Source organism: Filifactor villosus (assembly GCF_042652965.1).
Taxonomy (GTDB): domain Bacteria; phylum Bacillota; class Clostridia; order Peptostreptococcales; family Filifactoraceae; genus Filifactor; species Filifactor villosus.
Window position 1 is genome coordinate 57,672 of record NZ_JBHSHL010000022.1, and the last position, 115,343, is coordinate 173,014.

General features: G+C 44.6%; 82 protein-coding genes, 1 tRNA gene and 1 other annotated feature (2 of these 84 cut by a window edge). Of the genes, 68 read left to right on the forward strand and 15 right to left on the reverse strand.

Annotated elements, in window-relative coordinates; all coding sequences use genetic code 11:
• From ACFO4R_RS06280 to ACFO4R_RS06295, 4 genes are all read left to right on the forward strand, one after another.
• A protein-coding gene (locus ACFO4R_RS06280) for an S-layer homology domain-containing protein (protein ID WP_379788202.1) crosses the window boundary here: on the forward strand, positions 1-6,455 show its 3' portion. It extends 2,806 nt beyond the left edge of the window; 6,455 of the gene's 9,261 nt are visible here — the last part of the coding sequence; its start codon lies beyond the left edge, outside the window; its stop codon occupies positions 6,453-6,455.
• Between the two features lie 755 nt (positions 6,456-7,210).
• Complete coding sequence (locus tag ACFO4R_RS06285; protein ID WP_379788203.1) at positions 7,211-7,519, forward strand: hypothetical protein; 309 nt, start codon at positions 7,211-7,213, stop codon at positions 7,517-7,519.
• 83 nt (positions 7,520-7,602) lie between these two features.
• Positions 7,603-8,931: a Na+/H+ antiporter NhaC family protein gene (locus ACFO4R_RS06290; protein ID WP_379788204.1), complete on the forward strand. Its 1,329-nt coding sequence runs from the start codon at positions 7,603-7,605 to the stop codon at positions 8,929-8,931.
• A gap of 47 nt (positions 8,932-8,978) precedes the next feature.
• Entirely contained in the window at positions 8,979-10,145 is a 1,167-nt protein-coding gene (locus ACFO4R_RS06295) for an amidohydrolase (RefSeq protein WP_379788205.1), read from the forward strand.
• A gap of 176 nt (positions 10,146-10,321) precedes the next feature.
• Here ACFO4R_RS06295 and ACFO4R_RS06300 read toward each other — a convergent pair whose 3' ends face one another.
• Positions 10,322-11,359: a potassium channel family protein gene (locus ACFO4R_RS06300; protein ID WP_379788206.1), complete on the reverse strand. Its 1,038-nt coding sequence runs from the start codon at positions 11,357-11,359 to the stop codon at positions 10,322-10,324.
• 476 nt (positions 11,360-11,835) lie between these two features.
• Between ACFO4R_RS06300 and rpoB the strand changes: the two genes are divergently transcribed.
• Positions 11,836-15,570, forward strand: coding sequence for a DNA-directed RNA polymerase subunit beta (rpoB, locus tag ACFO4R_RS06305; protein ID WP_379788207.1), 3,735 nt, complete (start codon positions 11,836-11,838; stop codon positions 15,568-15,570).
• A 219-nt stretch (positions 15,571-15,789) separates the two neighbouring features.
• The gene (rpoC, locus tag ACFO4R_RS06310) at positions 15,790-19,440 is read left to right on the forward strand and encodes a DNA-directed RNA polymerase subunit beta' (protein ID WP_379788208.1); all 3,651 of its coding nucleotides are present in this window, start codon (positions 15,790-15,792) and stop codon (positions 19,438-19,440) included.
• A gap of 395 nt (positions 19,441-19,835) precedes the next feature.
• On the opposite strand, the gene ACFO4R_RS06315 is transcribed toward rpoC, so the two are convergent.
• A tRNA-Sec gene (locus tag ACFO4R_RS06315) sits at positions 19,836-19,932 on the reverse strand.
• A gap of 808 nt (positions 19,933-20,740) precedes the next feature.
• On the opposite strand from ACFO4R_RS06315, the gene ACFO4R_RS06320 reads away from it, so the two are divergent.
• Positions 20,741-22,258 carry a protein adenylyltransferase SelO gene (locus ACFO4R_RS06320; RefSeq protein ID WP_379788209.1) on the forward strand — a complete coding sequence of 506 codons (1,518 nt, stop codon included), beginning with the start codon at positions 20,741-20,743 and terminating at the stop codon, positions 22,256-22,258.
• A gap of 791 nt (positions 22,259-23,049) precedes the next feature.
• Here ACFO4R_RS06320 and ACFO4R_RS06325 read toward each other — a convergent pair.
• Positions 23,050-23,982 (reverse strand): YARHG domain-containing protein, encoded by a 933-nt coding sequence (locus ACFO4R_RS06325; protein ID WP_379788210.1) that lies wholly within the window; start codon positions 23,980-23,982, stop codon positions 23,050-23,052.
• Positions 23,983-25,019: 1,037 nt separating this feature from the next.
• On the opposite strand from ACFO4R_RS06325, the gene ACFO4R_RS06330 reads away from it, so the two are divergent.
• The 4 genes from ACFO4R_RS06330 to ACFO4R_RS06345 are packed head-to-tail and all read left to right on the forward strand — an operon-like array spanning position 25,020 to position 28,236.
• Entirely contained in the window at positions 25,020-25,844 is an 825-nt protein-coding gene (locus ACFO4R_RS06330; protein ID WP_379788310.1) for an energy-coupling factor transporter ATPase, read from the forward strand.
• Positions 25,835-26,695 (forward strand): energy-coupling factor transporter ATPase, encoded by an 861-nt coding sequence (locus ACFO4R_RS06335; protein ID WP_379788211.1) that lies wholly within the window; start codon positions 25,835-25,837, stop codon positions 26,693-26,695. Before ACFO4R_RS06330 ends, ACFO4R_RS06335 begins: the two co-directional genes overlap by 10 nt.
• Positions 26,689-27,498, forward strand: coding sequence for an energy-coupling factor transporter transmembrane component T family protein (locus tag ACFO4R_RS06340; protein WP_379788212.1), 810 nt, complete (start codon positions 26,689-26,691; stop codon positions 27,496-27,498). The genes ACFO4R_RS06335 and ACFO4R_RS06340 overlap by 7 nt, the downstream gene beginning before the upstream one ends.
• A gap of 15 nt (positions 27,499-27,513) precedes the next feature.
• On the forward strand, positions 27,514-28,236 hold the full coding sequence (locus ACFO4R_RS06345; protein ID WP_379788213.1) for a DNA alkylation repair protein: 723 nt from the start codon (positions 27,514-27,516) through the stop codon (positions 28,234-28,236).
• 81 nt (positions 28,237-28,317) lie between these two features.
• Here the strand turns inward: ACFO4R_RS06345 and nrdG are convergent, their stop codons facing one another.
• Both nrdG and nrdD read right to left on the reverse strand, forming a co-directional pair.
• Complete coding sequence (gene nrdG / locus ACFO4R_RS06350) at positions 28,318-28,809, reverse strand: anaerobic ribonucleoside-triphosphate reductase activating protein (protein WP_379788214.1); 492 nt, start codon at positions 28,807-28,809, stop codon at positions 28,318-28,320.
• On the reverse strand, positions 28,809-30,959 hold the full coding sequence (gene nrdD, locus ACFO4R_RS06355; RefSeq protein ID WP_379788215.1) for an anaerobic ribonucleoside-triphosphate reductase: 2,151 nt from the start codon (positions 30,957-30,959) through the stop codon (positions 28,809-28,811). The genes nrdG and nrdD overlap by 1 nt, the downstream gene beginning before the upstream one ends.
• Before the next feature lie 803 nt (positions 30,960-31,762).
• On the opposite strand from nrdD, the gene ACFO4R_RS06360 reads away from it, so the two are divergent.
• The 18 genes from ACFO4R_RS06360 (at position 31,763) to ychF (ending at position 53,569) form a co-directional block, all read left to right on the forward strand.
• On the forward strand, positions 31,763-33,094 hold the full coding sequence (locus ACFO4R_RS06360; protein ID WP_379788216.1) for a hypothetical protein: 1,332 nt from the start codon (positions 31,763-31,765) through the stop codon (positions 33,092-33,094).
• Positions 33,095-33,506: 412 nt separating this feature from the next.
• On the forward strand, positions 33,507-34,232 hold the full coding sequence (locus ACFO4R_RS06365) for a TMEM164-related integral membrane acyltransferase (RefSeq protein WP_379788217.1): 726 nt from the start codon (positions 33,507-33,509) through the stop codon (positions 34,230-34,232).
• A 36-nt stretch (positions 34,233-34,268) separates the two neighbouring features.
• Positions 34,269-35,225 carry a permease gene (locus ACFO4R_RS06370; RefSeq protein ID WP_379788218.1) on the forward strand — a complete coding sequence of 319 codons (957 nt, stop codon included), beginning with the start codon at positions 34,269-34,271 and terminating at the stop codon, positions 35,223-35,225.
• Between the two features lie 49 nt (positions 35,226-35,274).
• On the forward strand, positions 35,275-36,066 hold the full coding sequence (locus tag ACFO4R_RS06375; RefSeq protein ID WP_379788219.1) for a TIGR03943 family putative permease subunit: 792 nt from the start codon (positions 35,275-35,277) through the stop codon (positions 36,064-36,066).
• 330 nt (positions 36,067-36,396) lie between these two features.
• Positions 36,397-36,585 carry a 50S ribosomal protein L28 gene (gene rpmB / locus ACFO4R_RS06380; protein ID WP_379788220.1) on the forward strand — a complete coding sequence of 63 codons (189 nt, stop codon included), beginning with the start codon at positions 36,397-36,399 and terminating at the stop codon, positions 36,583-36,585.
• A 540-nt stretch (positions 36,586-37,125) separates the two neighbouring features.
• A complete protein-coding gene (locus ACFO4R_RS06385; protein WP_379788221.1) occupies positions 37,126-37,785 on the forward strand; it encodes a Crp/Fnr family transcriptional regulator in 660 nt (219 codons plus the stop codon).
• 325 nt (positions 37,786-38,110) lie between these two features.
• Entirely contained in the window at positions 38,111-38,278 is a 168-nt protein-coding gene (locus ACFO4R_RS06390) for a hypothetical protein (protein WP_379788222.1), read from the forward strand.
• Between the two features lie 5 nt (positions 38,279-38,283).
• Positions 38,284-38,922: an NUDIX hydrolase gene (locus ACFO4R_RS06395; RefSeq protein ID WP_379788223.1), complete on the forward strand. Its 639-nt coding sequence runs from the start codon at positions 38,284-38,286 to the stop codon at positions 38,920-38,922.
• Between the two features lie 748 nt (positions 38,923-39,670).
• Positions 39,671-41,623: a RelA/SpoT family protein gene (locus ACFO4R_RS06400; RefSeq protein ID WP_379788224.1), complete on the forward strand. Its 1,953-nt coding sequence runs from the start codon at positions 39,671-39,673 to the stop codon at positions 41,621-41,623.
• A gap of 178 nt (positions 41,624-41,801) precedes the next feature.
• Positions 41,802-42,599 (forward strand): class I SAM-dependent methyltransferase, encoded by a 798-nt coding sequence (locus ACFO4R_RS06405; RefSeq protein WP_379788225.1) that lies wholly within the window; start codon positions 41,802-41,804, stop codon positions 42,597-42,599.
• Between the two features lie 1,316 nt (positions 42,600-43,915).
• Positions 43,916-45,454, forward strand: coding sequence for an ABC transporter permease/substrate-binding protein (locus tag ACFO4R_RS06410; protein WP_379788226.1), 1,539 nt, complete (start codon positions 43,916-43,918; stop codon positions 45,452-45,454).
• The gene (locus tag ACFO4R_RS06415; RefSeq protein ID WP_379788227.1) at positions 45,455-46,183 is read left to right on the forward strand and encodes an ATP-binding cassette domain-containing protein; all 729 of its coding nucleotides are present in this window, start codon (positions 45,455-45,457) and stop codon (positions 46,181-46,183) included.
• A 415-nt stretch (positions 46,184-46,598) separates the two neighbouring features.
• On the forward strand, positions 46,599-46,856 hold the full coding sequence (locus ACFO4R_RS06420; protein ID WP_379788228.1) for a hypothetical protein: 258 nt from the start codon (positions 46,599-46,601) through the stop codon (positions 46,854-46,856).
• A gap of 184 nt (positions 46,857-47,040) precedes the next feature.
• A complete protein-coding gene (locus ACFO4R_RS06425; protein WP_379788229.1) occupies positions 47,041-47,175 on the forward strand; it encodes a hypothetical protein in 135 nt (44 codons plus the stop codon).
• Between the two features lie 30 nt (positions 47,176-47,205).
• Positions 47,206-47,652, forward strand: a complete 447-nt coding sequence (locus ACFO4R_RS06430; protein ID WP_379788231.1) for a Fic family protein — start codon at positions 47,206-47,208, stop codon at positions 47,650-47,652.
• A 603-nt stretch (positions 47,653-48,255) separates the two neighbouring features.
• On the forward strand, positions 48,256-48,615 hold the full coding sequence (locus tag ACFO4R_RS06435) for a BlaI/MecI/CopY family transcriptional regulator (RefSeq protein WP_379788233.1): 360 nt from the start codon (positions 48,256-48,258) through the stop codon (positions 48,613-48,615).
• Positions 48,616-48,640: 25 nt separating this feature from the next.
• Entirely contained in the window at positions 48,641-51,184 is a 2,544-nt protein-coding gene (locus ACFO4R_RS06440; RefSeq protein WP_379788311.1) for a M56 family metallopeptidase, read from the forward strand.
• A 1,287-nt stretch (positions 51,185-52,471) separates the two neighbouring features.
• A complete protein-coding gene (gene ychF / locus ACFO4R_RS06445) occupies positions 52,472-53,569 on the forward strand; it encodes a redox-regulated ATPase YchF (protein ID WP_379788234.1) in 1,098 nt (365 codons plus the stop codon).
• A 218-nt stretch (positions 53,570-53,787) separates the two neighbouring features.
• Here the strand turns inward: ychF and phaC are convergent, their stop codons facing one another.
• From phaC to ACFO4R_RS06465, 4 genes are all read right to left on the reverse strand, one after another.
• The gene (gene phaC / locus ACFO4R_RS06450; RefSeq protein ID WP_379788236.1) at positions 53,788-54,864 is read right to left on the reverse strand and encodes a class III poly(R)-hydroxyalkanoic acid synthase subunit PhaC; all 1,077 of its coding nucleotides are present in this window, start codon (positions 54,862-54,864) and stop codon (positions 53,788-53,790) included.
• A 161-nt stretch (positions 54,865-55,025) separates the two neighbouring features.
• Positions 55,026-56,339 carry a poly(R)-hydroxyalkanoic acid synthase subunit PhaE gene (locus ACFO4R_RS06455; protein ID WP_379788237.1) on the reverse strand — a complete coding sequence of 438 codons (1,314 nt, stop codon included), beginning with the start codon at positions 56,337-56,339 and terminating at the stop codon, positions 55,026-55,028.
• A gap of 36 nt (positions 56,340-56,375) precedes the next feature.
• Positions 56,376-56,783, reverse strand: coding sequence for a MaoC family dehydratase (locus ACFO4R_RS06460; RefSeq protein ID WP_379788238.1), 408 nt, complete (start codon positions 56,781-56,783; stop codon positions 56,376-56,378).
• Positions 56,784-57,781: 998 nt separating this feature from the next.
• Positions 57,782-58,522 carry an NAD-dependent protein deacylase gene (locus tag ACFO4R_RS06465; protein ID WP_379788239.1) on the reverse strand — a complete coding sequence of 247 codons (741 nt, stop codon included), beginning with the start codon at positions 58,520-58,522 and terminating at the stop codon, positions 57,782-57,784.
• A gap of 398 nt (positions 58,523-58,920) precedes the next feature.
• Between ACFO4R_RS06465 and rpoN the strand changes: the two genes are divergently transcribed.
• The 5 genes from rpoN (at position 58,921) to ACFO4R_RS06490 (ending at position 63,881) form a co-directional block, all read left to right on the forward strand.
• Positions 58,921-60,261, forward strand: a complete 1,341-nt coding sequence (rpoN, locus tag ACFO4R_RS06470) for an RNA polymerase factor sigma-54 (protein WP_379788240.1) — start codon at positions 58,921-58,923, stop codon at positions 60,259-60,261.
• A 14-nt stretch (positions 60,262-60,275) separates the two neighbouring features.
• A complete protein-coding gene (locus ACFO4R_RS06475; protein ID WP_379788241.1) occupies positions 60,276-61,673 on the forward strand; it encodes a sigma-54 interaction domain-containing protein in 1,398 nt (465 codons plus the stop codon).
• A gap of 521 nt (positions 61,674-62,194) precedes the next feature.
• On the forward strand, positions 62,195-62,686 hold the full coding sequence (locus tag ACFO4R_RS06480) for an FUSC family protein (protein WP_379788242.1): 492 nt from the start codon (positions 62,195-62,197) through the stop codon (positions 62,684-62,686).
• A gap of 261 nt (positions 62,687-62,947) precedes the next feature.
• Positions 62,948-63,442: a GNAT family N-acetyltransferase gene (locus ACFO4R_RS06485; protein WP_379788243.1), complete on the forward strand. Its 495-nt coding sequence runs from the start codon at positions 62,948-62,950 to the stop codon at positions 63,440-63,442.
• The gene (locus ACFO4R_RS06490) at positions 63,423-63,881 is read left to right on the forward strand and encodes a GNAT family N-acetyltransferase (protein ID WP_379788244.1); all 459 of its coding nucleotides are present in this window, start codon (positions 63,423-63,425) and stop codon (positions 63,879-63,881) included. Before ACFO4R_RS06485 ends, ACFO4R_RS06490 begins: the two co-directional genes overlap by 20 nt.
• Positions 63,882-64,289: 408 nt before the next feature.
• Here ACFO4R_RS06490 and leuS read toward each other — a convergent pair whose 3' ends face one another.
• A complete protein-coding gene (leuS, locus tag ACFO4R_RS06495; RefSeq protein WP_379788245.1) occupies positions 64,290-66,731 on the reverse strand; it encodes a leucine--tRNA ligase in 2,442 nt (813 codons plus the stop codon).
• A gap of 69 nt (positions 66,732-66,800) precedes the next feature.
• Positions 66,801-67,000 (reverse strand) — a binding site (T-box leader).
• 187 nt (positions 67,001-67,187) lie between these two features.
• Positions 67,188-68,174, reverse strand: a complete 987-nt coding sequence (locus tag ACFO4R_RS06500) for an MBL fold metallo-hydrolase (protein ID WP_379788246.1) — start codon at positions 68,172-68,174, stop codon at positions 67,188-67,190.
• A gap of 660 nt (positions 68,175-68,834) precedes the next feature.
• Between ACFO4R_RS06500 and ACFO4R_RS06505 the strand changes: the two genes are divergently transcribed.
• The 16 genes from ACFO4R_RS06505 (at position 68,835) to ftsH (ending at position 85,316) form a co-directional block, all read left to right on the forward strand.
• Complete coding sequence (locus ACFO4R_RS06505; protein ID WP_379788247.1) at positions 68,835-69,497, forward strand: ZinT/AdcA family metal-binding protein; 663 nt, start codon at positions 68,835-68,837, stop codon at positions 69,495-69,497.
• A gap of 23 nt (positions 69,498-69,520) precedes the next feature.
• Positions 69,521-70,840, forward strand: a complete 1,320-nt coding sequence (locus ACFO4R_RS06510) for a metal ABC transporter substrate-binding protein (RefSeq protein WP_379788248.1) — start codon at positions 69,521-69,523, stop codon at positions 70,838-70,840.
• Positions 70,837-71,514 carry a metal ABC transporter ATP-binding protein gene (locus ACFO4R_RS06515; RefSeq protein WP_379788249.1) on the forward strand — a complete coding sequence of 226 codons (678 nt, stop codon included), beginning with the start codon at positions 70,837-70,839 and terminating at the stop codon, positions 71,512-71,514. Before ACFO4R_RS06510 ends, ACFO4R_RS06515 begins: the two co-directional genes overlap by 4 nt.
• Positions 71,501-72,307: a metal ABC transporter permease gene (locus tag ACFO4R_RS06520; RefSeq protein WP_379788250.1), complete on the forward strand. Its 807-nt coding sequence runs from the start codon at positions 71,501-71,503 to the stop codon at positions 72,305-72,307. Before ACFO4R_RS06515 ends, ACFO4R_RS06520 begins: the two co-directional genes overlap by 14 nt.
• A 194-nt stretch (positions 72,308-72,501) precedes the next feature.
• Positions 72,502-73,500: an ornithine carbamoyltransferase gene (gene argF, locus ACFO4R_RS06525; protein ID WP_379788251.1), complete on the forward strand. Its 999-nt coding sequence runs from the start codon at positions 72,502-72,504 to the stop codon at positions 73,498-73,500.
• 84 nt (positions 73,501-73,584) lie between these two features.
• Complete coding sequence (gene arcC / locus ACFO4R_RS06530; protein WP_379788252.1) at positions 73,585-74,517, forward strand: carbamate kinase; 933 nt, start codon at positions 73,585-73,587, stop codon at positions 74,515-74,517.
• 163 nt (positions 74,518-74,680) lie between these two features.
• Positions 74,681-75,478 carry a TrmB family transcriptional regulator gene (locus ACFO4R_RS06535; protein WP_379788253.1) on the forward strand — a complete coding sequence of 266 codons (798 nt, stop codon included), beginning with the start codon at positions 74,681-74,683 and terminating at the stop codon, positions 75,476-75,478.
• 70 nt (positions 75,479-75,548) lie between these two features.
• Positions 75,549-75,824, forward strand: a complete 276-nt coding sequence (locus ACFO4R_RS06540; protein WP_379788254.1) for an HPr family phosphocarrier protein — start codon at positions 75,549-75,551, stop codon at positions 75,822-75,824.
• An 841-nt stretch (positions 75,825-76,665) separates the two neighbouring features.
• Positions 76,666-77,541: a copper amine oxidase N-terminal domain-containing protein gene (locus ACFO4R_RS06545; RefSeq protein WP_379788255.1), complete on the forward strand. Its 876-nt coding sequence runs from the start codon at positions 76,666-76,668 to the stop codon at positions 77,539-77,541.
• Positions 77,542-78,065: 524 nt separating this feature from the next.
• Positions 78,066-78,326, forward strand: a complete 261-nt coding sequence (locus ACFO4R_RS06550) for a Veg family protein (protein WP_379788256.1) — start codon at positions 78,066-78,068, stop codon at positions 78,324-78,326.
• A 240-nt stretch (positions 78,327-78,566) separates the two neighbouring features.
• On the forward strand, positions 78,567-79,469 hold the full coding sequence (ispE, locus tag ACFO4R_RS06555; protein WP_379788257.1) for a 4-(cytidine 5'-diphospho)-2-C-methyl-D-erythritol kinase: 903 nt from the start codon (positions 78,567-78,569) through the stop codon (positions 79,467-79,469).
• 4 nt (positions 79,470-79,473) lie between these two features.
• A complete protein-coding gene (locus tag ACFO4R_RS06560) occupies positions 79,474-80,538 on the forward strand; it encodes a D-alanine--D-alanine ligase family protein (RefSeq protein ID WP_379788258.1) in 1,065 nt (354 codons plus the stop codon).
• Positions 80,538-81,353 (forward strand): glutamate racemase, encoded by an 816-nt coding sequence (gene murI, locus ACFO4R_RS06565; RefSeq protein WP_379788259.1) that lies wholly within the window; start codon positions 80,538-80,540, stop codon positions 81,351-81,353. Before ACFO4R_RS06560 ends, murI begins: the two co-directional genes overlap by 1 nt.
• A 29-nt stretch (positions 81,354-81,382) precedes the next feature.
• Entirely contained in the window at positions 81,383-81,811 is a 429-nt protein-coding gene (locus tag ACFO4R_RS06570; RefSeq protein ID WP_379788260.1) for a YwiB family protein, read from the forward strand.
• A 21-nt stretch (positions 81,812-81,832) separates the two neighbouring features.
• On the forward strand, positions 81,833-83,230 hold the full coding sequence (gene tilS / locus ACFO4R_RS06575) for a tRNA lysidine(34) synthetase TilS (RefSeq protein WP_379788261.1): 1,398 nt from the start codon (positions 81,833-81,835) through the stop codon (positions 83,228-83,230).
• Positions 83,231-83,252: 22 nt separating this feature from the next.
• On the forward strand, positions 83,253-85,316 hold the full coding sequence (gene ftsH, locus ACFO4R_RS06580) for an ATP-dependent zinc metalloprotease FtsH (protein WP_379788262.1): 2,064 nt from the start codon (positions 83,253-83,255) through the stop codon (positions 85,314-85,316).
• A gap of 922 nt (positions 85,317-86,238) precedes the next feature.
• On the opposite strand, the gene ACFO4R_RS06585 is transcribed toward ftsH, so the two are convergent.
• A complete protein-coding gene (locus ACFO4R_RS06585; RefSeq protein ID WP_379788263.1) occupies positions 86,239-86,628 on the reverse strand; it encodes a hypothetical protein in 390 nt (129 codons plus the stop codon).
• Between the two features lie 1,019 nt (positions 86,629-87,647).
• Here ACFO4R_RS06585 and ACFO4R_RS06590 point away from each other — a divergent pair.
• The gene (locus ACFO4R_RS06590; RefSeq protein WP_379788265.1) at positions 87,648-89,807 is read left to right on the forward strand and encodes a copper amine oxidase N-terminal domain-containing protein; all 2,160 of its coding nucleotides are present in this window, start codon (positions 87,648-87,650) and stop codon (positions 89,805-89,807) included.
• Between the two features lie 266 nt (positions 89,808-90,073).
• Here the strand turns inward: ACFO4R_RS06590 and ACFO4R_RS06595 are convergent, their stop codons facing one another.
• Positions 90,074-90,400 (reverse strand): iron-sulfur cluster assembly accessory protein, encoded by a 327-nt coding sequence (locus ACFO4R_RS06595; protein WP_379788266.1) that lies wholly within the window; start codon positions 90,398-90,400, stop codon positions 90,074-90,076.
• Between the two features lie 198 nt (positions 90,401-90,598).
• On the opposite strand from ACFO4R_RS06595, the gene pepF reads away from it, so the two are divergent.
• Both pepF and ACFO4R_RS06605 read left to right on the forward strand, forming a co-directional pair.
• Positions 90,599-92,398, forward strand: coding sequence for an oligoendopeptidase F (pepF, locus tag ACFO4R_RS06600; protein ID WP_379788267.1), 1,800 nt, complete (start codon positions 90,599-90,601; stop codon positions 92,396-92,398).
• A gap of 162 nt (positions 92,399-92,560) precedes the next feature.
• Positions 92,561-93,169, forward strand: a complete 609-nt coding sequence (locus ACFO4R_RS06605; protein WP_379788268.1) for a lecithin retinol acyltransferase family protein — start codon at positions 92,561-92,563, stop codon at positions 93,167-93,169.
• Between the two features lie 400 nt (positions 93,170-93,569).
• Here the strand turns inward: ACFO4R_RS06605 and ACFO4R_RS06610 are convergent, their stop codons facing one another.
• Positions 93,570-94,460: a copper amine oxidase N-terminal domain-containing protein gene (locus tag ACFO4R_RS06610; protein ID WP_379788269.1), complete on the reverse strand. Its 891-nt coding sequence runs from the start codon at positions 94,458-94,460 to the stop codon at positions 93,570-93,572.
• Between the two features lie 312 nt (positions 94,461-94,772).
• Here ACFO4R_RS06610 and purE point away from each other — a divergent pair, with 312 nt between their 5' ends.
• The 7 genes from purE to ACFO4R_RS06645 all read left to right on the forward strand — a co-directional run bounded on the left by purE (position 94,773) and on the right by ACFO4R_RS06645 (position 105,700).
• On the forward strand, positions 94,773-95,255 hold the full coding sequence (purE, locus tag ACFO4R_RS06615) for a 5-(carboxyamino)imidazole ribonucleotide mutase (RefSeq protein ID WP_379788270.1): 483 nt from the start codon (positions 94,773-94,775) through the stop codon (positions 95,253-95,255).
• A 251-nt stretch (positions 95,256-95,506) separates the two neighbouring features.
• Positions 95,507-95,629, forward strand: coding sequence for a hypothetical protein (locus ACFO4R_RS06620; protein WP_379788271.1), 123 nt, complete (start codon positions 95,507-95,509; stop codon positions 95,627-95,629).
• A 167-nt stretch (positions 95,630-95,796) separates the two neighbouring features.
• A complete protein-coding gene (gene purF, locus ACFO4R_RS06625; RefSeq protein ID WP_379788272.1) occupies positions 95,797-97,146 on the forward strand; it encodes an amidophosphoribosyltransferase in 1,350 nt (449 codons plus the stop codon).
• Positions 97,147-97,441: 295 nt separating this feature from the next.
• Positions 97,442-98,479 carry a phosphoribosylformylglycinamidine cyclo-ligase gene (gene purM, locus ACFO4R_RS06630; RefSeq protein WP_379788273.1) on the forward strand — a complete coding sequence of 346 codons (1,038 nt, stop codon included), beginning with the start codon at positions 97,442-97,444 and terminating at the stop codon, positions 98,477-98,479.
• On the forward strand, positions 98,464-99,036 hold the full coding sequence (gene purN, locus ACFO4R_RS06635; protein WP_379788274.1) for a phosphoribosylglycinamide formyltransferase: 573 nt from the start codon (positions 98,464-98,466) through the stop codon (positions 99,034-99,036). Before purM ends, purN begins: the two co-directional genes overlap by 16 nt.
• Entirely contained in the window at positions 99,033-100,556 is a 1,524-nt protein-coding gene (gene purH, locus ACFO4R_RS06640) for a bifunctional phosphoribosylaminoimidazolecarboxamide formyltransferase/IMP cyclohydrolase (RefSeq protein WP_379788275.1), read from the forward strand. The genes purN and purH overlap by 4 nt, the downstream gene beginning before the upstream one ends.
• 197 nt (positions 100,557-100,753) lie before the next feature.
• The gene (locus ACFO4R_RS06645) at positions 100,754-105,700 is read left to right on the forward strand and encodes a phosphoribosylformylglycinamidine synthase (protein WP_379788276.1); all 4,947 of its coding nucleotides are present in this window, start codon (positions 100,754-100,756) and stop codon (positions 105,698-105,700) included.
• 298 nt (positions 105,701-105,998) lie between these two features.
• Here ACFO4R_RS06645 and ACFO4R_RS06650 read toward each other — a convergent pair whose 3' ends face one another.
• Positions 105,999-106,379 (reverse strand): hypothetical protein, encoded by a 381-nt coding sequence (locus ACFO4R_RS06650; protein WP_379788277.1) that lies wholly within the window; start codon positions 106,377-106,379, stop codon positions 105,999-106,001.
• A gap of 803 nt (positions 106,380-107,182) precedes the next feature.
• Between ACFO4R_RS06650 and ACFO4R_RS06655 the strand changes: the two genes are divergently transcribed.
• The 8 genes from ACFO4R_RS06655 to ACFO4R_RS06690 form a co-directional block, all read left to right on the forward strand.
• Positions 107,183-107,521, forward strand: a complete 339-nt coding sequence (locus tag ACFO4R_RS06655; protein WP_379788278.1) for a YkvA family protein — start codon at positions 107,183-107,185, stop codon at positions 107,519-107,521.
• A gap of 18 nt (positions 107,522-107,539) precedes the next feature.
• Positions 107,540-107,758 (forward strand): YdbC family protein, encoded by a 219-nt coding sequence (locus tag ACFO4R_RS06660; RefSeq protein WP_379788280.1) that lies wholly within the window; start codon positions 107,540-107,542, stop codon positions 107,756-107,758.
• A 14-nt stretch (positions 107,759-107,772) separates the two neighbouring features.
• Positions 107,773-109,068: a M18 family aminopeptidase gene (locus ACFO4R_RS06665; RefSeq protein WP_379788281.1), complete on the forward strand. Its 1,296-nt coding sequence runs from the start codon at positions 107,773-107,775 to the stop codon at positions 109,066-109,068.
• Positions 109,069-109,451: 383 nt separating this feature from the next.
• Positions 109,452-109,859, forward strand: coding sequence for a BlaI/MecI/CopY family transcriptional regulator (locus tag ACFO4R_RS06670; protein ID WP_379788282.1), 408 nt, complete (start codon positions 109,452-109,454; stop codon positions 109,857-109,859).
• Positions 109,860-109,862: 3 nt separating this feature from the next.
• The gene (locus tag ACFO4R_RS06675; RefSeq protein WP_379788283.1) at positions 109,863-111,242 is read left to right on the forward strand and encodes a M56 family metallopeptidase; all 1,380 of its coding nucleotides are present in this window, start codon (positions 109,863-109,865) and stop codon (positions 111,240-111,242) included.
• Between the two features lie 724 nt (positions 111,243-111,966).
• Positions 111,967-113,286, forward strand: a complete 1,320-nt coding sequence (locus ACFO4R_RS06680; RefSeq protein ID WP_379788284.1) for an S-layer homology domain-containing protein — start codon at positions 111,967-111,969, stop codon at positions 113,284-113,286.
• A gap of 423 nt (positions 113,287-113,709) precedes the next feature.
• On the forward strand, positions 113,710-115,038 hold the full coding sequence (locus ACFO4R_RS06685) for an S-layer homology domain-containing protein (protein ID WP_379788285.1): 1,329 nt from the start codon (positions 113,710-113,712) through the stop codon (positions 115,036-115,038).
• An 11-nt stretch (positions 115,039-115,049) separates the two neighbouring features.
• On the forward strand, positions 115,050-115,343 hold the 5' portion of the coding sequence (locus ACFO4R_RS06690) for a hypothetical protein (protein WP_379788286.1). Its footprint extends 165 nt past the window's final position; 294 of the gene's 459 nt are visible here — the first part of the coding sequence; its start codon is at positions 115,050-115,052; its stop codon lies off the right edge, out of view.

Genomic DNA, 115,343 nt, shown 5'->3' on the forward strand with positions numbered 1-115,343 from the left:
ATGAGGTCATGGGCGGATTCAAAATGAAAAAAGAAGATGCTCAGCCGAGCAACCTCCATACCCGAGCAGCTTTGACCGTGCTGATTGATTACAAACTGTTTAAAGAAGGAAAACCTCTGATTTACAACTATTCGGATACGACAGCTCCGACTCCTCCGCAAGAGATGAAGTACGAGGTCAACTTCACGATCACACCTCAGGAAGCGAAGGATGCCGTTCTTGCAGTGACGGAAAAAGACAAGGATGAAGCGATCGAAAAGATCGACGGAGTCTACAAACTGAAGGCGGGAGAATATACCGTCAAGGCTACCAAAGACGGCTACAAGCCCTTGGAGAAAGACTTTACCGTCTCGGAGAACTCTGAAAGTCACAGAGTTGCTCTGGAGATGGAAAAACTCGTTGAAAATCCCTTTGACTTCGATGAGGCAACGAACACCATAAGGGGCTACAAAACGCAGGATGCACCGGAAAACCTCGTTATCCCGAGCGAAATAGGCGGAGTTCCCGTAAAGCATATCGCGAAAGAAGCCTTCCTGTACGGAACATACAAGAAAAAAATTAATCGTCCCCTAAAGAGCCTCGAGCTCCCCGAAGGATTGGAGACCATAGGGGAAATGGCCTTCCAGGGAAGCGAGTTTACACAGATCACCATCCCTTCTACTCTCAAGGAGATTCACGGAGGTTTCCGGTTGTCCAAACAGCTTGAAACGGTGACCTTTGCACCAAATTCTCAACTGAAGATACTGGGAAAAGATACCTTCTTCAGCAGCGCTATAAAAGAAATCACTTTGCCGGATACGGTGGAAGTGATAGGAGAAAGCGCCTTCCACAGTTCGAAGTTGGAAAAGATCAATGTTCCCGCCTCCTTGAAGGAGATCGGCGCCTCCGCCTTTGCTTTGACGAGTATGCAGGAATTTACCATCCCGAGCGGAGTGGAAAAACTCAACTTCGACTCGAGAGGAAAACAAGGCGGCAACGGAATATTCTTCAGGACCTTTGAAGATGAGGCCAAGCAACAGGCTGCCTTCGCCAGAGTATTCGATGAGAGCGGAAAAGCCGACCTTGACAATACGAAGGCGGTAGTAAATCCGGTCGAAGTGACCTTCAAATATGTGGATAAGGTCACAGGATTGGAAATTGAGACCATGCCTTCCATAAAGGCGGTGGGAAGAAATGATAAGGTTGTAAAGGTATTCGGATCAAAAATCAAGCCCAGCACGATAGAAGATGGAGATAAGAGTTTGCTCTCAAACTACAGACATTCTTTTGACTATAAGGCTTATACGATAGAGGACGCAAGAAAGGCTATCTTCGGCAACTACTTTACCAAGGGTAGCGAATGGACCTTCGAGGCTCCCGAAGTGCCGGGCTACAACAAGCCCTCCGCAATTACCAAGACCTTGATGAACAAGGAGGAAGAGGTCGTCTTCCAATACGAGAGCAACGGCCAAAAACACCGTTTGAGTATTGAGGGAGAAGGAATCGGCTCCAATGTGGAACAGGGAGAACTTCCTTCCATGACCTTGGTGGAGCTGACCATCACTGCTCCGAGCGGAAAACTGTTTAAGAAACTGATGGTGAACAATGAGGAAGTACAAGCGGTCAAAGAAGGATTGCATCATAAGTACAGTTTCCGAATAGACAAGGATGTCACGGTTAAAGCCGAGTATGAGGAAGCAGTCTATGACAAAGAACTCAAACTTACCGTGGATAAGAGCGAGCTCAAACTCGGAGAAAAATCCGGTTTCAAAGTAAATTACCGAGGCCTGGATGTAACTCTTCCCAACAGCGACATCGTCTTTGAATACGATCCTGAGATCCTGAAAGTGGACGAAAACATGGGAGAAGTGACCGCAGTAGGAAGCGGTACCGTTGAATTGACAGCGAAGCTCAAAACCGATGAAGCGGTCAAAGACAGTCATTCCCTACAAGCAGCATCTCTCAGGGTAAAGATCCGCGTAGAAGATGTCAATCAAACCGCAATAGGACCTGTTGAGGTAGAGATAAGATCCTTGAAGGTAAAGGAAGGCGTTGACTACTATAAAGGACTTACCTTCGAAAAACCCGTACCCTTCCTTGCGATCAAAGAAGCCGTAAAACTCCAAAACAAAGACGCGGCTCAAAAGTCTGTCTTGGATTGCGGAGATGACGGAAATTGGATGAAGGTCATCGGCGGACTCGCTCCGTCTTCCGCTTACGGGGAAAAAGCCTTCTTTATGTTTGCCGTCAACGACAAGATGGCGAATTTGGGAGTGGGTTCTTTTGAGATTAAAGAGGGCGATGACATCGTTGTCTATGTAGCCCAAGACTGGGAAAAAAATCACGGATATGTATATTTTGAACAAAAAGAATATACCGTGCAGGCAGGAGAAGAAGTTTCTCTGAAACTTTTGAAAGCCTCCTTCGATATGAACAATGCAACTAACAGCAGTCCCATACCTTACAAGGGAGCGACCCTGCTCAAAAATATCGAGGTACTGCAAAACAGTGATTTACAACCAATCCTGTCCGATGACAACGGTATCTTCCGTTACACCTTTGCTCAAGAAGGAGAATACCGACTCTCGGCGAGCAAGGTGGAAGAAGGAACAAACTATATTTCGCGTCCCTATGCTATTGTCAAGGTAGTAGGGAACGCAGGCACCCAAAAAACCATCACTTCCGTGCAACAACCTGCACCGATAACGGTGGATAAACGAACGGCAAAAGAAGCTCTCGGTTTGACAGGTCAGACTCAGGCGACCTTGAATGACGGCTCTACCCGTATGCTCGAGCTGAGATGGACTTCGGAGTCTTCTCCCGCCTACGATGCGAATACGGCAGGAACCTATGTCTTTACGGCGGACTACGATCTGCCTCAGGGAATTGTCGGAGAAAAACCCGAAGTTAAAATCAGCGTGACCGTCAGGGAAGAAACTCCTTCTCCTCAACCGGATCCTTTGCAGGATATCTTGACTTGGGCGAAGGCGAAACAGGATGCGATCGCACAGAGCTATGAGGCCCTTGATGAGAACAAGGACTACTGGAAGATGGCTGAACTCGGCAAACTCGGCAAGGTCTTAAAACAATCGAGCCTTGACTTTATCAAAGCGTCGATCTTGGATGAGAGCAACAACATAAAGACCGACGATGCGGGAACTCTTGCAAAAGCAGTTCTCGCCTTGAGAGCAAACGGTATCGATCCGGAGAACTATTACGGAGTCGATCTGGTAGATGCTTTGGAGGGAACAAACCCTTCAAACCTATGGAGTTCGGCACCGAAGATCTGGGCCTTGTCTTCAGATGATTACGATGTATCCGAACGTTTGACGGAAGAAATGCTCCAAGACCTTCTCTCTCAAAGAAACAGTGAGGGATTGTGGGATACGGATTGGGGATGGCAGGACTCTACCGGCTTCGCCCTCAGTGCACTGGCACCTTACTACAAGGATAGACCTGAGATCAAAGAGGCGGTCGAAAAAGCCGTAAATGCGATCTCGACCAAGCAAGCTCCCAACGGAGATATCACCGATAACGTAAACAGTCTGGTCATGGTCGCAAACGGACTTTGGTCCTGTGATGCAAGTTACTTGACCGATCCCAGACTTGTCAAGGACGGAAACACTCTTCTGCACGCGTTGAAAGGCTATGAGATTCCGGGAGAACCTCACTTCTCGTGGAAGAAGGAGCCGCTGAAAGACAATCCGATGGCGACCGAGCAGGCATTGAGAGGTATCATCAGCATCCTTGCGATGAGAGATAACAAAGGACAGATCTTTGATTACAGGGGTACACCGAAGTATTCGATAGATAACGACAGCCTCCGAGTGATCGGTTATGAAGACCTTTCGGATATCACTGTTCAGGAAGGAACACAAAAACAGGATCTCGGTTTGCCGACGAGCGTCAAACTGAAGCTTTCGGATGGAAACACCTCGGATGTCCAAGTGACCTGGGACAATGCTCGACCCGAGTATGACAAAGACAAAGCAGGAAACTATATCTTCCGAGCGGAGTATGAACTTCCTGTCGGTGCGATAGGTATCAAACCGGCGGTCGTTGTCAAAGTGATAGTGGAAGAAGCACCCAGGGTCCTCGAGAGCATCGATCCGGTAACTCCGATCGAAGTTGCCAAGGGAACGACTGAAGAAGATGCGAAGGCAAAACTCCCTTCAACGACCGTGATAAGAGACAATAAAGGCGGGGCTCATCTTGTAGAACTGAGCTGGACGATCGAAAACTATGACGGAAACATACCTGCACAATACACTGCAAGCTCTACCTTCGATCTGCCCGGAAATGTACAACCCAATCCTTCTGTAGAACATACATTGACTACGACGATCAAAGTCTTGGAGGAAGGTGTTACTCCCGGAACGGGAGAAGTCGACAAAAGAGAGCTTCTTGAACTGGTACAAAGTATTCAAGCGGAGGACCTGCAACAGGATAAATTCACTCCCGAATCCTTCGAGAAATTGCAAGGAGCGTTGGAGACCGCAAATTCCGTGCTGTCCAACGACACTGCGACAAAGGACGAGGTAAATACCGCCCTAGTCGCTCTCCAAAATGCAAGAAGAACTCTCAGAGAGAAGGCGAACAAGAAAGAACTTCTCAGCGTGATAGCAAGTGCGGAGGAGAAACTTCTTCAAGAGGCAACTTATGAAGAAGACAGTGTACTCCAACTGAAACAGGAGCTGGAAAAAGCTCGGGAAGTTGCAGACAATCCGAATGTATCACAGGAAGCGGTTACCATACAGACCAACGCCCTCATATCTGCCATCAACACGTTGAAGAAAAAACAACCCGGCGGAAACGGCGGTGGAGGTTCGGGAGATACAAATGAGATCCGCGTCTACTTTACCCTTGTGGGAATGGAGCGTGGAGGAAGTCAGAAACAAACTTGGATTGCAAGAGAAACCCATTACATTCCGCAAGGAAGCAATGTGAGATATGTCTTTGAACGATCCTTGAAGGCAAAGAACATCGAGTTTGAAAACCCGAGCGGAAATTATGTAACCTCAATCAAATCTCCCATCGACAACGAGTGGATGAGTGAACTTACCAACGGCAAATACAGCGGTTGGATGTATATGGTAAACGGCAAACATCCTCTTCTGGGCTTGGATGAGTATGTACTCTCCGCGGAAGACGAGATTGTTTGGCACTACACCAACGACTACCGTAGCGAAGAAGGTTCCGAACCGTGGAATACGGGAGGTTCTTCCGGTGGCGGAAGCTCTTCCGGAGATACCAAGATCAAGCTTGAAACATTGAACGGAGTCGTGAAGGCGGAATTGAGCGATTCCTTCAAAAAACTCTTGAAACTGAGTATCCAAGAAGTCGAAAACAGCGAAAAACCGACCGTCTTCATCGACATGAGAACCGACGAACCTGCACGAGAGGTACAGTTGTCACTCGATGCGGAAGTACTTGACCTCCTTGCACAGCAACAAAAACTTTCCTTGGGAATCAAGAGCGGAGTGCTCGATTTTACTCTGGATGCAAAGGCTCTTGAAGTCGTGCGTAAGGCTCAAGCGAGTGCAAAAACAAACGTCGATATCAACCTCAAGAGCTTCAACAGCTCCGAAGCATTGTTGAAACAGGGAGCGATCAAAGCAAATGAAGAGGCGATGAAGGAGATCCGTGAACTCATCGGATCAAGACCCGTGTTTGAAATCACGCTCAAGACAAAGCAGGCGGAGATCTCGGACTATAAAGGCGGACAGATTGAAGCGAAGGTCCCCTACGCTCTTCAAACGGGAGAAAGCAAGGATGACTTGACCGTCTATCGAATAGAAGAAGACGGAAGCCTTGTCGAAGTCAAATCTTCCTACGATGCGATCGCAAAGGTCATGAGCTTTACGACAGATCACCTCTCCTTCTACGCGGTAGGAAAGAAAAAAGCCGAAGTCGTTGAAATAAAAGCTCCGACCTTTGAAGACGTACCGGAAGGTGCATGGTACCATAAGGCGGTCTACGAATTGGCGAAGGAAGGGATCGTCAACGGAAAAGAAGCAAACAGATTCTACCCGAACGACAAGGTGACAAGGGCGGAATTTGTTACCCTGCTTGCAAAACATGCCAAGGAAGAAGCAGCTTCCTCCAAAGTGACCACCTTTAAGGATGTGTCACAGGATGATTGGTATTACAACGCGGTGATGTGGGCATACGAAAAGGGCATCGTCAAAGGCTATGGCGAAGAATTTAAGCCCGAGCGAAACATCAGCCGTGAAGAAATGACCGTTATGCTGTTGAACTACGCTCGATATAAGTTGGATATCCCGTTCTCGGAAGAAGCGTATCCGCTGACCTTCAAGGATAAAGACGAGATTCAACCGTGGGCGTTTGAAGCGGTAACTGTAATGGCGAAACTCGAGGTGGTCAAGGGTCAGGAGAACAATATGTTCAAACCCAAGGCTCCTGCGACCAGAGCGGAAGCGGCTCAGATGGTATATCAATTGCTAAAAAATAAATAAGGACTCTTTGAACCTGTGACCCGTCCGAGGGGCAATAGGCACAAAGAAGCTTGAAAGAAACGAAAAACAAAAACAGGGGATGGATGTCCCCTGTTTTTTACTTTCATTTACCATAAATTCCGATTTATCTCTATACCTTCCATACACCGGACATTTTAATTGGGTTTTATACTATTATACTGACATATTGATATTCATCTTTATTTCTTATCTCGGTTATAAACCAAAAGAATTAACATCAAAGTTTGAATTACCACGAATTTCAACGTGCCACTACACTATTATTCTTTTGAGTTGTGGACATAAACAATTCGTGACCCATAGAAGATAAAACAATTTTTCGTGATCGAAAAACAGATATATCCATACTTCTATTGAAAAATAGTATAAGAATATATATTTACCGGAAACATTTTGAGTAATCGTAGAATTCAAACTTTACGACCGGACAATTTTAATAGACAATAGTATTGTACGGATCAAACCCATAATTAAGGTATGGACAATTCAAGCAGGTATGCGTATTAGACATATAGCTGAGAATGTGACGGGTGCCGATATCGGTATAGCGGTTTTGTCAAAACTTGGAGAATATCTGTTTGTGGAAGCTCTTAAGTCTTCGCGCTCAAACTCGAATTTTGGTGCTATACTGATCGGGAAAGAAGTGGTAAAATAAGTCCATACGTCAGGAGCATACAGTCTTCTTTGTGTCTCTCGTACGGAAAGAGAAAGAGAAGAAGGGGGGAGAATATCAAATGAATGTGGAATTGTACTTAAAAAAAGCGGTTTTGCAGTTATCCAAGGGGGATTTCGACAAGGCGGTAGAAAACCTCAAACTCGTTATCGATTTGCAGGAGGACGACATCGTAAGCAAGGTACAGGCACACTGTATCCTCGGGGAATATTGCTTTGTTCAGCAGAACTATGAAGAGGCTACGTTGCACTTGGAGTGGATTCTTGAACGTTCCGATGAGCTGGAAGAGGAGTGGGACGACCTGCTCGATGACGAGATCTGCCGTGCTGATGTGCTGTGGGATCTTATGAAACGTTTTTCGTTGAAGTAGGAAGTGTTTCCGTCGGAAGGAGAAAAAAGAGGATTTCTTTCTCCGCAGAACGGTAAGAAACTATATAGAAATGAGTGGATAGAGTGGATCTATATCTTGTATTTTTTGTGTTTATGGCAAGTATGGTGGCGACGATCATCAAAGGATTTTCAATGATTCCTGCCTTGTTTCTCGGTTTGGTGGGGTTCATCCTCGTTGCGATGAGGAGAGGTTTTTCGTTTTCGGAGCTTGTGAAGATGTGTATAGACTCCAACAAAAACTCCCTTGTCGTTATCAAGGTCATGCTGACCATAGGCTTTATCACGGCAGCTTGGCGGGTATCGGGGACCATCAGTATCTTCGTTTATTACGGGATCAAGATTATAACCCCTTCCTTGTTTTTGCTCATTACCTTCGTGCTGTGTTGTCTGCTCAGCTACGCTTTGGGGACTTCGTTCGGAGTAGCGGGGACGGTCGGAGTCATTTTTATGACCCTTGCGAGAAGTGGAAACGTAAATCCTCTTGTCGCAGGAGGGGTAATTATGTCCGGGGTATACTTTGGAGACAGATGCTCGCCCGTATCCTCAAGTGCCAATATGGTTGCCGGTATTACGGGTACCGAGATTTATGACAATGTCAAACTTATGATGAAGACAGGATTGCCCGCTCTTCTTATCACCTTGGCGGTCTATACCCTGCTCTCGTTCCAAAATCCGATCAGCTCCGTCGATGAAGAATTGGTCCGTGCTTTTGAACGTGAGTTTTCTCTTTCGCTTTGGGCCTTTGTACCGGCGATCTTTATGCTTGTCCTTCCTCTGTTCAAATTCAAGGTCATCCGCTCCATGACGGTAAGCATCATAAGTGCGATCGCAGTTGCGTGCCTGGTTCAGAAGGTCGCCCTCTACGAGGTCATAAAGATCTGTATTTTCGGTTACCGCGCTTCGGGTTCGGGCCTTGCCTCCATCCTCAACGGAGGAGGACTGGTCTCCATGCTCCAGATTGTAGGGATCCTGCTAATATCGAGCAGTTATTCGGGAATCTTCAGCGGAACGCAGATGCTTAAACAGATCCAAGACAAGTTGAACAAGGCCTGCACAAGGATGGGGCGTTTTGGAGTTACGGTTATCACAAGCATCCTTATGACGTCGATCTTCTGCAATCAGACGATAGCCACCTTGATGACCTGTGATCTGATGAAGAAACCGTATTTTGACTTGGGAGCCGATAAGAGTGAGCTTATGATCGACCTTGAGAATTCGGTTATTCTCATCGGTTGCATTATTCCATGGAGCATAGGCTGTACGGTCCCTCTCTCGTTTTTGGGAGTGAGCATTTCCGCCATGCCCTATGCAATCTATATGTATCTGGTGCCGCTTACTTACTTTTTTCTCAAAGGACGGTATTTCAGGTCGGGTGTAAGAGAACAAGGATAGAGTGTAAATTTTTTGTGTTCCGATAAATAACATAGGGAGGTAGTAGGATGAAATTTTTAAATGCACAGGTGTTTGATACGCAAAGAGGTGAGTTTGTCAAAGAAGATTTTGTTGTAAGCGAAAAAAAATTCGCTCCCTTGAAGGAGGCGGGTCAAGCCTCTCAAGAGATTGACTTGGAGGGTTATTATGTCACCCCCGGCTTAATCGATGCACACAGTCATCTGGGAATGTGGGAAGAAAACTTGGGAGTCGAAGGAGAAGACGGAAACGAGATTACGGATCCGATCACACCGAATTTGCGTGCCGTCGACGGGATCAATCCGATGGATGTTGCCTTCGAAAAAGCTTTGAAGGGCGGGGTAACGACCGTTTCGAGCGGTCCGGGCAGTGCCAACGTCATAGGAGGGCAGTTCGCCATTCTCAAGACCTTCGGCAGATCGATTGATGATATGATTCTACGGGGATCCTCTTCCATGAAGTGTGCCTTCGGAGAGAACCCCAAGAGATGTTACGGAAGTCACAACAAGACACCGATGACACGAATGGCGATTGCTGCACTTCTTCGTGATACTTTGGAAGGTACAAGAGATTATATAAAACGCCAAGAAGAGGCGAGTGACTATGGGAGCAGACCCGCCTATAACAGCAAGATGGAGGCGATGATTCCCGTTATAAAAGGAGAACTCCCTTTGAAGGTCCATGCACACAGGGCGGATGACATCCTTACCGCCATTCGTATCATCAAAGAGTTTGGACTTAAAGCGAGCTTGGATCACTGTACGGAGGGTCATTTGATCAGTGACTACATCAAGGACAGCGGACTTCCTGTGGTGGTAGGACCGACTTTCGGCTTCAATACGAAGGTGGAACTGTGCAACAAGACCTTTGATACTCCCAAGAAGCTTTATGAAGCGGGGATCCCGTTTGCGATTATGACCGATCATCCGGTACATCCTCAGTCCTCTCTGATTTTTTGGGCCATCCTCTCCCACAAGGCGGGGCTTCCCAAAGGGGAGGCGCTCAAGGCGATCACGATCAATCCGGCTGTGATTTTGGGCATAGAGGACAGGGTAGGCACAATAAAGGATGGAAAAGATGCGGACTTTGTCGTTTGGGACAGAGATCCCATGGACATCTATGCAAGGGTAGTAGGAGTGTGGATAGACGGAGTCAATGTGTTTAGCGAAGAAGGACGTTGTTTCCTGAAAAAATAACATCAAATACTATTCTCCGTTTGAAATGCGGGGTGTGCAGAGTATATCATCACCAAAAAACAATTCGGATGATCCTATGTTTCAAAGCATTGAACCTGTCAATTCTGATAGACAATAGAAAAAGTAACGAAAGAGGGCAGGCTGTTGACAGCCTGCCCTTCGTGTATTCAAAAAAATCAGTAGGGAAGATCGAAACTCCTCTCTCCGTTATCCAGAGCAAACTGTCGAAGCCGGTAGATCTGCTCCACTGTACCCAGCACCACGAGAGAATCTCCTTCCTTGAGAATTTCATTCGGATTGGGATTGAACTGGATTTTTTCCTCTCCCTTCTTTTTGGTTGCCAAAACGGTAAGGCCTATCTTTTGGGGGATCTGCATATCTCTCAAGTTTTGGTTCTCGATCGAAGAGCCTCTTCCTATGATTACATCCTCAAGATCCAGCTCGATATCTCCCGCTCGGGTAAAGACATCCAGGAAACTGATGACCGTGGGCCTCAACATAATGGCTGCCATTCGATTGCCGCCGATTTCGTTGGAGGAGACCGTGTTATTGGCACCGGCCTTCATCAGCTTTTCTCGGGAATTTTTGTCTATGGAACGCGATATGATGTAGAGTTTACGGTTCATATGTCTGGCGGTCAGCACCGCCACGATGTTGTCGGAGTCGGAATGCAATGCACTGATAAAGCCCGAAGCCCTCTCAATACCCGCTTCTTTGAGCAGTTCTTCCGACATCGCATCTCCCTGAAGTGTGGGAATGTTTTTTTCAATCAAATGTTCGTACTTCTTCTCATCCTTCTCGATGATTACAAAATCCTTATTCGATTTCAAAAACCTTTCCGCCATGACTTCCGAACTTTCGCTTCCCCCGGCGATAATGATATGGTTTCTCATCTTCTCGATCCTATTTTTCATAACCTTGTGCCTCCAAATTGTCTTAAAGTTTCCTTCCAAAATAATCACTTCCAGGGTGGTAAAGGTGTAGCCTACAATACCGATGCCGCTGAATATTACGAAGATGGAGAAAATCTTGGCGGGTCCGCTCATATCAACGACCTCTTTGTATCCTACCGTCGAAATCGTAATGATCGTCATATAGAGGGCGTCGATCAGTGAAATATTCAAGAGCATATAATAGCCGAAGGTCGCTATACAGATCAAGGCAAAAAAACTGATGAAGATTGCAAGAATACGTTGCTTTTTTTTGTTCTCCATAACTCACATCCTAATCGTTTTGTAGTTGGAGCAAGGTCTTCCGGAACGAGCGTTTCAAATAGTTCATCATTTCCATCGAAACGGATTTCGATCTATTTGTTCGACGTTTGCGGACTTGTCTCGGATATGTCACAAGCTCGGAATTTTCACGGAGCTTCCGTATCGATCGTTATCCGAAGGTCTTGGACTTTCAAACACATTCGGATTCGACGAACAGGAAGAATGTGCACGACAGAGTCCGTCGTTTAAAAAATACTTCTGCCGTTTGGAAAGAGGTTGGACCTTTTTATGCTCCTGTTTCTTACAATAACACTCTCCATCATCATACAACAAAATCCGAAAAAAAGAAATTAAAAACACTACTTTTTTCCTTGTAAAACCTCTCCTATTGTGATAAAATGTCTTAATGCAATAGTATAAAAAATGGGTCATTTTGCCCATTTTATCTGCTAAATAAGTGAAGAGGTGAAAACTGAATGCCACATCCACATCCTGTTAAGATTGGGAGAAAGACCAGAATGAGTTTTTCTCGAATTGATGAAGTAGCCGATCTTCCGAATCTTATCGAGCTTCAGATCAATTCGTATGAATGGTTTGTTCGAGAAGGGATCAGAGAAGTATTCGAGGAGATCTTCCCAATTGAAGATTATACGGGGAACATCAAACTTGAGTTTGTCGACTACAAATTGGAAAATGATTCAAAATACGATGTAGAAGAAAGTAAAGAAAGAGATGTCAACTATGCGGCTCCTCTCAAAGTGCAGGTAAGACTTACGGTGCCGGATGAAGACGGATCCAGAATCGTCAAAAACGAATCGGGAGATCCCGTGTTTTTGGGAGAGTTTCCTCTTATGACGGAGAAGGGGACCTTCATCATAAACGGAGCCGAGAGGGTCATTGTCAGCCAACTTGTTCGAAGTCCGGGTGTTTATTACGCACAGGAGATCGATAAGTCCGGGAAAAAGCTGATTTCGTCCACCGTTATTCCCAACCGCGGAGCATGGCTTGAGTACGAAACGGACTCCAATGACATCGTGTCCGTGCGTATAGACAGGGACAGAAAGCAGCCCATCACCATGTTGTTGCGTGCTTTCGGATACGGAACGGATGAAGACATCAGAGCCCTGCTCGGCAACGATGAGCGGGTTGAAGCAACACTGGCAAAGGATAACACCAATTCGAGAGAAGAAGGGATCATCGAGATCTACAAGAAAATGAGACCGGGCGAACCCCCAACCTTGGAAAGTGCCGAAAACCTTCTTCATATGATGTTTTTTGATAGCAAACGCTATGATTTGGCAAAAGTAGGACGCTATAAATTCAATAAGAAGCTGGCAATATCTTCACGATGTATAGGCAGGACCTTGGCACAGGACGTGTTTAATGCTTATACGGGAGAACTTGTGATGGAGGCCGGAACGGAGATCAACTACAACAACGGTCATCTTTTGGATAACTGCGGTTGTGAGTACGTATACATCGCCATCGACGACAAGCAGTCCGTGAAGGTTATCGGAAACAGATTTGTCGACATCGCCAACTTCGTCGACATCGACATCTCCGAGCTCAAAATAAGACAGAAGGTTCGCTACAATGTACTCAAAGAGATTCTTGAGCAAGCCTCCGATGACGAGGAACTCTATGAACTCATCAAACTGAGGAAGAGGGATCTGGTACCCAAGCATATTGTGATCGAAGATATCGTGGCATCGGTCAGCTATCAGTTCAACCTGTTCTACGGCTTGGGTAATGTCGACGATATCGACCACCTTGGGAATCGTAGGGTGCGTTCGGTCGGAGAACTTCTTCAAAATCAGTTCCGTATAGGTTTGTCCAGGATGGAGCGTGTGATTCGCGAGAGGATGACCGTTCAGGACGTGATGGAACTGACACCCAACAGCTTAATCAACATCAGACCCGTAACGGCAGCGATCAAAGAGTTCTTCGGTTCCTCACAGCTTTCTCAGTTTATGGATCAGAATAACCCTCTTGCGGAGCTGACTCATAAGAGAAGGCTTTCAGCGCTCGGACCCGGAGGACTCTCCAGAGAGAGGGCGGGCTTTGAGGTGCGTGATGTTCACTATTCTCACTACGGAAGAATGTGTCCCATTGAGACTCCGGAGGGACCCAACATCGGACTGATCAACTCTCTGTCCGTATTTGCAAAGATTAATGAATACGGCTTTATCGAATCGCCTTACAGGGTTGTTGACAAAGAAAACCGGAGGGTGACCGATGAGATCACCTACCTGACCGCAGACGAAGAAGACCTCTATATTCGTGCTCAGGCAAACGAACCCTTGGATAGCGAGCACTGGTTCATCAACGAAAGGGTAGCTTGTCGAACCACCCAGGGAAACCTTCTTCTTGTCGAACCCAAAAACGTGGACTTTATGGACGTATCGCCTAAACAGGTCGTATCCGTTGCGACCGCGATGATCCCCTTCCTTGAGAACGATGACGCCAACCGTGCCTTGATGGGTTCGAACATGCAACGTCAGGCGGTTCCCCTCTTGAGAAGAGAAGCGCCGATCGTAGGTACGGGGATCGAATACAGGGCGGCAGTTGACTCGGGAGCTGTTATCATAGCTAAAAATTCGGGAATCGTCGAAAAGGTATCGGCTACGCAGATCGTTATCCGAACCGAAGAAGGAGAGCTTGATGTCTATCGCCTGCTCAAATTCAAACGTTCCAACCAAGGAACCTGTATCAACCAGACCGCCATCGTCAACAAGGGAGATGAGGTCAAAAAAGGAGACGCCATCGCTGACGGACCTTCTACCGACCTGGGAGAGATCGCCCTCGGCAGAAACTGTCTGGTAGCCTTTATGACTTGGGAAGGATATAACTACGAGGATGCGATTCTTATCAATGAAAGACTTGTAAAAGAAGACAGATTATCGAGTATTCACATAGAAGAATATGAGGCCGAGGCACGCGACACCAAACTCGGACCCGAGGAGATTACCAGAGATATTCCCAACGTAGGAGAAGATGCGATTAAAGACTTGGACGAAAACGGGATCATCCGTATCGGTGCCGAAGTTGAATCCGGTGACATCCTCGTAGGAAAGGTAACACCTAAGGGAGAGACCGAGATCACTCCCGAGGAAAGGCTTCTGCGCGCCATCTTCGGCGAAAAGGCAAGAGAAGTACGCGACACTTCGCTTAAGGTCCCGCACGGAGAATCGGGTATCATTGTCGATGTCAAAGTCTTCCGTCGCGAAAATGGAGACGAGCTTTCCGCCGGTGTCAACGAACTGGTACGTTGCTATATCGCACAGAAGAGAAAGATCAACGTCGGAGATAAGATGGCGGGACGCCATGGAAACAAGGGAGTCATCTCCCGCATCCTTCCCGAAGAGGATATGCCCTTCCTTCCGGGTGGAACACCGTTGGAGATCGTACTCAACCCCTTGGGAGTACCCTCTCGTATGAACATCGGGCAGGTCTTGGAAGTCCATATGGGACTTGCAGCCAAGTCTCTGGAATGGAATGTTGCCACACCGGTATTTGACGGCGCGAACGAACAGGACATCTTTGACGCTTTGAAGCTGGCGGATCACCCGCAAGACGGAAAACTGCAACTTCAAGACGGAAGAACCGGAGAGTTTTTCGACGGTCGTGTAACCGTGGGTTATATGTATATGATGAAACTTCACCACTTGGTAGATGACAAGATCCACGCCCGTTCCACAGGACCCTACTCCCTCGTCACGCAACAACCCTTGGGCGGAAAAGCGCAGTTCGGAGGACAGCGTTTCGGAGAGATGGAAGTTTGGGCCTTGGAGGCCTATGGAGCGGCTCACACCCTTCAAGAGATCCTTACGGTAAAATCCGACGATGTCGTCGGTAGGGTCCAGACCTATGAAGCCATCATCAAGGGCAAGAACGTTCCCGAACCGGGTATCCCCGAATCTTTCAAAGTTCTTATCAAGGAACTTCAATCACTCTCCTTAGACGTCAAACTTCTCTCGGAGTTCGATGAAGAAGTCCAGGTCAAGGAATCGGTGGATGAGATCGGTATTGAAGACACCTTCCACTATGTGGATGAGGAACGTGATGATATGATCGTGGAAGACTTTGCGGAAGAAGAAGCGGAAGACGGCTCTTTCAACCTTGACTTTGAAGATGAGGTCGACCTTGATCTGGATGATCTTGACTTTGAAGACGAAGACGATATCGATCTGGATGACAGCTTGGACTTTTAACATCCTGTAAGGACTACACTTCACAGCACCTGACGGAGGAGGGAAAAACTTGATAAAGGCATCCTTCCTCCTTCCAAACGACACATTGACACAAAGCACTCGGATAAGTTTAGGAGGATGGAGAAACTCAGGTGTGAAGAAGGATGGACGAACACTGCTTTGTAAAACATATCTGGCAAACAAAAACAACGGATTTCATTAAGGAAAGGAGAGTACTCCTTGTTTGAATTAGATAATTTTGAATCGATAAAAATCGGACTGGCCTCCCCCGACAAAATCAGAGAATGGTCCAAAGGAGAAGTAAAAAAGCCCGAAACAATAAACTACAGGACCTTAAAACCCGAAAAAGACGGTCTATTCTGTGAAAGGATCTTCGGACCGACCAAAGACTGGGAATGTCACTGCGGAAAGTACAAAAAAGACAAGGCACGCCATAAGGGCGTTGTGTGTGACCGTTGCGGTGTAGAAGTAACGCGTGCAAAGGTAAGACGTGAACGTATGGGACATATAGAACTGGCAACTCCCGTGTCTCATATCTGGTACTTCAAGGGAATCCCATCGAGGATGGGGCTTCTCCTGGATATGTCCCCGAGGATTCTCGAAAAAATCCTCTATTTTGCAAACTACGTCGTTGTCGATGCCGGAGAAACCGGTCTGACGGAAGGCGGACTCCTCACTGAAAAAGACTATAGAGAAGCTCTTGAGGAACATGGGGAAGGCAGTTTTCTCGCCATGATGGGAGCCGAAGCCGTCAAAGAACTTCTGGCAAGGATCGATCTCGAAGCTTTGTCTGAAGAACTCAGGACCAGACTTGTCGATGCTACGGGTCAAAAAAAGGTCAAGACCATCCGAAGACTCGAAGTTGTCGATGCCTTCCTCAAGTCCGGCAACGACCCTACTTGGATGATCTTGGATGTCGTTCCGGTCATTCCGCCCGAGCTCAGACCCATGGTACAGCTCGACGGCGGACGCTTTGCGACCTCGGACCTGAACGACCTCTATCGACGCGTCATCAACCGTAATAACCGTCTGAAAAGACTCCTGGACTTGGGAGCGCCCGACATCATCGTGCGCAACGAGAAGAGAATGTTGCAGGAAGCTGTCGATGCGCTCATAGACAACGGCAGAAAAGGGAAACCCGTCACGGGGCCCGGAAATAGACCGCTCAAATCTCTCTCCGATATGTTGAAGGGAAAACAGGGACGTTTTCGTCAAAACCTTTTGGGAAAACGGGTCGATTATTCGGGACGTTCCGTTATCGTCGTAGGACCGGAACTCAAGTTTTATCAGTGCGGATTGCCGAAGAAGATGGCATTGGAACTCTTTAAACCCTTTGTAATGAACCGCCTGGTTGAAAAAGGTTACGCTCTCAATGTCAAGAATGCAAAAAGGATGGTCGAAAAAGTCAAACCCGAGGTCTGGGACGTTCTGGAAGAAGTCATCAAGGGTCACCCTGTTATGCTCAACCGTGCTCCTACCTTGCATAGGCTCGGTATCCAAGCTTTTGAGCCTGTTCTGGTTGAAGGAAAGGCGATCAAGCTTCATCCTTTGGTATGTACCGCATACAATGCCGACTTCGACGGAGACCAAATGGCGGTACACGTTCCTCTTTCGGTTGAAGCACAGTCCGAAGGAAGGATGTTTATGCTCTCCAACAACAACATCCTCGCACCCAAGGACGGCTCACCGATTACCACGCCTACGCAGGACATGGTGCTCGGCGCTTACTACTTGACCATAGAAGAACAAGGAAAGAAGGGGCAGGGCTCTGTCTACAAAGACTTTGATGAGATGATGCTCGCTTATGAAAATAAGGCGGTCAGCCTACACTCCAGAGTCAAAGTCCTTGTTAAAAAAGATGCACAGGATACGGGGAAATTAGTCGAATCGACGGTGGGAAGATTTATCTTCAATGAGAACATCCCTCAAAACCTCGGCTATATCAACCGTGAAGAAGATCCTTACTCCTTGGAAGTCGACTTCCTCGTCGATAAGAAACAGCTCGGGAAAATCATCGACAGGTGCTTTAGAAGACACGGAAACACCGTTACCGCAATTATGCTTGACAATATCAAAGGCTTGGGCTTCAAATATTCCACCAAGAGCGCGATTACCGTATCGGTCGCTGATATGGAGATTCCGCCCGAAAAATATGAATTGATAGAAGAAGCGGAGAAAAAGGTCAGCAGATACGAGAAAGATTATAAACGCGGTCTGATGAGCAACGATGAGCGTTATGAGAGAGTTATCGAAACTTGGGCAAGCACTACGGACAAGGTGACCGATGCGTTGATGGGCCACCTCAGTCCGCTTAACAACATCAACATCATGGCACAGTCCGGAGCACGGGGTTCCAAGAATCAGATCAGACAGGTTGCGGGAATGAGGGGTTTGATGGCGAATGCGACAGGTAAAACTGTCGAGATCCCTGTAAAGGCAAACTTCCGTGAAGGACTTACCGTCTTGGAGTACTTTACCTCCTCTCACGGTGCGCGAAAAGGACTTGCGGACACTGCCCTTCGTACGGCGGACTCGGGTTATCTCACCCGCCGTCTCGTAGATGTCGCTCAGGACGTCATCATCAGAGAACTTGACTGCGGAACCGAAGACGGGATTGAAGTCGAAGCCTTTATGGACGGAAATGAAGAGATCGAAAAACTCTATGATCGCATCGTCGGACGTTATCCCTGTGATGACATCTATTCTCCAAACACCGGAGAACTCATTGTGACAAGCGAAGAAATGATCACGGAAGACATCGCGACTACGATCGTTCAAGAAGGGATCACGACCGTAAAACTTCGCTCCGTCCTCCAATGCAAATCGGAATACGGTGTCTGTGCAAAATGCTACGGACGTAACCTTGCAAACGGAAAAGCCGTCAATGTCGGGGAATCGGTCGGTATTATTGCGGCACAGTCCATCGGAGAACCCGGAACCCAGCTTACCATGAGGACCTTCCATACAGGAGGAGTTGCCGGAGGAGATATCACTCAGGGTCTTCCTCGTGTCGAAGAGTTGTTTGAGGCACGAAAACCCAAAGGACTTGCAATGATCACCGAGATTGCCGGAAAGGTCAGTATAGAAGATACAAGCAAAAAGAAAGAAGTTGTAGTCAAATCTCCCGAAGGAGAAAGGCGTTACACCATTCCCTACGGCTCCATCCTTAAAGTCAAAGAAGGTCAGGAGATCGAAGCGGGTCAGCCTCTCATTCAGGGATCCATCAATCCCAATGACATCCTTGCCGTAAACGGAGTCACCGGAGTGGAGAATTATATCGTAAAAGAAGTACAGCGTGTATATAAACTCCAAGGGGTAGACATCAATGATAAACACATTGAGATCATTGTAAGACAGATGATGTCCAAGGTAAGGATCGAAGAATCCTACGACTCCTCCTTCTTACCGGGTTCCTTGGCACCTTATGCCGATGTGATGAAGGAAACCGAAGAATTGATTGAAGCGGGCAAAACTCCTGCGACCTTTAAGAGGGTACTTCTGGGAATCACCAAAGCCTCGCTGGCTACGGAATCCTTCCTGTCGGCGGCATCCTTCCAAGAGACTACGAGGGTGCTTACCGAAGCGGCTATCTTGGGCAAAAAGGACAAACTTCTCGGACTTAAAGAAAATGTCATCATCGGAAAATTGATTCCGGCAGGAACGGGAATGAAGAGATACAAGTCCAGAATAGGCTCACAGATGGTCTTGGACAGCCTTGAAGCTACGGACTTCGATAAGATCGGTCGCTCTTCTGTGGAGCTTGATCCTCAGTTGGGAGAAAACGACGGAGAGATGCAGGTTCAGGAAGAGGAAAAAACAATTGATATCAGCTCGGTCATCCTCGACTACAAACCGGAAGAAGAACTATAGACGCAAGGAAACCCGATGACAGAGAAAGTAGCAATCGGAACGGATCATAAAAAAATAAATAAAAAAAGAAGCCTTATTCCTTATCGGAGAAGGCTTCTTTTTTTACTGCAAATAAGTCGTAATACCAAAACCCAATTAAAATGTCATACTACTATTCTTTTGAATAGTGGATATAAACAATCTGTGAGCCATAGAAGATAAAGAGATTTTTCGCAGGTTGAAAAAAACGGATATATCATACTTCTATTGGAGAATAGTATAAAATGTCAGGTCTATGGGAAGGATAGAGATAAATCGGATATGATCGGTTTTGATGATATGCACCGGTGTTTTTATTGAATACGATGGGCAAAGCGGTCCGAAACAAAAAAAGACGACACAATGTCGTCGAAAATTGGCGGGAATGTGTGAGAATCGAACTCACCAAAGAAGCTATTAACCCCTCATATCGGTTTTGAAGACCGAAGGGCACACCAGCACCCATCCACTCCCAAATACCTGTATATTCTAACATAAGGTAGGGGTATAAATCAATAAGAAAATTAACTTTTAACAAGGGATATCACATCCTGTTTCGATTTGGGTACAGAGAACAGTCGTTTATTCAAGAAAGATATTCTTCCAAGTCCACAAATATAGAAGACGTATGAGTGTTTATAATCCGATCGGGGTATCAGTCTTATTGGAAGTAAAAAAGTGTTCAGCTCCGATGGGGATATCGTTTTATGATCAAAAGCTCAGGCGAACAGAAAATATCGTCACTGAAAAAACTTTGAGTGATGACAAACTTCAACAACGCAACCGGTCCGTGGAAACAGGAGGAAACGTTGTATGGAACTCCCTTGATATCGAGTGTGGCAGATGCGTCGGAGGAAGAAGTGTAGAGAATTTAGTCCGACTTTGAAAGGGTTTCATATTACTATTCTTTTGAATAGTGGATATAAACAATCTGTGACCCATAGAAGACAACATAGTTTTTCGTCATCGAAAAATAGATATATCCACACTTCTATTGAAAAATAGTATCAAATGAACTTGTGCAAACGTATCGTGTTATGGAATCGTTCGATCGAGGTTTGTTTAGCGTGAACCTCTTTTTGTATACCGACCGCGAAAGTAATACCGTTGCCTATTAAAATTGACCGGTAGAACGATTTGAAGTATACCGTCCGACAAGTTGTTTTTCGGTAATGATATAGGTTTTCTAACCCGGATTGCAAATGGAGAATAGTATGCGGTCCGTTGGGACAGTTCTTCGGATCAAGGGTTGAAAGACATTTATTTGAAAGGAAGATAGAATTTGGAAGACAAAAAAACACAGGGTTGGAGGCTTGCCTCCGAGTATAAAAACCTTCCCGGAATTTTTTATAGAGAGGTGGAAGCAACAAAGTTTCCCAAGCCGGAACTGGTCCTTTACAACAAAGAGTTGGCACGGATTTTAGAAATAGAAGAAGAAACCGAGCTTTTGAGCTGTAAAGAGAAGGCAGAGCTGTTTTCCGGAAGGAGACTTCCACGGGGAGCCTCACCGATTGCACAGGCCTATGCAGGACATCAGTTCGGTTATTTTACGATGTTGGGAGACGGACGTGCCATGTTGATCGGAGAGCAGGTCTTATCCACGGGAGAGAGATATGACATCCAACTTAAAGGAAGCGGACGGACGGCTTTTTCCCGAGGCGGAGACGGGAAGGCTACTCTTGGGCCAATGTTCAGGGAGTATTTGATCAGTGAGTTTATGGCGGCACTCAAAATACCTACAACGAGGAGTTTGGCCGTTGTTACGACAGGAGAGCGGGTATGGCGGGGCGGATTTCTTCAAGGTGCCGTGCTTACGCGTGCGGCACAGAGTCATATTCGTGTAGGAACCTTTCAGTATGCCTCCATGGGAGGAAAAGAGAATATAGAAGCACTTACAGCTTATACAATAGAACGCCACCATCCCCATCTGAAGCATGTGGAAGCAAAAGACAGGTACAGAAGCTTCCTGCGAGAGATAGTGAGAAAGCAGGCAGATCTCATTGCGAACTGGCAGTCGGTGGGATTTGTCCATGGGGTTATGAATACGGATAATATGGCTCTCTCCGGAGAGACCATAGATTACGGCCCCTGTGCCTTTATGGATGAATACGATCCTAAAACGGTGTTCAGCTCCATCGACAGCCAAGGGCGTTACCGGTATGAAAATCAACCGAGGATGGCAGAATGGAATTTGGAGAGGTTTGCAGAAACCCTACTTCCTTTGTTGGCACAGGACGAAAAAGAGGCGATTGAGATTGCGAACGCGGAGATATCCCAATTTCAAGTTTTGTATAAGAAAGTTTGGATGGAGCGTATGCTCAAAAAACTGGGAATCGTAGAGAACGTAGACGGAGATGAAGAGATTGTGGAAGAACTTCTGTCCGTGATGAAAAAAACGAAAGCCGATTACACGAATACTTTTGTCCGTCTCAGTCTTGAGGAAGGCGGGAAAGACGGGAGTTATCTTGAGGGAACCCGATCCTTGTTTGCGGACGCGGGATTTTCGGCTTGGAGGAAGAAGTGGAAGAATCGCCTCGTTGCACAAGCGAAAAGAATCCGGACAAAAGAAGGAGAAGTTTCCTTTGCTTCAACCATGATGAGAGAGGTTAATCCCTGGTTGACAGCTCGCAATTTCAGAGTGGAAGAAGTTCTTGAAAACGCTGTGAAAGAGGATATGGAGGGTTTTTGTGAGTTTCTGGAAGTTTTGAAACGCCCCTATGACTACGATGGAATGAACAGTAAGTATCAGGAGTTATCCAAGACATCCATGGAGGGATATCGAACCTTCTGCGGAACTTAGTGCAATAGCACATTGACATTTATAGTAATTTCGGCTTTGATATGAACGATTTCGGTTTATAACCAAGATGAGAAATAAACATAAATATCACTATGTCAACACACCGGTGTTATAGCACATTGATATTCTCATTGCTTTCAACGTGCTATGAACTCTCTTCCTTATAGTGGGGAGGTTCAATAACGTTTTGTATTTGTAGAAGAGGATATGTCCACTGTTCCATCGGGAAATAGCCTCCGAGAGATATTCGGTTCCTGTATAATACTATTTCTGCTTTGAGGTGTTGATGTGGACGGTGTACCCTTCGCTATAGAATGGATATGATACAATCATCTATTAAAATTGTCCGGTCATGAAGCTTGAATTTTACGAGTACTCAAAACATTTCCGGTAAATCTATATTCTGTTTACACTGTTATTCCTTGAATCGCGAATATCAAGGGTTTGTATTCCATAGAAGAGAAAATAAGTTTTTGTGGTTGAAAAACAGATATAACCACACTTTTATCGAAGAACAGTATTACCTGACATTTTAAACGAAAAATAGTATAAAAACGTTACAGGTAACTGTAAAGAAAACAGCCGGCAGTACCAATGAAGAACTGTTGATGAAATCCCTCCGTAATAGGCAAACCCCCGTTTGAAACGGGGGTTTGTTACATATTCTGAATTCTAATGATACAATTGATCCTTTGAGTTATCGAGATTGATGCGTTGTACTCCATAGAAGCGAACACGATTTTTTGCGTTCGACGAATAGGTATAACCCCCACTTCTGAGGGAGAACGGAATCAAAGGGATTTTCTGTAATCCGCCAAAAATTTGAGATTTTTGCGTTCGATCTCATTAAATTTTCTCTCCGCTTCGATGGGTTCCTTGATGGACGGATCCGGTTTGTACCACGACTTTTTAATGAAATAGTCATAGTAACGACCGCTTCCGTCAAAGCTGTATCCGTGTCGTGCAAACATCTCATTGATCGCCAAAGAAACCTGATCTTTGGAGAAGCCTGCGATATCTTCTCGGGTCAAGACTTTGGTGTCGCTTGGAAGAAGATAAGACGAAGCCTCATCTTGAACCGAAGCGGCAGACGGAGAAGTAACGGGAGTTTCGGGCACAGGTTCTGAGGGTTCGGGGACCTCGGGAGTCTCCGGAGAAGGTGTTTCATCGGTGGGAGTTTGCTGTGTCGGCGTCTGCTCGGCAGGAGGCGTTGTTTCTTTGTCGGAGCCGAACTTTGATTGCAGGTAGGGGAAGACTACCACTCCCAAGACTGCGATAAACAGCACAAAGACAACGGTGGGCAGGACTATTCCCACGGAACTCTCCTTTGAGTAAGAACGGGGGGGTCTTATGTTGTGAAACTTCTTCTTTGAGGGACGGATCATCGACTTGGATGTATTGAACTTAGATGATATCCCATCATAACCCTTCTTTTCTTCGGGAGAGAGATGGACTTCAAGCATAGGAGAATACTTCGCAATCAACTCTTTGAGTTGAGTGGACGAAGGGTTCTCCTGATAGATGCGCTCGATCTCCTTGTAGGCACAGTGCGCATACAACTTGCTTAATTTTTGCTGATCACCCATATTGAGTATGGTACTGAGAAAGTCCTGTTCCTTTTCAATCAATTGAATTGCATCGTCATAGTTGTTTTTTTCCGTAAGAGAACGGATCTTATCAAACAGCGCGTAGGCACGCCCTTTATCTTCCGGTTGTTGAGGCATCTTATCACCACCTAGTATAATAAGAAGAATATGTATCCAACTCTTCTAATTTATTATAGTATAACAAAAACCGAAAGACAAGAAAAAAATAGGAAGGCTTGCGTAAATCTCATTTTTTTAGCAGTAGTGTGTCTGTGGTACAGGACAAGAAGCCGCTTTTTTTCCGGTGGCGGTTGGATAGTGGCTGTATGATGCTGTAAAAGTAAGAAGAGCCAAAGCGCTCGGCTTTGTAGTACGATACTACGATAGAAGGATGCTTATATCCGTCTTAATCGTTCGAATAAAATATGTCAGATATGAAAAACTCAAAATTATCAATGTCAAGTGCTCAAATGGAGAGAAGTAATAGTACAAGTATCGAAAACGGTTTGAGTGATTGTAGACTTCGGTCCGAACGGTGCAGCATTTTAAGCGGACAATAGCATAAAACAGGAAAAACTATTTCATTTCACCTTCGATTGTGGTAAGATGAATAATTGTAAACAAGTAAATTGCAAAAGATTTACCCGACTTTGATGGCGGAAGAACAGGAGCGTACTGCAGGGTCCTGTACCAAAACTTTGTGGAAGGTTTTGGATGTTTTTGCGAAAAAGCTCCATCCAAATGTCGGAATTGCTTTGATACTATTATCTATTTGAACTGTTGATATCAATGCGCCTTATCTTGTACCGAAACAATTTTTTCACTTGTATGAATCTATCCGTGCTTCAAACAAAGAATAGTATAAATGTTTGGTATCAACGACCTTCGCTTTATAGGAGCTGATAGTATTCTTCCTTTAAGTTATGGATATAAACAATCTGTGCCCATAAAAGATCAATCGGTTTTTCTTAGGTTGAAAAACGGATATATCCATCCTTCTATTGGAGAATAGTATGAAATGCTTTTTTGTGATCTTTTTAGGTTGAGATTTTCACACTTTCGTCGAAGAACAGATGTGAAAGTAAAAAGATTAGATCGGAAGGATTCATAAGGCGGGTATTGATCATGTTCGTAGAAAAAAGAGAGGGAAGAACTTGAATTCATCAAACAAAACAATGGTTGAAATAAAGAATCTCGTATTCGAGTATCGGGGAGTACAGGAACAGCCCTACCGTGCCATCGATGATGTGAGTATGAAGATCGACAGGGGAGAGTTTGTCGTGATCATCGGGCATAACGGTTCGGGAAAAAGTACCCTGGCGAAAAATCTCAATGCAATCCTGCTTCCTACGAGCGGAGACGTGATTATCGGCGGTTACAACACCAAGGATGAGGAACACCTGTGGGATATTCGCAAGACTGCCGGGATGGTGTTTCAAAATCCGGATAATCAAATCGTTGCAAGTATTGTGGAAGAAGATATGGCGTTCGGTCCCGAAAATCTGGGGATTGAAAAAGAGGAGATCCGCAGGAGGGTCGACTATGCCTTGGAGCGTGTCAAGATGACGGAGTTTCGTAAACGTGCGCCCCACAACCTCTCCGGAGGTCAAAAGCAGAGGGTTGCCATCGGAGGTATCATCGCCATGAGACCGGAGTGCATCATCCTTGATGAACCGACGGCGATGCTTGATCCGAACGGTAGAAAAGAAGTGATGAAGACGATCCGTGAACTCAACCGAACGGAGAATATCACGATTATTCACATCACACACTTTATGGATGAGGCCATCGGTGCGGACAGGGTTTATGTTATGGATCACGGAAAGATCCTGATGCAGGGAAGGCCCAAGGAAGTTTTTCGAAATGTGGAGGAACTCAAGGCGGTGGGGCTGGATGTTCCTCATATGACGGAACTGGCCTTTCTGCTGGCACAGGAAGGGATGGAAATAGAGGCGGATATTTTATCAACGGAAGAGATGGTGCAGGCCCTATGTCGATAAGAGTAGAAAATTTGAAACACATATACAGTCCCTCGACCCCGTTCGAGAGTGTGGCTTTGAATAACGTCAATTTTGAGATCGGCGATGGAGAGTTCGTCGCTCTGATCGGGCATACCGGCTCGGGCAAGAGTACCTTGATCCAACATTTGAACGGTTTGCTCAAGGCGACCTCGGGAGAGATCTACATCGATGACATTCGCTTGTCGGACAAGGAAGTGTCCCTGACCGATGTACGAAAGAAGGTGGGTCTGGTCTTTCAGTACCCTGAATACCAGCTTTTTGAAGAGACCATAGAGAGGGATATCGCCTTTGGCCCTTCAAAACTCGGCTTATCCGAGGAAGAGGTAGGAGAGAGGGTAAGAGAGGCGATGGACGCGGTAGGCCTTAATTACTCCGAGCAGAAAGATCTTTCGCCTTTTGATCTGTCGGGGGGACAAAAGAGGCGGGTCGCCATTGCGGGAGTGATCGCCATGAGACCCAAAGTATTGATCTTGGACGAACCTACAGCGGGTTTGGATCCGCGTGGAAGGGATGAGATCTTCGCCAGAATTAAGGAGATCCGACAGAGGTATAAGACGACCATCCTGCTGGTATCCCATTCGATGGACGATGTTTCGGGTTTGGCGGATCGCCTTCTTGTGATGAACAGGGGAACGATTGAATTTGACGGAACTCCGCAGGAGGTCTTCGTTCATCGCGAGCGGTTGGAAGAGATAGGATTGGGAGTTCCCAAGGTTGTGGAACTGGCAGGAATGCTTCGGGAAAGAGGCTGGCAGATCCCAAATGACGTCATTACCATCGAAAAGATGAAGGAACTCATACTTTCGAAGAAGGGGGGCTCATTATGCTAAAAGATATCACACTCGGACAATATTATCCGACGGAGTCCTTTGTCCATTCCCTCGATCCGAGGGTAAAGATACTTTTAACGTTTTTGTTTATGATCGCTCTGTTTTTTGTAGATAAGTTCTATCCCTATGCCCTTGTGCTTTTGTTTTTCGCTCTCGTGGTAAAGTTTTCAAAGATTCCCGTCATATATGCCTTGAAGGGGATCAAACCGATGTGGCCTCTTCTTCTTATTACCTTTCTGGTCAATGCTTTCCTCGGAAAGGGAGAGATTTTGGCTTCTTTTTGGATTATCAACATTACCCGAGAGGGAGTGATCCAAGGTCTTTTTATGGTGATCCGTCTGACGATGCTGATTGCAGGAACTTCTTTCTTAACCTTGACGACTAAACCGATCGAGTTGACCGACGGAATAGAAAAACTTCTAAATCCGTTCAAAAAAATCGGTCTGCCCGCCCATGAGATCGCAATGATGATGTCGATCGCCCTGCGTTTTATCCCGACCTTGTTGGAGGAGACGGACAAGATCATGAAGGCGCAGATGGCGAGGGGAGCGGACTTCGAGAGCAAGAAGCTCATCGAAAGGGCAAAGAGTCTGATTCCTTTGCTCGTACCCCTGTTTATCAGCGCGTTTCGACGTGCGGACGAGCTTGCGATGGCAATGGAGGCGAGATGTTATCGGGGAGGCGAGGGAAGAACGAGGATGAACGAGATCCTCTTCGACCGTTATGACTATATGGTTTTTGTTGCAACGACAGTGTTCTTTGTTTCCATCTGTTTGACGAGGTACCTTCCCTACGGAGTATAGTGGAGGTCGGAACCTATGTATCGTAAGGATAAGGAGGAAGAGATGAAGGAGTCATCGAAGATTATTCGAGAGGAATTAAAGCAGATGCAAGACATTCCTTACAAGGAGTTTACCTGCAAGCTGATCCCGACAAAAAAGAAAGAGGAAATCTTAGGAATCAGGATGCCGGCTTTGAGAGCTTATGCGAAGAAACTTCTCAAAGAGCGGAAACAAGAATCGGAGGAATTCTTGCGAGATCTTCCGCATCGTTATTTCGAGGAATACAACCTCCACATCCTCCTTCTTGAAGGGGAGAAGGACTATGAGGAGTTAATCTTGGAGCTGGAAGAGGTCCTTCCCTATGTAGACAACTGGGCGACTTGTGACATCAGTTCTCCGAAGATATTTAAAAAGCAAGGGGAAAACCTTTATGAGAAGGCCTTGGAGTGGATCGACTCGGATAAGACCTATACTGTACGCTATGGGATAGGAGTGCTGATGGAACATTTTTTGGACGAGAAGTTTAGGGAGGAGATGCTCGATGTCGTCGCGGAAGTGAAATCGAAAGAGTATTATGTAAAGATGATGCAGGCATGGTATTTTGCGACGGCTCTGGCCAAGCAGTACGAGAAGGCAATTTCCATTCTTGAGAGAAAACGTTTGGATGAGTTTGTGCAGAACAAGTCGATACAGAAGGCGATTGAAAGCAGGAGGGTGGAAGAAAGCCGCAAAGCCTATCTTCGAAGTTTGAAATATTGAAAAAACGGGCTTTGTACCGTTTTAAAGGAGCGGTTTGAATATAGGTTTTATATTCAAACCGCTCCTTCTCTATTTCTGTTCCTACTCAAGGAGTACGGGTTTTCCCTCTCTCAAAGACTGTTTGACATCGATCAACCTTTGATTGGAAGAGCCGCGAAACTTCAGGGTCAAGTCCTTCTTCTCTTCTACAAAACGTCCGTCCACCAAAACATCACAGAGGGAAAGAAGTTCGATTTTTTCCTCCTCTTGAAGAAGCTCTTCAAAGGTATAGCCGGAGTAGATCCATATCGATTTGGATACCCTGCGTCGTATGGTTCGTACAACGGGGAGGAGGTCCTTTGTATTTTGAAAGGGTTCTCCGCCCAGCAGGCTCAGTCCCGCCACACAGGGATCGCTGAGGTACTGCACGACCAATTCCGTCTGTGCATCGCCCCAGAGTTCTCCGGCGGAAAAGTCTTGATATTCCTTGTTAAAACAGTTTTTGCAGCCGTGGGTACAGCCTGTGACAAAAACACTGGTTCGAATCCCTTCGCCGTTGGCAACATCGTATTGCCTAATTTGACCGTATCTCATCAGATATGCAACACCCTGTCCTTGATTTCCTTGGTCCTGCCTTCGTTCCAGAAGTTTTCTCCCAAGTAGCCGCAGGTCCTTCGAATAACGGTCAGTTTTGTTCTCTCCTTGTTGTTGCAGTTGGGACAGTACCAGTTATTGTTTTCGTCGACCTTGATCTCGCCGTCGAAACCGCACTCGTGGCAGAAATCTGATTTGGTGTTGAACTCGGCGTAGGTAATGTGGTCATAGATGTAACGAATCATCGCTTCGATGGCTTCGGGGTTGTGGTTCATATTGGGTATCTCGGCATAAGAGATACATCCCCCTTTGGAACGTGCCTGAAACTCCGATTCGAAGTCGAACTTGTCGAAGACGGAGATGGGCTCTCGCACATCGACGTGGTAACTGTTGGTGTAGTATCCTTTATCCGTGATGTCTTCGATGATTCCGAAACGTGCCCGGTCGATTGAGCAGAAACGGTTGGTCAGGTTTTCGGCAGGGGTGCCGTAGAGGGCAAAACCGATACCGGTTTCTGCCTTCCATGTGTTGACGGAATCGTTGAGAACATCCATGATTTTGAGTGCGAAGGTCTTTCCTTCTTCCGTGGTGTGCGAACTTCCCGTAATCAGTTTGGTGGCCTCGTAGATGCCGATGTAACCTAAGGATAAGGTGGCATAGCCGCCGTACATAAATTTTTCGATCTTTTCATGAGGCTTGAGTCTTGCAATTGCACCGTACTGCCAGTGGACGGGAGAGCAATCGCTGGTAACATGTTTCAAGAGTTCAAAGCGAAGAAGAAGAGCCTTCTTGGCAAGCTCCAAACGTTTGTCGAGCAAAGAGAAGAACATTTCTTCCGAACCCTTCGATAAGATGGCGATCTGAGGCAGGTTGAGCGATACGACTCCCATATTGAATCGCCCGTCAAAAACGTAATCTCCATGTTCGTTCTTCCAAGGAGAGAGGAAGGAGCGGCAACCCATAGGGCTGTATACATTGCCTTCGTAATTTTCCTTCATCTTTTTGGCGGAGATATAGTCCGGATACATCCGTTTTGCCGTACATTTTGCAGCAAGTTTAGTCAGGTAGTAGTACGGACTGTCCGGATAGATATTGTGCTCATCCAAGACATAGATCAACTTTGGAAAGGCGGGAGTTACATAGATGTCCTGTTCGTTCTTGATACCTTCATACCGTTGGAGAAGGATCTCTTCCTGAATATAAGAAGCTTCCCTTTCGAACTCGTATCCGGGTTCAAAGTGCATAAACAGGGTAACAAAGGGTGCCTGACCGTTGGTTGTCATCAGAGTGTTGATTTGGTATTGAATGGTCTGGATACCGTCCTTGATCTCTTTTCGAGTGCGTTTCCATGCAATCTCAAGAGCTTTGGCGATGTCCGGCTCTATGCCGTAGACCTCTTTTTGTTCTTCGACAACACCGGCATAGTATTTATCAAAGGATTTGCGGACAAAGGGTGCCAAAATCTTGTCGATCCCGTTGATGCTCTGCCCGCCGTATTGCCCGCTTGCAACCTGGGCGATAATCTGGGTGGTCACGGTACAAGCGACTCGAAAGGACTTGGGGGAGTCGATTTTTTTGCCGTTGATCACGGTTCCGTTGGTCAACATATCTTCCAAGTTGATCAAACAGCAGTTGAACATGGGCTGGATTATGTAGTCCATATCGTGAAAGTGAATGGCTCCGCTGTCATGAGCTTGGACGATATCTGTGGGAATGATAAGCCTTCGGGCAATGTCCTTCGACACTTCGCCTGCAATCAGATCACGCTGGGTCGAGACAATCTTGGCATCCTTGTTGGAGTTTTCATCCAAAACATTGATATTGCTTCGATTGAGTATACCTACAACGTCCTCGTCAATGGTGTTGACCTTACGCTTGTACGCTTGGACCGCCTTGTAGTTTTCATAGGCTCTGGCAGTTGCGGGATTGTTGTAGCGGATCAGCTTGTAGTAGACTTGGTCTTCGATCCCGTAGATCGTTAATTCTTTGTTTAAAGATTGCGCGAATTCTTCGATTTCGGAAGCGATCCTGTCTGCGAGACCTTCCTCGTAGACACCGCTGCTGCTGTTCATCGCCTTTGTGATTGCAATCGAGATCTTTTCCTTGTCGAAGGGTACCCGCGTTCCATCTCTTTTTAATACATTAAGCACTGGAATTACCTCCTGTTTATACTATTATACACTTATATACTGAAACCTAATGAGGAAACACTACACAAATACAAATTCCTGAATAATTGTGTTCTCCAACAGTTATTCCATATTTTGATAGAAACACTACACAAATACAAACTTCCGACCTTCCTTTGAATTCATAAAACACAAGAGTTTGCCCTACAATCTTTTTAAGGATCTCATTCTTTGTATAATATTGATTGGATCCTGATTTTTTGAATAATGCGACATTGCATTAAGTAAAAAATAATAGCTCTTATGTAGAAACATTATACTACAGTTGATAAAGAAATACAACATATGGATAAAATATGGATCAAAATAGGAAATATATACAATATATTGTGTGTTTGTGAAAACGTTTCTACCCTTCTTAAATCAAGGAATTTAAGAAAAAAAACTCCGGATGAAGAACATGGATGAAACAAAATTGTAACGTCTCGGAATCCGTGAGCACAAAATATAGGGAGAAATATGTTTTTTTTCAAAAAATAAGATATAATAAATGAGAAGTATACGGTATTACTGCTTTCTGATTGAATTGTCGGGCAGACAGGATATATGTTTGATCAAGTCGTTTTAAGTAATTGTAGGATTCATACTATTCTTCGATAGAAGTATGGTTATATCTGTTTTGCAACCACGAAAATTCGTGTTCTCTTCTATGGAGTGCAAATCGTTGATATCCATTATTCAAAGGAATAGTAGCATCAAACCGCATGACCGGACAATTCGAACAGATGACGGTATGATACCGTAGAAAATAGGAGGAATGATTCATGTATAAGTCGTTGAAAAAATATTTGTTTACTCTTACGTTGCTCTGCACCGTTGGTGGCCTTTTTTATCCTTTTGTCGGTGATTCTCAAGAAGATTACAGTTTTGCAAGGACCTATTCAAGGGAAGAGATGAGGCCTTTCGAGACGATTTTGGAAACAAATGCCGGAGAAGTGGCAAAGTTTCTTACAGTAAAGGAGAGAAAAAAAGCTCTCGAAACACTTTTGGAGATAGAAAAACATACGAACTTCAGAAAGAGAGAGGGAAGGCTCCTGTATGGAGAAAAGGAAGAGGGGCTGAGGAAGAAGTTCTTGGACATTCTTGATGAAGCTACACTTCGTGCCTATCCTCAGGAGGCCGATGTATCCGGATTTGATGAAGAGATAGACGTGAATCTGCCCCACAACAACAGGGATAGGGTGCTGAAATATTTTTTTCACGTACTCAAAACTCCTCAGTTTCACAAGTTTTCGAAGCTCTATATGCGCTATATGGACAGTTATGATACCGAGACCTACGATGAGATTATTGAACTTCTGGGAGGTGCGGGAATAGAAGATCCGCAGGTGTATTTTTGTCTGTTGGAAAACTATGATGCGGAACAGACCCAAGCGGTATTTCGAGTCAATGAAAGACTCGAACTTGAAGAGAAGAAGTTGTTCACCAAAGAGGGAAGGGGAAGTGTCTTTCGCGATTTGACGAAGTTTTTGAGGGAAGAGGGATCGCAGATAGAGTCGTTTAAGGAGAAGGATCTGTTATGGAAGAGGATCCGTAACGTGATCGAAGCGGAGAATCTCAAAAAATTCGACTATGTGATCGTAACAACGGATGGAGAAGACAACAACCTTGCCTCCGTGATAGAAAGCCCCGACGGGGAGCATAATGGAGAAAGGTGGCTCTTGCAAGTGGATTCAAAGGATATGGACAACGAACTTGAGGATACGTTGATCCATGAGTATGGGCACTATCTGACGTTGAACGAGAAAGAAGTGGACTATACGGATGAGTATGACTTGGACAGATACTGTGAGTTCGGACTTGTCGCAAAGAAAAATTCATTTATCGATCGTTTTTATCGAGAGTTTTGGAAGGATTATCGCATTGCCTACACACCTACCGATCATCTCTTTTACATCAGGCACCGAAATTCTTTTGTCAGTGATTATGCGGCGACGGACCCGGCGGAAGATGTGGCGGAGACCTTCCTGCATTTTGTGACCGGGGAAAAGCCGAAGGGCGATTCGATCGCAGAGAAGAAGATCCTGTTTTTTTATGGAGATGAGAGGTTTGTCAGGAGTAGGACCTATATTAGAAAACGGTTGGGTTTGGATTAGAGAAGGTGTTTTTTGAAGAAGGGGAGGAGCAAAGCGGATCTACGGAGGGATCTTCCTACGTTTATTTTACGTTTTGCATCTCTTCTTTGTGTTATAATGGAATGGCAATTTGTGCCGTTTCTTTTTAAATTGCCGTATAATATGCCTATTGTTCGACCGGCTTGTAACCATAATTTGTTTGAATATTCGATATCGATGGTTTCCACTTTGGTATAGGTACGAAATGATTTTTTGTGTTTGAGAAGTTCTACTACACTTTAATTGAAGAACGAGATTGGGCGGTCATATCGTTTCTACATAGGATACTTCAATTAGGCAACAATACCGGGAAGTCCGGCTTTTATACGGATATCCCCTCCGGGGTGACAGTACCGGAAGATACAGCTACAAAATAACGGGGGAAAGAAGAACGATGATGGAGAGATTATATAACCTGCTTTATTTTTCGGATAACGAGTTTTATGCCTATACGCCGGACCACCTCTTTATGATAGTTGCGGTGCTGATTACTTTTGTCCTTTTTGTAAGGTGTGTAAGAGGTTTGAATGAGGCGGGAGTTCAAAAACTCAAGAGGGTTATGTTGGTACTCCTCCTGTTTCAACAAGTGGCATTATACAGCTGGTATTTTGTAAATACAAAGTTCGATGTAATCGACGCTTTGCCCTGTTATCCCTGCAGATTATGGCAGATTTGTGCGATCCTGTACTTGTTGACCGGCAAAAGAGAGTTCTTTGCAATCAACTTTTTAATGGGCATCCCTTCATCCGTCTTGGCCTTTGCCATTCCGGATACTTCTTCCTTGGGTTTTCCTAATGTGATGTTTATTCAGTTCTGTGTCGGACATATGATGTTGATCTTGGTTCCCACCATGGCACTTATCTGTGACCGTCAGAGGATAGAAGAAGATATGCTCAAGATCTGTATGGTGGCCTATGTTGTCTATATCAGCATTGCCAAACTGCTCAACGGTTTTTTGGGTTCGAATTACGGCTATGTATCCAAGCCGCCCTACAACAATGTTCTTTTTGACAGTATCAGCAAGGTGTATCTGCTCGTTTATATGGTCTTTGCCTTTACCACCTTAGTCTTGTGGTTTCAATTTTCAAAGAAGATGTCCCGAAAGATGGTGCAGAGGTAAGCGGAAGATTTGCAGCTTTTAGGAGGAAGGTTTGTTTTGTCGGCTTCGATCTACAGTTGTTCTATTATTTTTTTGAGTGTTTTTTTGGAGGCTCTCCCCTTTGTGTTGATAGGGACGATCGTTTCCTCGTTGATAGAGGTTTTTGTATCCCGTGATATGATCGAGAAGATAGGAGGAAGAGGTGTGTTCTCTTATCTTCTTATGGGCTTGGCAGGGATGGTGTTTCCTGTGTGTGAGTGTGCGATCGTGCCTATTGTGAGGAGGTTGCTCAGAAAAGGGATGCCGATCGGCTTGGCACTTACCTTTATGTTGTCTGTGCCCATCGTCAACCCCATCGTGCTTTTATCGACCTACTATGCCTTTCCGGGAGATCTCTTCTATCCGTTGATGAGAGGGATATCGGGCTATATTATTGCAGTTGTAATAGGCTTGTTTATGAACAGAAGAATAAGCAGGGAAGAAGTCGTGGGGCATGAGGAGATTCACCGCCGGGAAATATCTTCTGTGCTTGTCCCTCTCCTGTCGCTTCACGAGGAGGGTTGCGAGTGTGAGCATTGTTCGGATCTCAATAAGAGAAGGGGTATGAAGGAGGTGCTCCGATCCATTCTCGATCACACGAGCGCGGAGTTGTATACGAGCGGGAGATATTTGATCTTAGGGGTCCTTATCGCATCCCTGATGCAGGTTTACGTTCCAAAGAAGGCTCTGTTTCAGGTGGGGACACATCCCGTCCTGGGTATTTCGGCACTGATGATCTTTGCCTTTGTGCTGTCGCTGTGCTCCGAGGCGGATGCCTTTGTTGCAGCTACTTTTCGGGGGATTTTTTCGCCTGTTGCCGTCCTTGGATTCATGGTCCTTGGTCCGATGATCGATATCAAAAATATTCTGATGTTGTCGCGGGTCTTTGAGAAGAAGGCTCTTATAAAACTTGTTGTTATGGTGAGCTCTTTGTGTTTTATCTTTATGTTCATCCTCGGTTTTTTTGCGGTGTAGGGCTGCCGAGGCGAGTCTTTGATTTTTGTGTATGATCGGGAGGGAGTGTATGCAACAGAGAAAGCAAGGTTTCCGGATGGTGTTGTTATCTGTTCTCTTCGCTCTTTTGTTGAGGTTTGTAGTAAAGGGTGACCTGTATTATTATCTTCATCCTAAGATGTTCAAATTCATATATATGGCGATCGTTATTTTGGCTCTGTTGGCGGGATATGAGTTTTTTTCTTACGGGAAAAAGACGGTTTCTTCCAAGGGAGCGGTGCTGTTTCTCCTACCTGTTTTTATTATGGTACTTCGTCCCCACACTCTGGAAGGCGGGGAGATGATCCAAAACAGGTTCTACCGGAAAACGCCGAAGCAGGTTTCAAAGGTTCGGGTTGAATTTCCGGGTATGAGTCGGGAGAAAGGCTATGCCGATCGTACGGCGGAGGAACTTGGAATTTTAAGCCTTGAGGATCTCAATACGCTTCAATCCCGGAACAGAGACCCCTTCCTTATTCAGATGGAGCAGATCTATGATGTTGAGCAGGATGTAGACAAGGAGTACACGGTGGAGGGCTTCGTGATTAAGGATGCTTCTTTTGAGAAGGATCGTTTCTTTCTTGGGAGGATGGTCATTACCTGCTGTATTGCAGATGCGATGATAGACGGGGTTCTGTGTGAGATTGAGTCTGCCACCGAAGTTGAGCCGAACTCATGGGTAAGAGTGAGAGGAAGGGTACACAGGGACGTGAAGAAGAGCGGGGGAGATCGGTTTGATCTTACCGATTCGGACGTTGTGCTCAAACTCACGGAAATAGAGGGAATCGTTCCTCCCGATCCGCCTTATGTCTACGCTTATTAGGAAGATGAAGAAATCGTTTTTCGCAAAGTGGGAAGAAGTGTTGTTGCTGTTCGGGCAGTGTTGAAAAAAGGTGCGACCTCGGTTCGCCGTTGCGAGGAGGACTTGTGGAGGCGATGGGTTCAAAACATTGTTTTCTCATGAAAGCGGTTTTGTACCGCTTTTGCTCGGTATGTTCCCTTCTTTAACGATAAGAATAAAAAAGATGTCCGCTTAGACTGCCAAAAAAAATTTGTTTGATGGACGAATAACGTTGCATTTTTGTTTTGATTATGCTAAAATAATATTCGCTATTGAAGAGACTTGAGAATAAGGAGAAGGAGGTGTCTTGGAATGGCAAGAGTATGCGATGTTTGCGGAAAGAGAAAAATCACAGGAAATTCGGTGAGCCACTCTAACCGTCACAATAAGAGAACATGGACTCCCAACTTGAGAAATGTCCATGCCATTGTAAACGGAACACCAAAAACCATTAAAGTTTGCACCCGTTGTCTACGTTCCGGAAAAGTTGAACGTGCTTAATCTTCGTGCATGAAAAGACAAAGCTTCGAACCGCAAGGATTCCAAGCTTTCTTTTTTTGCTTTTTTTCATAAGTGTATAGAAGGGCTTTGCTATTCTTGAGTTTTTCTGGTAGAATTTTTGTAACAAGGGTATTTATACAAGAAGAAACCAAAGGGGGAAACAAGGGATGAAAAAGCATCGTTTTTGGGCTTGGGCGACCGTATTCTGTATGTTTATGGTAATGATCACAGGATACAAGCATAGGTAGAAAGAGGAGGCTTCTCCTCTTTTTTATTTATTTCTATGCTTTTTTATACTCGTATTGAAACCTAATACTACTATTCTTTTGAATCGTGGATATAAACAATCTGTGAGCCATAGAAGACAACATAGTTTTTCGTCATCGAAAAATAGATATATCCACACTTCTATTGAAAAATAGTATAAATGCAATATCAAGGAATATGAAAGATCAGTATAAAAACCGATGGAACAGTCAGAAGAAGAAATTCTTGAAGACGGTTTTGGATCGGATACAAGAAAGAGGATGGAGGCGTGTTGTGGATCACTCGAAGTGCATTTTGTTTAAGGAACTCTCGGAGGAAGAAGCGAAGGGATATTTGATTGAGAGCGGTGCAACTTCCTTGGAACTCCAAAAGGGGGAATATGTATTTCATCAGGGAGACGGACCCGAGTATTTGTATATCTTGGAAGGCGGACAGGTGGACATCTGTCAGGATACGACTTCCGGCAAAAGGAATTTGATCGCAAGGATAGAACACGAGGGCGAACTTTTCGGTGAAGTCTATTTGTTTTTGGATCGGCAGGACTATGACTTCTATGCCGTTGCTTCCGAAACCTCGAGAATCATTCGTATCCCTAAGAATTATTTTCTTGATGAGAAGAACCGAGAGAGTCACTCTTATCTGAGGACGGCGATGCTCAAGCTCCTTGCTCATAAGGCTTATTATCTCAACCAAAAGATAAGGATGATGTCGGTGGTGACACTTAGACAGAAGATCGCAAGATTTTTGCTCGACCGTCTCGGAGAAGATGAGACGGTAAAGGTCAAGATGACGAGGGAAGAATGGGCGGATTTTTTGGGAACGACAAGACCGTCTCTTTCCAGAGAGCTTGGAGCTATGCAAGACGAAGGTCTGATCGAGATTGAAGGCAAAGAGATCCGTGTCCGTGACAAGGATGTGCTGGATTTTGTCTAGGGAGCGAGCACACAACACAATCCTCCCTTCTTGGAGAAAATCCTTCTATATGATCCTGTGCGGATCGGAGCAGGACTCGATGGGAAACACCCGTAATTTGATGTATATAAAAGACGAAAAGCGGTTTAATACCATTCTCTTATGGAATTGTGGTTGTATGTATGTCATGACTATGGAGAGTTGAGTTATCTTTTGTAAAGTACAAATCGCCAATCTTTATAACTCAAACAAATAAGGGTATAAGGCCATCTGAGAGGGGGAACGTATCGGTAAAACCGCAACAAGTTACAGTGTTGCAAAGAGAATTTTTCTATGGAAGTATTTCGTGGAAATAACCTGCGGTTTTGTTGTTGCCGGATATCATTTCGCAGACGGGCAAGATGTTCGGGACCATACATCCGTTTGCAGAAGGGACCTCATCCTCACTAAGGATGATGTGGTACCGCCTATGCGTTACAGCAGAGAAACGAACAAACACGAGAAGCGGGAGTGAAGATTATGGTAGATGCACATAAAATACATCGGCTGTTTGGTGATCATCAGCCGCAAATAATAGGCATAGGAGGAAGGGAGTATGCAGTTCTGCTTCCTTTGATGAAGAGAGAGGAGGAACTTTGCCTTCTTTTGGAGAAAAGAGCACATACGATCTCCCAACCCGGAGAGATCTCTTTTCCCGGAGGACGAAGGGACAGGAGCGACTTGAGTCTCCTTGACACGGCTTTGAGGGAGACTTTTGAAGAACTGGGAATCGAGAGGAGGGATATTGAAGTTATTTCGCCCTTCAATACGGTTATTCCTCCCTACAATAAGGTCATCTATTCTTTTTTGGGACAGGTCAGGGAAGGAGCGAGACTTTCCGTCAACGTTGAGGAGGTGGAAGAAGTGATCTTCGTCCCCCTTCGTTATCTGCTTGAAACGGAGCCGTTGCATTATCCGGGAGAAATCGGGGTCAAGCAGTCTCCGATGTTTCCTTTTGATAAGATTCCCAACGGAAAAAACTACAACTTTATGAAGGGAAGATACGACACCTACTTCTATGAATATAAGGAGGTCGTTATCTGGGGATTGACCGCATCGTTGATCAAAAGCTTTGTCGACACCCTGCGAAACGGTCTCGACTTCGATCGGGGTCTGTAACAACTTACAGGCCCTTTTTTAATGTGTACTGCGGAGGATGTCCGATTCTTTGAAGAAGTACGGTTATATCCGCCCCGGCTGTATCCCGTGCTATTCTCCGTTAAACATGTCGGGGAAACAGAATGTATATTTCCCGGAAATACTTTGAGTAATCGTAGAATTCAAACTTCACAACCGGACAATTTTAATAGATAACAGTATCAGTACGAAGGAAATCAAAAGCCTCGATATCAAAGCTTCAAACGGAACTGAGGATAATACCGTTCTCAAAGAGAAGTATGACTATATCCGTTTTGTAACAACCGTAGACATTCGTTTTATCTTTCACGGAGTATAAATCTGCGATCTCCATAATTCAAATGACAAATAGTATGAAAACTCCTCATACTGTTCAATTGTGCCGATGTGTTTCGACTCTCAAATCACAAAATGCTTTTTTGTGATCTTGAACGTGGATATCGTCTTTCTTCCATCGGAGAACGTTTGGTAAGGTCCCTGTGTTATGTACAAGTGTAGAAGGAAGATATACTGTCTTTTTAGAGTATTTTCTTAGTCGGGAGACTGCGGAAAATCAGGGAAAAATGCTTTGTTTCGGGAGTGTTTCAAAAAATTCAGATATAAAACTCATTTTGTCCTTGTCGAATGAACAAATTTATATTAAAATCCGTTTAAGAATAAATCAAGATGGATATCTGTAAAAGAATATGATTCCGATTTCGTTTGATAGAAACAAGGAAAGGAGACGGAAATGGAAAAAGATATACAAAAATTAGGGAAAGACGATACAGATATACAGGCTCTATACGAGGAACTCGAAAAGAAGGTCTTCTCTTATCATCGGGTTGAAGAAGACATCGATGTAATCAGACTTGCTTTTAAAGTGGCAAAAGAGGCACATCGCTTCCAAAGGAGGGCTTCGGGGGAGCCGTACATCATCCATCCCCTACACGTCGCTATGATATTGGCAGACTTGAAGCTGGATAAGGATACCATCGTTGCCGCCCTGCTTCACGATGTGGTCGAAGATACAGAGGTAAGAAGGAGCGATATCGAAGCTTGGTTTGGAGAGGATATTGCCTTTCTCGTTGACGGAGTAACCAAGATTGCGGATCTTCCCAAGGATCTTACCAAAAAACAGATTAAGCAGGAGAGTTTCCTGAAGCTGATTTTTGCGACAGCCGATGACATTCGCGTTATCGTAATCAAACTGGCTGACCGATTGCACAATATGAGGACGATGGATTTTCAATCTTTCGAGAAACAGGAGAGGATCTCGAAGGAAACCTTGGAGATCTATGCACCGATCGCACAGAGGCTGGGAATTTCGATCATAAGTACCGAGCTTGAAGATCTTGCATTTTCGTACCTCAAGCCTGAAGCCTATCGCAACATCTTTGAACAGGTCCAAAAAAACAATTATAAGGGAAAGCTCCTCCCTGATATGGATTCGGTTCATAAGATCCTTGAAGAGGGAGGGATCGAGCATGAGCTCGCCTATCATCAAAAACACTTTTTCAGTATCCATAGGAAGATGCTGAACCGACATAAGTCATTGGAAGAACTTTACGGGATCGGGGTCATCAAGGTAATCGTAGAGAGCGAGAAGGATTGTTATCTCGCTCTTTGGAAACTTCATAGCAATTATAAGATCTTACCGGGAAGGATAAAGGATTATATTTCACTTCCGAGGGAGGATATGTACCAGGCCCTCCATACCACCTTGATATCCAAGAACGGAGGACAGTTCAAAGTTCGGATTAAGACGCGTGAGATGGAGAGGTTTTCGAAGTTTGGAGTATTGGGACATTGGGAATATGCAATCTCCGGAGGAGAGGTGCGTAATGTCAGCCACGCTCAAGGGAAGGCTTCCTTTTGGCTTCAACGAATTCTCCAATGGCAGGAGGATGCAAAGAACACGGCGGAGCTGATGGACTTGGTCAAGGATGACTTTGATTTGTTTTTGGAAAAGATCTGTTGCTTTACTCCGGATGCGGAAGCAAAACATCTTCCTAAAGGGGCCACCGTGATCGACTTTGCTTATGCGATCCACAGTGAGGTGGGGAACAAGGCGATAGGTGCAATCATCGGAGGAAAACGTAAGGACTTGGATGCCGTACTCAAGGACGGAGAGGTCGTTCAAATCCTCAGAAAGGAAGAGTCTCCGGGTCCCCAAGCCTACTGGCTTGATTTTGCAAAGACGGCAAATGCAAGGAGCAATATTCGTAAAGCGCTCAAGCTGCAACAGGGAAAAGACAATGAAACAATCGATTTCGTTCGGGAAGAGTCCACGGAAGGAATGCATATCCAAATGGCAAAGTGCTGTCTTCCGGTAAGAGGAGATGCCGTTACGGGTGTGATGTCCAACGAGCATTACCTCACATTGCACAGAGACAAGTGTTCGACAGCGGAAAAACTGCTCAAGAGAAGGACCTTTAAAGAAAGAGAAGTGAGGTGGGATGAAGTCAAGAACGAGAATTTTCTTACAACCGTAGAGGTTGTGGGAGATGAGGACGGCCTGTGGATGCCTACGATCTGGAATTACCTTCACACCAACAATCAGAGTATAAATCGCATGGAGTTTTGGGATAAGAAGCAAAGTCTTACCTTGAGCATCAGGGTCAAGGATAAGAGAGAACTTAAGGCATTGATGAGAAGTTTGGAAGAAATTGAAGGGATCAAATCGGTCTCGCGAGTACAATAGTCGCAAGTCCGCGTTTATGCCCAAAGGAGATTGATTGGCTGAAGTCCATAGGAAAGAACAAAAACAGGTAGGGCAAAAAATTGCTCTGCCTGTTTTTATTGGGGCTTTTCTTTTCTCGAAACAAGTGGTATACTCTTATAGTTAGATAAGACAAACTTTTAAAATGGGAGGAACAGTCGTGAAAATAAAATTGGAAGGTGTGATGGAAACTCTTCTCATCACTCTTGATATTAGAGCCCGGGATTATAAGGCGGAAAAATCGGTCTTGAAGGATAAAAAGTCGGCGGAGATCGTTGAGCAGATCGATTATGATTTTTCGAAGCTGGAAAACGACCAAAAAAACTATGTTGGGGTGCTCTCAAGAGCGAAGATTATGGATGAACAGGTGCGAAAATTTATACAGAAACATCCGCATTGTCATATCGTGTCGATCGGTTCAGGCTTGGATACGAGATTTGAAAGGGTCGATAACGGCACGATCTGCTGGTATGATGTCGATTTCCCCGAAGTAATCGAAATCCGCAAAAGATTCTTTGAAGAAGGAGACAGGGTTAAGTTCATTCCCAAATCCGCCTTGGATCCGGAGTGGACAAAGGAGATCGATGCCAAGGGAGAACCTCTTTTGATCGTATCCGAGGGTATGATTATGTATCTTCCTGTGGAAGATGTAAAGAAGTTTTTGAACATCCTTACGGATCACTTCCATGCCTTTGAACTCCATCTGGACTGCGTATCGAAGCGTATTGTCAATAAGGCGAAGTTTAACAAGGCGGTCAGTAAGACAAAGTCCGAATATTTCTTCGGGGTATCCAAGGGAAAGGAGATCGTGGAGCTGAATCCCAAACTCAAACAGATCGGTTATATCAATTTTACCGACGATTTCAAAAGATGGTTGAAGGGTATGGAAAGAATCTTTGTTCCCTTGATTTATCTCTTTAACAACAGATTGGTCATGTATTCGTATGAGAGGCAGTAGTCGGTTGTACGGTTTTGACAGGGAAGTGAAGTGGATATTAAAACCGTGTTGATGGAGTCCCTTAGTCGGCCTGTTCTATGAATCTTTACGGTAATCGTCTCCATAAGAACAGTTCCCTTTATTTGACATTTTCATCATCATGCAGAAGACCTGACGGGGGAGGTTTTTAGAATATCGATATGCCGTAACACTGCGAGCATCTGTTTGATCTTCTATGGAGTACGATCTTTGATGTTCATACCTCAAATGAATATCATTTAAGTTCACAGTTTCAACTCCTCCATAGGTGCTTGAGTTGGGGGGAGGGGCTTGTTTTTTCCCTCCCCTTTATCCAACCCATCCGGCATAGCCCAAATAGGATAAATTTCGGATACAGTTGCTTCATATACTCTCATAAACATTTGAATCACTTAGGTTTATGTATTTTTCTCTATATACGCATCTCTTGCACCGCTCTTTATGAATAGAGCGATTCTTTTTTTCAACATGGAAGCACAATGGTCCCTCTTCTGAAAATCATCACGAAGCCTTGTTTAATGCTGTCCGCCGTTTGAAATGCCGGATATACGGAACATATCATTGTCGAAAACAACTTGAATAAGGATATGTTTCAAAGTATTCAAGCGGATATTTTAATCAGATAATAGTAGGATATGCTTCACGACTTGGCGTTCGCTCCCAAACAAATAGTGAGGAAGAACATGGTCTTATCGCAGGTATTTTTCGCCGGGAAAATGCCTCACACTATTATTCATTTGAGTTATGGATATCAGAAACCTGTACTCAAAAGAAGATAAGACGGATGTTCGTAGACATAAAGTAGATATGACCACACTTCTATTGGAGAATAGTATCACACCTGAAAAATGAGTAAAACATATATGTAGGGGTATCTAAAAGATATGTCGTTTTTTGAAACGCTCTACGATAGCAGTTTTTGCGAAAATCGTAGGAAAGACGAACTGACGGAGCAGCCGGACGCTTGCTTCTCCCGTTTGTCAGGGGAATACGTTTGATCGGTATGTCACAATGGATGATCGAGTGTAGTCTTGATATCGGCAGAAGCTGTTAAGGAGATTTCGTGTCATTGACAAAAACAGTATGAACGCGGTTTTATGCGGACAAAAGTCATGGAACGTGTTCGCTTAATGCGATTTTTGTGCTTTTTGAAACAATGTCGGAGATGAAGGGGCATCGTATGCTGTTTCCGAAGTGTTCCTCTCGAAACGACGGTTATTCGCCTTACGGCTTGAAACCGAATTTTCATATATCCTTAGGTCTATCTATCATAGAGGGATGTAGTAAGGGGGAAGAAAATGTTAAACGAAGTTTTTTCGAACTTGACGAACAACTACAATTTTTTTGGGGATCTGTTATTATCCCATATACAGATAACTCTAATTTCAGTGTTTGCGGCAATTGTGGCGGGGCTTTTCATAGGAATTTTCATTTCGGAGAACAAGAGATTTGCGGGGCTTATTATTTCGGTGGTCAACATTCTTTATACCGTGCCGTCCATAGCCCTTCTCGGCTTTCTGATCTCCTTTACGGGTATCGGCAATCTTACCGCTGTGATCGCACTTACCGTTTACGCTCTGTTGCCGATCGTTAGAGGAACTTATACGGGGATTACAAACATCGACCCCAAAATCATCGAGGCGAGTGAAGCGATGGGGAGCAGGAAGACTCAAACCCTGCTTAAAATCAAACTGCCTCTTGCTTTTCCTGTTATCTTTTCTTCTATTCGCAATATGGTAACTATGACAATCGCTCTGGCGGGAATCGCCTCCTTTGTCGGAGCGGGAGGTTTGGGAGTTGCCATCTATCGAGGAATCACCACCAACAACAAGGGACTTATTTTAAGCGGAAGTATTCTCATTGCCGTTCTGGCGATTTTTTTTGATATCGTACTGGGACTCTTCGAGAAGAAAGTCGTGGGAGCAAAAAAATCGAAAAAATCAAAGCTTGTTATTGCGTTCATCGTTGCAGGTGCAATGGTGTTCAGTCTTGTCTTTACAAGTCTTGTCTCAAACGAACACAGGATTAAGATCGCTTCCAAGCCGACCACGGAAGGCTATATTTTAGCGGAGATTACCAGGCTGTTGATTGAGGATCGAACGAATCTTACGGTCAAGCTTACTCATGGAGTCGGCGGAGGGACGTCAAACCTTCATCCTGCAACCTTGAGAGGGGAGTTCGATATGTATCCGGAGTACACGGGCACCTCATGGCAGATTGTCTTGAAGGAAGAGGGGAACTATTCAAATGAGATGTTTGAGAATTTGAAGTCCGAGTACGAGCGGCAATATTCTCTGACATGGAAGGCGATGTTCGGTTTTAACAGTACCTACGGCATCGGGGTCCAAAAAGAGATCGCCGATAAGTATGCACTCAAAACGTATAGTGATCTTGCTCGCTATGCACCCGAGCTGGTTTTTGGGGCGGAGTATGATTTCTTTGAGAGGGAGGACGGTTTTAATGCACTCAGTGAGGCCTACGGTCTCGCCTTCAAAAAGAATGTCGATATGGACAACGGACTGAAATATCAGGCTTTGCTGGATAAGAAAATCGACGTGATGACGGTGTTTACGACGGACGGACAGCTCTCAGATCCGAGGATCACGGTGCTTGAGGACGATAAAAACTTCTATCCATCCTATATGGCGGGGATGGTCGTTCGCATTGACACCCTCTCCAAACATCCGGAGTTGAATAAGGTCTTGTCTGAGTTGGAGGATCGGATAGACGAGGAAACGATGTCTTCCTTGAATTTTGAAGTGGAGATCGAAGGAGAAAGACCTGAAGAAGTCGCAAGAAAGTTTTTGATTCGTGAAGGTTTGTTGGAGGAGAAATAGATGAATACGATACTTGAATTTAGAAATGTGGAGAAAACATATGAAGAGACCACCGTCGTTCATCCTCTCAGTCTTCGTGTCGAGCAGGGAGATTTTCTGTGTATCGTAGGAACATCCGGATCGGGAAAAACTACGATTATGAAGATGGTCAACGGCCTTATAAAACCGGACAAAGGACAGGTCTTGATTCGGGGCGAAGATATCAATACCAAGGACATCATCTCCCTGAGAAGAAAGATCGGTTATGCAATCCAGGGAAACGGACTTTTTCCCCATATGACGGTTCGGGACAATATCGGATATGTACTCAATCTTGAAAATAAGCCCAAGCGTGAGGTAGAACGAACGGTGGATGAAATGCTGGCTCTCGTAGGACTGCCGACAGAAACAAAAGAAAGATATCCGGATGAGTTATCCGGAGGGCAGCAACAGAGGGTGGGAATTGCCAGGGCATATGCGAACCGACCCGACATCCTTTTGATGGACGAACCCTTCGGGGCTGTGGACTCCATTACTCGATATCAGCTTCAGAAGGATCTTAAAGAAATCCACAGAAAGACAAACTGCACGGTCCTCTTTATCACCCATGACATCTACGAGGCCTTCAAACTCAGTACGCACATCCTGGTATTGGACAAGGGAAGGGTAGAGCAGTATGCGAGGACGGAGGAAGTGAGAAAACATCCGGCGGGAGCATTTGTGAAAAAACTTATTGAAATGGCGAATTGAGAACTATCATATCATTGGTGATAGTGTTAGGGAAATACCGTACAAAGACATAAAATGATTTTTCTTTTGTTCTACAAAGCATAGAAACCCTGCCGAATACATCCTTTCGAAAATGGTCTTGTTCAAGAAAAACTGAGTTTTTACTATTCTTTCGAATTATACGGGGTCTTCTTATACTATTCTCCAATAGAACATGGATATATCCTTTTTTCAACTTACGAAAAATCGGTTTATCTTCTATGGTCACATATTATTTATCCACAACTCAAAGGAAGAATAGTATTAGTCCTTAGTGATTTTTCGCTGTCTTAAAATTATATACTCCAAAATTCAAAGAATGGCGAGATGATTCTCGCCATTCTTGTTTTATCTAAGCCAAATACGATATAATGGCTATGAAAAAGGAAGGATGGCTTTGAGAACGTTTGATTATTTAAGGTTGACAGACCTCTCTTTGCCTGTCAGCATCTATCATGTGATTGATCGGATTCACGAACACAAGGGAAGGCAGGAGCTTTATGTAGAGAACGATCCAAATATCTTGGATAGGATGATCGATATTGCAAAGACCCGGAGTAACAAGTCTTCCAATGCGATCGAAGGCATATCGACCAGTGACGGCAGGATTCAGGAACTGATGAAGAAGACGGTAGCCAAAAACAGAGACGAGTAGGAGATAGCCGGATATCGATATGTATTAGATATGATCTATGAGAACTACACCTGCATCGAATTTAGCAAAAACGATATCCCGGCCCTGCACAAACGTCTCTACTCTTACTCCCCATAAAGAGAAAAGGAAGGTTCAAAACGATGGACAATACCATCGCGGAAGTCGACGCTTCGGAAATAAAAAGGTGAGATTTAAACCTGTAAGAAGTTTTGAGACCGAGAGATACTTCGATGAGACAGTCAAATCCTACAATCTTGCCATAAAATCGGATATTCCTCCCCGGCTCCTTATCCCTGCGGTGATCCACGACTTCTTGTGAATCCATCCCTTTGATGATACAAACGGAAGGATGAGCAGGATATTGACCCTTCTTTTGTTATACAAGTTCGATTACTTCGTGGGAAGGTACATCAGTATCGAAATGTTGATCGAAGAGAGCAAGGAATCCTACTATGAGAGCCTGCAAGAATCGGGTCGAAACCGGCATGAGGGAGAAAATGACGTACTGCCCTTTATCAGATATATGTCGGGTGTTATTCTCAAGGCCTATGTCGAGTGCGATGAGAGGTTCAGACTGATCGGAGAAAAGAAACCGACCTCGCCTCAAAGAGTGTTTTCGGTGATCGAAAAGTCCTTCGAACCCCTCTCCAAAAGAGATATCATGATCCTCTGTCCGGATATCTCTCAGAGAACGGTGGAGAGAGCCCTCAAAGAATTACAGGAAGAAGAAAAGATAAGCCCGGTAGGAAGAGGCAGATCCACCCGCTATATAGTTGCGGAGAAAGAACTGCTTTAGAGGGCGAGATTTTATATCAAACAATACCTGACAACCTCCATCTTATATTGCTATTGTCCCATAAAAGGGAGGGGAGTTTTTTTGATTTTATTTCGGAGTTCAGATAAAACTTGAACTCCGATGAGGAAGTTTGTTGTTATACTATACTTTACTTTAATATACGAGATTATACGAGGAAATTCTGTGTAATTCAAAAGGACAGAATCAAAACGATTTGGCAAGAAAAAAAGTGTTGATATTCTCATCTTATGAGATTGTTGCACTTTGCAGAATTATAGAATGAACAGGATCTGTCTTCGTGCAACGTTTCGCTGCCACCATCATTTATTTAAATGCTCGACCTCGATTCCGACTATTTTGCGGTTGCTCAAATATTTTAGTATTTATAGAGCGGATATCCCTTCTTCTAATTGGTAAATCGTGTAAAGCGCGTATTTCCACTATTCAAGGGAAGCTATATGATATGAGTACGGAAGAGTAGGGAAAGTATCTCGTGGCTCAATGAATTCTCCGGAAAACTACTAGAGTAGTATTGACATTTTTTTGAGAGGTATGATAAAATCATTTTATAAACTACTACAGTCTTTTGAGGGAGGGGTCATTATGAGTATCAAATTATTTGATTCGGAACTTAAGGTAATGAAGGTTCTTTGGAAGCAAGGAGATTGTACTGCCAAGCATATATCCAATGTGCTAAATGAAGAAATAGGTTGGAATATGAATACAACTTATACGTTGATCAAAAGATGTATCAAAAAAGGAGCCATTGAGAGATCCGAACCGAACTTTATGTGTCATGCACTCATTGCAAAAGAAGAAGTGCAGGTTGCAGAAACAAAAGAACTCATAGAGAAAATGTTTGACGGTTCTATTGATAAAATGTTTGCAGCATTGATTGGAAATCAACAGCTCTCCGAAAAACAAATTCAAAAATTGAAAGATCTTGTAAAAAATTTAGAGTGAGGTGAGAGAAATGAGTTTGTTGCAAATGAGTACTTCTGCTGGAATACTTATCGTTGTCATTACGATATTACGCACCATGTTTATTTATAAATTGCCTAAGAAAACATTTATGATTTTGTGGATTCCGGTAATCTTTCGTCTATTGGTACCTGTCGAAATTCCATCCGTTTTGAGTGTCTATTCGTGGATACCGGATCAGAGTGTTGAATCAAGCATTTACCGCGAAGAATCTTCTGTTCATGAATTTTTTGTGAATGAAAATAAAGTGATAGAGCAACAAACGGATGAGGAAAATCTTCAAACAAGAGAAGAGCACGGGTGGAGTCATCCTACAATATCGATTCGGAAGGTGGTTTGGTGGGTCGGATTTCTGATGTGTTCAGGTTTTTTTCTTCTTGCCTACCGTAGAGGAATAAACAAATTCAAACATTCGTTGCCGCTTGAAACCAAGTTTATTCAGGAATGGAAGAGGAGACATCCTCTCAGAAGAACACTTTCTATACAATGCTCTGACCGAGTTTCCACTCCACTCAGTTACGGTATAGTTCAACCGGTAATATTGCTTCCTCAACACTTGGACATGAAGGATACAAAACTTCTGGAATATATTTTAACACATGAATATATTCATATTCGGCGTTTTGATATTTTATATAAAGCGGTTCTTATTTTATCTGTCTGTATTCACTGGTTTAATCCTGCGGTTTGGATGATGTTTCTGCTGTTGAATCGTGATATCGAACTTGCCTGTGATGAAACCGTGATCTACCTTTTGGGCGAGCAAAGAAAATCCTCCTATGCACGTGCTTTGATTGAGATGGAAATTCAAAAAACGGGCATTATGCCTCTTTGTAATAACTTTAGCAAAAATGCCGTTGAAGAAAGGATTTGTGCCATTATGAAATCAAAGAAGAGCTCCATATTTACTCTTGTTTTGGCAACAGTATTGATCATAGGTGTTACAGTCGCATTTGCCACATCCGATGTAACACACAAACAAAAAGATGAGGATATGCATCTGTCAATGGAAGAAGTTGAGAAACTACTTGCTTTGAAATTTGATGGGTATGAAGAAATGAGTATTACACAATATCAAAATAAAGTTTGGACGATTATGGATACCCCTGAATATCAAAAATTGTGGGAGCGTATTTCTACGGATGGTGCTTTGTATGAACAAAAAGACAGTGACGATATCGCTTCTTTCCTGTTCAACACGTTGGAACCGCTTACTGCTGAAAAATGGAAGGAAAGAGAGTTCGGAGGGTATGTACAAACAAATTATGAAGAGGCTTCGGATAATGCCGTGATGGAGTATTCTTTTACTTTGGCAATCAAAAATCCTCAGACTCTCACTGTGGGGGAATATGATAAGATTCGTTTGAGTATTAACAGGGAATTACATGAATTGATACAAAATAAGACCTTGGAGCAACTGCAGGATGAAGATTTTATGAACGATCACATCCGAGCGGCAGTTGAAAGTATTGAAATGCGTTACAGCAACGATAAACTTCAAATAGATTTAAACTATATGTATCAGCCTCTGTCCGGTCTAAAAGAAGGTAATACTGAAGAAATTCAAACAAAGGAACAGGAGAGAAGGGAATATCCGAATGCAACAAGGGAGGATTATCGGTCTTTGCTTGCTCTTAAAACACCGGATTATCAAACTATGTCTGTTTCGGAGTTTAACAGAAATCTGATTGAATGGGCAAATGAAGATTATGGTCGCTCGGAACGAGTTGCTATGGATGATATTCGTAAGGAGTATCAAATCCCTTTATCCGAAGAGGAAAAAACCTTTATCGAACTTACTGTACGTGCTTCCGGAATTGAAAATGCCGAATTGGTACGAAGCCACCACACATCTGAACCGGTACGAAATCCAATCCTGAACATAGATCTTCCGATAAAAGAAGAACACTCCGGAAATGAAGTGTCTATGTGGTGTAACGCTTCCTATCAGCTTTCTTACCATATCGAAAATCAAGATCGGCTCAGTATTGGAGAAAGAGATCGTTACCTTAGTGAAGTTCTATCCGAAATACAAAGATTTTGGAGTGAAACGAAAACGCAAGAGATGGTAAAGATGAATAAACAGATGATCGAGAAAAAATTTGGCGAAATTGCAATGAGAACCAGCAATCAAAAAATAAAATTCTCTATTGTAAGAGGTCAGGTTTATTTTGAACATGGTGTGGAACAGAACTATGAAGAACACGCAGCCGAAGACGAGGGTAGGATTTTTGAAAGCTCTGAATTTGAATTGACAGAGGGAAGACACAACTCAAATTCTCAGTATAAAACAAATTATATTCTCTCCGAGAAGAATGGAGAAGAAGTGGTATTTATTGTTAAAAACAACGGTCTTGTCGATATCGTTATAACGATTAACGAGAAGAACCCTCTTATAGTATCTCCGGGAAAAGAAAATTATGTCACAGCTTCCGTCAAAGACGGCTTCTGGGGTGCAAAGACATATAGTTTTAAAGCTGTTACGGGACATGGAGGAGGAAAGGTGGATATGGACTATAGTATAGTACAGAAAAAGTGGAAAACGCTGTAAAATTTTTGTCCAAGTGAGAAAAATACAAATTTATTGGCGCATTGATACTTATCCTCACTTGGTATTGCTGTGATACGGAAGATTTAACGACACAGGTGAAATTGATATAAATATCAACATATCAGAACACTAATCTATTGATATAATGATATTTATCTGTATTTCTTATCTTGGTTATAGATCAAAAAAGTTCATATCAAAGTCGAGATTACTTTGAATTTCAACGTGTCAATACACTGGGGTATATCTGAAAACGAACCGTATTCCAGTAAAGAAATGAGTGATACTATTATTCTTTTGAGTTGTGGATATAAATAATCTGTGACCTATAGAAGATAAATCAACTTTTTGTAGTTTGAAAACGGATATATCCATACTTCTATTGAAAAATGGCATGAAAAGCGGAACGAATACTTTGTTTTCGGAATAACGAGCCAAGTTGCGAAACATAGCATTAGAAGTTCTTGATTCTCAAATAAGTGATTTATAGCGATGTTTCATTTATTAGAGGCGGATAGGTAATTCGCTCTTGAAAAGTATCTCCACAGTACGAATAATTTCCTCACTTGCAGAACGGGAGGTGTCTCACAAATAATTTCATCAGGGGTCAGTACCTGTAACAGAACACAAATGGCAAAAGTTCATTCTCTAAAAGTGAAAAGCTTGAAAATAACAGATTCCTCTGATATAATCTATACCGAAACAGATAGAAAAAGAGTATACGAATAAAGGGTAAGACAGGATGATTTTTATAACGGAAAGCTCTGTATGGTTTTATAAGGGAATTTCCGCACTTAGTAAGACAGGATGATTTTTATAACGGAAACATCCGGAATGTCGGTATGATTTGAGAAGGACAGTATGAAATTTCTTAAGGGATAACACCTTGTAATACAATTATCTAAGGAAACATCGCACAAAGATACAAACGGTTCTTTTTATTGCTTTACAAAATACAAAGAGGTTGTGAAACGAACTGTTTCAAGAACTTTATCCCTAATGTGAACACGGATTCAGGTTTACTTTGCGAATTGTGCGGTATCCTTCCAGTAAAATTCACAGGTTGAAGGCTTTGAACTACAATCGTCCCAAGTGTTTTTCGCCTTTTTATACCCGGCATTTTAAACAGAAAATAGTGTGCCGACATATTGACAGTTATCTTTATTTCCTATCTTTGTTATAGACAAGGGAGTTCATATCAAAGTCGAAATCACTATGAATTTCAACGTGTCGTTGCAATAGTATAAACCATAAAATTACCCCAAGAATAAAGGAGATGTGCAATAAATGAAATTAGGAATCGTAGGATTGCCCAACGTCGGGAAAAGTACTCTGTTCAATGCGATCACAAATGCGGGGGCGGAGTCTGCCAACTATCCGTTCTGTACAATTGAACCCAATGTCGGTGTAGTATCGGTACCGGATCCGCGTTTGGATGCATTGGCCAAGATTTATGATTCGAAGAAGATCGTTCCCACCTATATCGAGTTTTACGATATCGCCGGTCTGGTAAAGGGAGCGAGCAAGGGAGAGGGTCTGGGCAACAAGTTCCTGTCCCACATCCGTGAGGTGGAGGCGATTGTTCACGTCGTTCGCTGTTTCGATGACGAAAACATCGTCCACGTCGATGGAAGCATCAGCCCGCTTCGCGATATCGAAACCATCAACTTGGAGTTGATTTTTTCGGATATGGAGGTTTTGGACAAGCGGATTCAAAAGACGAAGAAGATGGCAAAGGGAGATGCTTCCCTCAACAAGGAACTGGAGATCATGGATGCGATCTACAAGACTCTGGAGAACTCCCTTTCCGTTCGAACCATGGAGTTTTCGGAGGAAGATACCGAGTTTGTCAAGAGTTTGAACCTTCTGAGCAACAAGCCGATCATCTACGTGGCAAATGTTTCCGAGCAGGATTTTTCCACGGGAATCGAAGACAATGCCTATGTCAAACAGGTGCAGGAGTTTGCTCAGTCGGAGAAGGCAGGTGTGGTTGCGATCTGTGCAGGGCTGGAGTATGAGATCTCTCAGCTGGATGAGGAGGAGAGAAAAGAGTTTCTCCAAGATATGGGCATCGGTGAATCCGGTTTGGACAAGCTTGTAAAGGAGAGTTATTCACTTTTGGGTCTTATTTCATTCTTGACAGCGGGACCCATGGAGAGCAGAGCTTGGACGATCAGGAAGGGTACAAAGGCACAACAGGCGGCAGGAAAGATTCACTCCGATATTGAGAGGGGCTTCATCCGTGCGGAGACCATCGCCTTTGAAGACTTGATCGCTTCGGGGGGCAATATGACGGCTGCCAAAGAAAAGGGGATCGTTCGTCTGGAAGGCAAGGAGTATGTGATGAAGGACGGAGATGTCGTTCTTTTCCGCTTTAACGTATAGCTGTCTGTTGAGCGGGAAACCGATAATAGGATGTGACCTTTATTTCTTCATACAAAACAGAAGTGGTATCAAATGACAAGAGGATCATTTAATACCACTTCTTTACTTTACAGAAAAATCGGTATCATAGGATTTCTCTACACTTCATTTTGTGCGGTAGAAGCTATGATTGAAGCTGTAGTTTGCTCCGCCCTATATCTCACAAAAAGTGAAGGACTCTATTTTTTCGGATTCTCGGACTTCTTTTTAAGCCATCCGGAGATGAGAGGGGATACCTGTTTTTTTGATTTGGAGCTTACATACATTCCGATGTGGCCTGTGGGGATACTGTGGGTTTCGATGTCTTTCGTTCCGATATATTGCTCCAGAGGCTTACTGGCAGCGGGAGGAACAATATGATCTTTTTCGGCATAGATGTTTAGGACGGGCATGGTGATGTTTTTGAGATTCACCTGTTTTTGACCTATCATCAGTTCTCCCTTGATCAACTTATTCTTCTTGTAGAGGTCGTTGATAAATTGACGTATGGTTTCTCCCGCCTGTCCCGGGCTGTCAAAGATCCAGTTTTCCATGGTCAAAAAATTGTGCATTACATCGGGCTTGTCGAAGTCGTCGATCAGGTTGAGATACTTACTTATCATGAGAGAGATGGGTTTTAAGGTCAAAAATCCGTTGTTCATAAAGTCTCCGGGGATCACTCCATAGGCATCGACCATTTTGTCGATATTCAAGTCTTTGCTCCAACGGAAGAGAAGACCGTCATCGGTTGAAAAATCAACAGGAGCGACCATGGTTATGAGGGAATTTACATTTTCGGGATGAAGGGCACTGTAGATCAACGATAGGGTACCGCCTTGACACACTCCGAGAATATTTATCTTCTTACTTCTGGAATCGTTTTTTACCGCTTCGACCGCATTGTCAATATATTCCTCAATGTAATCTTCTAATGTCAGGTACATATCTTCGTGTGTAGGATAGCCCCAATCGATGATATACAAGTCATGACCGTCATTGAGCATACTTTCGACAAAGCTGTTGCCTTCCTGAAGATCCATCATCGTCTCACGGTTTACCAGGGCATAGATAATCAGGGTAGGGATGGAAGAGATATCTTTTTTCAGAGGTTTGTAGCGGTAGAGTCTCATCTTGTCCTCCGCATAGATTTCTGTCTTTTTGGAAAACCCGGGCTTTGTGTCGTTTAAATGCATCATGGTTTCAAAACCTTCCAGAAACTTTTTTTGTATTTTGATGTTGTCTTCGAAATTTTTTTTCCAATCATAGACCTTGCACATATAGTTTCTCCTTTTTGTTGTAATATTAAGGAAAAAACTGCTTTCTCCGCATCAAGGGTTCAAGGGTGGAGAGAAAAGGCAGTTTTTTCCTTTTAAGTTTAAATTCTTCCAAATGAAGAGGTGATGTATTTTTTTCTTGGTTTTGAGGAAGGATGTTCTTTCTACACGTTGTCCTCTTCATCACGTTTAGATTTGGACTGAGATTGCTTTTGTGTTTTTTTAGAACTTCTCACTTCTTTTTTCAAATCATAGATGGTCTTGTACAGACTGTCCATCTCGCTTCGGGTTACCAAAGGGGTTTCTTCAAGGTATTTTTCGGTCAGTTTTTGCATCTCCATCTTGTAGTCCATCGCTACGGAAGAAATTTGTCCCAAAAGTTTGGAATATTCAGGAGTTGCGAAGTAGGATTCCAAGATACGCTCCAATTCCGTGGTCCAGTATTTGTAGAACTCGCTGAATGATTTCGGTTGACTTCCTTTTTCCGCCATTTCAAAATACTTTCTGATGATGTCATCGATGTTTTCGTTTTGTACTGCCAAGATTCGTGTTGTAAAATCAATCCCCAGTAACAACATATCGATATAGGTATCGAAGGTCTTGTTCTGCTGTTCGATCAATTCCTTGTTGATTCCGAAGGAAGGCGATAGAAGAACGGCTCCGAAAGTCTTATCAAATTGCTCCCTCCAAAGTTCAAAGAATGATCCCAGCTTGGTTTTGTCGTCAAGCACTCCCTCCACAAAGAGGTCTCTCAAGTTGGAGTAGTTATTCATCCAAGGAGTATAAAAATCAATTCCGGTATCGATATAGGTCTTAAACAGATCGAAGGAATTTTTCATAAGAGGCTGGAACTCCTGCGGTAGAAGAGGAATTACCATGTCTTTAAAAATCGGACTGTATTTTTCGACAAGCATAGAGGAAAACTTTCTGATCTCGTCGGTCGTCGGTTTTACATTGGATCGCTCCAACTCTTTCCATAACTGATACATATTCAAATAGTAGGTGTTGGCATTCATCATTTTTTCAAAGAGATCCTTCGCAGCCGGAGAAAAGGTTTTTCCGATTTCAAGCGGGTTGTAGTATTGCTTGAACTTGTCGAAGTATTCGTTCAGTGATTTTTGATTTTCGCTCCATTGGTTCATATCCACAAAAGGAAACGGCATGTTTGAGAAGTTCGGGTTTTGTTGCATCATATTGGAGAGAAAATTCATATAGTTTTTTTGAAAGTTCATAAATTGTTCGAACATTCCCGGGTCAAAAGAAGAAGGATTAAAATAATCAAACCATGTCTTGGTTTGATCTCCCGAGGGTTTTGCACTCATAAGGTCCATATAGTTTTTTTGCATCTCGAGAAAATCTCCCATTGCTTTGTAATAAGGGTTCTCGTTTGCTTGAGTCATATTCTTGTACAGGTCCTGCCACATAGTCATCATGTTTTTTTGAGATTCTGCCATACTTTTGAAGAAATCGTTGTTCATAGTACTGTTCCTCCCGAATCATCCAATGAAATATCGTTACATCTTTTTGATAACCGCCTGTCCCGAGATAACCTTTGTTTTTCCGTCTTCCTTCGTTACGGAGGTTTCCAGGACCAGGATTCGCTTATCGTCATTTTTTGATACCACTTTTACTTCCGCTGTACATTCTTCCCCAAAGTAGACGGGTTTTAAAAACTCCAAACTCTGTTTCAGATAGATGGATCCCTCGCCCGGGAGTTTTGTTCCGAGCACGGATGAAATCAATGATGACACCAACATTCCATGGACAATATTTTTCTTAAAGACGGTGTGTTCTGCATATTGTTTGTCTAAATGGATCGGGTTGTTATCTGTGGAAAGGTCGGCAAAATCTACGACATCTTCTTCGAAAAAACATTTCGATACCGTTGCAGAGTCTCCTACTTTGATTTTGTTATAATCCATCGGATTACCTCCTCTTTTCAAAAAACATCTCGCTCATTTGAGAATAAAAAACAATATGTCTTGAAAAAACATCGATGCACTTAAAACTGTCGTCCGTGATGTTTGAAATTGTATAGAAAAACGCACGTTGTTAGGGGAAAGAAGGTGAGCGGTCATAAACAGAGTGGTTTGAATTTGTTGTTGTTAATTACATTATACATTATATTCTGTATTTTTACAATAAATTTTTTAGAATAATAAAATAAAAATAAAAACAGTATGAGAAATATTTAATATATTTGTGTTTTGTTCTAAAGCGGGATGGGTACGCTTCACAAGTGAAAGGAAGTATGTGATACAATCAGAAGGAACATCCTGTGTTGTCAATAAGACAACGATGTTCCTTTTTTTTACGCTATGGCAATACCACATAATTTGAAAAAACATCTTATACTATTATCTGTTGCATTGCCTCGTTATCTGTATGAGTATGTTTCAACACGGGACTCGGATATGAAAGTCAAAAACAAAGAACGATAACTCTGCTCTCGAGAGCAGGCAAGGCTTGCGATCGATTGAAAAATCCGACAGCGGAGCAATGCGTAGAAGAGAAGGGGAAACGCAGTGAATGACGAAGTTTGCTAAGCCGTTGCGAACGGATGAAACATATAAATCAGCTGTTTGAGCCTTGGAAAGTTCCGATGCTATGGTTCACGACTTGGTGTTCGGCTCCAAAACCGTCCTCGTTCCGTTTGCACTTTCATTTACTATCAATTCCGATTTATCTCCATACCTCCCATACACCTGACATTTTAATTGGGTTTTAGTATAAAACCATACTTTATATGAAGAGTATATCTTCCGGAACTGTTCATTTTATCAACGTTCCGTTATCCATAAATTAAGGCGAAAGAGCCGGATGCCTTTGTGCGGTATTTCTTTTATGAAACAAAAGATCTCAAGAAGATTGGCCTTCGCATAGAGAACGGTCCGCTATTTTGTGATAAGGAGGTCTTATCTTAGTGAGATTCAAGGGAAGAGACTGCCTGTTTTAAGACTTCTCCAATTCGACCGTGGATCAGAAGGTCGGCGCGGCTGTCGTAGGGAGTGGGATCCATATTGATCAGCACGAGTTTGTTGCCGCGGTAGTACCTTGTCAAAGAGGCTGCGGGATAGACTTGCAGCGAAGTGCCTCCGACGATGAGCACATCGCAGTCGTTGACGGCTTGGATGGAACGCTCGAGGACCTCCATATCCAGAGCTTCTTCATAGAGGGTGACAACGGGCTTTACGATGTTGTTACAGAGCTTGCAGTAAGGGATATCTTCGAAGGAGCAGATATAGTCCAAGTCATATTCCTCATTGCAGGCCATACAGCGGTTGTTTCGAACACTTCCGTGCAGTTCCAAAACCCTGACGGAGCCGGCATCCTGGTGGAGGCCGTCAATGTTTTGGGTGATAACGGCTTTGAGTTTTCCCAAGTTTTCAAGTTTTGCAAGTGCCTTGTGTGCCTCGTTGGGTCTTGCTTCGGGATAGAGCATCTTGTCCCTGTAAAAACGAAAGAAATCCTTCGTATGCGAGTGAAAGAATGTCCTGCTCAAGATCATCTCCGGGGAGAACTTGCCGTAGGTTGTGGAATAAAGGCCAACAGAGCTTCTAAAATCAGGGATATTGCTCTCGGTCGAAACTCCCGCTCCGCCGAAAAACACAAGGTTGTCCGATTCCTGTATCCACTTGATCAACGTTTTTAAGGCTTCCATAATAACTCCTTTCTATTGACATCAAGAACAAATATACAAAAAATTACGAATTATACCTATATTTTATCATATTTCTTAAAGAATCGGTTGACATAATGCAAAAAAAATTGCACTATAGTAGTAAGACCTTGAAGCGGTTTTGCACTCCACAAGGAACGAGCGTACAGGGAAGACTTCTTATCTCTGTTTGTATGCGGGAACGAAGCTTGATGTTCCAGCCGGAGCCGTTCTTGGCAGTCCGACAATGGTATGGTTGTACAAGAGGTTGTTTTTCTGTGACAACATCTTGTACACGTTTTTCATCGTGGGAGGATGCAATGCGACTTTTGTCATCGGAAAATCAATCTGTAACGGAGCTTGGAACGAAAAAATGAAGTTGTAACCAAGGAGGGATTTCGTTGAATTTTGAATTGCAGTTAAAACAGACACAGAAGATGATATTGACCCGGGAATTGAAGCAATCACTGGAAATCTTACAAATGAATTCCTTTCAACTCCAAGAACATATCACAAGAGAAGTCGAAGAAAATCCTCTGTTGGAGGCTTCGCCCAAAGACGATGCGGACTGGGAAAACTACATCAAAGACATTCAAAAACACAATCTGATACGTTACGAAAAAGAAGAAAGTTACAACAATGACTATAACCCCGAAAACTATATTGTGGGAAAAGTAACTTTGTATGAGCATATTCAAGAGGAACTCTCGATGATTGACTTTGATCGTGAGCAGCGATATATCGCCGAGGATATCGTAAGGCAGTTGGATGATGACGGGTATTTTCGTATCGATGTTGAAGAATATTGTGAAAGCAGAGGCATATCTCGGGAAAAATTCGAAGAGGTCCTCTTTAAAATCCAAATGGTAGAACCGATCGGGATCGGCGCGAGAAGTTTGGAAGAAGCACTCCTGCTTCAATTGAAGGCAAGGAATTTGAACGATAAGGTTTTGATCGACATCGTACAAAACGATCTCTCTCTCGTCGCAGACCGAAAATTTCCCGAATTGGAGAAGAAATATCGTCTCTCCTCCAAGGCTTTGGCGGATCACATCGACATTATCAGGACCTTGGAACCCAAGCCCGGCAGGAATTTCAGTGCTGAGGATACCAACTATATTGTACCCGATGTCTTTGTCGAGATACAGAACGAAGAAGTCGATGTGTTCTTTAATGAATACAGTGTTCCAAGTATCTATATCTCATCTTTGTTTACCAAGGAACTTCTCCACGGAAACGATAAGGAGACCAAGGATTATATCAAGGACCGGCTCAACAAAGCGAACCTTTTGATTAAGAACATTGAGCAGAGGAAGAATACCGTGCTCAAAATTGCCAAAGCGATCGTAGAAACTCAGCTGGCATTTTTCACACAGAAAAACGCCCTGATCTCTCCCATGTTAATGAAAGACATTGCAACTTTTACGGGATTTCATGAATCTACCGTATCAAGAACCGTGAACGGGAAGTACATGATGACCCCCAAAGGCCTGTACGAATTTCGATTCTTCTTCTCGGGCAGAATCGAAGGACAGGACGGAACATCGTATTCCAATATCGATGTCAAGAAAGAGATTAAGCGCCTTATTGATGAAGAGGACAAGGTATCTCCCTTAAGCGATCAAAAGATCGCGAATCTTCTCTTGGAAAAGGAGATCGCGGTTTCCAGAAGAACGATTGCCAAATACAGGGAAGAGATGGAAATAGCCTCTTCGTCCAAGAGAAAAGAGTTGAGAAGGTAGAAAGGGGTGGAGAAGTGAAGATAAAAGACTACAAGACCATGATCTCCATCCTGTTGGAGATGATCGATGACGGGGTACACATCATCGATAAGGAAGGTAAAACGTTTATCTATAACAATTCGATGGCGGAGATTGAAAATATGAGAGCTTCCGAAGTGCTGGGAAAACCTTTTCAAAGTGTATTCGGAACTTTGGATAAGAGCAACAGTACCTTGCTTAAGGCACTTGACAGAGGGGAGAAGACCCTTAACGAGAAGCAACATTACCAAAACACCGACGGGAAAGAGATTGTAACGGTCAACAGTACCGTTCCCTTTTTTGTGGATGGAGAGGTTGTGGCTGCAATCGAAGTTGCTCAAAACATAACCAAGATCCAAGCAATGTCCGACACGATATTGGAACTCCAAAAAGGGATCAAGCAGCCGACGAAGTTGATAGAGAACAAAATCAAGAACTATCGGTTTCATAACATCATCGGGAAGAATCGGAAGTTTAAAAAAATGATTGAAGTTGCCAAAAAGGCGGCAGATTCATCGGCAACGGTCCTGATCTATGGAGAGACGGGAACAGGAAAAGAACTGATTGCTCAAAGTATTCATTTTGACGGAGAAAGAAGAAAGGCTCCTTTTTTGGCACAAAACTGTGCCGCTCTTCCGGGTTCTCTATTGGAAGGGATTCTCTTCGGAACGGAAAAGGGAGGTTTTACCGGAGCAATCGATCGAGAAGGACTCTTCGAACAGGCAAACGGAGGAACCCTCCTTCTCGACGAGATCAATTCCATGTCCTATGACCTTCAAGCCAAGCTCCTTCGGGTTCTTCAAGAGGGTTATGTCCGCAGAGTAGGGGGCAAGAAGGATATTCCCCTCGATGTGAGGATCATCGCAACGACGAATGAGGAGCCGAAAAGTCTGGTAGAGAAGGGGATTATCCGAAGAGACCTCTATTATCGCCTCAACATCATTCCAATCACCATCCCTGCACTTCGTGAGCGAAAAGATGATATCCTTCTGCTTGCAGATAAGTTTGTAGAAAAATACAACAAAAAATACAGGAAGGAAATATGGATGATAGCGGAAGAAGCCAAGGAAAAACTTCTTCGTTATGACTACCCGGGCAATGTAAGAGAATTGGAGAATGTGATTATGGCAGCTCTGTCGATGATCGATTCCGAACACATTCTTACAGCGGACAGAATCAACGTCGAAGAGGACAGCTCCCCTATGAGTTCCTATTTCGATAAAGACGAGATTATCTCGGAGATAGGGCTGGATGCCTTTATGGACGAGATTGAAAAGAAGGCGATTTTAAATGCCCTCCAAAACAACAACAACAATGTGTCGAGAGCGGCAAAAGAATTGAGGATCAAACGCCAAACCCTACAACATAAGATAAAAAAATTTAAGTTGGATTGAGCTTTAAACTGAAAGAACCAAAGGTACGACATTTGCCGATATGAAAAATATACTTTGTGCGATACCGGATAATTCTAAAAAACAGAGAGAAACCGGCTTCATACGAAAATAAAACTGTTGAAAATGTTCATTTCACAAGATATTTGTACTGTATAAAACAACGACGAAATCAAGATGTAACTTTGTGCGATATTGCTCTTGTTCCCATACGATATTTCCACGATATGTGCGGACAAACTATAGAGTAAAACCGATTTGCACAGAGAGCGGTAATACTATTCTCCGATAGAAGTGAGGCTGTATCCATGCCTGCAAGCGATCTATTTTATCACTGATAACACAAAGTATGCTGATATAAATGCTTCAAATGAATAACAGTGTAACGACACGTTGAAATTCATAGTAATCTTGACTTTTATATGAACCCTTTTGGTTCATAACCAAGACCAAGAAATAAAGACAAATATCAACATATCAACAAAATAGTATAAAACCAATTCAAATAGAAGGAAGACAAAACCATGGAGACAAAAAAGAACTTTAAAATAGGATTGAGGGTCTGGAAGACGGTCGTTGCGGTTGCCGTCACGGCTCTTGTAATGAAATATATTTTTAAGGAAACCCCCTTCTTCGGCTGTATAGGAACCACGGTGGCGGTGGGGCGCTCAGGGAAGGAATCGCTTCGCAACGCTCTGATCCGTAATGTAGGCACTCTCGTAGGAGGTGTAATAGGGATTGCAATGACCTTTGTAACCGATAACATCTTGATCTGCTCTTTGGGAGTGATCCCCGTCATCCTGATCAACTACCATCTCAAGCTGGAGGATTCAATCGTCCCCGGATGTATCGTCTACTTTGCCGTGGTCTACTTGATGGGAGAAACCGGAGAAGCTCATATCTATGCGGTGCGTAGAATATTTCACACCTTTGTGGGAACGGGAATCGGTCTTGCCGTCAACCTTATCCTGCAACCGCCTCCCTTCCATCATCATCACGAAAAGTCAAAAAAATAAAGAGAAGAAGGATGGGTCCTGCGCTTTTTCTGAAGCAGTGACAGGATCATTCTGCGTTTAAAATGCCGGATATATAGGGAAGTACCTCTTATAGAAATGTGAAAAGAAGGGGAACGATCCGCAATTAGAAGCTGTATAGAGAAGTTGTTGTAAGAAAACAGATGACTAACACAGGTAAAGAAGCGCGAGTTATACCTATAAAACTAAGTTGAAATGTGGTATAATTATAAAAATAAATGGAGTATTAGGGAGAGTTGAATAATGCTTGCTTATAAAGACATAATGGAAGAAAAGATTGATTGTGTAAAGGATTTATGGGAGAAAAATAGGCTTTACCATAAAGAAAATTCCAATGATTTTTCGACCGATTATGATGCTTTGAGTTTTAATGAGAGAATGAAAGTCTTATTCAATAAATCTAAAATGAGAAAAATAACAATTGTAGAGAATGAAGAAAAACAAGTTGTAGCTTATTGTATGTCAATAATAAGTGAAACAAAATCAAGTGAAATTGCAACATTATATGTAGATGAAAATTACAGAAGAGCAGGGATAGGGAAAAAGCTTTTGCAACTTCATATTAAGTGGTTTGAAGAAAATAATATAATCGATGTTGGAGTAGAAGTTTTACATAACAATTTTTCTGCGATAAGTTTGTATGAGAATATCGGATTAAGAAAAGATACTATGAAAATGAGAATCCCGGCAAATAAGCTTGAATTTATAGGACAGGAATATGAAGATATCAGAAGTTAATGAAAATAAAAAACAATTCATGGAGCTTCTTTTTCTTGCTGATGAACAAGAAGAAATGATTGATAGATATATTGATAGAGGAACGATGTTTGTTTTAGATGATAATGGTATTAAAGCTGAGTGTGTTGTTACTGATGAGGGAAACGGAATTCTTGAAATAAAAAATATTGCCACTAATCCAAGATTTCAGGGGATGGGTTATGGCAGAGCTTTAATTGATTTTATCGTTAATAAATATAGGGATCGATTTTCTATATTACAAGTTGGTACAGGAGATAGTCCTGCAACTATCGGTTTTTATGTAAAGTGTGGATTTTCTCACTCACATATTATTAAAGATTTTTTTATAGACAATTATGATCATCCCATTTATGAAAGTGGTATTAAATTGGTAGATATGATTTATTTAAGGAAAAATTTGAAAATACCGAATAATTAAAAAAATGCACAATCTATTTTATATGAAGGATGAAATTCTTAAAACTTTTGATTTGACAAACTTTTGTTGCTTGTAAACTCAAAGGGATATTAAGATCTTGCCTTTATGCGATGTTTCTATAGAATATATCATCGCCGAAAATCGATTTGTGACGGTTTATACTATTCTCCAACAGAAGTAAGGAGGTATCTATTTTTCGACCGTGAAAATTGTTTATCCTCTATGGGTCACAGATCGTTTATTCTACAACTCAAAGAAATAATAGTATCAAAGTATACAACAAAAAAACGTCTATGCTCTCCAAAACGGGAACATAGACGTTTTTATATGAAAGGATGTTTGAATATCTTCCTCTTTGTGAAGTATGAGGTGTTTTTTTTTGCAATAGGATCTTCTTGCGGACAGTTTTTATTTTACGACAAGGTTCAGGATCTTTCCGGGAACGTAGATCTGTTTGACGATCTGCTTTCCTTCAACGAAGCCCCTGACGCTGTCGACCCCGCTCATAGAAGAGAGAGCTTCTTCCTGTGAGGCATCCTTGGAAATCGTCATCTTCCCTCTTACCTTTCCGTTGATTTGTATCGGAATCTCTACGATTTCGTCGATCGTCTTGCTCTCATCCCAAGAAGGCCAGGAGGCATCGTCCATCTGACCGTCGTAGTTCTGCAACTCCCAGATTTCACAGCAGATGTGAGGAGCGATGGGGTAGAGTAAGGTGATAAAGTCCTGAAGTTCTTTTTTTGTGATAAACTTATCGTCGTAGAACTCGTTAATCGCTGTCATCAATGCCGCTATCGCCGTGTTGAACTTGACCTGTTCGAAGTCTTCACTCACCTTTTTGATTGTCTTGTGCATAAGAGATTGATGTTTTTCGCTGTAACTGTCCTCGGGCTTCAGCATATCCTGTAACTTCCATACGCGGTCGAGAAATCTCTTGCATCCCTTAACACTGCTGTCGGACCAGACTGCCGAACGTTCGTAGTCTCCGATAAACATAATATAGGTCCGAAGCGTATCGGCGCCGTAGTTGTCGATAATCTCGTTGGGGTTGATGACATTGCCTCTGGACTTGGACATTTTTTCGCCGTCGGGTCCGAGGATCAACCCTTGAGCAGTACGCTTCTTGTAGGGTTCCGGGTAGGAAACGACCCCGATATCATAGAGAAAGCGATGCCAAAATCTCGAATAGATCAGGTGGCGACTGACATGCTCCATTCCTCCGTTGTACCAATCGACGGGCCCCCAATAATCGAGTGCTTCTTTGGAAGCAAGTTTCTCATTGTTGTGAGGATCCATATACCTCAGGAAGTACCAGGAAGAACCTGCCCATTGGGGCATGGTGTCGGTTTCTCTTTTTGCAGGCTCTCCACAGACGGGACAAGTTACGTTCACCCATTCTTCGATGTTTGCAAGAGGAGATTCTCCCGTATCCGTCGGCTTGTACTCCTTTACATCGGGCAAGGTAACCGGCAGGTCTTCTTCAGGAACGGGAACCATTCCACAATGTTCACAGTGAATAATCGGAATCGGTTCTCCCCAGTACCTCTGACGGTTGAACGCCCAGTTCTTCATCTTATAGTTTGTCTTGCGGATTCCGAGCTTATGTTCTTCGAGATAGTCTGTAACTGCTTCTTTTGCCTCTTTTACCGTCAGACCGTTAAAGGGACCGGAATTGGTCACGATATCGTCGAGGGCGGTCAGATAACACTCGTTTTGCACATCTTCACATTCGACGGTGGGAACAATGGGGATGTCGAATTTCTTGGCAAACTCCCAGTCGCGAGAATCGTGAGCGGGGACCGCCATAATGGCACCTGTTCCGTAGCCCATCATAACATAATCCGAGATCCAAATGGGAACCTCCTCTTTGCTGATCGGATTGATTACGCTCAGTCCCTTGACCTCAACTCCCGTCTTGTCCTTTGCAAGCTGCACGCGCTCAAACTCGGTTTTTTTGGTTGCGAGTTCTTGATACGCCTTGACCTCGTCAAGGTTTTGTATGGAGGATTCATATTTTTTCAAATAAGGATGTTCGGGAGCCATAACCATAAAGGTGGCACCGAAGATGGTGTCGGGTCTTGTCGTAAAGACGGTCAACACATCGTCGCTGTCTTTGATCGGAAAGTCGACCTGTGCACCGTGGCTTCGTCCTATCCAATTTTCCTGCTCCAACTTGATGCGGGGAAGAAAATCCAAATCTTCCAGCCCGTCCAGGAGCTTGTCCGCATATTCTCTGATCTTAAGGAACCATACATCCTTCTCCATTTGGACAACTTCGCTGTCGCAACGATCACAGACACCGTTTTGAGACTCCTCGTTGGCAAGCACCACCTTACAATGGTTGCAGAAGTTTACATAAGTCTTGTCCTTGTAAGCCAGACCGTGCTTATACATTTGGAGAAAGATCCACTGCGTCCACTTGAAATAGTTCGGATCGGTCGTATCCACGGTTCTGTTCCAATCGAAGGAATAGCCCGTCGCCTTGAGTTGTTCGGAAAAAATTTCGATGTTTCGATCGGTAACGTCGCGAGGATGTTCTCCGGTTTGCATCGCATAATTTTCCGTCGGCAGACCGAAGGCATCCCAACCAATGGGGAAGAGGACGTTGTATCCTTCCAATCTTCTCTTTCTGGAGAGCACTTCCAAAGAAGTGTAGGCACGGATATGTCCGACGTGAAGTCCCGCACCTGAGGGATAGGGGAACTCGATCAGGTTATAGAACTTGGGTTTGGAAGGATCGATCTCCGATTTGAAAGTCTGATGATCTTCCCAATGTTTCTGCCATTTTTTTTCAATTTGATTCGGATTGTAATCCATGGTAAAAACCTCCTTAAAAATAGAATAAAACATAGGTGCCGCCTCGTATTCGACCAATGATACAAACTTTGAAAACGGTATAAAAAAACCTCCGTCTCCAAATATAGAGACGAAGGATCGCGGTACCACTCTAATTGTCGGATGGATACATCCGACCGCTTAAACTATTTAACGCATAAGTTACGCCCGGGATTAGCCGGGTTGCTCCAAGACGAGTTCAAACCGTCCCATCGTCATCTTCCAGCAACCGATGACTCTCTGAGGATGATCGGGGTTCTACTACTTCTTATCACAGCAAATGTTACTACCTATGATAACAAACTATGTGCAGGAAATCAACATAAAAGTAAAAATTGAAGTGAATTTCAGAGAGTTCACAACCGTTGACTTCCTCCGAGCGTTGAATATTTTGCATCATATAAAGCAAACTCCCACCAAAATCTTCTTCCGATACGGCGGAACCTATGAAGGGAAATCGCAGACACAAACCTATCCTTCGCGGTAGAAGAGCACGGGTTCCAAGTCCGAAGTATGGATCATTCGAACCTCCCCCTTCGCCTCCAAGTGGACCAGATGCGCCATTGCTTCTCCGCAGGCAAACCACTTCTGGTTGGGAGGAAAACTCTCGAAGTCCTTTGCACGAAAATCCCAGTGCATACGACTTGCGACTTCCGTGGCGGTCTTTTTGCCTCCGTCCGCGAGAATGTTTCGGATGTCGTTCAGCCTGTCCTCGTGATGAGCGATCAGCTCGTCGATCCTCTTCCTGTGATCGTGGACGACGACCCTGTGGGAAGGAAAGACGATATCGACATCCATCCGGTAGACCTTCTCCAGACTGTTCAGGTAAGTTCCCAAAATATCTCCGTATTCAAACCTCCAAAAGCTGATGTTCGGCGTGATCTTATCGAGAATGTGATCTCCGGAAAACAGAAGTTTGTGAGTTCTCTCGTACAAGGCGGTGTGATCCGGAGTATGTCCCGGGACCGAAATGACCTCAAGACGGTAATCGCCTACGGAGAGTACATCGCCTTCCTTGACGGGAATGATATCCACCGGATGTTTGGGTCCGTAGAGAACGGCGGGGTGGTGATCAAAAAAATGGCCGTCATTTTCAAGTCCCAAAAATTCGGGTCGGTATTGATGGGTCGTGAAATAGTCCTTGTTCGCCATAGAATTGATGTAGTCCGCATCAATCTTGCTGCAATAAATCTTTCCGCCGAAACGCTCCTGAAACTTGTAGCATAGACCCGTATGATCCGCATGTAAGTGAGTAAGATAGAGATCGACCCTTCCTGCTTGGAGAGAGAGTTCATCAAATTGAGCAAAGAAGGCCTCCTCACTTTCGGGATGGTCGAAGCCCGTGTCAATGACGAGAGATCGCTCCTCTCCCTTGATGATATAGGAATTGATGGACTTCAAGGGGGACTTGGGCAAAATCACATCTCCTGCGAAAATGTTTTTGTATAGTTCTTTCATAGTTGGATTCTCCTTTGTAGTATTATTCATTTAAAACATTAATACCAAAGTATTGACTCATAATTCGAGACATCGTCATACAATCCGTTTTATACCGATGTTAAAATTCTTGAATATACTGATTTGAGCAACTTTCAGATTTTATAAACCCAAAGAAAAAATCAGGAGCTCGCCCTTGTGAGGTGCCTCCTTAATCCGCGTATCTTATGGCCGCTCAAATAATTTTTGTATTTGTAGAGATGGACATAACCGCTCTTACATCGCAGAACAAAATGAAAATCGAACCGAAAGAAATACTGTGTAACCGTTTGAGGGAAAAACAGATCCTCATCGTTCGAAGAACGAAGATGTTCACACTCGATCAGACCGTTATCCCGTAAATCGACAACAAGCTCTGACGGAAAAATGCAATCGTTGGACAAGTGATTGGCATGGTCCGTCTTCAAAAAGGGTTTCTTTAAAGTTTTAATTTTTTTGTGAACAAGAATTCAAAAATGTCGATAAAACAGTTGAAAAATCAAGTGAACATTTTGATAAAAGCGTTGAAAACACAAGTTTACAGCAAAAAATAATGTTGATGAGTCACTATAGCTATGATACCCTACTTATGGATTAATTAACACTGATTTTCAATTATAAAAAACTATGGGAGGATTGGACATGAAGAAGTTTGTAGCATTACTGGCAGTAGCGGCTTTATCCGTATCTTTGGCAGCCTGCGGAGGACAACAGGCAAGCAACGAACCGGCTCCGGCTGAGCAAACAGCAACCGAGCAACCTGCGGAACAGCCGGCAGAGCAACCTGCGGAGCAGGCAGCAGAGCAGATTTCCTTAGCGGACTGGGAAGGAACTTGGGACGATATGTCACTCTGGTTGGACCTTCCCGAAATTCAGGAAGCTTATAAGACCAAAGCGGACAAAGACGGAAAGACACCTGAGGAAGTTAAGGAAGGTCTTGTTCAAAGAAGAAGATGTGATTTTCACGGTATGGTCATAGAAGGAAACAAAATCAGCTTCTTGGACAATTGGGCTGCAAAGGACGGAAAAGAAACTCAGGCTGTGGAATACGAATTTGTGAAACAACACCTGATCGAAGGCGACGGAAGAACCACCGAATGGGATGAGTTCAAAGCCGTTACGGAAGGAGCCGCTTATCCGGTGCTTGTTATGATGCCTGTACACGGAGAAGAAACCATGACTCACTTCCACCTGAGATACGGCGACAATGCGGAAGCTCTTATCAACATGGAAGAAAAATGGTATCCCACCTTTGTAAAACCGACTACGACAGTGGAACAAATGATTGCCGAAATCGCGGAATAAGAAGAATAAGTTAAGGAGAGACAATGACGAAGAAGAGAAAATTCATACTTGTATTTTCCATCCTCGCAGCATTGTGTCTTAACGCTTGTACACCGAAAGAGACAGAACACAGCGGCAAACCCGTTGTCTATGTCTCTTTTTATCCTATATACGACTTGGTAAGTCAAGTTGCGGGAGACACGGTGGACGTTAGGACTTTTATGCCCATGGATAAGACTCCGCATCTTTGGGAACCCACCCCCAGAGATATCAAACACCTCAAGGACGCCGACCTTCTGGTCGTAAACGGTGCCAACGTGGAGTCGTGGGTCGATCAGGTAAGAGAGAGTCTTCCCGAACTGAAGATCCTGACCCTCTCGGACTATGTCGAATTGATCAGTTACAAAGGAGCTGCGGTAACGGGAGACTTCCAGTATATGTGTCAGTACGATGCACAGGCGGATAAAGAGTATAAGATCGGTTTTGCCCACACTCACGAGGACATTATGAGGGTCACTTTTATAGACAACTCTTCGGGAATGGATTCCAAAGAACTCATCAAGAAGGGGAAGCAGACCATGGAAAAACGAGGCAAACTCATACCCCAAAAAAGCGTGATCGAGGTCGAGGAGGGCAAGGTCTATAACCTTGAGATGAGTCATGAACAAGGCGAGATCTTCTATAAGTTTCCCCAAAATGGAAGATGGGTTTTTATCAGCGACCGGATCTCCGAGCAGTTGTTGCCTTATGACCTGCAAGATTCTTCAACGGGCACCAACCTCGAGACCGAAGTCCTTTTGGAAGGTTCGACCTCCGGTTTGGACAAGATCACCTATGATCCCCACTCGTGGTTGTCCTTGGATAACTCAAAACTGTTTTTGAACGCCATCCATGACACCCTCTGTGAGCTCTATCCGGAACACACCAGAATGTATTATAAGAACAAGGTCAAAACCGTCGATAAGATCAACGATTTGAAGGTCGAATATCAGCCGAAGTTTGCAGCCTTGGACAAAAAGGAGTTTATCACGACCCACTATGCCTATGAGTACCTGGCGAGGGAGTTCGGCTTGGTCCAGTTTCCTCTGCAAGGTCTTGTCTCTACGGAATCTCCGGGACTTAAAACGATAAGAAAGGCCATAGACTACTCTCACAACAAGGGGATCAACACCATCTTCTATGAGTATGGCACCGACCCGAAGTCCGCAGCGACGCTTGCGGAAGAGATAGGAGGAGAGGCGGTCGGTCTGGCCTCGATGGAGTACAAGACGGATATGACAACGGATGAGAGCGTTCATTATCAAGATCTTATGAGGTACAATTTGGAACAGATCTATAAGTCGTTGACAAAGGAGGAAAGATGAATCAAATAGAGATCAAAGACTTGGAATTCGGATATCGACAGGAATCGCTGCTTCGGGGCATCCATCTTTCGGTCCGAAAGGGAGATGTCGTTATGATCGTGGGAGAAAACGGTTCGGGGAAGTCCACCCTTTTGAAACTTCTTCTCGGAGAGCTGAACGCTCAAAAAGGAAGTATCAAACTGTTCGGCAGAGAACTTTCCTCGAACTCCTCCTTTAAAGAAGTCGGATATGTGCCTCAGGTCCAGAGCTTCAATCAGGTAACCTTTCCGATCACCGTCTTGGAACTGGTCGTCCTCAGCTTGTACAGGGAGTTCGGACCGATCAAGATACCGAGGAAGAAGCACAGGGAAAAAGCGATTGAACTTTTAAAGAAGATGGGGCTCGAAAAGTACATCCATACCCCCTTTAATGAACTGTCGGGAGGATTGAAACAAAGGACGATGATCACTCGGGCCCTGATGAATAAGCCCGAAATCCTGATCTTGGACGAACCGACCGCAGGCGTCGACAAGGAGAGCAAGAAGGAGTTTTTGAATTTGATCGAAAAACTCAACAAAGAGCAACACATTACCGTACTCATCGTTACACACGAGGCGGGACTGATGAAGGAGCATATCACAAATACAAGGATATATGAAATGAGAGAGGGGCGGTTGGAAGATGTTGGAATTTAGTTTTATGAGGAATGCTCTTATAGCGGGATTTTTTATCTCCGTCATGGTTCCTCTTATCGGAGTGATCATGGTAAACAGAAGGACCTCCATGGTCGGAGATGCACTCTCCCACACCTCACTTACGGGAGTCGGCATGGGACTGATCTTGGGCTTCGATCCCGTGATAGGAGCCGTGATCATCTGTATTGTCGCCGCCTTCATCATCGAAGGCATCCGCAAGAAATTTCCGCAGTACGGTGATATGGCAACTGCCGTTACGATGAGTACGGGGCTTGGGATTGCGGCGATTCTCTCGGACTTTGCACCGGGCGGAAACGACTTTGAATCCTACCTCTTCGGGAGCATTTCCTCAGTGACCTCCTCGGATCTGCGAAACATCGTCATCATAGCCATTCCGGTCATCTGTGCCTCCCTCGTCTTCTACGCAAGCCTGCTCGACATTTCGATCGATGCCAACTTGGCTCGCCTTTCGGGAGTACCGGTAAAACGTATCAACTCGGTGTTCACCTTTCTCTCGGCGGTAACCATAGCCTTGGCATGCAAGGTCGTAGGTGCCCTTATGGTAGCCTCCCTGATCGTGCTTCCCGTCGCGACCGCCCTCATGGTTGCAAGAAGCTACAAACAGATTTTGCTCACATCTCTTGTTCTGGGAGTCATCTACACCATGGCGGGTATCGTAATCTCCTACTATGTAGATCTCAAACCCGGAGGTGCCATCGTTATCAACGCTGTGATCGGAATGTTCCTTGTAACTGCAGGCAAACGACTGTTCAAAAAGAAGATGTCCGCCTAGGGAAAACAAAGCGTAAGACTTGGAATTACAGCGGACAGCCATATCCCGCACAGGATATGAAAAACGAGGATAAAACCGCTACAAAAAAATTGACAAATACAGGGCCAAGTATTATACTAAAAACGTAAGTGTAACTACTACTTCGGTAGTTATCAAAACAATAAAAAATTTAATCTTTTTTAGGAGGTAAAACCATGCCAGTAAATTTGCAAGGAAGAAACTTTATTACATTAAAAGACTTTACACCGGATGAGATCAGATACTTATTAGACCTTTCCAGAGATTTGAAAGCAAAGAAAAGAGCAGGGATCAAAGGAGATCTTTTGGAGAGAAAGAATGTATGCCTGTTGTTCGAAAAAACATCTACAAGAACACGTTGTGCTTTTGAAGTCGGTGTAATGGATGAAGGCGGACAAGTTACTTTCTTGGGTTCTTCCGACAGCCAAATGGGTAAAAAAGAGTCCATCGAAGATACCGCAAAGGTATTGGGAAGATTCTATGACGGTATTGAATTCAGAGGATTTAAGCAAGAAACTGTAGATATGTTGGCAGCTCATGCCGGAGTACCTGTATGGAACGGATTGACCGATCTCTACCATCCTACACAAATTTTGGCGGACTTCCTGACCGTAACCGAGCACGTTGCAAAACCGCTGAACAAAGTGAAGTTCGTATATGTTGGAGATGCAAGAAACAACATGGGTAACTCTTTGATGATCGGTGCTGCAAAAATGGGAATGGAGTTCCTTGCGATCGCACCGAAGGAATTGTGGCCTGCTCAAGACCTTGTAAATGAGATGAAAGAGGTTGCAAAAGAAACGGGAGCGACCATCAACTTCAGTGAAAGCGTTGACGATGTAAAAGGTGCTGACGTTATCTACACCGACGTTTGGGTATCCATGGGTGAAGAGGCTATGTTTGAAGAGAGAATCAAGCAATTGAAGCCTTACCAAGTAAATATGGATATGATCAAAAAGACGGAAAACGACAACGTGATCTTCCTTCACTGCCTGCCCTCCTTCCACGACCTTAACACCACCGTGGGAGCTGAGATCCATGAGAAATTCGGCTTGACGGAAATGGAAGTAACGGACGAAGTATTCAGAAGCAAGTATTCAAAAGTATTTGATGAAGCTGAAAACAGAATGCATACAATCAAAGCTGTTATGGTTGCTACGATCGGAAAACTGTAAAATTACTATTCAATCAAAATAGAAGGGGGACAGTTTAACTGTCCCCTTTTATTTCAATCACAGAAAATCGGAGGATAAACACATATGAAAAGAATCGTTGTCGCTCTTGGAGGAAACGCACTCGGAAACAACCCCCAAGAACAAATGGAAAAAGTAAGACACACTGCAAAACCGATCGTAGACCTGATCGCAGAAGGAAACGAAGTCATCATTGCTCACGGAAACGGACCTCAGGTAGGAATGATCAACCTCGCTATGGACACTGCAGCTAAAAGCGCTGCAAAAACAGCGGAGATGCCCTTCCCCGAATGTGGAGCGATGAGCCAGGGCTACATCGGCTACCATCTTCAAAATGCGATCAGAGAAGAACTCCTGAACAGAGGAATGAACAAACCGGTCGCAACCATCGTAACACAGGTCGTCGTAGATCGAAACGACAGTGCCTTCCAAAACCCGACCAAACCGATCGGAGCCTTCTACACCAAAGAAGAAGCGGATAAAATCGTAGCGGAAAAAGGCGAAACCTTCAAAGAAGACGCAGGTCGCGGATACCGCAGAGTAGTACCTTCTCCGTTGCCGATCGACGTTACCGAAAAAGAGACGGTAAAAGCGTTGATTGATGCAGGACAGGTTGTTATCACCGTAGGAGGAGGAGGAATCCCCGTCTATGAAGAAGGAAACAAACTTATCGGAGTTCCTGCGGTCATCGACAAAGACTTCGCTTCCGCAAAACTTGCCGAGATCGTCGATGCCGACTACCTCATCATCTTGACGGCAGTCGAAAAAGTTGCGATCAACTTCGGAAAAGAAAACGAAGAGTGGCTGTCCGAGATCAACTTGGATAAAGCAAACCAATATATCGAAGAAGGACATTTTGCACCCGGCTCCATGTTGCCGAAGGTAAAAGCGGCAATGTCCTTTGCTCAGTCCAAAGAAGGAAGACGTGCACTCATCACCTCTCTTGAGAAGGCTGCTGAAGGAATTGAAGGAAAGACCGGAACCGTAATTGTGAAGTAAGAAAAAATCAAGTGCAGAGAGGGTGGCAAGCCCTCTCTTTTTGTAAAGTGCAAAGAACTCTTGCTTTGTTTGAAAAATGAGCATCAAAACGGTCGACTCGTACTCCGTGAGGGCTTTCGACCTTCTCGGGATAAGGGCTCGATCGAAGACGGTAGGAGAAATTATGAATCAGGATTTAATTGAAAAAATGCTGGACGTGGGTCTGAACCGATACGAATCCAAGGCCTATCTTTCGCTTCTTCAAAACCGTTCGGTTACGGCATACGAAATAGCTAAGATATCGGGAGTTCCTCAGTCCAAGATCTACGAGACCATGGAGCGACTGCTCAAGAAAAACCTCGTGAACGTCGTCGATGACAACCCGGTAAAATACATTGCCCTCAATATGGACAACTATATCGACAACTATCGCAAAAACATCGGAGAATCCATAGCCTTTATCAAAGAAGGGATAGAAGAGATCAGCCCCAAAAGAAAGGTATCCCACCTCCTGCATATCACGGGCAGGGACAACGTGGATCAGCAGCTTCGGACCATGCTCGGCAAGGTAAAGGAGTTTGCCTATCTCGAGATCTGGGACACGGACTACGAAGAGATCTATCGGGATGTGGAAAAACTGGTCGATGCGGGTAAGGAAGTCGTCATCGTCCTTTATGGAGAAGTCAAAAAAGAAGTCGGCAAGGTATACCATCATGAGATGGAAGGACTCTTGAATCAAAAGAGGAGCCTCGGCAGATGGATGACCCTTGTTGTGGACGGCAAAGAATCTCTGTTTTCGATCGAAAACGACGAAGGTGTACAGGGTATATGGACGGAGAACGAAAGTTTTATGGTCATGGCGGAGGCCTTTATTGCCCACGATATTTTTCTGGCGGAGATCTACAAACGGTATCGTGAAGATTTGGACAGGGACTTCGGCCCCAATCTTCAAAAAATCAGGGAACATATTAAAATCAGGTAAAGTGGGAAAACAAAGAAAATTATGGCGATATCTTGATATCGAAAGAAAGTAAAGGATGGCGAGAAATCTTATGTATCAAAAAACAGTGATCGTTGTCAGTGATTCAAGTTTACATGCCAGGCCTGCTTCGGAGTTTGTAAGATTGGCATCGACCTTTCGCTCGGAGTTGTTCGTTGAACTCCCGGGCAAAAAAATCAACGCCAAAAGCATCATAGGGGTTTTGTCTGCGGGTATCGGAAACGGTGTGGAAGTAGTCATTACAGGAGAGGGAATTGACAGTAAAGAGGCGGTCGAGAGACTGTGTAGATTTTTGAGTGAGGAACTGCAAGAAATGGACAGGTATTGAAGTACCGGCGATGGAAAGGAACTGCCGAACAAAGATATAGACCGCTGTTGTTTTACAAGCTACAGAAAGATTGTGAAATAATGGCGTTCAACAACCTTTTTCGTGCAGGAGCGGTATCGGAGCGTTTCTTCGAAGTATCCACGACAGTCCAAACAGTATAAGCAAGTTCAAACGGATCGGCAGGCAATCATGTATGATCGTGGAATACGATTCTCCGATAGAGGTAGGGATAGTTCTGTTTTTCGACCGCGAAAAACGGTTTTATCTTCTATGGACCACAGATCGTTTGTATCCACAACTCAAAGGAGGATAGTATAAGACAGCGGATAAACGCAAAAGGACCGAGAACCGGGGAGGAAGAGATGGGAAAGTCTCGTCCTCCCTGTTTTATTGGAGCTGAAATATATGAGGACGCCGTATGGTCCGTACTTTTGCGACAACCAAAGGGATTATAGGAAGTAATCTGTCTTGCACTAATAAACATTTAATCAAAACTTATTATCAAAGTATTGACAAAAATTATCAAAAATATTAGAATATTTAGCAAGTAGAACCTTCTTATACGAAGAGAGCTTCTACATAAAACCCTGTATTGAATGATACGGGGGAGAGAAGGGAGGCAAGAGAACGGCCTGACAACAAGGCGGGGAGGACTTTGGGGACATCATAGCTGCCACATAGGGAAAAAGAAGTTCGAAATACCGCCGTCGTTCGATGCTTTTGCGTTCTCTGCTCATTCAAAACCATCGGTGTAGGAATGGAGTAACGAGGATATGTTGAATAAATCCGAACTATGGGTTTGCTTGAGTACAACAGATTCGATTATATGGAGGAGGATATTATGAAGAATAAAAAGAAGTTCCTCAGTCTGCTCTTACTTCTACTGCTGATCGCTCCTAAGAGTTTTGCGGAGATGATCCCGACTCCGGGTACCTACTATCCCGATTTTATCAGGGAACAGTATGATATCGGCAAGGATGTGCCGATCCGCCTTAAGATCCAAAAATATCATATCATCTATACGGATCCCTACGGCCCCTACGTGGAAGACGGAAGGCTGATGGTATCGATAAAGACGGTCGAGGATCTGCTCGGAGGAAGGGTGATCCACAAAAAGGGAGAGAAGAAGGCGAAGATCGAACTCTACGGAACGACAATAGAAGTGGAAGCCGGTTCCGATAAGATCAAGGTCAACGGCAAGACGGAGCCTATCTCCAAGAAGGTACGAGCATATAGGAACACCCTTCTGATCCCTCTGCGAATGATCTTGGATCATACGAATATCAGGTATAACTATGACAACAAGTACCATCAACTCCATATCACGGATGAGAGGACATCGATCCAAGACATCGTAAAAAATGTACAGATAGGAAATGGAAATAAGAAGGAAGATCATGCGATCAAGTTGATCAAGTACGGCTTTCGACGAGGAGAGGCGGTCAACCGCATCGTAGGCATCAATGTATCGGGTAGGACCCTGCGTAAGGGAGAGTCCGAGATAAGATCTCAAATTGTACACTATAAGAGAGAGGGCGGATTGGAGAAAGAGTTTACCTTTGAAAGTGATAATTACAGCAGGGGTACACATGAGGACCTGCCAGCCGTTAAAAACGGCGGTCAAATAAGCAGAGAGTTGACGCTCGGAGATTATTTTAAAAATGATGTGGCCTATATCTTTGTAACGGGAAGGATAGATCCTTTTTTTGAGGATTAGGAGAGAGACTTTTTGAAAGATAGGCGGGTAAAGTTCAAGACGTAACACCTTGGAGGGATTCGGAGATTTCCAGGGTGTTAGGGAAACACCGAACAAGGGCAAACTTTCGATTTTTCTTCGAGGTTATAAAATACAAAAGTTTGTCATATCAATGTTTTCAAGAGTTTTATTCTTCATACAAAATTGATTTTAGGTTTATTTCCGGAATTGTGCGGTATGTCCTTAGGTTTATATTTGAGAAGGCGGAACGGTATGTCTACTGTTCTTCGATAGAGGTATACTTATATTTGCTTTGGAGCTATGCAGATCCGTCTTATCTTTTACGGAGTACAAGTCGGCATATCTATTAGTTTAAATGATAATAGCATCAGATATGAAACATAGGGAAACGATTTTTTACAGTTTCCCCTATTTTATGCTTGACAACAGCGGGGACTTGATATACAATATATTATTTAAAATTTGACATTCCTCCTATCAAGTGATATAATGATGAGGTATCAGTGATGGGAAAGGGTGGTATTATGGCAAGTAAACATACATTGGATGATATTAAGCGTGGCCTGGAGAAACACCTTGGAAAAGACATCGTTGTTAGAGCAAACAAAGGAAGGAAAAAGATCGTGACCAGGGAGGGTGTCTTGGAGTGTACCTACCCGAGCGTGTTTGTGGTTGCATATTCGGACGGAGATGATCGTATTACGAGGGTCTCTTACAGTTATGCGGATGTTTTGACCTCGAATGTGCAGTTGACCTTGGTTCGAAACGAGATGAAATACGCTTAGAGACCCATAGATAGGGAGCGGAAGCTCGGCAGGTTGCCGGGCTTTTTTGTATACCGATGCCGGTATGCGTTTTTTTTGTAAATTCATTTGTCTTTTTTCCTTCTTATAGTATAATAGTACTGATATTCAAATAAGAAGAGGACATCCCGGGAACGCAAGAAGGGGATCGGAGGGAGGGACTGCGGAGTTTGACTCGACTTACATAGCAGTTCGGACCTCGGAGAGGATAAGAATACGGATATGACGGATGAGAAGAACGGATATATAGATGAGATCGGGGTGGAGGCCTATGCGAAGATCAACCTGTCCCTGGATATCGTGGGCAGGCTGGACAACGGATATCATCTGCTCGAGATGTTGTTGCAGAGCATAGACCTGAAGGACGAACTGGTTTTTCGAAGAATTCCGCAGGAAGCTGTCGTGCTGAAGGCGGAGAACACGGATCTTCCCACGGACGGAAGAAACATTATTGTAAGAGCGGTGGAGCTTTTTTGTAACGAAACGGGACTGCCGCGTGAATACGAGATCTTTTTGCGAAAGAATATCCCTGCGGAGGCCGGGATGGCAGGAGGAAGCGTCAATGCCGCAGCGACCCTGAAGGCGCTCAACACGATGAACAAAGCCCCCCTCGGAGAAGAGGCTCTTGCCCGCCTTGCTCTGCAACTGGGGGCCGATGTCCCTTTTTGTCTTCGGGGAGGAACGATGTGGGCGGAAGGCATCGGAGAAAATTTGACGCCTCTTCCCCCTCTGAGCCTGAAACTGCTGATCGTAAAACCGGACAAGGGAGTATCGACGAAGGAAGCCTATCGGAACACCGACCTCTCTTCGCTCAAGAACAGGCCCGACAGCGAGGCCTTGCTCGCCGCCGTAAGAGAGGGAAGGCGGAGCGACCTGCCCAAGTACATGGGCAATGTACTCTATCCCTATGCCAATAAATGTGTGCCGCAGATCGGAGAGATCATTCGGGATATGGAGGAGAAGTTCGACTGCTCCAAGGCGATGATGACGGGCAGCGGTTCCACGGTGTTCGGTATCTTTGAGAACGGATCTCGAAGGGAAGAGGCAAGGGCTTATTTCGCAAAGAGGTACAAGCAGGTGTTTTTGGCGGAGACCGTCGATAAATCATTGGATTGGAAGAAGTGAGACTATGAAGGATAAGATAAAAGTGGGAATTTTGTTCGGCGGACAGTCTGCCGAACACGAGGTCTCCTGTCGTTCTGCGGAGTTCGTATATCGAAGCATCGACAGGGAGAGGTTTGAGCCTTTTTTGATAGGGATCGACAAGGAAGGCCGATATCATTATTTGAAAGGACATGAAGACTCTCTCTTGAACTGCACTTGGACAGAGTATGTCGAGGATGACAGGGTGTGTTTTTCACAGGGAGATCAGGCTTTTTTTATGGAAACGGGGGGAGAGAAGGTGTTTTTGGACGTAGCTTTCCCCGTTTTGCACGGACCTAACGGAGAAGACGGCAAGTTGCAGGGACTGTTTGAATTTACGGGACTTCCCTATGTGGGCTGCAATACGATCTCGTCCGCCATCTGTATGGACAAGGATATGACAAAGAAGCTGATGGCTGCGGAGGGCATTTCTCAAGTGCCTTATTTCTGCCTGTATGAGGAGGATGAGAACAGCGATGAAGATGTAGCGACACGAGCGTCCGACATCGGCTACCCCGTCTTTGTCAAGCCCTGCAATATGGGCTCGAGCGTAGGAGTATCCAAGGTCGAAGGGGAGGAAGAACTCTTTGAGGCGATCGCCGAGGCCTTCAAGTACGATGACAAGGTGCTTGTCGAGAAGGGGCTTGATGTCTTGGAGCTGGAGGTTGCGGCCTTTGGGAAAAGAAACGACTTCAAATTGTCGACCGTAGGTGCCATAAGACCCAACGAGACCTTCTACGACTACGAGACCAAGTATTTGACGAATGACGCGGAGTTTGACATCCCGGCTCCCCTGAGTAAAAAAGAGGAAGAGGAGCTCAGAGGGATGGCGAAAAAGGCCTTTCGTGCAGCGATGTGCTACGGCTTGTCGAGGATCGATTTTTTGATGGACAGGAAGGACAAAAAGATTTATTTCAACGAGATCAATACCCTGCCCGGCTTTACCGCCATCAGCCTCTATCCGAAACTGATGGAGTTTGACGGAATGGGTCCGATGCAACTAATATCGGGCTTGATTGACTTGGCATTGGAAAGAGGAGGAAGACTGTAATGGGAAGAGAAGCGGATAAGTCGATCGGAGTCTTTGACTCGGGAGTGGGCGGACTTACGATCATCAAGGAGATCATGAAACTGCTTCCGGGTGAAAACGTCGTTTATTTCGGAGATACGGCTCGTGTTCCCTACGGTCCCAGATCTTCGGAAACGATTACGAAGTACACCTTCCAATCGATCAATTTTTTGTTGGAACAGGACATCAAGGCGATTGTGATTGCCTGTAATACCGCGAGCGCAAGGAGTTTGAAGAAGGCGCAGGAGAGATACAACATTCCGATCTTGGGAGTGATCAAACCGGGGGCGAAGGCCGCCGTCGAATCGACCCTCAACAATAGGATCGGAGTGATAGGAACGGAAGGAACGATCAATTCCAACGCTTATACGATGGAGATGAGTGAGCTTGATGCCGGGGTCTCTATTTTTACAAGGGCCTGCCCCCTTTTTGTTCCCATTGTGGAGGAGGGGTGGTCGAATACGGATGTTGCCAAATTGACGGCGCAGGCCTATCTGAGCGAGTTCAACGAGAGGGACATCGATACGCTTGTCTTGGGCTGTACCCATTATCCCTTGCTTGAGGAGACCATAGGCAAGGTTCTCAAGAAACCCATCCGCCTCGTCAATCCGGCGATAGAGACCGCCCGTGCGCTCAAGGAGATGCTCGAGGATCGAGGTTTGCTCAGAGAAGGCGGAAGAGAAGGCAGTTACAAGTATTTTGTTTCGGACAGACCGAACAATTTCTCAAAAGTTGGAGAACGTTTTTTAAACAGAGAGATAAGGGGTATATCTTTGATAGAGATACAGAGGTATTGATTTTTCTTCGGTTGGAAAGGAGAATACGATTGCAGGATACGTTGATACAGATCACAACCATGCAATGGAACAGTGATACCAAGGAAGAGGAGAGTATTCAACTGACTACGGAAGGTCAGTACACCTTCAAGAAAGACCATCTTTATCTGGTCTATCAGGAGTCCGAGCTTTCGGGGATGAAGGGGACGACAACGACGCTGAAGCTCCAAGAGGGCGGGATCGTTTCGTTGCGACGCTACGGAGTCTCCAATATGGATATGGTCTTTACCGAAGGGAAGAGATTCAAGACGATGTACCACACTCCCTACGGAGATGTACCGATGGAGATCTTGACGAAAAACATCGAGTGCGAAGTGAGCAAAGAACCGTTTTCGGCAAAGGTTACCATCGAATATGACATCTGTGTGAAGAATTTGTTTGACGGAAAAAACAAGATGACCATCATTGCCAAAAAATAAAAAATTTAAGGAATGAGAAGAATGTTAATCAATAGGATAGAAAAGACAATAGAAGAGAACCGTCTCTTGTCTGAAGGCGACAAAGTGATCATCGCTTTGTCGGGAGGACCCGACTCCTTGTTTCTTCTGCATGTTCTGACACAGCTCAGAGAACGTTACAAGCTGACCCTCTATGCGGTGCATTTGAACCATCGCATCAGGGGTTTTGATGCACACAGGGACGCCCTGTTTTGTGCCGAACTTTGTGATCGAAGAGATATTCCCTTCTTTGTGAGATCCATCGACGTGCCCGAGATGTCGAAGAACTTGAAGATGACGATGGAAGAGGCTGCAAGAGAAGCAAGATACAAGCTTTTCTTTGAACTTAAAGAAGAATTGGGTATAAACCGCATCGCAGTGGCTCACAATATGGACGATCAGGTGGAAACGGTCCTCATGCGTATTATGAGAGGTACGGGGCTTTACGGTCTCAAGGGGATGGACTATCATCTGCCCAACGGACTTATCAGACCCCTGCTCGATGTGGAAAAAAAGGAGATCCTCGCTTATTTGAAGGAACACGTTCTTTCCTGGTGTGTCGATGAGACAAACGAAGAGGCGGTCTATACACGAAACAAGATACGATTGGAACTTTTGCCCCTGATGGAAGAGTTTTCGCCCAAGGTCAAGGAGAGTATATCGAGGATGGCGGCAACGCTCAGAGAGGACGGAAACTACATTGAATCGGTGGCGAGTATTCTGTTTGAGGAGAGTTCTTCCCCCGTGTCCGAGAATACGATCAAGGTCGATATCGAAGCCCTGCTTAACCGCCCCCCTGCAATCAAAAAGAGGGAGGTAAGATATGCGATCCGAAGCGTCCTTCATTCGCTTAAGGGAATTGAAGCGGTACATCTCGACGAAGTCATGGCTTTGGCGGAAAATCAAAAATCCTATGCAAAGGTGAACCTTCCCGGAGGATTATGGGTATATAAGAAGGGGAATATGCTCTACTTTTCGACCGAAGAATTGAAAGAGCAGGAACTCAGTTTTTCTTATTCGCTCGGAAGAAACGGCAGAGTCTTTATCTCCGAGATTGGAACGCAGATTACAGCCAAGACTCTGACAAGGGACAAACATCTCATCCTTCCGACGGGCAAATATACCAAAGCCTTTGATCTCGACAAGATACAAGGAAGTCTCATCGTTCGAAACCGGGAGGTCGGAGATAAGATAAGACCTATGGGGCTTGGAGGGACCAAGAAGATCAAAAACATCTTTATCGACGAGAAAATAACCGTAGAAGATAGAGATAAGGTTCCCATCATCACGGACGAGAGGGGAAATATCATTTGGGTTGTGGGCTTCTGTATCAGCGATGATTTTAAAATAGATGAGACAACACGAAATGTGATTCAAATACATGTAAAGCATAATCAATAATTTAGATTGGGGGATTCTGACATTGAAAAAAGACTTAGGCGGAAAATTACTTTATCTTGCTTTGGCTGTCGTATGTGTTTTTTTGGTAGTAACGATGTTTAATCCGGAAAAGAAAGAGAAGAAAATTACGTTCCGGGAGTTTTACGACGGTTTCAAAAAAGGCCGAATAGAACAGATGTATATTCGGGACAACTATACGATTCAAGGGATCATGACGGGGGATGTGATAGGCTTCAGCACCTATGCACCGCCCTTCGTTTGGACGGATTCGTTAAAAGAAGAAATCTACTCTAAGATGGACGAGGGTTCTTTGAAACAGGTACAGATTCAAGAGCCTTCCAAAACGGGAATTCTTTGGCAGATCTTGCCTTCGATCGTGATGATCCTTCTCTTCCTCGGCTTCTTTGTGATGATGCAACAGTCGCAGGGAGGAGGCTCGAAGGTGATGGGCTTCGGCAAATCGAGGGCAAAGCTGCACAGTGATGAAAACAAGGTGCACATCAGTTTTCAGGATGTCGCCGGCTTGGATGAAGAAAAAGAGGAACTCAAGGAGATCGTCGACTTCCTCAAGTTTCCCAAAAAGTACCTCCTTCTTGGAGCCAGAATACCCAAGGGGATCTTGATGGTAGGCCCTCCGGGAACGGGAAAGACGTACCTGAGCAAGGCGGTAGCGGGAGAAGCGGGAGTACCCTTCTTCTCGATATCGGGTTCGGACTTTGTGGAGATGTTTGTAGGAGTAGGAGCCTCCAGGGTGCGAGATCTCTTTGAACAGGCGAAGAAGGCCTCTCCCTGCATCGTGTTCATCGACGAGATCGACGCGGTAGGAAGAAGAAGGGGAGCAGGACTCGGCGGAGGACACGACGAGAGAGAGCAGACCCTGAACCAGCTCCTTGTCGAAATGGACGGGTTCGGGATCAACGAAGGTATCATCGTGATGGCTGCGACCAACAGACCCGACATCTTAGACCCCGCTCTGCTCAGACCGGGACGTTTTGACAGACAAGTCATGGTAGGAACGCCCGACGTCAAAGGCAGAGAAGCGATCTTGAAGGTCCACTCCAAGAACAAACCCTTGGAGGAGGATGTCGATTTGAAGGTGATCGCCCGCGGGACCGCAGGTTTTACCCCCGCCGACATCGAAAACCTGATGAACGAGGCGGCTCTGCTGACAGCGAGAGCCAATGAGCCTAAGATAAAGATGGGAACGATAGAAGAAGCTATTATCAAAGTCGTGGTCGGGGTTGCGAAGAAGTCCAGAGTCATCACCGAGGCGGAGAAGAAGCTGACCGCCTATCATGAGGCGGGACACGCAGTCTTAGCAAACATTTTGAAACACACCGACCCCGTTCACCAAGTGACCATCATCCCCAGAGGGATGGCGGGAGGCTTTACCATGAGTAGGCCGACCGAGGACCGCTATTATACGACAAAGGCGGAATTGAAGGAAGAATTGGTCGAACTGCTTGGCGGAAGAGTTGCGGAAGAGTTGATCCTGGATGATATCTCTACCGGGGCAAGCAACGACTTGGAAAGGGTGGCAAAGATTGCAAGAGCGATGGTGACTACCTATGCGATGAGCGACAACCTCGGTGCGATGGCCTATGGCGACAGCTCGGACGAGGTCTTCTTGGGCAAGGACTTTACGACCAGAAGAAATTATTCGGAAGAAGTCGCCTCCGAGATTGATAAGGAAGTCAAAAAGATTGTTGATGAGGCACAGGCAACCGCTCGAAAACTTCTGACCGACAACATCGACAAACTTCATAATGTCGCACAGGCCCTGCTCGTCTATGAGACCTTAAATGCGGAAGAGTTCCAACAGGCCTTTAACGGAGAACTCGATCTGCAACTCGATTCCATGTCCGACAAGGAGAAAGTCTTCTTGACACAGGGAAGCGAGCACAGCGAGCACAGCGAGCACGTCAAAACGATAGAAGAGCAGTATGAAGAGGCGGACCGTTACAGAGAGCAGGAGATCGAAGAAAAGATCCGACACGCCAAGGAGACCATAGGCAAGAAGGAAGAAGTACAAGACAAGGAAGAAAAGCAAGAAAAAGAAACTTCCGACCAGGATACCGAGATGTAATACTAAAACCCAATTAAAATGTCAGGTGTATGGGATGTATGGAGATAAATAAGAATTTGTAGTAAATGAAAGCGAAAATGGAACTAATACTACGTTTTTGGAACCGAAAACCAAGTCGTGAAACATATAAATCAGAACTCGCTAACGCTCAAACAGCTGATTTATAACGACGTTTCACTCATTTGGATCGGTTCGAAAAAACTTCGTAAATCGTTCTTCATTTTTCACTTTCATACCCAAGTTGCTCATACAGATAACTAGGCAATTTAAACAGGTAATAGTATAAGGAAAAAGAGCTTGCTCCTTTATCCGTAAGATAAAGAGGCAGGCTCTTTTTTGTGAGCATATGGAAACCGACCTTGTAATACTACTATTCTTTTGAATAGTGGATATAAACAATCTGTGACCCATGGAAGACAACATAGTTTTTCGTCATCGAAAAATAGATATATCCACATTTCTATTGAAAAATAGTATAAGAACAGAGTCGTATCATTGGAAAAATCGGCATCATACCACTATCGATTCAAATTGTCCGGTCGTGAAGTTTGAATTTCAGGACTACTCAAAACGTTTTCGAAAAAAATTATATTCTCTGTATACCTGACATTTCAAACGGAAAATCGTATAATGTTTGATATCATACGGCTGATAGAAGTATTGAAGGTCGCGGATACAAAAAGGCTTTCGTATTTTGCGAACCCGTAGAAAGGTCGGAAACTTCTCCTTGTAAGCGATCTTCCTAAAAAAGGAGACACCGCATAATTTGAAAAATCAGCAATAAAACCAATTTTATATGAACACTGAATTTCTCGAAAACATTGATTTGACAAGATGTAATTTCTTGCAAATTCATAGAAAAATCAAGACTTCATATTTGTGCGGTATTGCCAAAGAGATTGCTCTCTTGTTCAGACAACTTCTAAGGCTCGCCTGTTTGGGATGCAAATTCTTTGCCCTGCTTCTCATACTCCGCTATGGTGCGAACCACCTTTCCTTCGGAAGTGTAAGAATACACTCTGCCTCCGTAAGAGAAGGTCATTCCGAGCTCCCCATATTTTTTTGTCGGAATATGTTGTTCTTCGAGAATCCGATCGATGCTCTTGTCGTCGAAGTTATTCGGATCCTTCTCAAACTCTTCGTTTATAATATCCAAGGTCTTTAAGATATGTTCATCTTCGGAAACAGACATGACGACTAAAGATCTGTGTTTTTTATTTGTGAAAAGCTCCGGACGATTGTGATAAACGAAGACGGATCCTACTGCCATGACAAGTATAAAAGCCAGTAGAGACAACAGTTTTTTATTCATACATTCCAACCTCCCATAGAAACTTAAAAACCTAAAAAATAAACCGTTTTCCATTAAGAAGATAAGGTTGCAGGAACAACTCGCTGTAACGATCCTCTTTATCTTATAATATCAGTTTATTCAAAAGCAATCAACAAAAAATCTTTTTTTTTATAAAATTTAATAAGTGAATTGAACTTTATTTTCAGACAATGATTAGAGTGTTGGTATAAAATAATCTGAGATTTCGATTTGTATCAATACTATGGAAGTGTTGTAGAAATATACAAAATTGCTTTTTCGATGATTTTTGAAAGCTGGAAGCTTTATAAAACCGAGATTTTCGGGAATCCTTTATCCCGAGAAAACGGAATTTCTTCGATTTTTAGAATTGTATTTCATTACCGCTATTCTCCATTCGAACTATCAAATGCAAAAAATATATAATTATTGAAAAAATGGAAGCATAGTTCAAGGGGGTCAAGAAGTCAGCGGATACTATTATTCATTCTGACGCTTGATATCAACCTCCTTTGTTCTATGGATTATAAAACAAATTTTTTTGCTTGTGAATGTGGATATAACTATACTTCTATTGAATAATCGTACAAACGGATAACGGTGTCAAAAGGAATACTACAAAAGAAAAGTTCCTGATCACAGATGAGTTTGCAACAATATCCGCGCGGATGTGGTATATATATGAAATTTGTGTTAAGAATGAAGCGAAACAATGTAATTCAAGGTGACAGTATGATATGCTATATAAGACCTTGTGGATACGGATGGGCGGGAATATGGAAGAGATAGGTCTATCGAAACACCGCATAATTCAAAAATTCAGCATAAAATCAACGCAACGTGGTATAAAGGATGAAATTCGTTGCAAATCTTGCTTTGACAAACTTCTATACAGGATAAACTCAAACTGAAATCAGAAGTTTGCCTTTGTGCGGTATTTTCTTCAGTGATTGAAAAATTGTATAGGTTTTAGACAGACTCCGTGATAATTACAATGGAAAGGAAGGAAAATAGGATTTATGAAAAGGATAGCAAAATTATTAAGTATAGTTCTTATAGCGACGATGGTACCTGCTACATCTGCATTTGCCGACAATGGGAATCATTCGTTGTTTGACAATGACAGTTTACCTGTGGAAACTAAGCAACCCGAAGAGTACACAGAACCCGTACAGTCCGATCAGCCGCAGAGCCGTACAACGACATCGGGAAATACAGGGGGAAAAAGAGTGGTCATGGTTCTCGGAAACAAAAATGCAACCGTGAACGGGCAAGAAGTCATTCTTCCGTTTCCTCCACAGTCCATTGGCGGAAGAACCTATCTGCCCCTGCGTTTTTTATCGGAGCAGATCTTGGGGACGGCACCGAGCTTTCATAGTGATACCGGTCAGATCACCGTGGATACGGGGACTATGAGCGCAACGGTCACGCTCAACAAAAAAGAAGCCGTACTCAACGGGCAGGAAGTACAGATGCCGGAGCCTCCGATCGTAAGGGAAAATACGACCCTCCTTCCCCTCAAGTTTTTTGTGGACAACTTCGGTCTCAATGTGAGTTATGATCCTCAAAAGAAAGAGGTCGTCGTTACGGAGGAACTGCAAGGCGGGACTCCTCCTGTCGCGGATTTTGAATTTGTTCAATCGGAATATATACAAGGACAAAATATCGAGATTATCGACAAGAGTACCTTTTTTGACGGAGACAGGATGATCGCAAAGGAATTTGCACTATCCGATGCTCCGACCGCTACGTTCAACGATGTCAACAAACTTGTCGAAAATCTGCAAGCGGGGACCTATGAAGTGCTGTACCGAGTTCAGGGCAGAAGAAAGGTGTGGAGTGAATGGGTAACAAAACCCCTCTTGTTACAGCGTAACCAGCCGCCTACAATCACGGATGTTCATGTAGACAACACAGATATCGGACGCGGCGAGGGATTTGGTATTACCTATACACAGGTCAATGAACCTTGGGAAAGAATCACCGATGAGATCTGGACTTATCGTCATGAAAATCAGGATGTATCCAAGGCGGCGAAAGCAAAACCCGAAAAACTTTTTTCGCCCGGCAAATATTTTATCACACTGCAATTGAAAGATGCGTTTGGAAATGTAAGCGAACCCTATGAGATCGAGGTTCAAGTCGGTACAAGAATTGTTCAGACGCAGCTGCAATACTTTGCAAATTCCGAAGGTGTTATAAACACACCACTTGAGAACTTCAACGGTACAAACTATTTGGAGTTATTTAAGGAATTGGATACTTTGAGATTTGAGGACAAACCGGGACTGCTTATCATGAGCGATTCTCCGGAGAATGTATATGACTACGGGATTTTATATGAGGAGACAGTTACCCCGCAACGTGGGCGTTTGCTGACCTATCATGTGAACAAAATTCCGGAGCCGAAATCCAATGGAGCCGGCGTTGTTGTCATTGTTCAGAATATGGACGTATCACCGGTCAGCTTCCATTTAGAACAAACAGGAATGAAGGGACCTTCGACGGATCCGCATGAAGTCGGCGGAAAGGTTCTGGAAACACATTTTTCGGCAACTTCGCAATGGGAAACCACGATGATCGATGTCGGAGCCTCCGCCATCGTATATGACTCAAGGCAACATTTGAAGTGGAAGCAGAACAACTTGATTTCGATGCTCAGTGAATTTGAGACAAGCGGAGCTGTAAAAATTATCGTTGCCGCCTTCGGTCCGAGCACGCAGGTAGAACATCTCCCGCTATTGGCCTATCAACCGAGGGACCAGCATCCGCGAGGAACATTCAATGTCATTGAACGAGCAACTTTTGTAAATGTACCGGGTGCTCAGGCGAGCAGTATCTTACTCGGCAAAAACTCGGAGGAATGGGTCAGAGGGATTGACTCTATTACGAACGAAATTACCGAAAATAGAGGGAATTACGGGATTGAATACAAGATCACTGTAACTCCTCAAGAAGATACATTGCTTTTTGTAAACTGCCGCGGTGGAGCTTTTCGAGGATTTATCGGTTGGCCGGACGGTATCAACCGAACGGTAAGCAGTTATGGACCTCATGATGCACGCTATCTCGGCAAAATTCCCGGAGGAGAAAGTACGACAATTCGATATATGCTTGCAAACGGTTCCGCTTCTCCGGTAAAAATCGGATTTATGCCGCGTTCTCTTTGGGATCGATAGGACAAATAGAGAAGAACTCGTATAGGATTCTCTGTTGGAGCGGATAGGTCGAATGTTTTGGAGCAAAGAGTCTCCAAATGATTTATCGGCAATTGTCTATTCTGTCTGCCCGGAATTTCAAACAGAGAATTGTATAAATGAATCGTATAAAAAAAGGGACCGAGCACCGGCGGTTGTGAAACGACCTCCTCGTCAGATCCGAGATTTGACAGTCGGGAGGTCTGTCCGTTTTGTGCAACAGTCCCTTTTTATTGTTATATCTGCGATTAGTGGCAACCGCCTCCACAAGTCGAGCAGGAAGCCTCGGGCTTGATATCGGGCTCGATATACACGCCGGATTGATCTCCGTCTTCATAGTACTTCACTTCAAAACCGCCGAATTCATCGACGAGTTTCTTCTCTACATGAAGTAAAAATCCGTCGATCTCCTCACTGATATCTCCCTCTTTTACAGGGTCGATGGCAAGGTTGAACTGAGGTCCGCTACAAGCAAAACCTGCCAAAAAGATGCGGATGTCCTTAGAGTCGATACCCTTGCTTACCAACAACTCGTTTAGAGCCTTGGATGCGTCTGTATTCATTCTGATACTCATACGTCATTCTCCTTTTATATAAGCTGATACTGTTCAAATCTACCTACGAAAAATATATCACAAAAGAGGGCTCTTGTATAGAGAAGAAGAAGGATTATCCCTTAAAATTGCAAAAAATAAAGGAAGTTCTTTGTGCAACTTGAAAGTTTCGGGTATAATAATCAAGGAAACAAAATTAAGATGAAGGAAGTGATAGAAATGAAAAAGAGAAGTGAAATACAAGAAAACCTCAAGTGGGACCTGAGTCGTTTGTACAAGAGTCAGGCGGAATATGAAGAGGCCTTGAAAAAATGCCAAACGATGGCAAAAAATATCAAAGAGGAATATAAAGGAAAGATATGTACTGCCGATATCGCCGGAAGGTGTCTGGAAAAATACAATGAGCTTTTGATTTTGATAGACCATGTATCTCACTATGCAGAGTTGAGCGTAGCCGTCGATATGACGGATGCCGAGAACCAAAAAAGAGAGATTGATTTTGACAATAAGGCGGCGGAAATCTTTTCGGGAATCAAATTTGTGGAAGAAGAAATCTCCAAACTGGACAAAGATACTTTGGAGGAACTCAACAGATCCTATCCGCAGTTCAGTGTATTTGTAGAGGCGATCTTAAGACGTAAGCCCTATATGTTGGAGCCTAAGATCGAGGAACTGCTCGAGACCATATCTCCCGTGTTGGAGTCGAATTACAGGGGATATGAAGTGACTAAGATGTCGGACATTTCGTTTCCCGATATCGAGGTGGACGGCAAGACTTATCCGAACAGCTATGTTCTTTTTGAGAACGAGTATCAGTACAGTTCGGATACCGCTCTTCGAAGAGAGGCGAGCAAACAATTCTACAAGGAGATTGACAAGTACAAGAACACCACGGCTCACTACTATCAGAGTCATCTGCAAAAGGAAAAGGCCATTTCGGACCTGAGAGGGTATTCATCGATCTTTGACTACCTGTTGATGGAACAAAATGTGACCAAGGACCTCTATGACAGACAGATTGATGTGATCATGAAGGAGCTTGCTCCCCATATGAGAAAGTATGCCTCCCTGATTAAGAAAGAGTACAACTTGGACAAGATGACCTTTGCGGACTTAAAGGTACCATTGGATACGAGTTTTGAGCCGGAGATAAGCATCGAGGAGTCCAAAGAGTACATCGAAGGAGCCCTCTCTCTTTTGGGAAAAGACTACCTCGATATGATTATGAAATCTTATGACGAGCGTTGGGTGGACTATGCCCAAAATATCGGAAAGTCCACAGGAGGTTTCTGTGCTTCTCCTTACGGCAAAAAATCCTACATCCTGCTAAGCTGGACAGGGATGCTCGGCGAGATCTTTACTTTGGTACACGAGTTCGGACACGCGGGACACTTCATCCTCGCACAGGAGCACAACTCTTATTTGAACACCGAACCCTCCCTGTATTTTATCGAGGCTCCTTCGACGATGAACGAGCTCCTACTCATCCAATACCTTCTCAAAAAATATGAGAATGATCCGAAGATGAAGCGTTGGGTGCTCTCAAATATGATCGCCAACACCTACTTCCACAACTTTGTCACACATCTGCTGGAGGCGGCATATCAGAGAGAGGTCTACAAGATTATCGATGCCGGCGGAAGTGTACAGGCGGAAGAACTCTCCGCCATCAAAAGAAAGGTCTTGGAGGACTTCTGGGGCGATGAGATCGAGATTGAAGAAGGAGCAGAGCTTACCTGGATGAGACAGCCTCATTACTATATGGGCCTCTATCCCTACACTTACAGTGCCGGACTTACGATCGGAACACAGATGAGCAGAAAGATTGCAGAACAAGGACAGAAGGCTGCCGACGGATGGCTCGAAGTCTTAAAGTCGGGAGGAACCAAAAATCCGATTGAACTTGCTAAGATGGTGGGCATCGATATCACGACAGAACAACCTCTTCGAGACACCATCGCCTTTATCGGAAGTGCCATAGACGAGATTGAGGCTCTGACAGATCAACTTCGACAGTAAACAATGCGGCCGGTCACCTTCATTCTTCCATTAAATCACCGAATAAGAGAAACTTGTCATCGCCGGAAAATATTCGTACGATGACAGGGTTCAAACGATATGAACTGCGAATACGGGAAGTAACGGTATAAGACAAAAATTTGACAAGGAGGGAAAAACCTCATGCCGGAGGACAAGGACTTGCAAGGAATGATCTTATCGGAGGTGCCTCCTCGTCCTGAGGAACGCAAAGAGCCCAAGGAAGTAAGAAACTCTCGCAGGAAGACGAGGAACCTTATTGAAGAAAAAGCGGGAGAACTCAACTCGGACCTTGGAAAGGCGATAGGGATGGTAAATCGCCTGTGCGAAACCTTTGAAAACGCCGAGGACGCTTTGGAAAATCTCGACATTAAAGAGATGATTTTTCCGGGAAAAGGATTGAAACAAAGCGACTTGAAACTTGCGGACCACCTGCTTATCTACGGCTTGGGTTACAGCCATCACGGGATCTATATCGGGGACGGTCAGGTCATCCACTATGCCTTAGCAGATTGGTCCGTATTTGAGGGCTTGGATAGCCTCTATGTGTGCATCCAAAAAGACTCCCTCGAGGAGTTCAGTCGGGGCAAACGCCTGCACCGCAGAACCGAAGAGGAGAGTCCGTTGAAATATTCTCGGGAAGAGGCAGTGTCCAGGGCTTGCGAAAGGCTGGGAGAGATGAGCTATAACCTCGCCTTCAACAACTGTGAACATTTTGTAAGATGGTGCAGAAACGGCGGAGAGGACTATTAGCGGACATCCGGCTGAAATATCTATAGGATGAGAAGATTGGACCATAAACGGGGATACGAGCAAAAAAAGAGCGACGAGATTTTTTCGGTCGCTCTTTTTTATTTGGAGATATTTCTCCCGCCTTTACAGAATCAATATGGACCTTTTTATACCATTATCTATTAGAATTGACAGGTTGAATTCTTTGATACTATTCTTCGATAGAAGTATGGTTATATTTGTTTTGCAACTACGAAAATTCGTCTTCTCTTCTATGGAGTGCAAATCGTTGATATCCATTATTCAAAGGAATAGTAGTATGAAACATAGAATCATCCTAATTGTTTTTCGGATGTGATATATTCTGTATACCCGGCATTTCAAACGGAGAATAGTATTTATGCACAGATGATTGAAACAATCAGCCTGTGATAAAGACAGGAGTATAAAGAGAAGGCGAGTTGAGATCGACTTCCACGATATCCGTTGAGGAAGAATGGATGATAAAGAACATTTTGCTGTTGGTACGATCGAAGAGGATATCGTAGTTGCCCATGGTAAACTTGTAGAAACGTGATACCTCTCCCACGTAGACCATTCGATTAATCTCTTTTTCTATTTGTGCAAGGTTCTTATCCAATTGATCGCCGGCATCCTTTCTTATGCTCTTTGAGAAGTTCTCATACCCTGCAAGGCACTGTTTTTTGACCTCTTTCAAGGCTTCTTCCTTCGATAGAGAAGAGGAAAAATTGTACTTTTCATCGATAATAATATTCGTAAATCCCGGAACAAATGTCTTTGCATAGGGGATCGGCTTCTTCGTTTCATAATACATACGTCCTGAAGTCTTGTTTTTTGAAGAGAAGGCAATGGTGTATCCGAGTTTATCGGCTACAAATCGAAGGGGAACATAGATCGATTTGTCCTTCATCATAACGGCCTGATCGGATTTTTTCACTGCCTTATTTGAAGTTTTGACATTCAGGCGGATCTCCTTGCCGTTTTTCTTCATAGAAAGAGAAGTTTTTTTCTTGTTCGGGACAAGATTTGCTCCCATACCGCGGTTGGCGAACTCCAAGGGGATAAAGACGGAGCCGTTTATGATCTTGCAGTCGTAACCCGTGATCAAGGTGCCGTTCAGGAAGAGAAGAGAACGATCCTTGTTGTAGGGGACATCGGTATCGTCGGGCAGGACGATCCTGTCATCAAAACTCGCTGAGGGATCTCCCTTTTTGAACTTCCCTTCTTCGGCAAAACTGAAACTCGTCAGAACCAACATAAGAGCCATAACCAAATAGACTATCCTTTTCATTGCAATTCCTCCTTTTGATCGGAACCATTCCGATTAAGTAATATAGAATTTTTACCTTACCTATTTTAAATTATCACTTTTTTAACTTTATATCAACCCATTTTAATCATATTAATTTTTTTTTACCGGAATGTACATCAATCCGCCTTCCAAAATATTTCAGACAAATAGGCAATAGAGGTTGATTTTTTCATATTTTTTCGTTATAGTGGAAATATAGGAGAATTATCCTATATTATCCTAAATAATATTCGATTTAATTCGAACATTATACTTATCAATTCTTAATTAAATTCGAAAATGGAGGAAGAGATGAAGGTAGCAATCGTGATGGGCTCGGTATCGGACTTTGACAAGGTCAAGGATGCCTGCGAGTTTTTGAACAAGATGGAAGTAGACTTTGAGATCAGAGCTCTTTCGGCGCACAGAACGGCGAGGGAGTTGGAGTTGTTTATGGAAGAGAACGACAGGCACATCGACGTCTATATTGCGGCGGCAGGCAAGGCGGCACACCTGCCCGGAGTGATCGCATCCAAGACCTGCAAGCCGGTAATTGGAATCCCGATCAAGTCCTCAGCTTTGGAGGGGATGGATGCCCTGTTGTCAATCGTTCAAATGCCTCCCGGAGTTCCGGTTGCGACGGTTGCAATCAACGGGTCCAAAAATGCGGCCATTTTGGCTTGTCAGATGATGTCACTCAAATATGACGAATTGTCCGAGAAGATGGTTGCCTTCAAAAAGAATATGGAAGAAGAAACCTTGGAGAAGGAACGAGAGTTTTTGAAGAATTTTTAAAGAAGAAACAGTTGGGAAAATAAGCGGGATGCGATTTTTTCAACTGCTTTTCTCATTTGAATAAAATTGGTAGGAGACATCAGGTCTTCACAAGGATCTCAGACTATGATTCTTTGGAGTTGTGGAGATAAACGAGCTGTGCCCCATAGAAGACAAAAGAATTTTCGTGGTCGAAAAAATAGGCATATCCACACTTCTATTGGAGAATAGTATCAGTCCTTGCATATCACACAAAAGGGGAGATTGTATTCTTGCCGAAAAGCAAGGACGAGGATCGCAGCAAAACTTTAGGTGTGTACGGCGATGAGGTCGAAATCGCATATCCGCAAGAGATGAAGTCCGAGGAGATACCGCACAAAGTTGCAGGGGACTGACACCGTTGTATTATAGGGTGTAAGAGTCTTGTGAAACAAACAGTTTTGAATCTGTTTTTTCGAGGGACAAGAGGTCTGCCGACATACTCGAACGGTTGAAAAGCAGAGGGCAATTCGATAGGATGATATAAAAGCAGAACAGTATAAAGAAAAGGGGTAGAAAAACATTGGCGGGAATTTTAGGGATCAGGAGTAAGGGAAATGTAAGCAGAAAGATGTTTTACGGGCTTAACTCTTTACAACATAGGGGGCAGGAAGGTTGCGGGTTTGCTATCAATACAGGCGACAAACTGGTTACACATAGGGGCAGCGGACTGGTTATGGATGCCGTTTCGGAAGATATTGTCAATAGAATATCCGGAACAATCGGAATCGGTAACGTTCGTTATGCCATGGCTACCAACTCGGTCAATGCGGACGGAGAACCCTTCTGCGGATACAGCAAGGGGGAACAGCTTGCCATTGTCAATGACGGAGCCTTGATCAATACTTATCTTTTGAGAACACGACTGGAACAGGACGGGATGATGTTTCAGAGCAACTCGGATACGGAGGTCATCCTCTATCTGATTGCACGCTATTACGAAGGAGACATCATTCATGCCATCCAAAAAGCGACGGGTTATTTGAAGGGGGCCTATTCCTTCGTCCTTTTGTTTCAGGACAAATTGATAGCGGTTCGAGACCCCAACGGGTTCAGACCTCTCCTTATGGGGAGAAAGGACGAGGAATACTTCTTTGCCTCCGAAAATGCGGCGGGAGACATCTTGGGTATGGAGTTTGAACGCGATGTGGAGCCCGGGGAGATCGTGGTTTGTTCGGATGAGGGCTTTATCTCCTACGAACTCGGACAAAAGGCAAAACACAGTTTCTGTATTTTTGAACATGTCTATCTTGCCCGTAACGATGCGAACCTTGAGGATGTCAATGCTTATCTCTTCCGTTTTCGGTCGGGCAAGATCCTTTATCAGGAAGCACCTCTAAACGTCGATTTGGTCGTTCCGGTTCCCGACTCGGGGTATCCGGCTGCAATCGGGTATTCACAGGCATCGGGCATCCCGCTGGGAGAGGGGCTCGTAAAGAACCGTTATATGGGAAGGACCTTTATCAAACCCACCCAGGAAGAGAGGGATATTGCGGTCAGATTAAAACTCAATCCTCAGTATCATGTTGTAAAGGACAAGAAGATCGTCCTTGTCGATGACTCGATCGTAAGAGGTACGACCTCCAAAAACCTGATCAAAAACTTGAGGGAAGCCGGTGCAAAGGAGGTACACATGCTCTTGACTTCTCCGCCGGTCGAGTATCCGTGCTACTTCGGAATCGATACCCCTTCGAGAAAGCAATTGATCGCGGCAAACAATACGGTGGAGGAGATAAGAGAGCAGATCGGTGCGGATTCTCTGGCCTTTATTTCACTGGAAGGTCTCTACAAGGCGAGTAACCGCACAAACAGTAATATTTTTTGCGATGCCTGCTTCACGGGGCAGTATGAGGTTGATCCCTGTCTTCTTTAAGGGCGGGACTTATACGCTCATCCCTCAAAATGATGGCTATTGAGGGTAATCATACTGCCGTCTGTTCAAATTGTTCGGTTGTGCGGTTTAAAAAACTTGGGATTGTACAAAGGGTTTTCGATAAGCGTAGATGTTGTTTCCCTGACCTTTGGAACGGAGGGCGGTATCAGCTCATAAGAATTGAAAGCTTTTTGTGATTTTCTGAAACAAAAAGATCGACACTTCGATTGCAGGATGGTCTTGGATAGTCGATAAACAGAACGATATAAAATTCGATATAATAACGGAGGAAACTATGGAAAAAATTACTTATGCGGATGCAGGTGTAAACATCAGTGAGGGCAACAGAGCGGTCGAATTGATGAAGAAGAAGGTAAGGGAGACGTACAACCGAAACGTCGTGGGCGACATAGGCTTGTTTGCCGGAGGTTTTGCCCTCGGAAGTTTTGTGCAGATGGAGGAGCCGGTGCTTCTCGCATCGACCGACGGGGTAGGCACGAAGGTGATGATTGCACAGGAGATGGATATTCACGACACCGTGGGCATCGACCTTGTGGCGATGTGTGTCAACGACTTAATCTGTCAAGGGGCAAGACCTTTGTTCTTTTTGGACTATGTTGCCACCGGCAAGGTCGATGCCGATAAAATCGCGACCATCGTGGGAGGGATTGCGGACGGGTGCAAAGAATCTCTCTGTGCCCTAATCGGAGGCGAGACCGCCGAGATGCCGGGGCTCTATGCAGAAGAGGAGTATGATTTGGCAGGATTTTCCGTCGGAATCGTAGACAAGAAGAAGATTATCGACGGAAGGAAGATCGAGGAAGGCGATGTTGTCATCGGTTTGCAGTCGAGCGGACTTCACTCCAACGGCTACTCCCTCGCCCGAAAGATCTTCTTCGACAGGCTGGGCTTGAAGACCGATGAGGTGTACGGTTCAATGTCCGAAACGATCGGAAAGGCGTTGCTTCGGCCTACGAAGCTCTATGTCAGGACGGTGCTGGACTTGATCGAGAAGTTCGAGATAAAAGGAATATCGAACATCACGGGCGGAGGCCTGATCGAGAATGTTCCGAGGATCCTCCCTTCCGATCTCGATGTCGTCATCGATACGAAGTCTTGGGAATATCCCGAACTCTTCCGAACGATATTGGAGCTTGATCTGGTGGAGAAAGAGGAGCTTTACCGAAGCTTTAACATGGGAGTGGGGATGGTGCTTATCCTCTCCAAGGAAGAGGCGGACAAGGCTATGGAGTGGATAAACTCCAACACCGACGACAGAGCCTTCTTCATCGGAAGAGTCGACAGGGGGGAGAAGAGATGTCTGCTTCGATAAGAAGGATCGCCGTCCTGGTATCGGGAGGAGGGACCAACCTTCAGTCCCTGATTGACGCACGCGAAGAAGGGTTCTTTCGCTCTAAGATCGTTCTCGTCCTCTCCAACAGGGAGGACGCCTACGGACTGGTGCGGGCACGAAATGCCGATATCCCCGCCTATGTGGCGACGAGGGAGGAAGACCTCCTTCGACTACTGGAGGAGTACAAGGTAGATCTGATCGTGTTGGCAGGTTATCTCAGGATTTTGGGAAAGGAGTTTCTCAAGGTCTATGAAGGCAGAATCATCAATATTCATCCTTCTCTTCTGCCCAAGCACGGGGGTATGGGAATGTACGGAATCCATGTGCACGAGGCGGTCTTTGCCGCGGGGGAAGAGGTCAGCGGGGCGAGTGTCCATTATGTCAGCGAGGCGGTGGATGCCGGAGAGATCATTCTGCAAGAAGCCGTGGATATAAGGGGACTGTCATCGCCACAGGAGATTCAGAAGAAGGTCTTGGAAGTTGAACATAGGATATTGAAACAAGCGGTTAAGAAGATAGAGGAGGAGATAAAATGAAACGTGCTTTGCTCAGCGTAACGGATAAGACGGGGATCGTGGAAATGGCGAAGGCTCTGGAAGAACTCGGCTACGAGGTCGTATCGACGGGAGGAACCCTCAAGACGATAAGGGAGGCGGGAGTTTCCGCCAAGGCGATCGAAGAGATTACACAGTTTCCCGAGATGCTTGACGGAAGGGTAAAGACGCTTCACCCCGTGGTCCACGGCGGACTTCTCTTCCGCAGGGATGTGGAATCTCATGTCAACACCGCGAAGGAACACGATATTGAGCCGATCGATGTGGTCGTCGTCAATCTGTATCGCTTTGAAGAAACACTGAAGGCGGAAAAACCCCATGAGGAGATCATAGAGAATATAGATATCGGAGGACCTTCGATGGTTCGTTCCGCAGCGAAGAACCACAGGGATGTCCTGATTGTCACCGACGTCAAAGACTACGAAAGAGTGATTGAAAAACTGAAGGAGGGCAGTGCGGACCTCGCCTTCCGCGAAGAAATGGCGATGAAGGCCTTTGCACAGACTGCGTACTACGACTCGATGATTGCACGCTACTTCAGTCAATATACGGGCAAGCAGAGCGAGACCTTCACCTTGGGTCTCAAGAAGGAAGGCACTCTGCGTTACGGAGAGAACCCCCACCAGAGTGCCGCCGTTTACAGGGACGGATTCGAGGATTCTCTTCTCAGCGATTATGAACAGCTCAACGGGAAGGAGCTTTCTTTCAACAACCTCAACGATTTGAATGTAGCGGTAGAGCTTGCACGTTGTCTGAAGGAAGAGGGCAGGGTCGCCACCGTTGCTCTCAAACATGCGACACCCTGTGCCGTAGCTCTTGGCGATAGCGTGTTTGAATCTTACAGCAAGGCTTATGATGCCGATCCGGTCTCGATCTTCGGGGGTATTGTTTCCTGTACGGGAACCGTAGACTTGGAGACGGCGAAGATGATGAACAAAATCTTCCTCGAGATCGTCGCCGCTCCCGACTTTACACAGGAGGCTCTGGAAGAACTCAGGACCAAGAAGAACCTTCGAGTCCTCAAGGTTGATTTGCAAAAGGAACTTGCAGAAATAGACCTCAAATACATCAGTGGGAAGGTCCTCCTGCAAGATACCGACAAAGATGCGGATGAGGGCTTTGAAGTCGTGACCGAGGTATGGCCGAGCGAAAGCCGGAAACGGGACATGCTGTTTGGAATGAAGGTCGTTCAGTATGTCAAGTCCAATGCCGTTGTCCTTGTCAAAGACGGAGTTACCTTGGCGATCGGAGGGGGTCAGACTTCTCGAATCTGGGCATTGAACAGTGCAAGAAACAACAATCCGGATAAGGATTTCAGCGGAGCGGTGCTCTGCTCCGATGCCTTCTTCCCCTTTTATGATTGCGTGGAAGCGGCACACGAGATGGGAGTTGAGGCGATTATCCAACCGGGAGGCTCCGTAAGGGACAGGGAGAGTATAGACAAGTGCGATGAATACAAGATGAGTATGGTGTTTACGGGAGTAAGACACTTTAAACACTAGAGTAAGGGCATATTGAAATCCGTAGAAACACACCGCATGATCCAAAAAATCATCGCAAAATCACCGGATAGGAAGGATGAGTTTCTTGAAAGCATGGATTCGACAAAACTCCATTTCTTGGGAATCCATAAAAAATCAAGATATCTCTTTGTACGGTATTGTCATTTAGTATAACAAAAAAAGGAAGGAGAAATCCTATGAATATCTTAATCGTGGGAAGCGGAGCAAGAGAACATGCAATCGGATACAAGATCCATAAGGACAATGCGGGAGACAAGTTGTTTTTCGCACCGGGCAATGCCGGCTGTATGCAGATCGGAACCTGCGTGAACATTCAGGCGACCGAACTTCAAAACATCGTTGACTTCTGTAAGGCAGAGAATATCGACTTTGTCGTCATAGGCCCCGAAGATCCTCTGTGTGCGGGTCTGGCGGACAAACTGGAAGAAGAAGGGATCAAGGTCTTCGGGCCCAAGGCGGCTGCGGCAAGGTTGGAGGGGAGCAAGGCCTATGCCAAGGAATTTATGATAAGACATGAACTCCCTACAGCGAAGTACAAAAAATGTACCACCAAGGAAGAAGCCTTGGAATTTGCCAAGGAACTCAGGAGGACCAATGCTTCGGGAACTGTCGTCCTGAAAGCGGACGGACTTTGTCAGGGCAAGGGAGTCGTCATCGCCCACGACGATAAGACGATCGAAGACTATGTTGCACAGATCTTCGACGAAAAGATCTTCGGAGACCTTCCCCTTGTGGTGGAGGAGTTTTTGGACGGGTTTGAAATCTCGTTGCTCTGCTTCATCGACAATCACAGCATTGTTGCAATGCCCTCCGCCAAGGATCACAAGAAGATCTACGAGGCGGAGCGGGGACCCAATACCGGAGGGATGGGGACCTACAGCCCCAACGTGCAGGGAGACATCTACTTCTCCCGGATTGAAGAGAAGATTATGAAACCCTTCCTCCGCGGACTTCAAAAAGATGAGATCGACTTTAGGGGAGTGATCTTCTTCGGTCTTATGGTGACCGATGCGGGAGTTAAAGTCTTGGAGTTCAACACCCGTTTCGGCGATCCCGAAACCCAGTCGATTATGCTTCGGATGGAAAGTAACTTGATGGAGGTCTTCCGAGCTGTAAGTGAAAACCGCCTTAATCGGACAAACGTGAAATTCAATGACAAGAAGGTCATCAGCACCGTCTTGGCGTCGAAGGGATATCCCAAGTCCTACTCCAAGGGCTATGAGATCACGGGCTTGGACAAGGTCGATGAGGACGTCGTGATCTTCCATGCGGGAACATCCGCCAAGGAGGGCAAGATTCTTACGAACGGAGGCAGGGTTTTGACGGTCTGCACGGCTCAGGACAGTTTCGACAAAGCATATCACAAAGTCATGGATAATATCGAGCGCATCGATTTTGAAGGAAAAACATATAGAAAGGATATCGGAGATTTGGTACAGAGAGTATATGTGGCAAAAAAAGACGAGTACGACATCGAGAGCGGACCTCTCAAAAAGGAGATCGAAGAGAGTTTGGGAATCAATCTCGATCGTGTCAAAATTTATCAGCGCTATGATATCGAGAATATGACACGGGAGGACCTCGTCAAGATCTCCGACAACGTCCTGAGTGAGAGCCCCGTTGACGACATCTACCTCTTCGAGGACGCACTCAAACTCCAAGAGAGATTGGAACATCCCATCGTCGTCAAGTATCACAGAGGACAATTCGACCAGAGAGAACAGGGATTGATCGAGGCTGTTGCCGTCGCCATCGAAAAAGACGACATCCTCGCACGAAGCGAGAAGGTCTACGAGTTTGTCGGCTCCCTCAGTACAGACGACCTCAAAAGAATCGAAAACCTCATCATCAATCCCGTCGATCAGGAGAGAGGGACCCTCCTTGGAATACCGACCACGCTTAGGGACAGTTTTGAGATAAAGACGGAAAACGAGATCTACAAAGGCTTTATCGACCTCGACGAAGAAGGCCTGAGGGACTTCTTCGAGAAGGAGAGCCCCGCGATGAATATGGACGATCTCAAATGCGTGTACGATTATTTTAAGAAGGAAGGCAGAGATCCCAGCTACACCGAGTTTTCGATGCTCGACACCTATTGGTCCGACCACTGCCGTCATACCACCTTCCGGACCGTTCTCGACAACGTTGTCTTTGCGGAGCCGAACAACGCCTTGGACAGGACGATCCGCGAAGCCTATCGCAACTACTTGGACACAAGGGAAGAACTCGGCAGGACCAAGAGCGTGACCCTGATGGATATGGCGACCGTCGTAGCCCGTTATTTGAGAGAAAAGGGCCTGTTGGAAGACCTCGAAGTATCCGAGGAGATCAATGCCTGCTCGGTCAGGATCAAGGTTCGTGTAGCCGATACGGTGGAAGACTACCTCCTGATGTTCAAGAACGAAACACACAACCACCCGACCGAGATCGAGCCCTTCGGAGGGGCGGCGACCTGCCTGGGCGGAGCCATCCGCGATCCCCTCTCCGGAAGAGCCTATGTCTATCAGGCGATGAGGGTCACCGGAAGTGCCGATCCGAGGGAGAAGATCGAAGATACCTTGGAAGGCAAACTTCCCCAGAAAAAAATCACACAGGGAGCGGCAAAGGGCTACAGCTCCTACGGAAATCAAATCGGACTGACCACGGGTCTGGTCGATGAGATCTATCACGAAGGATACAAGGCAAAGAGGATGGAAGTCGGAGCCGTGATTGGAGCCGCTCCCGCAGAAAACGTTCGACGCGAAGAGCCGGCATGCGGAGATGTCATCCTGCTGATCGGAGGACGCACCGGAAGAGACGGAGTGGGAGGAGCGACAGGTTCTTCCAAGGTCCATACCGAAACATCCATCAAGACTTCTTCCGCCGAAGTACAGAAGGGCAATGCACCGACGGAGAGAAAGATCCAGCGTCTGTTCCGCGACAGCGAAGCGGCAAAGATGATCAAAAAATGCAACGACTTCGGAGCCGGAGGAGTGAGCGTTGCCATTGGAGAACTTGCGGACTCGCTTGAGATCCATCTCGAAAAGGTACCGCTCAAATACCTCGGACTGACGCCGAGAGAGATCGCGATCTCCGAATCTCAGGAGAGGATGGCGGTCGTTATAGAAGAGAAGGACAAAGAGGCCTTTATGCGTAAGTGCTATGATGAAAACCTCGAAGTAACACAGGTCGCGGAAGTTACCGACAGCCAAAGACTTGTTATGAAGTATAACGAGACCGTTATCGTAGACTTGGCAAGAGAGTTTGTCAACTCCGCCGGAGCCGAGAGATACCAAAAGGTAGAAATACCCTCCGTCGTGGAAGAGGACTTCTTCAAGGGCAATGTTTCTCCGGATGCGGACCTCAAGACTGTAATGTCGGACCTGAACCGTTGCAGCAAGAAGGGCCTGATCGAGAGATTCGACTCCTCCATCGGTAAGAACACCGTCCTCCAACCTCTGGGTGGAAAGCACCAGATCACCCCGATTCAAGCCATGACGGCGAAGATCCCCTCCCTGAAGGGAGAGGTCAAGACCGTGAGTATGATGAGTTACGGTTTCGATCCCTACCTGAGCGAACAAAGCACCTTTCTCGGTGCCTACTATGCCGTAGTGGAATCGATCTGTAAACTGGCGGCAACGGGAGGAGATGCACTGCGTGCCCACCTCTCCTTCCAAGAATACTTCGAAAAATTGGGAGAAGATGAACTCAAGTGGGCCAAACCCTTTATGGCACTGCTCGGAGCCTACAAGATCACAAGGGAGCTCAACATCGCTCCCATAGGAGGAAAGGACTCGATGTCGGGAACCTTCAAAGACCTCCATGTACCTCCGACCCTAATCTCGTTTGCAGTTACCGCCACAGATATAGAAAACGTGGTATCGCCCGAACTCAAGGGAGGAGCGAAACTGGGACTTCTGATCTCCGAGAAATCGGAGGATCAAACCCTCGACCTCGAAGGCTTCAAGAGCAACCTCAAAAATCTCAGGGAGCAGATCGAAAAAGGCAACATCATCTCCGCTGCGACAATAACCCAAAAGGGTGCCCTGCCCCTGTTGTTGGAGATGGCGATGGGCAACGACATCGGCTTTGATGTCAAGATGGAAGAGGACCTCTTCTACGCCAAGAACTTCGGTTCCTTTATCGTCGAGTACAGGGAAGACTTCGAAGGAGTTCGCCCGATAGGAAGCTCGAGCGAAGAAGGCGGAGCTTGGGTACTGAATACAAAGATCTTGGAGAAAGAAGAGATCAGGGATGCCTACCTTCTGCCCCTCGGCAAAATCTTCCCGGGAGAAGACAGAAAGCAGGAGGCGGACCTCCTGAGCACCGCCCGAGACCTTGCACCCAAGGTGCTCAAGTCAAAAAAACCGGTGGCTGTGCCCAAGGTCGTCATTCCCGTCTTTCCGGGGACCAACTGCGAGTACGACTCGGCAAATGCCTTTGAGAGAGTCGGAGCAAAGGCGGAGGTCATTATCTTCAACAACCTCAGTATCGCGGATGTCAAACGTTCCGTCGATACCTTGGCGAAGGCGATCAAAGAGGCACAGATCCTCTTCCTTCCGGGAGGCTTCAGCTTGGGAGATGAGCCCGACGGTTCAGGCAAATTCATCGCCAGCGTGATCCGCAATCCCAAAATCGCCGAGGCCATCGAGTATCTCCTCGATGAGAACGACGGTCTTATCCTCGGAGTGTGCAACGGTTTTCAGGCGCTGATTAAGACGGGACTCCTTCCCTACGGAAAGATCCGGGATCTGGGAGAAGATTGCCCGACCTTGACATACAACAACATCGGCAGACATATTGCGAGAATGGTCGATACCAAACCCGTATCGATGATGTCTCCGTGGCTGTCCTGCTTGGATAAGGACACGGTCTACAGAGTGCCGATCTCACACGGAGAAGGCAGATTCGTCTGCAACGAGGAGGTGTTGGAAGAGCTGAAGAAGAACGGTCAGATCGCCTTTGCCTACCTCGACAACCCCAACGGCTCGGCGGCAAACATCGAAGGAATCACAAGTCCCGACGGCAAGATTCTCGGCAAGATGGCTCACAGCGAACGGGTGGAGGACGACCTCTTCCAAAATATTCCCGAAGTCGTAAAACAGCAGATCTTCAAGAGCGGGGTGGACTTCTTTAAGAAGTAGAAGGGTTTTATCCCGATACAGGGAAGAGGAGCTTTGATACTATTCTTCCTTTGGATTGTAGATATAAACGATTGGGACTCATAGAACATAAAACGGATTTTCGCGGTCGTTGAATAAATATATCCATACTTCTATTGGAAAATAGTAGGAGTTACTTCACTCGATCGAAAGATAAGAAGAAACAGACGAAGGGCAACTATTCTTAGGTAACACCGCATAATTCAAAAAATCAGCATAAAATCAATTTTGTACGAAGGATGAAATTCTTAAAAATACTGATATGACAAACCTTTGTATTTTATAAGATCAAAAAAATCGGGAGTTTGCCTTTGTGCGGTGTTTCCCTTATTTTTCCGGGGATATTGAAGGAAAGGATGCCTGTTTGCAACCTTGAAGAAATAGAGATGAGAACGGTCGGGATCGCATAAAAACGGTTCCGGCTGTTTTTTAGGATGGGAGATACGGTTATACCATTATCGCTTGCAAGTTGCCACTCATTATCAGGAACTTGCTCTCGAAATGGAGTTATGCCACTTCCGGAGTATTCCTCTATGTTGTCAATTTTAATCTTTTCTTCTCCAAAAGAGTTATTTTGATTATCGAAAGAATATGTTGTTACCGGATTAAAGAAGAGTGTTAGGGTTAGCAAAAAACTTAAATAGTTTTTAATAGATATCATAATCAATTACCACTTTCATTAAATTAAATGACTTAAACTCACTGTTGTACAATGTGTCATTCTGTACTACAATTATATCATAAAGTCAATTATTTCCAAATATTGAAAAAAAGGGGTGAAAATTATGAATATACCTCGCACTTTTCTTTCTATATTCACTAGTTCCGAAGATACACTTATTTTTTTGAGTTCTTTCGTTGTATTTCTCTATTTGATGGTGAGTTTTTTTCCTTTTCCAATGAAAGATTTACCAAAAAAAATTGCACCAAGTGGGTGTTTGAATATCAAGAGGGCGTTAGTGTATGATTTGTGTATTTTGTTTCTTATATTTTTAAACAAAAAAATCTGGTATATTATAGGAAACAACACTCAATTTTTTATTCCGAATATATATTGGCTGTTGATCAGCGGTTTGTTCGGGGCAATATATATTCTACTCTTTATTGTGTTGTTGGCTGTAGCTTCCATACCGAATCGTTCAAAATAAGAATAAGTTCGGAATGGGGGAGTATTTGAAAACTTCTTCAAGCAATGTAAAAATATCTCAAGTAAGGATGTTATAGAATCCAACTATACAAGAATCTGAAACGAGGAAAAGGAATAACTTGTCTTAATAAACGCACTTTAAAAAGAGAGCCGAGATCGTGTTACGGGTCTGTGCGTTTTTCTACAGTCGACCTTGACGGTGTTTCAACGAGGTATTTTTGTAGAGCTTTATGACGGCGAATGGCTCTTAGACCTCTGTACTTTAGAGCCGGTTTATGGTATGATTTCCATTGGCGGATTGGTGGAAAGGAGAAGAAATGAAATTCAACAAAAAACAGGAAACGGTCGATCCCAAAGGGTTTATCAGGATTTTCAGAACGATGTATCTCTTGCCGGATTTTTTGACGGATGATGAGGTAGGAGTGTTCCGAAAAGCAAAGGTTCTGACCCTGCTTTTTGTCACGGTCTCCTATTTTTTCCTCCCTCTCGACCTGCTCGCCGATTTTCTGTTCTTCGGTCTGGGATATGTGGAAGATATCGCCATCGCGTACTTCCTGCTCGGCAAGGTCGCTGAAGAACTCGAACGTTTTAAGAATGAGCGCACACAAGATCCGAAGGACGAGAAGATTATCGAAGCGGATTTTAAGGAAAAATAAGAGAAGGGAAGGTTTGAGATGGGCGACATCAAGTATACGATCGTTGAGCGGTTGGGAGAACTCTCGACAAATGCCAAGGGCTGGTCGAAGGAACTCAACCTCATCAGTTGGAATGACAGACCCGAAAAGTACGATATAAGAGATTGGAACGAAACACACGATAAAATGGGCAAGGGGATCACCTTGACAAAGGAGGAACTCGTTGCACTCAAAGCGTTGTTGGACGAGATACTTTAGGAAAAAAGGAGAAGATGAGATTGAAACAGGAAGTAAGAGAGTATAATACAGGCTTGATGGAGTTTCTGAACCGCTCCGTAAGCCCCTATCATGCAGTTGATGAGATGAAGAAGAACTTTGTCGAGCAGGGGTTTGAGAGCCTGTGTATGGAAGAAGAATGGACGCTTAGAAGAGGAGGACGCTATGTCGTCGACTTGGGCACGGCATTGATCGCCTTCGACATCGGAGAAGAGCCGAAGAGCTTTAGGATCTTGGGTTCGCATACGGACTCGCCCGGCTTTATGATCAAGCCCAACCCCGATATCAGCGAAAACCTCTACTGTAAACTCAATACTGAGACCTACGGCGGACCCATTTTGAACACATGGCTTGACCGCCCTCTGTCTGTTGCGGGCAAGGTCACCTTGAAGGGCGACAAGGTATTTGACCCCAAAACCCTCCTGGTTGACTTTGAAAAGAACGTGGCGATCATCCCCAACCTTGCCATTCATCAAAACAGAGAGGTCAACAAGGGATTTGAACTCAACAGGCAGAAGGATATGCTGCCCCTCGTCGGTCTTTCTGATGAAGATATGGAGACAAAGAGCTTTGTTCAGCGTCTCTGCGACAAGTGCGGGGCGAAGACGGAGGATGTCCTCTCCTACGAACTCTACCTCTATCCGAGGGAAGAGGCGGAGTATGTGGGCTTTGACGATGAGATGATAAGCTCCGGAAGACTCGACAACCTCGCGATGTTCTATGTCAATTCCACATCGCTGATGGCGGTCAGAGCAAAGAACAGTATCAATATGGTTGTGGGTTTTGACAACGAAGAAGTCGGAAGTCTGACGAAGAACGGGGCGGACTCCAACCTGCTCTCTTCCGTTCTCGAGAGGATTGCGGGTGCTTTGGGTATCGAAGGAGAGGCCTATCACACGGCAATGAACCGCTCCTTCCTCATCTCCTGTGATATGGCTCACGCGGTACACTCCAATGTACCCGAGAAGACCGATCCCACCAACAAACCCAAGTTGAACCGGGGACCCGTCATCAAGATGAGCTATAACAAAAAATACAGCAGCGACAGTTATTCCTCCGCCGTCTTTATGCAGTTGTGCGAGAAGGCGAAGGTATCGGTACAGCTCTTTGTCAACCGTTCGGATCAGGCGGGAGGAACCACGATCGGCCCGATCTCGTCGAGCAAACTTCCCATCCACTGTGTCGACATCGGCAATCCCATGCTCTCCATGCACTCCGTCAGAGAGTTGATGGGAGCACAAGACTCCTTCTACCTTAACGAGGTATTGAAGGACTTCTTTAAAGAAGACTAAGGAAGTATCGCACAAAGACACATAGAGAATATAAAGGCATGGCGGTCTTAAAACTGCCGTGCCTTTTATTATGATCGAAATACGGTATCGCTCTAATATTCAATTATTTCATAAAGCATCGGTGTTATATTTAAATGTTTTATTATAATACAAAAATAATAATTGACAATTCCGAAAAAGTGAAATAGAATGATATTAACAAGCTTGTTAATAAAACAAAAACCGTTAATACTTGAAGCTGAGTTAATGCTGTTATCGTATCAAAATGGCGCTCATACAAGGATAAGAATGTCCGAAACGCTCGAGCGTAAAATACATTTGTAAGGCACATCAGCTTGAGAGAGAAGAGTATAACGCGAGATCTGCAGATAGGAGTGGAAAAGATGAAGTTTCCGGAGACAGAACAAAAGGTAATGGAAGTATTGTGGGACAAAAATATCTTGGATGAGAACGGGGAGATCACCGCCAAGGAACTCTCCGACATTCTTATCGGGAAATACGGTTGGTCCAAAGCCTCCTGCTATGTATACTTCAGCAGACTGCTGAAGAAGGAGATGATCACGAGGAGGTATCCGAATTACACGATCAAAGCGTTGGTCGAAGAAGAAGAGCTGGCACAGCCGATCATCGATTCTTTGATTAAGGATACCTATAAGGGTTCCGCCATCAAGCTGTTCTGTGCGTTTTTGGACAATGACAACCTGAGTTCGGAAGATATCGAAGTGATGAAGGAATTGATCAGCGACTATAAACCCAAGAAAAAACAAAAATCAAAGAAGAGCGGGAGATAGCTTATGATATGGTTTTCGAAGATAGGATTTTTGAATCGAGGACTCTTGATAACCATCTATATCCTCATCATCCTTTTGACGAGAAAGGGATTGAACAGAAGAGGGTCCAAGTACGCGGTTATGATCCTGTGGGGAATGTTGCTCCTTCGTCTGCTCCTGCCCTACAGTATTTCGATCGTCGTTATGCCGGAGCAGAGATGGCTCTATCGGCTTACCTATCCCTTTATCACCGTTTGGGACTTTATCTACCATGTCTCAAATGAAATCGGAGACTTCTTTCCCGCCTTACATCGCTTTGTGGTAGCGGGAGCAGTGGGGATCTATATCCTGTATCAGATCCTTAATACCGATCGGGTGTTGAGCAGGGCGGAGGAGATAAGTCCGAGCAAAAGGATGAAAAAATATATGAGGAGGGTCCCTTGCAGAAGGAAGGTCAGGCTCTTTGTCAACAATGACCTCAAAGCTCCCGTTACCTATGGGATCTTCTCGCCGAAGATCGTCCTTCAGGACAGGATCTTGGGAGATGACATCTTACTTAAGTATGTATTGGTCCATGAGATGACCCATGTCGCAAAGTTCGATGTGCTGTGGAACCATCTCAAGAACCTTCTGCTCTGCCTCTACTGGTACAATCCCTTGGTCTGGCTTATGTCGAGAATCCTGAATGAAGACCTCGAAGTCCTCTGTGACAAGCTGGTCGTAGAGAGGACGGGGGGCAAGGAGTTCAACAAAAACGAATATATCTATGTGATGTGTAATGTAATGATGAAGGGGATACAGAGGCACCGGATCCCTCTTGAGGGAGTGTTGGGGCTCAATCCCACGGTAGAAAGGATGGTTACATTGAAGAAGATGAGGAAGGATAAGATCGGTAAGGTCCTGAGCCTTGTTGTGGCGATGTTTTTGACGACCGCCTTCGTCTATGCGGAAAAATACGATCCTCCTGTAGTTATTGAACTGGAAGGCGGAGGAGAGGTCGAGGAAAGGATCGTCAACACCGATGATCGTACGGAAGAACTTGTTGAGAACGAATATTTTTCTCTCGATATGGAGGCACAAGCTTCGCCTCTTGCGGTCGATATCGACGAGAAGGTAACTCTGAGGGCATTTGGTAATAAGTCCCATACCTTTGATATGAGTTCCTATACCGAGGGGAGACATACCGGTTTTACCACAAGAATATCCGATACCTCCAGCCGAAAAAAAGTGAAATATCAGTTGATGATCTTGGAGGATGGCGAAGAAATCTTCAGCAAAACTTATTACGGAGATGTAAATCTTAGGACAAGAAGTACAAAAGTTAATAAGGATTATACGGTAACTATAATAAATCTTTCAAATGCAAAATTGAATTATAATATCAGGCTGAAAAGTTATAAATAGGAGGAGCAAAGGGTTGCGAAACTTAAATCCGCAGAGGTATAAGAACGGAGACAGGACAATGTATAACCGAGGGAAGACTTTATATCGGGTTATCATCCTGATAAGTTGCTCCCGGACCCATAGTTTTTGTCAATGACCTTTGATGTTATACTATTCTTCTTTTGAGTTATGGATATAAACGATCTGTGACCATAGAAGATAAAACAAAGTTGCATAGATACAGAGTAGACAGGGTAACATTTCTGTTGGAAAACAGAACCTTATACTATTCTCCGTTTAAAATGTCAGGTAAACAGAATTTATATTTACAGGAAACGTTTTGAGCAGTCGTGGAATTCAAAATTCGCAACAAGATAATTCTAATAGATAATAGTATTATTATATCGTATAATTGAAAATCGATGAAAAACAGATATAGAAATTATTTATATACAAATAGTTCGATTTTTTATTCCTTTATTTTATCGATTTTCAGTTTTACGAGTGAGATCAGCAATGATAAAATTGGATTATACGGGTCGTTTCTGCGGGATAAGAAGGAGGTGAATACAATTGTGAAAGGGATACTTAAAGACAGTTCGTAGAAGATTTGAATGGTTTTTGACAAAGATATTACAATATGGATACAACAATTGATAAAAACATATCTTTGTGATAATCTTAGCGCAAAAGAAAGTTGAGAACGGTACATGATATTGTGAAGAAGAGAATGGAGATGGTTGAAATGAAAAGAAGATTATCTGTAGTTTTGGCAGGACTTATGGTCCTCACTTCCATGTCGGTGTCCTTTGCAGCACAGGGAAAGAAGACGGAGGTCATTGATTCGGTCTTTCCCTTGGCTACTCCGGAGGTAAAGGGAAAGAGCGCGGTGGTTGTCCTCAAAAATGCGGTGGAGATGTCGGATATGGTCTCGGGTGCCGACAACGGTGCGGCAAGGAGCGGAGGCTTGGGCGGTCTGAACCTTCCGTCGGACGAAAAACCCGGCCTCGACTCCTATGAAGTCGTTATGGACAAGCCGGTGTTCAAGTACATTACGGATGGAGCAAAGGCCGCACAGATCTATCATCTGACCTTTGGTTTTCCCTTGGGAGGAGTCGAGTTTGTCGATCGCAAGGATATCTCCAAGTTTGCGGACGGGGAGATGAGGCTGAAGTTTGAAAAGAAGAGTTCTTCCGTTTTGGATCAATCCGCCAAAACTGTGGTGGGCAACCGACCGATCGTGAGTTTTTCCGTCAGTGCGGGAGGCAAAACTCCTTCGACTTCGAACAAGGCGATGTTGCTCAGTCTGCCCTATTCGCCTTCCTCGGGAGAAGATGTGAGCAAGCTCGTCCTCTATCGGGTCGAGGCGAACGGAAGCGTGTCTCAAGTAGCAAATTCTCTACACAAGGCGGTCATGACACAGCATGGGGACAAGCCCTATATCCAAGCCCTTGTAGGAGAGCCGGGTACCTATGCGGTGGGCTACAAAGAGGTGTCCTACAGCGATATCAAGGGATGGTACAAACCCTATGCGAACTTTGTTATGGCAAGGGGAATCATGAACGAGAAGAAGGGAATGTTCAGCCCCAACGATCCGATCACAAGGGGAGACCTCGCCTTCTATCTCAAGAATATGAGCGATGACAGGGGAGGAGTTTCGCAGAGCAACTTCAAGGATGTTCCGCGTAGCCATCCCTATGCGAACTCAATCGACTGGGCTTATGCAAGGGGCTTGATCAAGGGCTATTCCGACGGCAGTTTCAAACCGGATCAGGTGATCAGTCGCCAAGAGCTGGCTGCTATGCTCTATCGTTATATCGAGGTCGATGCACAGGTCCCGATGCCGACTCTGCACCAAAAACAAACCTTCAAGGACGGAGGAAAGATCGCATCTTACGCTAAGGAGGCGATATCTTCTCTTCAACAGTCGGGCGTGATCAACGGACGCGGAAACGGCTACTTTGTTCCTCAAGCCAATGTAACGAGGGCGGAATGTGCCAAGATGATCGTTACGGTCATGGAAGGTATTATGGACGGAAAGAACAGCTTTGTGTGGGAACAGTAGCAAGGTAACGGATCGAAAGCTGTGAAAGGATGGGAGATGAAGGTGTCTGTCGCTTTGCCGTACTTGCGACGGCAAAAGTGCAGTGTTCCTCTGTGAGAAGGTTCTCTTAAGCAGGTGTATGTTTTGTGTGAGCATTGAAGATCCCGACGAATAAGGTTTCTTTGGAAGAAGTCTTGTTCGTCGGGATTTTGTCGTGAAATACAAAGGATGGAGGAAATTTCAAACGGAGAATGGTATGAAGATGCAAAAGGTATAATAAAAAATTGATTTTAAAATAGAATTATACAAAAATCACATATTTATATATTTGATTACAATATGAATACATTGCTTGATAAAAAGTTTTGTTTATGATAATCTTAGCGCAAAAGAAAGTTGAGAACGGTACATGATATTGTGAAGAAGAGAATGGAGATGGTTGAAATGAAAAGAAGATTATCTGTAGTTTTGGCTCTTCTAATGGCCCTTGTTTCAGTATCGGGAGTGTTTGCGGTTCAGAGGAAGAAGACGTATATTGTAAGTTCATCGTTTTCTTTGGGAGAACCTCAGATCAAAGGAAAGAATGCTGTGTTTCTGATAAACGATGTGACAGAGATGGGGGATATGGTGAACACCTCCGACTTGGGAGCTTTAAGAGGAGGAGGTGTGGGCTGTTTGTACCTGCCGGGGCGCCTTCCTTCCGGGGTAGAATCCGCGACGGTGATTATCGATGCTCCTACCTTCAGCGAAATTGTCGGGAAAGGATACGGTTCTCGCCTCCACGGGTTTAAGATGGAGCATACTTTGGGTGTTTTGGAATTTGTCGGACAAGATCACATTACCAAACTGGGGGAAGGGGAGTTTCGTTTCGATCTCGAGAAGAAGGAGCCTTCTATTCTTGATGGTAGTGCAAAGGCTACGGTGGGCAAAAGGCCGATCTACGATTTTTCCCTTAGGGTAAATAACAGACCCATCCCTGCCTACAATAAGGGAACTCTGATTAGGTTACCTTATTATCCGCAAAAGGGAGAAGAAAAAAACTGTCTTGCGCTTTACCGTGTCGATGGAGGTCATCTTAGTATCGTGGCGTCTTCCGTGTACAAGGAAGAGACGAGGTACGAATACGAGCAGGATGTGGAACACAGGTATATCGAGGCTCTTATCGATGAAGGGGGCATTTATGCGGTGGGCTACAAAGAGGTGTCCTACAGCGATATCAAGGGATGGTACAAACCCTATGCGAACTTTGTTATGGCAAGGGGAATCATGAACGAGAAGAAGGGAATGTTCAGCCCCAACGATCCGATCACAAGGGGAGATCTTGCCTTCTATCTCAAGAATATGAGCGATGACAGGGGAAGAGTTTCGCAGAGCAACTTCAAGGATGTTCCGCGTAGCCATCCCTATGCGAACTCAATCGACTGGGCTTATGCAAAGGGCTTGATCAAGGGCTATTCCGACGGCAGTTTCAAACCGGATCAGGTGATCAGTCGCCAAGAGCTGGCTGCTATGCTCTATCGTTATATCGAGGTCGATGCACAGGTCCCGATGCCGACTCTGCACCAAAAACAAACCTTCAAGGACGGAGGAAAGATCGCATCTTACGCTAAGGAGGCGATATCTTCTCTTCAACAGTCGGGCGTGATCGACGGACGAGGAAACGGCTACTTTGTTCCTCAAGCCAATGTAACGAGGGCGGAATGTGCCAAGATGATCGTTACGGTCATGGAAGGTATTATGGACGGAAAGAACAGCTTTGTGTGGAGAGAATAAGGGAGAGACCTATGAAGAAGAAACTGAATATATTCAGATGGTGGAGTAATGTACACTGTATTATCATTACCGTTTTTGTGCTTTTTTTTCGTGAATATTTAAATCAAGTCTTCTGGTCGATCATCACATTATCTACTGTATTTTTTAACATCTATGCCTACATTATTATCAAAAATCCACTTTCTAAACCCGATAGGTCGAACGTGGAAAGTCAGTCAAATATTTTAAGTGAGTTTGATTTGGAAAAAATAAATAAGAAACTCAATATATGTAGATGGTGGTTCAACATAAACTGGTTAATACTT

Coding starts and splice junctions, on each gene's coding strand:
- ACFO4R_RS06285 (WP_379788203.1), top strand. CDS start 7,211: ATGAATGTGGAATTGTACTTAAAAAAAGCGGTTTTGCAGTTATCCAAG.
- ACFO4R_RS06295 (WP_379788205.1), top strand. CDS start 8,979: ATGAAATTTTTAAATGCACAGGTGTTTGATACGCAAAGAGGTGAGTTT.
- ACFO4R_RS06300 (WP_379788206.1), bottom strand. CDS start 11,359: ATGGAGAACAAAAAAAAGCAACGTATTCTTGCAATCTTCATCAGTTTT.
- rpoB (WP_379788207.1), top strand. CDS start 11,836: ATGCCACATCCACATCCTGTTAAGATTGGGAGAAAGACCAGAATGAGT.
- ACFO4R_RS06325 (WP_379788210.1), bottom strand. CDS start 23,982: ATGCCTCAACAACCGGAAGATAAAGGGCGTGCCTACGCGCTGTTTGAT.
- ACFO4R_RS06330 (WP_379788310.1), top strand. CDS start 25,020: ATGGTTGAAATAAAGAATCTCGTATTCGAGTATCGGGGAGTACAGGAA.
- ACFO4R_RS06335 (WP_379788211.1), top strand. CDS start 25,835: ATGTCGATAAGAGTAGAAAATTTGAAACACATATACAGTCCCTCGACC.
- ACFO4R_RS06340 (WP_379788212.1), top strand. CDS start 26,689: ATGCTAAAAGATATCACACTCGGACAATATTATCCGACGGAGTCCTTT.
- ACFO4R_RS06345 (WP_379788213.1), top strand. CDS start 27,514: ATGTATCGTAAGGATAAGGAGGAAGAGATGAAGGAGTCATCGAAGATT.
- nrdG (WP_379788214.1), bottom strand. CDS start 28,809: ATGAGATACGGTCAAATTAGGCAATACGATGTTGCCAACGGCGAAGGG.
- ACFO4R_RS06360 (WP_379788216.1), top strand. CDS start 31,763: ATGTATAAGTCGTTGAAAAAATATTTGTTTACTCTTACGTTGCTCTGC.
- ACFO4R_RS06365 (WP_379788217.1), top strand. CDS start 33,507: ATGATGGAGAGATTATATAACCTGCTTTATTTTTCGGATAACGAGTTT.
- ACFO4R_RS06375 (WP_379788219.1), top strand. CDS start 35,275: ATGCAACAGAGAAAGCAAGGTTTCCGGATGGTGTTGTTATCTGTTCTC.
- rpmB (WP_379788220.1), top strand. CDS start 36,397: ATGGCAAGAGTATGCGATGTTTGCGGAAAGAGAAAAATCACAGGAAAT.
- ACFO4R_RS06395 (WP_379788223.1), top strand. CDS start 38,284: ATGGTAGATGCACATAAAATACATCGGCTGTTTGGTGATCATCAGCCG.
- ACFO4R_RS06400 (WP_379788224.1), top strand. CDS start 39,671: ATGGAAAAAGATATACAAAAATTAGGGAAAGACGATACAGATATACAG.
- ACFO4R_RS06410 (WP_379788226.1), top strand. CDS start 43,916: ATGTTAAACGAAGTTTTTTCGAACTTGACGAACAACTACAATTTTTTT.
- ACFO4R_RS06415 (WP_379788227.1), top strand. CDS start 45,455: ATGAATACGATACTTGAATTTAGAAATGTGGAGAAAACATATGAAGAG.
- ACFO4R_RS06430 (WP_379788231.1), top strand. CDS start 47,206: ATGAGCAGGATATTGACCCTTCTTTTGTTATACAAGTTCGATTACTTC.
- ACFO4R_RS06435 (WP_379788233.1), top strand. CDS start 48,256: ATGAGTATCAAATTATTTGATTCGGAACTTAAGGTAATGAAGGTTCTT.
- ACFO4R_RS06440 (WP_379788311.1), top strand. CDS start 48,641: ATGAGTACTTCTGCTGGAATACTTATCGTTGTCATTACGATATTACGC.
- ychF (WP_379788234.1), top strand. CDS start 52,472: ATGAAATTAGGAATCGTAGGATTGCCCAACGTCGGGAAAAGTACTCTG.
- phaC (WP_379788236.1), bottom strand. CDS start 54,864: ATGTGCAAGGTCTATGATTGGAAAAAAAATTTCGAAGACAACATCAAA.
- ACFO4R_RS06455 (WP_379788237.1), bottom strand. CDS start 56,339: ATGAACAACGATTTCTTCAAAAGTATGGCAGAATCTCAAAAAAACATG.
- ACFO4R_RS06460 (WP_379788238.1), bottom strand. CDS start 56,783: ATGGATTATAACAAAATCAAAGTAGGAGACTCTGCAACGGTATCGAAA.
- ACFO4R_RS06465 (WP_379788239.1), bottom strand. CDS start 58,522: ATGGAAGCCTTAAAAACGTTGATCAAGTGGATACAGGAATCGGACAAC.
- ACFO4R_RS06480 (WP_379788242.1), top strand. CDS start 62,195: ATGGAGACAAAAAAGAACTTTAAAATAGGATTGAGGGTCTGGAAGACG.
- ACFO4R_RS06485 (WP_379788243.1), top strand. CDS start 62,948: ATGCTTGCTTATAAAGACATAATGGAAGAAAAGATTGATTGTGTAAAG.
- ACFO4R_RS06490 (WP_379788244.1), top strand. CDS start 63,423: ATGAAGATATCAGAAGTTAATGAAAATAAAAAACAATTCATGGAGCTT.
- leuS (WP_379788245.1), bottom strand. CDS start 66,731: ATGTTTTATTCTATTTTTAAGGAGGTTTTTACCATGGATTACAATCCG.
- ACFO4R_RS06500 (WP_379788246.1), bottom strand. CDS start 68,174: ATGAAAGAACTATACAAAAACATTTTCGCAGGAGATGTGATTTTGCCC.
- ACFO4R_RS06505 (WP_379788247.1), top strand. CDS start 68,835: ATGAAGAAGTTTGTAGCATTACTGGCAGTAGCGGCTTTATCCGTATCT.
- ACFO4R_RS06510 (WP_379788248.1), top strand. CDS start 69,521: ATGACGAAGAAGAGAAAATTCATACTTGTATTTTCCATCCTCGCAGCA.
- ACFO4R_RS06515 (WP_379788249.1), top strand. CDS start 70,837: ATGAATCAAATAGAGATCAAAGACTTGGAATTCGGATATCGACAGGAA.
- ACFO4R_RS06520 (WP_379788250.1), top strand. CDS start 71,501: ATGTTGGAATTTAGTTTTATGAGGAATGCTCTTATAGCGGGATTTTTT.
- argF (WP_379788251.1), top strand. CDS start 72,502: ATGCCAGTAAATTTGCAAGGAAGAAACTTTATTACATTAAAAGACTTT.
- arcC (WP_379788252.1), top strand. CDS start 73,585: ATGAAAAGAATCGTTGTCGCTCTTGGAGGAAACGCACTCGGAAACAAC.
- ACFO4R_RS06535 (WP_379788253.1), top strand. CDS start 74,681: ATGAATCAGGATTTAATTGAAAAAATGCTGGACGTGGGTCTGAACCGA.
- ACFO4R_RS06540 (WP_379788254.1), top strand. CDS start 75,549: ATGTATCAAAAAACAGTGATCGTTGTCAGTGATTCAAGTTTACATGCC.
- ACFO4R_RS06545 (WP_379788255.1), top strand. CDS start 76,666: ATGAAGAATAAAAAGAAGTTCCTCAGTCTGCTCTTACTTCTACTGCTG.
- ACFO4R_RS06550 (WP_379788256.1), top strand. CDS start 78,066: ATGGCAAGTAAACATACATTGGATGATATTAAGCGTGGCCTGGAGAAA.
- ispE (WP_379788257.1), top strand. CDS start 78,567: ATGACGGATGAGAAGAACGGATATATAGATGAGATCGGGGTGGAGGCC.
- ACFO4R_RS06560 (WP_379788258.1), top strand. CDS start 79,474: ATGAAGGATAAGATAAAAGTGGGAATTTTGTTCGGCGGACAGTCTGCC.
- murI (WP_379788259.1), top strand. CDS start 80,538: ATGGGAAGAGAAGCGGATAAGTCGATCGGAGTCTTTGACTCGGGAGTG.
- tilS (WP_379788261.1), top strand. CDS start 81,833: ATGTTAATCAATAGGATAGAAAAGACAATAGAAGAGAACCGTCTCTTG.
- ACFO4R_RS06585 (WP_379788263.1), bottom strand. CDS start 86,628: ATGAATAAAAAACTGTTGTCTCTACTGGCTTTTATACTTGTCATGGCA.
- ACFO4R_RS06590 (WP_379788265.1), top strand. CDS start 87,648: ATGAAAAGGATAGCAAAATTATTAAGTATAGTTCTTATAGCGACGATG.
- ACFO4R_RS06595 (WP_379788266.1), bottom strand. CDS start 90,400: ATGAGTATCAGAATGAATACAGACGCATCCAAGGCTCTAAACGAGTTG.
- pepF (WP_379788267.1), top strand. CDS start 90,599: ATGAAAAAGAGAAGTGAAATACAAGAAAACCTCAAGTGGGACCTGAGT.
- ACFO4R_RS06605 (WP_379788268.1), top strand. CDS start 92,561: ATGCCGGAGGACAAGGACTTGCAAGGAATGATCTTATCGGAGGTGCCT.
- ACFO4R_RS06610 (WP_379788269.1), bottom strand. CDS start 94,460: ATGAAAAGGATAGTCTATTTGGTTATGGCTCTTATGTTGGTTCTGACG.
- purE (WP_379788270.1), top strand. CDS start 94,773: ATGAAGGTAGCAATCGTGATGGGCTCGGTATCGGACTTTGACAAGGTC.
- purM (WP_379788273.1), top strand. CDS start 97,442: ATGGAAAAAATTACTTATGCGGATGCAGGTGTAAACATCAGTGAGGGC.
- purN (WP_379788274.1), top strand. CDS start 98,464: ATGTCTGCTTCGATAAGAAGGATCGCCGTCCTGGTATCGGGAGGAGGG.
- purH (WP_379788275.1), top strand. CDS start 99,033: ATGAAACGTGCTTTGCTCAGCGTAACGGATAAGACGGGGATCGTGGAA.
- ACFO4R_RS06645 (WP_379788276.1), top strand. CDS start 100,754: ATGAATATCTTAATCGTGGGAAGCGGAGCAAGAGAACATGCAATCGGA.
- ACFO4R_RS06650 (WP_379788277.1), bottom strand. CDS start 106,379: ATGATATCTATTAAAAACTATTTAAGTTTTTTGCTAACCCTAACACTC.
- ACFO4R_RS06655 (WP_379788278.1), top strand. CDS start 107,183: ATGAAATTCAACAAAAAACAGGAAACGGTCGATCCCAAAGGGTTTATC.
- ACFO4R_RS06660 (WP_379788280.1), top strand. CDS start 107,540: ATGGGCGACATCAAGTATACGATCGTTGAGCGGTTGGGAGAACTCTCG.
- ACFO4R_RS06665 (WP_379788281.1), top strand. CDS start 107,773: ATGAGATTGAAACAGGAAGTAAGAGAGTATAATACAGGCTTGATGGAG.
- ACFO4R_RS06670 (WP_379788282.1), top strand. CDS start 109,452: ATGAAGTTTCCGGAGACAGAACAAAAGGTAATGGAAGTATTGTGGGAC.
- ACFO4R_RS06675 (WP_379788283.1), top strand. CDS start 109,863: ATGATATGGTTTTCGAAGATAGGATTTTTGAATCGAGGACTCTTGATA.
- ACFO4R_RS06680 (WP_379788284.1), top strand. CDS start 111,967: ATGAAAAGAAGATTATCTGTAGTTTTGGCAGGACTTATGGTCCTCACT.
- ACFO4R_RS06685 (WP_379788285.1), top strand. CDS start 113,710: ATGAAAAGAAGATTATCTGTAGTTTTGGCTCTTCTAATGGCCCTTGTT.